This is a genomic window from Actinoplanes couchii (genome assembly GCF_016862075.1).
In the GTDB taxonomy this organism is placed as follows: domain Bacteria; phylum Actinomycetota; class Actinomycetes; order Mycobacteriales; family Micromonosporaceae; genus Actinoplanes; species Actinoplanes couchii.
On the sequence record NZ_BOMG01000071.1, the window covers coordinates 1 to 112,600 of the forward strand.

Consider the following 112,600-nt stretch of genomic DNA (forward strand, 5'->3'; position numbering starts at 1 on the left):
CGCGCCCTCGGTGTTCGCACCTTGCCCTTCGCCCTCCGTGCCCCGCCCTCGGCGCTCGCGCCTCGGCCCTCGCGCCTCGGCCCTCGCCCTTCACGCCCCGCCTCTTGCCTGCCCCGCCCTCGGCGCCCGCCCCACCTTCGGCGCCCGCGCCTCAGCCCTCCGTTTCCCCGCCGCTCCAACCTCCACCTCACCGCCTCGCCACCTCACCGCTCGCCGCCTCGCCGCCTCGCCGTCCGCCTTGCGCCCTGGTCCTCTTGCCCTGGGCCCGCTTTCGCGCTCGTTGCGCCTCGTTGATTCTTGCCTTTGAGGAAAGAGTTGGTGTATCTTTCCTCTTAGGAAACAGTTGCCCACGGGGAAGGTGTTGACATGGAGGTCGACGAGGCCGCGAAGGCGCTCGCGGAGATGCAGCGGCGCACCGAGCAGACCCTGCGGCAGGGCAGCCCACGCCGCATCCCGGCATGGCACACCTGGGGATCAGCGGCGGGTCTGACCCTCGTCTTCGCCAGCGGTGACTTCAGCGGCTGGGCTGCGATCGCCCTGATCGTGGCCGGGGTCGCCGTGACCGTCGGGCTGACCATCTTGCTGGACAGGGTGACCGGCGTCCGCCTGCGGATGCGCGCTCTGCGGGCGTGGCCGATGGTGCTGGTCATCGGGGCCATCCTGGTCGCGGCGATCGTGGTCGGTTCGGTGATGCGGCTCTACGACGTCCCGTTCGACAGCACGATCGGCGGCCTGGCGGGTGCCCTGGTGGGTGTCGTGGGCCTGGGCCGGGCTCAGGCGGCTGCCGCGAGGCCCCGGGCCGAGTCATGAGCGGCGCCCGACCATCCGGTTTCAACGAGCTGCTGCACTTCCCGGTCCGGCTGACCATCGTGTCCCTGCTGGTGCCGGCGGTGCACGTCGAGTTCAGCTACCTGCGGGAGGCCACCGGCCTGAGCGATTCGGCCCTGAGCAAACAGCTGACAAGCTTGCAGGAGGCGGGTTACGTCGAGGTCCGGCGCACCGGCCGCCGAGCCACGGCCCGCCTGACCAGCACCGGCCGCCGAGCCCTGAGCGACCACGCAGCGGCTCTACGGTCAATGCTGGGCGACACCCTCAACGTTCCCGACCCGACACCGGTGTCGGCGCCCGCCCTGGCACCCGAGGCGGTGCCCGACCCGGCGCCCGGCGTCAGCCCCGGCTGATCTGGACCTTCTGTGATCGTCCGGCGTTAGCTCTGGCTGATTCGGGCTTTCCGTGATCGCTCGGCGTTAGCTCTGGCTGGTCTGGGCTTTCCGTGATCGTCCGGCGTCAGCCCCGGCTGGTCTGGGCTTTTTGCGATTCTGCTGACCATGCGGCGTCCGGGTGGTGGACGACCGACTCTGGGTTTCCCGAGGGGCCGGCTTCGGGCTTTCGGAGGGGCCGGCTTCGGGCTTTCCGGGGGTCGAGGTAGGGCACGGCGTCCGGGTGCGAGGGCTCGGTCAGGAGACCGTCACGTGGGCGTCTCGGAGGGTCACTTTTGAGGTGGGGGCGTCTCCGGAGGCTCCGAAGGTCACCTTGCCCTTCGTGTGGCGGGCGCCCTTCGCGTTGCCCAGGGACAGGTCGCTGGTCAGGATGGTCCGGCCGTCGACCGAGATCTTCGCGAAGTTGTTGATCACCTCCACCCGGATCACGTGCGGGCCGTTGTCCTCGATGTCCAGCTTGGACATGGTGCCCTCGCTGACCACCAGCTGGTCCGACTGGTCCAGGACGCCGTCGTTCAGGTGGCTGACCGAGACGTTGTACGAGCAGACTCCCGCGATGTAGCCGTTGCCGCGTTCGGGGCTCAGGCGGAACCAGATCATCGCGCACGCCTGCTTGTCCAGCTCGGCGTGGACCTCGATGGTGGTGTCGCCCTTGAAGGCCTGCTCGGGGCCGGCCTCGCACTGGGTCATGAACTCGGTCCGGATCACCAGGCCGCCGTCGAAGTCGCAGACGCCGCCGCTGTTCTCGTCGATGAACGGCTTCCACAGGGCCGGCCCGGTCAGCGGGTCGAAGAGTTCCGTCGCGGACAGCCGGACCGCCGACGACGGGACCGCCGACGACGGGGCCGCCCCGCTCGGCACGGCGTTCTTCTCGTTGTCGCTCAGACTCGTGCCGACCCAGGCCCCGGCGACGGTGAGCAGCAGGGCGCCGACGGCAGCGGCCGTGACGACGCGCCACCGGCCAGGGCGCTGCTCGGGGGGCCGGCCAGGGCGCTGCGCCGCGGACTGGCCAGGGTGCTGCTCGGCGGACTGGCCAGGGTGCTGCGCGGTGGACCGGCCACGGCGCTGCGCGGCGGCCGGGCGGCCCGGCAGATCACGTACCACCGTGGTTACCTGGTGGGGGTCGTCCGGGATCGGCGAGGTGTCGGCGGACGGGGCGGCGGTCAGTTCCAGTAGCAGCTCCTGGGCGGTGGGCCGCTGCGTGGGGTCCTTGGCGAGGGCGCGTTCCACGATCCCGGCCAGGGACGGTGGCAGTCCGTCCAGGTTCGGCGGCTGGGTGAGGATGCGGCCCGCGGTGGCGACCGGGTCGCCGGCCGAGAACGGGTTCCGGCCGGTGGCGGCATAGGCGACCACCGCACCCCAGGCGAAGATGTCGGCGGCGGGCGTCAGCGCCAGTTCCGCGTCGGCGCCGAAACGTTCCGGCGCCATGTACGACAGGGTGCCGACCATCTCCTGCGGCCGGGTGTGGTGACTGGTGGCTTCGAGCGCCTTGGCGATCCCGAAGTCGATCACTTTGGGGGAGCCGAGGGCGAACAGCACGTTCGCCGGTTTGAGGTCGCGGTGCACGATGCCCGCGCTGTGGATCGCGACCAGCGCGGACGCCACCCCGACGGCGACACTGTGTAGGTTGCCGCCCCGCAGCGGCCCCTGGTCCCGGAGCACGTCGGCGAGGCTGGGCCCGTCGATGTACTCGACGACCAGGTAGGGCGTCTCGTGGTCGGGATCCGCGTCGAGGACTTCGGCGGTGCAGAACGCGGGCACTGCCCGGGCCCGGTTGACCTCGCTGCGGAACCGGGCCCGGAAGTTGAGATCCCGCGCGTGCTCGGCCTTGATCACCTTGATGGCGACGAGAGTGCCGGACGGGTCGCGCCCGAGCCAGACGGAGCCCATGCCGCCCTCGCCGAGAAGGCGGAGCAACTCGTAACGGCCCAGAGAATTCACCGTGGCACTCTCTCATGGACACCGCCGTCCCGGAGGCGTGGACCCGGGGATCGCCGGCCGCCAGGGCACGGTGAGCCGGAAGTCGCGGAACCACATGGACACCGCCGTCCCGGAGGCGTGGACCCGGGTGATCGCCGGGCGTCAGGGCGTGGTGAGCCGGAAGTCGCGGAACGTCACCTCACCAGCGGGATCCCGGAGCGGCCCGGTGGCGCCCAGGGCCACCCGCCCGCTGGTGCTCCGCGGCCTCTTCTCACCTTCCAGAACCAGGTCGGCGGTCAGTTTCTTCTTACCGTCGACCGTGACGACAGCCTTGGCCCCGGTCACGTCCATCCGGAACCGGTGCAGTCCGGTGCCCGCGAGCCGGAGCCGTTTGAGGGTGCCCTCGTCCACGTTGACGTACGCCGAGCCGGTCAGGAGTCCGTCGTAGAGGAAGAGGACGCCGACGTAGTCCTCGCAGATCATCGTGTAGTAGCCGTCCTCGGCGTCCGCGCTGAGACGGAAGAAGATGATCGCGCAGGTGTCCGCGGTCATCTTCGCCCGGACCTCGATGGTCATGTCGCCGGCGAAGTTCTGTTCCGGCCCGGCGTCGCAGCGGAAGAACGACTCGGTCCACACCACCAGGCCCTTGTTGATGGTGCAGCCGCCGTCGACGTCCTCGTACGCGGTCCACAGGCCGGGTGAGGTCAGCGGATCGGCGAGGTTCTTGACGGCGGCGGCGGACGGGGGCGCCGCCGCGGCCGAGGAGGGGAACGGTCCGGGGGACGGGGCCGACACCGGCGTACCGGCGGACCGGCTGAGCAGGGTGCCGGCCACGGCGCCACCAGCGGTGAGCAGCACGGCGGTGATGGCCGCAGCCCCGGCAACCCGCCACCGGGTGGCGCTCGAGGCAGCGCCCCGGAGTCGAGAGGTGGCGCCCCGGAGCCGAGAGGCGGGATCCCGGAGTTGAGAGGCGGGGCCCCGGAGCCGAGAGGTGGCGCCCCGGAGCCGAACGGTGGAGTCCTCCGAAGAAGGGCCAGCGGTCAGTTCGAGGAGCAGTTCCCGGGCGGTGGGCCGCTGGGCGGGGTCCTTGGCCAGCGCCCGTTCCACGATCCCGGCCAGGGTCGGTGGCAGCCCGTCCAGGTTCGGCGGCTGGGTGAGGATCCGGCCGGCAATGGCGAGCGGGTTGTCGGCGGCGAACGGGTTCCGGCCGGTGGCGGCGAACCCGACGATCGCGCCCCAGGCGAAGATGTCAGCGGCCGGTGTCAGATTCTGATCAGTGTCCGGGTTCAGCCGCTCCGGCGCCATGTAGGAGAGCGTGCCGACCATCTCCTGCGGCCGGGTGTGGTGACTGGTGGCTTCGAGCGCCTTGGCGATCCCGAAGTCGATCACCTTGGGGGAGCCCAGGGCGAACAGCACGTTGGCCGGTTTCAGGTCCCGGTGCACGATGCCCGCGCTGTGGATCGCCACCAGCGCGGACGCCACCCCGACGGCGACGCTGTGCAGGTTGCCGCCGCGCAGCGGTCCCTGGTCGCGGATGACCTCCTGCAGGCTCGGCCCGTCGACGTATTCGACCACCAGGTAGGGCGTCTCGTGGTCGGGGTCCGCGTCGAGGACCTCGGCGGTGCAGAACGCGGGCACCGCCCGGGCCCGGTTGACCTCGCTGCGGAACCGGGCCCGGAAACCGGGATCCCGGGCGTGCTCGGCCTTGATCACCTTGATGGCGACGAGAGTGCCGGACGGGTCGCGCCCGAGCCAGACGGAGCCCATGCCGCCTTCACCGAGAAGGCGGAGCAGCCGGTAGGGCCCCAGCGAGGTGGGTACGGCCGTCATGCTTGATCGACGGTGACGCGCGCATCGCGGAAGGTGACCTGACCGGCCGGGATGTTGTACGCCGACGCGCCGAAAGTGATCAGCCCGCTCTTGTGCCGCGGCCCGGATTCGCGACCACGGGACAGATCGCTGGTGAGCACCCGCTTGCCGGCCACCGTGACCTTGGCGACGCCGCGCACGATGTCGACCTTGATCAGGTGCGGGCCGTTCTCCTCGATGTCGAGTTCCGGCAGGTTGCCCTCGTCGGAGTTACGGATGTCGGCGTGGTCGAACCGGCCGTCGTTGCGGAACTGGACCGAGACGTGGGTGGCGCAGACGATCACGTGATAACCGTTCTGCCCCGCCTCGTCGTAGCGGAACTTGACGTACGCGCAGGCCCCGGCACTGATCTCGGCCCGTACCTCGATGTGCGTGTCGCCTTTGAACGCCCGGGACGGCCCGGAGTCGCAGTCCACCTCGGCCGCGGTCCGGACCACCAGGCCACCGCTGAAGTCACAGGTGCCGGAGTCGCTCCGGAACGGTTTCCACAGGGCCGCCGTGGTCAGCGGGTCGAAGAGCCCTCCGGCGGACAGCGTGGCCGTGGGCACGGGGCCGGGCGCGACGGTGGAGATCCGGACGGACGGCGAGGGCGCGGCCGCGGTGGTGGACGTGCTCCGCTGCCCGAGCCGGCTGCCGGCGAACGCACCACCGACCGTGAGCAGCACCGCGACCGCCGCCGACGCGATCACCCGCCCCCCGGTGCCGTGCGAGGCGGCACCCCGGAGGCGAGAGGCGGCACCCCGGAGGCGAGAGGCGGCGCCCCGGAGGGGAGAGGCGGCACCCCGGAGCCGAACGGTGGAGTCCTCCGAAAGCGGCCCGGCGGTCAGTTCGAGGAGCAGGTCCCGGGCGGTGGGCCGCTGGGCGGGGTCCTTGGCCAGCGCCCGTTCCACGATCCCGGCCAGCGAGGGCGGCAGCGCGGTCAGGTCCGGCGCCTGGGTGAGGATCCGCCCGGCGGTGGCGGCCGGATTGTCACCGGCGAACGGGTTCCGCCCGCTGGCGGCGTACGCCACGATCGCGCCCCAGGCGAAGACGTCGGCGGCCGGTGTCAGATTCTGATCAGCGCCGGGGGCGAACCGCTCCGGCGCCATGTACGACAGCGTGCCGAGCACCTCCTGCCCCTGCGTGTGATGACTGGTGGCTTCGAGCGCCTTGGCGATCCCGAAGTCGATCACCTTGGGGGAGCCGAGCGAGAACAGCACGTTGGCCGGTTTCAGATCCCGGTGCACGATCCCGGCACTGTGGATCGCGACCAGCGCGGACGCCACCCCGACGGCGACACTGTGCAGGCTGCCACCGCGCAGCGGCCCCTGCTGACGGATCAACTCGCCCAGGTTGGGCCCGTCGACGTACTCGACGACCAGGTACGGCGTCTCGTGGTCGGGATCCGCGTCGAGGACCTCGGCGGTGCAGAACGGCGGCACCTCCCGTGCCCGGTTGACCTCGCTGCGGAACCGCGCCCGGAAACCGGGATCCCGGGCGTGCTCGGCCTTGATCACCTTGATCGCGACGAGGGTGCCGGACGGGTCGCGCGCGAGGTGGACGGCGCCCATGCCGCCCTCACCGAGGAGCCGGAGCAGCTGGTAAGGCCCCAGAGTGGCGGGGCCCGGGCGAGAGGTCACCCGGGCACTCTAGTGGTAGACGTCCTCATGCGACTTCTCGAAGTCGCGGACCTCGGACAGCCGCCCCTCGGTCAGCAGGCGGCCCCACGCCGGGTTGCCGAGCAGGATGCGACCCAGCGCGACCAGGTCGTACTCGCCGTCGGCCAGTCCGGCGAGCAGCCGGTCGAGGCGCGGCACGTCCCGGGTCAGCGTCACCGATCCGACCGTGATCGCCGGGCGCCCGGTCAGTTCGCGGGCCCACCCGGCCAGGTTCAGCGGGGAGCCGGGGAAGGCCGGCTCCCAGAACCGGCGCTGCGACGCGTGGAAGACGTCGGCCCCGGCGTCGGCGAGAACGGTCAGGATCTGCTCCAGCTCGGCCGGCGACGACGCGATCCGGGCGTCGTAGTCACGCTCCTTGAACTGGGAGAACCGGACGATCACCGGAAGCTCGCCACGGACCGCCCGGATCACCTCGGCCGGGAACGCCGCGCGCCGGGCCGGGGAACCGCCGAAGGCATCGGTCCGGTGGTTGGTCGACGGCCAGAGGAACTCGTCGAGCAGGTAACCGTGCGCGGCGTGGATCTCCACCGCGTCGAATCCGGCCCGCGCCGCGACCCGGGCGGCCTCGCCGAACGCCGCGACGATCACGTCGATCTCGGCGGTGGTCATGGGGTGCCCGCCGACACCGGACGGGGTCCACGCCTCGATGCCGTCGACCGGGCTGCGCTCGCTGCCCAGGTGCCAGAGCTGGGTGGCGATCCGCCCGCCGGCCGCGTGCACCGCGCCGGTGACCTGCTGCCAGCCCGCTTCGGCGGCCCCCGCGGTCATCCGCGGCACGGTCGTCTCGTGACTCGCGGTCGGATGCCCGACCAGGGTGCCCTCGGTGACGATCAACCCGATCCCGTTCTCCGCACGCCTGCGGTAGTAATCGGCGACCGCGGCGGTCGGCACCCCGCCGGGCGACCGGAACCGCGTCATCGGTGCCATCACGAGACGGTTGGCGAGCTTCAGGCCGGCGACGGAAACGGGGGAGAGAAGTGAAGAGGTCATGGCGGTACGCTAAAACTTGACACTGATGTGAGGGTCAAGCGTTCTGTGAAAAGAGAGACATCGATGCGGATCGGGGACCTCAGCGCGGCCACCGGCGCCAGCGCGCGATCACTGCGTTACTACGAAGATCAAGGGCTTTTGAGCAGCAGCCGCGGTACGGGTGGGCAACGGCACTACCCCGACACCGCGATCGAACGGGTCGCCCTGATCAGGACGCTGCTCACCGCGGGCCTGTCCACCGTCACGATCAAGGACGTGCTGCCGTGTGTCTCGGACGCGAGCGCCCGCACCCCGTGGCTGGCCGCCCGGCTCGGCGAGGAGCTGACCCGGGTGGAGGCGCAGATGGAGGACCTGCGCCGCACCCGGGACATCCTCGCCGGCCTGGTGCGCGACTACGACGTGGCTCAGCGGTAAGGCGGGAACCGCCCGCTCATCATCTCCGCCGTCGGCGTGCCGGAGAGCTTCTCGAACGCGATCGGATCGGTGACCGCCCGCCAGGTGTGGAAGTCCTGCCGCCCGGCCGCGAACGCCGCCTTGTACCGGAACAGCGAGTCACCGGACCCGCCGAGCCCGCCGCCGATGTGGTGCACCAGGTTGCCCGCGTCCTGCCCCCACCGGCGTACCTCGTGGTAGAGCAGTTTGTCGGCCCACCAGATCTGGCCGTCCCGGGTGGACTGCAGATGGGTCTGCATGATCCGCCGGTAGGCGAAGAACAGGTTCCCGCCCAGCACCTCGCCCTCGTGCACCGCGGCGGCCAGGTGCACGTGCGCACCGAGCGCCGCCCGCAGCTCCCGGAAGTGCGCGAGGTCGAAGAAGTAGAACCCGGTGGCCTGCACCCGGCGCATCGTCGCGTGATAGGTCCGCACCCAGGGTTCGAGCAGGTCCCAGTCGTCGAAGACGATCCGCACCCCGGCCCGCTTCGCCTTGTTGATCTGGTTGCGGTGGGTGCGGTGGGTGTCCTGCCAGAGCTGGTCCGGGCTGAGCGTGAGGTCCACCGACACCGTCTCCCCGTGGTGCACCACGGTCCCGGCGCCGGCGAGAGCCGTGGTGGAGACCGGCAGCAGCGGATGCAGCCGGGCGAAGACGGTGATCACGTCGTGGGTGCGCAGCAGCGCGGTCATGTGCCGGACCGCCCGGCTCCAGAACCCGGTGTCGGACGGGGGCACGTCACTGACCGGGCCGGGATATCCGTACGGGGAGACGGCGTCCCGTAACCCGGTTCCCGGTACCGGCCGTAACACCAGTGGCAGCAGGAAGACCTGGCCCATCTCGTCGTAGCGGAACGCCACCGGCTCGCCCCCGGAGAGACGAGCGTCGAGTGTCACGTACGACGGCAGGTGGTAGACGTCGTGGTGGACGCGCCGTAACGCGTCCGCCCACGCCGGGTCGCCGGGTTCCAGCAGGGCGCCTTCGGCCATCGGTCATCCCTTCGTTCATGCCGTATGGGGTATCGCCCGGCCCGCCGCCACGGAATCGGTCGTCTCACGGCGCCGGGCCCGGCTCGACCGCCGCGCGCTCAGCGTCCACCGCAGCAGTGCGCGGGGGACGGAGCTCTGCGTCGACAGGTGCAGCAGGTAGCGCCACGTCGGGTATTCGCCGCGCCGGTTGGACAGCGCGTAGGAGAACCGCCGGGCGGGCAGCCCGGCGTAGTCGGGCATCCGCTCGAACCAGCCGCTGCTGGCCCGCGCCGCCCGCTGCAACGGGGCCAGCGCGGCCTTGCGCCGGTGCTCGTACCGTTCCAGGGCCACCGGCAGATCGTCCCCGGCGGCGATCGCGTCGGCCAGTGCCATCGCATCCTGCAGCGCCAGTTTGGTGCCGGAACCGATCGCGAAGTGGGTGGTGTGCGCCGAGTCGCCCATCAGCACCACGTTGCCGTGGTCCCAGCGCTGCGCGGTGACCCGCCGGAAGTTGAGCCAGCCGGTGCCGCCGACCTCGGCCCGGTGGTCGACCAGCGGGGCGCCGTCCAGATGCGCGGCGAAGATGCTCTGCAGCCGGGCGCAGCCGGCCTCGGCGCCGAGCGTGCCGAACCCCAGCGCCTCCCACGTGGCAGGCGTGCACTCGACGATGAACGTGCTGGTGGTGCCGTTGAACGGGTAGGCGTGGAACCACACCCAGCCGGCCTCGGTCTCCTCGAAGCCGAAGGTGAACGTGTCGAACACCTTCGGCGTGCCCAGCCAGATGTACTTGTTCCTCGCGATCTCCACCTCGGCGCCGAAGTGCTCGGTGTGCTCCTCGCGGATCCGGCTGCGCGCCCCGTCGCAGGCCACGATCAGGTCGGACTCGGGCAGCGCGGCGGGATCGGTCAGCTCGTCGGAGTACCGGATGTCGACACCCAGCTCGGCGGCCCGTTCGCCGAGGATCTCCAGCAGCCGGTGCCGGCCCATGCTGAAGCCGTACCCGGCCAGGTGGGTGGTGGGTTTGCCGGTGGCCCGGACCTCGTACTCGTCCCACTTGTAGGCGGCGTCCCAGATCCGCTGCGCGCTGACCGGGTCGTACCGGAACAGGTCGTCGAGCAGGTCGTCCCAGAACACCACCCCCCAGCCCCAGGTGACCCCGGACGGGTTGCGTTCCAGCACGGTGACCTGGTGTCCGGGGTTCGCGAGTTTCGCGAGGGTGGCGAAGTACAGGCCGGCGGGACCGCCGCCGACGCAGGTGATCCGCATGGCGGGCTCCTATCGGTAGGCCGGGAAGGTGGTGGTCAGGTCGGCCGGATCGGCCTCCGGGCGGCGCTCGCGCACCAGCCGCTCGTAGGCGGCCGGGTCGGCGATCACCCGCCAGGTGTGGAACGGGTTGCGGCCGATCGAGAAGCCGGCCTTGTACGAGAAGAGCGAGTCGTTCGCGCCACCCTTGCCGCCACCGAGGTGGAACACCCGGTCGCCCCGCTGTTTGCACCACCGGCGGACCGAGTCGTAGAGCAGCTCGTCGGCGTACCGTTTCGGCGCCCTCCGGGTGGAGGAGACATAACCGGTCGCGATCCCGTCGTACGAGAAGAAGGTGTTGCCCCCGACCACCTCCCCGTCCTCGAGCGCCACGACCAGGTGCATCCGGTCACCGACCGCGTCGTGCAGGGCTTCCAGGTGTTCCCGGGTGAAGAAGTAGTACGAGGTGGCGCCGACCCGCCGCATGTTGTCGTGGTAGACCTCGACCCACTCGCCGAGACGGTCCCAGTCGTCGAAGACGATCTCGGTGCCGGCACGTTTGGCCCGGTTGATGTGGTTGCGGTGGTCGGCGCGGGTCTGCTTCCACATCTCGTCCTCGGAGACGGTCAGGTCCATCGAGACGGTCTCGCCGTGGTACACGAGCTTCCCGTACTCCCGCAGAACCGGGGCCGGCAGCAGCGGATGGAGCCGGACGAACGCCGAGACGACGCCGGCCTCGCGCAGCGTCTCCGTCAACGCGGCGCAGGCGGCGGACCAGAACGCCGGATCCGACGATGAACTGACCGGGCCCGGGTAGCCGTACGGCGAAATCGCGTCCTTGAGGTCCGAATCCGGGATGTCCCGCAGGATGAGCGGGATCAGCAACCGCCGCCCCTCCCGCTCGAAATGGAACGCGGCAGGTGTGCCGCCGTAGAGCCGGGCGTCGAGGACGACGTAGTCCGGCACGTGGTACATGTCGTGACCGACGTGCTGGAGCGTCTCCTTCCACTCGCGTGCCGCCGGTTCCAGCAGCGTTGCCGTCATGATGTGCGCTCCCTTCGACGTTCAGGCTCGTAACAGGCGAGCGTTGAGCGCCATGTTCGCGGCGAACTGATCGTTCACCACCTGGTGTTTCTCCAGCCGTAGTTGGACGGCCGGGTCGTAGCGGCCCAGCTTGACGAAACCGTCGGACCACCAGCCGTTGTCCTCGCCGGTCCCGTCCACATAGGCGTGGTAGGTCGTCCCGCCCGGCCAGATGACCTTGGTGAGCAGGGTGCCGAAGGCGGCCATGTCCGCCGCCGACCAGCCCTGGTTGCGGTCCCGGGCCTCGGCGACGTACGTGATCACCGCGTTGCCGTGGCCGACGTCCTGGCCGGGCCGTTTCGCCGACCCCCAGACGTCGCTCCAGAACCAGGCCGTCGGCTCGACCGGGTTGCGCCGCAGCTGCCGTCGCAACTGGCTGCTGATGTGGTCGACGACCTTGTTGCAGCGCGACTTGCGGCCCTGGTCGGCGGTGAGATGGGCGAGGTTCATCGCGATCAGCGCCCAGTGCGACGACATGTGCGTGCGCTCGCGGTACATGCTGCTCTCCGGGTCGCGGGCGTACCACTTGTCGAAGAGGTTCGTCTCGGCGAACGCGAGCAGCTTCCGATAGCGTTCCTGGTAACCGGAATCGGTCATGTCCTGCATGGCCACGAGCAGGCTGGTGCCGTACCGCCAGAGATAGCTCTCGTAGAGCGGCACCTCGTCGCCGCCCCCGCCGGCCTTGCTCGACGCCCACCCGGCGTACCCGTCCTGGAACGAGCTGTTCTTCAGCTGGGCCGACGGCGCCGAGGCGGCCACCGTGTTCTCCATCCAGACCAGCGCCCGGTCCAGGAACCGGTGCTGGCCGGTGGCCCGGAACATGGCCGTGCACGCGTCCACGTCGTAGGCCAGGTCGTAGTGGTCCCGGCTGTCCTTGGACGTGCTCAGCGGCGTCGCGTTGCCGTAGGCGTAGTCCCAGCTCTTCATGAAGACGTTGGTCCAGTACGTCACCGGTTTGATCTTCGAGGCGTCGGCCACCGCGGGAGGCGCGGCCGGCACCGGCTCCAGCCACTCCGGCTCGTCGTCACCGGCCAGGACGGCGTGCAGCCCGAAGGCCCCGGCCACCGTCACCCCGCCCAGCCCGGCGGCCAGGATCACCCGGCGCTTCATCGGGCCATCACCGGTTGCTTCACCGTCACCGGGGTGGCCACCGGCACCAGCGCCGCCGCCGCGGCCATTGCCGCGAACATCCAGGCCAGCCGCGAGTCGTAGTAGTCACCGGAGAACAGGCTGCTCAGTGCCACGAACACGGTCGCCGCCACGGCCATCCCGGTGAGCTGCGGGCGGGCCCCGCCACCACGGACGATCCGGGTCCACAGCACGATCGACGCGGTCATCAGGCCCAGCCCGCCCAGCCCGCCCTCGGCGGCGACCGCGAGCAGATAGTTGTGCGGGTACTCGACGGCCTGGTTGACGCCGATCAGCCCGTAGAACCCGTCCAGCCCGGCGCCCTCGATCGGGTAGTCGGCGAACATGCGAAGGGCGGCCATCCAGATGTCGGTGCGCCCGGAGAGATATTGTTCCTGCACGGTCTGCTCAACGAATCTCTCCTGGAAGAGATCGGTGAACTCGGGCGGGGCCAGCGCCCAGATCACCCCGACCGCGATCACCGCCACCGCGCCGGTCGCCGCGATCGCCGTGGCGCTCAGCCGCCGGCGCAGCTTCAGCAACGCCGCCCCGGCCACCACCCCGCCGGCCACCAGCGTGCCCCGCGACCCGGACAGCACCGTGGCCAGCAGGAAGAGCGGGATCACCAGCAGCGGCAGCTTCCGCCCGGTCAGCATGAACAGGGCGACCGCGGCGATCACCCCGAGCACCTCGATCCGGGCGAACACGTTGGGGCCGCCACCGAACGCCGAGTACCGGCCCTGCTCACCCGGGCCGCTGATGAAGATGGCCGCCAGGGCGTAGACGATCGCGGTGACGAACAGCAGCTGGAAGGTGAACCGGACGACCGTCTCCGGGTCGTTCATCGCGTACAGGTAGAACGCCAGCACCAGGACGATCAGCAGCACCAGGTCGAGGACCTGCGGGCCGACCCGGGCCGCGGGCGGGGCCCAGAGCGCCGAGGAGATCTGGTAGACGAAGAAGAGCAGGGCGGCCAGGAGCCAGCCCTCGTCTCGTCTTTTTTGGGGAGTGCCGTTCGTCAACGCGAGAGCCAGCGCCACCAGCGCGACGATCAGGCCGATCACCCGCAGGTCCACCCAGGCCAGTTCGAGCAGCCCGGCCCGGTCCAGGGTGTACCGCCCGCCGATCGCCACCAGGATCAGCAGCAGCCCGGGCGCCTTCATCGGCGGCCCACGATCCGGCTGGCCACCATCGCGAACACCAGGCAGGCGCCGTACCCGGCGAGGGAACCCCAGGCCGCGCCGAGGATGCCGTGCTTCGGGATGAGCAGCACATAGGCAGCGAAGCTGACCACGAAACCGGCGATCTCGGCGGCCGACACCAGCCCGCCGTGGCCCTTCGCGATCAGCAGGCCCAGGCTGACCCGGGACACCGCGTACAGCCCGGCCGCCACCACCAGCGGCAGCACCACGACCTTGGCGTCCGCGTACTCGTGGCCGAACAGCGGCTCGATCAGCAGGTGCAGCCCGCCGGCCACCATCGGGACCATGACCAGCACGTACATCGCCGCCATCACCACGATCGGGCCGGCCCGCAGACCACCGTCCTGGTGCGCGGCCCGCCACTTGCCCAGCCGGGAGTCGGCGTACGCCCGGATCGGCCAGGCCAGCAACTCGGTCATCGTCGCCACCGACGTGTAGTGGCCGAGCGCCGCGGTCGACGCCAGCGCCGGGATGACCAGGCGGTCCACCCGCAGCATCGCCATGTTGGACAGTGCCGCCGGGAACAGCGACAGTCCCTCCTTACGGACCCGCCGGTTCTCGTCGGCGTCCAGCGGCACGGCGCCCTCGACGACCGGCAGCCGCAGCCAGATCCACAGATAGATGACGGTCGGGGTGGCACCGGCGATCACGTACGCCAGGAACCACATCTCCGGGTGGTGCGCCTCGGTGACGTACAGCCCGACCAGCATGCCGAGCAGCAGCAGCGCCTCGATCACCCGGGCCATCATGAAGTCCCGGACCCGGCCCACCGCGATCGCGATCGACCGGGTGGCCAGACTGGTCGCCTCGATCAGCGCGAACCAGGCGATCATCGCGACGATCAGCGGGCCCGGGGTGAGCCGGCCCGGCGCGACCAGCTGCCAGACCACCGCGCCCCCCAGGAACACCAGCGTCGGTACGGCCAGCAGCCGGGCGTAGGCGCGCACCGCCGGAGCCGGCGACACGTTGTGGTAGCTCGCCACGAAACTGCGCTCGGTCCCCAGCAGGAGCAGCTGGGTGGCCAGGTACACCACCTGCAGCATCAGCGCGACCTCACCCCGGTTCGTCGGGGTCAGCGACCGGACCATCAGGATGTTCGCGGCCATCGCCACGCCACCGGTGAGGATCTGGGAGGCCAGCAGCTGCACCGACGGCTCGCGTAACACCTTTCCGACAAGGGCGACCGGATCGCCCCGGCGTGGGCCGTCCTCCGACGTGGTGGGGCTCTCGACCCGCAGTTCACTCACTGCGCTGCTGCTCCTCGTCCTTCTCGTCCTTCTTGTCGCCGCTGCGCTGTGCCGGAACCCGCTCGTCCGGTTTGTCAGGGTCCTTGCCGGAGGCCTCGATCTCCTGGTCGGCGACCCGGGCCCGGCCGCGGGCGGTGCCGACCGGCGGCAACGAGACGAACGTGTCGTCCATCCGCGGCGACTGGGTCGGGTCCAGACCGAACACCAGATCCGGGCTGTCCGCCCCGGTGACCTCGGCCCGCCCCTGCCACGAGCCGTCGGCCGGCAGTTTGCGCGGCAGGGCGTTCAACACCGCGCCGGCCAGCTTGGCCCCGACTCGTTTCAACAGGTCAAGAGACTTTTCCACATCTGCGGTACGGGTACGCCCGGCCCGGACCACGAGCAGCGCGCCGTCGGTCACCTGGCTGAGCACCGCCGCGTCGGCGGCGCCGTGCAGGGCCGGAGCGTCCACCAGCACGATGTCGTAGCGCTCGGTCAGGGTCCGTACCGTCGCCGACAACCGGGGTGACGCCAGCAGCTCACCCGGGTCGGGCGCGTCCTCCCCGGCCGGCAGCACGGTCACCCGGCCGCCCAGCGAGTCCTGCAGCACGTCCGGCACCCGGGCCGTCCCGGCGAGCACCTCGGCCAGGCCGGGCGCGCTGTCCAGGGACAGGTACCTGCCGATCCCGGGGGTGCGCATGTTCGCGTCGACGAGCGCCACCCGGGCCCCGGTCTCGGCCATCGCTATCGCCAGACCACACGTCACCGCGGTGGTGCCCTCCTTACGGCTGGCCCCGGTGAGCAGCAGCGACCGGCCGCGACGGGTCGGGGCGCTCTGCACGGCGACCGGATCGGCGAGCACCGGCAGCAGGCTGCGCAGGCGCCGGAACGCCTCGGCCAGTGCCTGATCCGGGTTCCCGGTGCGGTTCCGCCCGCCGATCGAGATGGTGCCGACCGTGTCCAGCCCGAGCCGGCGCAGGTCGTCCTCCTCGGCGACGGTGCGCGCCCCGACCTCCCGGCCCGCCACCGCGACCGCGCCGAGGAGCAACCCCAGCACGGCCGCGAAACCCCCGTTGCGGGCCAGGTTGTTCGGTTCGTCCTTGGTGACGGCGTCCTGGACGATCGAGATCTGCGGCGCCGGGCCGTCCTGCGGGCTGGCCGGGGCGCCGATCTGCCGGGCCAGGCCGACCAGCACCGACGCGGCGGTGGTGACGATCTGCCGGCTGCGTTCGGCGGACTGGTCGGTCGCGGCGATCTCCAGCAGGTCGGTGCCCTCCCGGATCTGCGCGGACAGGCTCAGCTGCACCTGCTCGGGCGTGATCTCCGGGCCCATCCGGTCGACCACCGCCTGCGCCACCCGAGGACCGGTGAGCAGGGCGATGTACGAGTTGAGCCGCCGCGCCCCGGCGTCCGGATCACTGTTGCCGGAGCTGACGAACAGCACCATCGACGATTTGTGCCCGGGCGCACCGGCCATGGTGATCGCGGCCGCGACGGCGACCGCCACCAGGACGGGCGCCACGAGCCAGAGCCATCGGCGCCGGCAGGCCCGCACGTAGGCACGGAGTTCCACGCTGACTGTCCCCGTTTCGTTGTTCTCTACAGCCGGGCAGGCTGATTGGCGGGTGCCGCCCGGTGCAGGACGGCTTCGAACCTCTCGAACAGCAGGTCGCGGGAGAACCGCTCGACGGCCAGCCGGTGCGCCGCGTCGCGGGCCTGCTGCAGCCACTGCTCGTCACGCAGGTGGACGGCCAGTTCGGCGCCGGCCTTCTCGGTGTCCTCCGGGTCCAGCACCAGGCCCGCGCCGGTCTCGGTGAGCAGGTCGGCCATCCAGCCGCCGTGGTTGATGGCGATCGGCCGGGACGCGGCCAGGGCGTCGAAGAACTTGTTGGCCGAGTTGTTCCAGAGCCCGGGGATCGGCCGGACCGTGCTGCTGGACATGGTGGCCGCGCCGAGGATCACCGGCAGCTCCGATTTGGGAACCTTCTCCCTCATGTGCACCACTTTGTCTTTTATGCCCAGCTTGGCCGCGAGCGCTTTTGTCGGTTCCCACTCCTTGCCGTGCCCGACGATCAGGAACCGCAGGTCCGGATCGACCAGGGAGGCGGTGTGCATGGCCCGGACCAGGTACTCCACGCCGTTCACCACACCCAGGGCGCCGGTGTAGACGAGCAGCGGGCGGTCGCCGAGCCAGTCGTGCCCGGCCCGGAAGGCGCGCACCCGCTCCGGGTCGACGGCGAACAGCTCCAGATCGGCGGCGTTCGGGATGACCGTGGTCGGGGTGCCCGGCCGGCGCGCGACGACCCCGTCGGCCATCCCGGGGGAGAGGGCGATCACCTCGCTGGCGTTGCGGTAGGCCCAGTTCGCCAGCCCGCCGGCGACCCCGCGCAGCACCGGGTTGCGCAGCGCGCCCATCTCGATCGGCACCTCGGGCCACAGGTCGCGGACCTCGAAGACGAACGGCACCCGGCGCAGCTTCGCGGCGATCACCCCGGGCACCGCCACGGTCAGCGGGGTGCTGGTGGCGAAGACCAGGTCGGCCCGCAACCGGGCGGCTTTCGCGGCGGCCACCACCATGAACTCGGCGAACGCCCGGATGCGCCGGGCGAACGACATGTTGTTGTTGTACGGCACCCGGAACCAGTGCACGGTGATCCCGTCGTCGACGGTGGTGCGCCAGCCCAGCTCCCGGGCGCCCGGGGTGATGTCGGTGGTGATCACGTCGACCGTGTGCCCGCGGGCGACCAGGCGGCGGGCCTGCTCGTACGAGCGGATCCCGCCGGCCATGCCCGGGTTGCAGTAGTACTGGTGGATGTAGACGATCCGCATGCTCAGGCCTCCAGCGCGGCACGGACCGCGTCCACGACCCGGGACCGGTCGTGCTCGCTGAGGGCGGAACCGCTGGGCAGGCAGACACCCCGGCGGAAGACGTCGGCGGCGACCTCGCCACCGCGCATCACACAGTCCTGGAAGACCGGCTGCAGGTGCATCGGCTTCCACGCCGGGCGGGCCTCGATGTCCCGGCCGTTCAGCACCCCGAGGATCCGGTCGCGCTGCTTCTCGTCGGAGGCGAGCACACAGGTCAGCCAGTGGTTGGGGGTGCCGTACCCGGCGATCGGCATGAACTCGACACCGCTCAGCTCGGCCCGGTAGTACTCGAACGTGGCGGTCCGGGCCGCGATCATCTCCGGCAGCCGCTGCACCTGGCCCCGGCCGACGGCGGCGAGCAGGTTGCTCAGCCGGTAGTTGTAGCCGATGGTCCGGTGCTCGTAGTGCGGCACCGGCTCGCGGGCCTGGGTGGACAGGTGCCGGGCCTGCTTGGCGATCCGCCCGTCGTCGGTGACGAGCATCCCGCCGCCCCCGGTGGTGATGATCTTGTTGCCGTTGAAGGACAGCACCCCGGCCAGCCCGAACGACCCGGCCGGCCGATCGCGGTACGTCGCGCCGAGAGCCTCCGCGGCGTCCTCGATCAGCGGCACCCCGTACCTGTCGCAAGCGGCCAGCAGGCGGTCGTAGTCGGCACACTGGCCGTACATGTCGACCGCGATCACCGCCCGCGGCAGCCGGCCCTGCTCGGCCCGGACCCGCAGCTCCTCGGCCACCAGATCCGGGTCGATGTTCCAGCTCTCCGGGGTGCTGTCCACGAAGACCGGACGGGCGCCCAGGTAGACCACCGCGTTCGCGGTCGCGGCGAACGTGAACGACGGCACCAGCACGGTGTCGCCGCGCCGCACCCCGGCCCCGATCAGGGCCAGGTGCAGGGCTGCCGTCCCGCTGCTCAGCGCCACCGCGTGCCGGACACCGACCAGCTCGGCCACCTGCGCCTCGAACGCGTCCAGATCCGGGCCGACCGGGGCCACCCAGTTCGAGTCGAACGCCTTCAGCAGCAGCTTGCGTTCCAGATCGCTGACGTCCGGTGGGGAGAGCCAGATGCGTGTGTCAGTCATGTACCCGCGTCCTCACGGCCATGATCGGCCAGGCCGGGTGCAGACCCTGCCGGCGGATCCACATCGGGGAGTCACCCGCGTGCATCGCTGCCCGCAGGGTGGTGGAGAAGCTGCGATAACCCGCCTCGGCGGCCACCCGGACGTCGCGTTCGCGGAAATCCACGGCGGGATGCCCGTACGGCGCGGCGAAGTCCTTGATCTCCACCCCCAGCTCGTCCTCGATCTCGTGTTTCGAGCCGGTGATCTCCCGCGCCGCCTCGTCGTCGTCCTGGTCGGCGAGCCGGTGGTGGGTGATGGTGTGCGAACCGAAGTGGAACCCGGACGACACCAGGTCCCGGCAGTCCTGCCAGGACAGATTCCCGGGCTGCCCGACCATGCCGGAGGTCAGGAAGAACATCGCCGGGACCTTCATCTCCAGCAGCACCGGCGCGGCCACGTCCCGCCAGGTCGGGTGGGCGTCGTCGAAGGACAGACAGAAGACCGGCCCGGTGAGCGTGTTCTCCCCGGACAGGTAGCGCAGCGACTCGTCCCAGGTGACCATCGGGCCGATCCGCAGCAGCGCGCGCAGATGCCGGCGCAGGTCACCGGCGTACTCGGCGGGCACGTCGTGGTAGAAGGGGAAGTAGAGGCCCGGCGTGCTGGGCAGCCGCTTGCGCAGGCCGGCCGGCGCCAGGATGCGGCCCTGCAACCGGGGCCTGGCGCGCAGGCGGCTGCGCAGGCCCAACTCGTTCAGGCGTCGTTTGATCGCCGTCTGCATGCGACCGGCACCCTCCCGCTAGAGAACAGTCCACGTGGTTCTCACCAACCCTCGCAAATGCGTGCCGGGTCCGGGAGTAGCAATTGTCATAAGGAATGCGAGTTTTATTCACTTCAATTAAAATGTAGCCGAACGGCTTCTTGCGGAATGCGTCCACAGTTGAGCATCATCGGCTCAGCGGCCCATATTCCGATCGGGGAACCCTCATGCTGCGACTGCACCGGGTCGAGCCGGCCGCCGCCCTCTGGGCCGAGCGCGCGACGTACCCGGACCGGCTGATCTTCCACACACCCGAGTGGCTGAACTTCGTGGCCGAGTGCCAGCGGGCCGAGCCCCTGCTCGCCACGGTGACCGACTCGGGTCAGGTCGTCGGGCACTTCACCGGCCTGCTGAGCAGGCGGTTCGGCATGCGGATCCTGGGCAGCCCGATGGCCGGCTGGACCACGTCCTACCCGGGCTTCACCCTCCGGCCGGAGATCTCCCGGCGGGCCGCCCTGCAGGCGCTGATGCCGTTCGCCTTCCACGACGCCGGCGCCGCCCACCTGGAGATCCGCGACCGTGGGCTGACCGCCGCCGATCTGGGCGGACTCGGGCTGCGCTGGGAACCCGCGCCGACCGCGGTGATCGACCTGAATCCGGACGAGGACACTCTCCTCGGCGCCATGGCGAGTGCCTGCCGGCGGAACATCCGGAAAGCTGAGAAGTCCGGTGTCGTCATCGAACAGACGAGTACCGATCTCACATTCGCCGACGATTTCTACGACCAATTACGGGACGTATTCGCCAAACAGAATCTCGTACCCACGTATTCGGTGGAAAGGGTTCGGTCGTTGATCCGTCACCTCGGGCCCGCCGGGAGGCTGCTGCTCCTGCGGGCCCGGGACGGCGACGGCCGGTGCATCGCCACCGCGGTGCTGCCCTGGTACCACCGGACCATGTACTTCTGGGGCGGCGCCAGCTACCGCGAACACCAGCACCTGCGCCCCAACGAGGCACTCATCTGGCACGCGATGCGGTGGGCCCGGGAGCACGGCGTCACCGAGTTCGACTTCGTCGGCGGCAACAGTTACAAACAGAAGTACGGCACCACCGAGGTCGCCGTCCCCTGGGCCCGCCGTTCCCGCTCACCGATCGTCGCCCACCTGCGCGACGCCGCCAAACACGGTTTCGCCCTCCGCCAGCGCACGGTGGCCCGGTTCTCCGCCGGTGCTCCGAGGTCGACGGTGTCGTAGTCGACGGCGTCCAGCGACCCGGTCATCGTCTCGCGGACCACCGCGTCGTCCGGCCGGATTCCGCGGTCCGTTCCTCTCACTCTCCGCCGGCGCCGGGAATACCGGCCGGGACCGGCACCTCCCACATCCCGCCGGACGCCTGGGTGATCAGGATCGACGTCTCGCCGGGCGTCCAGCGCAGCACCGAGGACCAGTCCGGGGCGGTGTCCACCGGCACCTCGTGGGCGAGCGTGCCGGCCCGTAGATCCCACAGCCGGATCGCGTCGGCGTGCCCGGTGGTCAGCAGGCCGCCGGACGACATGCACGACTCGCCCCGCACCAGCGGGATGACGATGTCTTCGTGCCGGCGGGCCCGCGCGGCGATGTCACTGATCCGCAGGGTGGTGGAGTCCCGGTGGTTGTCCACGTGCACCACCAGTGCGTGGTCCGGGGTGATGTACACGGCCGGGCGCGGGGCCGGGTACTCGTACCCGCCGACGTCCTTGAATCTTTTGATCTCGTGGTTCCGGAAGCCGCTCTCCCAGCGCAGATCGACGGTCGCCGACCCCGGCGTGTACGCGAACCAGGCCCGGAACGTCCGGGCCGCCTTCGCCTTGGCGCGGACCTCGAGCGTCCGGGCGTCGAGGCGGTAGAGCATGCCGTTGCGGTAGCCCTTCGAACAGGCGGCCAGCACCTCACCCCGATCGGGCAGCGCCACGACCGCGATGACGTCGCCGTCCAGCGGTTCGCTGCGGGCCGCCGGCCCCGCCTCCCGGGTCGTGTCGAAGCGCAGCAGGCGGTCACGGTCGCCGACGAACAGCGTGTCGCCGTCGAGGGCGACACCGTGCTGGCGGGCGATCCCCGGCATATCGGCGAACAGGGTGCTGAACAGCGGCGACGGGTCGCCGCGCCGCCAGACGCAGGCCCGTCCGTCGGCGCTCGTCGTGGCGAACCGGTCACCGTCGAACGCGACACCGAGGACCGGCCGGGAGTGGCCGTCGCCCAGCTCGGGAACCCCGGTCGCACCCCGCCGGAACAGCATCGGGCGGGAGTCGCGGCCACTGCCGACGATGGTGTCGCCGACCGCCGACAGGGCGTTCACGTACCCCCGGTGCGTCCAGGTGTGCACCACCGCGCCGGTCGCCGGGTCCAGTTCCCGGCAGTCGTGGAACCGGGAGGACAGGATGCGGTCGCCGTGCACCAGCGCCGGGCCGTACGCCGGGATCTGCCAGTCGGCGGCGCCGGTCACCGGGTCGACCGAGGCGATCGCCGCCTGCTCCGCGACGACGATCAGCCGCCCCGACGGGGTGAACCCGGCCAGCGACGTGCCCCGGTCCGTCTTCTCCGGGGTGACCCACAGGGCGGTGGCCTTCGGCTTCGCCGTGTCCAGCCGCCACCCGAACACCCGGGGACCGGCCGCCGCCACGATCATGTCGTTGCCGGCGGAGATCAGCACCGCGGTGACCGGTGCGCGCGGCCCGGTCAGGGTGTGCCGGACCGTCCCGGACGCCACGTCCACGACCAGCACGTTCCCGCTGCGGCCCTTGTCGGTGCCGACCACGGCGAGCGTTCCGTCGGCGGACACCACCAGGTCCGTCCCCTTCGCCGGCAGGTCGATCCGGCGGGTGACACCGTCCACGACCAGCGCCAGGGCGTGCGGTTCCGCGGTCAGCGCCGCGACCGTCGCGCCACCCAGGGCGATCCGGGAGACCGGGCCACCCGCGCCGAACTCGTCCACCGGGGTGAGCCCCGGCAGCCCGAGCAGCACGATCGTCTCCGGCCGGTCCACGGTGGCCATCGCCACGACGTCACCGTGCACGGCCACCGTCCGGGCCGGCGGCCCCGCGGTGACCTCGCCGGTGGTGGCGTCGATCAGGTCGAGCCGCCCGTACCCGACGTTCAGAATCGTCCGCCCGTCCGTCCCGGCGGCGGGCCGGCCCATCCCGCCGCTGCTCCGGAATGCTGCCGACCCGTACCCGATGACGCCGTTCCCCTCGGTCATCGCAAGATCAAAACATCTGTCAGGTGGCCGCGGACGCCCGGGTTCGAGCCGGGCTGGTGCGGGAATGGGATCCTGGAACAGGGAGAGGGAGGCACGGCGATGTTTCTGTTGTTCGGGGTCCGGAGCAAGGACCACCTGGCCGGTACGCGGGTGATGAACTGCGAGGTCTGCGGTTGGCAGGCCCCCCAGCAGATCCTCAAACGCACCACGAAGTTCACACTCTTCTTCATCCCACTGTTCCCGGTGAAGCCGAGCTCCTACTACATGGTGTGCGGCCACTGCCAGGGCTTCCGCAAGGCCGACCCCCACCTCCTCAGCGTCGCCTGACGGGCCGCCGGGCGGTCGTCTCACGCAGGGCCAGGGCGCCCTGTAACCGGACGTGCCGGAATTGGTAGGCGGGGCCGGCCCGGCGCAGCACCCCACGATCGTGGGCGTCGTCGAGGAAGTCCAGGACACGCCAGGGGGCCAAGCCGTGGCTGACCAGCCACAGGCGGGCCCAGGTGAAGCGGAGCCACGCCGAGCCGGCGCCACTGGTCAGCCCGATCAGCGGTCCGAGCAGCAGAGCCCACTGCACCGCCACCCCCAGCGGGCTGGCCGGCAGCGAATCGGACGCCTGGTTCAACAGAGTGAGCACCAGGAACCAGGTCACCCCGACGGCGCCGGTGGCGATTGCCGTGGTCACCAGGAAAGCCGCGCGATCGGCTCGCAACGACGCCCGTGATCCGGCCGGGCGGCCGGGGTCGGCGGTGATGCCGATGCCCTCGACGAGGAAGCCCACCGTTCCGGCCAGGACCCCGCCGATCAGGCAGAGGCCGAGCTGGATGCCGACGGTGACTATGGCGATCTCCACCGCGGTCTGCAGCAGGCCGGTGCCGGTGGACGAGGCGCTGATCAGGTTGACCAGCAGGATGAGCAGGATCAGCGGGGCAGCCAGGAGAGCGAAGCCGCTGCCGACGGCGAACCCACGGAGGAACGACGACGGGCGGAGGTGGACCCGGGACGGCTGCCCGTCGGAAAGGCCCATGACGATGCCGATGACCGGGCCGAGAAGGAGGGCGAGCGCGGCGACCCCCCAGAGCCGGGCCGGGGAGAGCCCGAACGCGAGAAGCGCGAAGGTGGCCACCAGCGTGATACCGGCGACGACCCGCCGACGGTACCCGCCGGGGACGGTGTGGGTCAGTTGCCACCAGGTCAGCTCGCGGGTTCGGTGGCGGCTCAGGTGGCCGGCGAGGAACGCCAGCCAGCGCTGGGCGTCCTCCGGCGAACAGGGCCGCCGCCGGGGCGGGTCGCCGTCGGTGTGGGCGTAGAGAGCCGGCACGTAACCGGTCAGCAGGTGCTGTTCGAGCGTGTCCGGGTCGGTGCGCAGCAGATCGGACGGATCGGTGCCGGGTTCGCGGTAGACGACCCGGGCCAGGTGGACCATCAGCGGGGTGGAGAACACCCGGGCGAGCGGCCCGTGCGGGTGCTCGGTCAGGTGCCGGGTGACCGGTTCCCAGCGGTGGCGGCCACGTTCGCCCTGACCGGCGGGCAGGTATCCGGCGGCTTCGGCGTGGGTGACCGGCTCCAGTTCGACGACCGCGGCCCGGGCCAGCACCGCCCCGACCTGGCCGATGATCTCCTGGTACTCCTCGGCGCGGCAGGTGACCACGATCGGGCGGCTCTCCGACAGGTAGTTGTTCAGCCGGGTCACCGCGAGCGGGATCTGGTCACGGGTGACCTCGTCCAGGCCGTCCAGCACCGGGACGACCAGGCCGGAGGCGAGCAGGCGGGACACCGCACCGGGACCGAAGTGCTCTTCCGACGCCAGCGGGGGATAGGCGCCGGTGATCTCCCTGATCAGCCAGTCCTGGAGGCTCTGCTCCTCGGGATGCCACATGGAGAGGCTGAGCAGCACCGGTACCGGTTCGTCCGGCTTGCGGCCGGCGAGCAGTTCGCGGACCAGCAGGACGGCCAGGGAGGTCTTGCCCGCGCCGGGCGCCCCGATCACCACCAGCCGCCGGGCCGGGAGACCGCGGAGAGCGGCGGCAACCTCGGTGACATCGCCGTGCAGCTTGAGCCGGGTGGCCCGGCCGGCGGTCCAAGCGGGTCCGAGCACGTCCGCCGCGGAGGCGGACACCTCGCGGCCGGTGGAGGCCCAGCTCACCCGCAGCGGGTCGGGTTGGGCCAGGCCGCGGATCCGGGCCTCGTGGTTCCACTGCTGGGCGACGAGGTCGCCGAGTTCCGCGACGGCAGCGGTGAGTAACTGACGGTGCTCGGAAGCCAGCGGCCGACGGCTCTGTCGAGCAGTCACCGCGGTGACCAGAAGACCGATGACGGAAATGATCAGCGCGGCCACGCTGGCGCGTTGATCGGCATTTTCCAGTCGTTTCTCGGAGTGGTCGGTCAAATACAGATAGATGAAGATGGTGGAGATCAAAAGTGTGCAGCTACCAGCGACGACGGGTATAGATCGCCACTTCTCGGCGAGTCTTTGCATTTGCCTATGATGCAACTGTCAATTGATCTCCGTAATCGGGGTGGCCATCCTGAGAATCATTCGCTAAATGACCGTAGGGGGCAGAATTCCATCGAGGGTTCGCTCTACAGGATGACACCGGATCGTTTACTCACGGTTACGGTTTGGCGGAGGCGTGGCCGTCGAGGGGTGGGGCGTCCGGTTAGTCGTCGGCGTTGCCGAACGATGACCGGTGGAGTCGCTCCCGGGTGCGGCGTAGCCGCTCCGTGCCCGGCCGGGCGGGAACACCGTCGTCGGCCAGCCAGACCACCTCGACGACCGGAAGCTCACGAGTACTGGCTTCAGCGTCTGATCCCGTCTTGGCAACCACAGCGGTCCTTCTCTTCGTAGTTTTGGATCCTGTCGGGGTGATGGGGAAATGCATCGCTCCGGAAGGTCGGATCCCCAGGACGCGGAAGACCGTCTGTCGGATCCTTTCCGCGTCGGCTCCGCTGATGCTCCGGAATGTCGCTGGTCTGCTGTTCCGGATGTCGGATACCGGAACGGAAATGATGTTCGAGCACACCACCTCGGTGTCCGTCCCGATCGCGGGAACTGGCCCGGCAGGCTATGACGTACTCGTGATCGATCAGACGCCCGGATTCCGCGGAGGAGAGGATCGCGATCGGTTTCACCTGCCGACCCGCACCGATCCACAGTTCGGCATAGCGGATGGCGCCGGATGCCGGGCGGGTGGTGCAGTAGCCTGCGAATTCGCGGGCGTGGGAGTCAGGATAGTTCGTAGTGAGGAGTAGGTTGCCGTCCTTGTCGAGCCATGCATCGCCCTCTTCCGGCGTGCGCAACCCTCTCCTCCTCTTCGGTTTCCGAATGGTGCGCCGGGGTGGTGGTGTCCGGCAGGAGGAAGCTACGCCGTGGAGGTGACCTACGTTTTGCGGGGCGATATGCGATTGTCTATAGCCGGATGTCAGGTGGGCTGGATCCAGTCGAAGGTTCGTTCTACGGCTCGGCGCCAATTGGTGTACTCGGTCTGTCGGGTGGTGGGGTTCATGGTGGGTAGCCACTGGCCCGCGATGTGCCAGTTCTGGCGTAGGCCGTCCAGGTCCGGCCAATAGCCCACCGCCAAGCCTGCGGCGTACGCCGCTCCCAGCGAGACCGTCTCCACCGCCAGGGGGCGTACCACCGGGACGTCCAGGACGTCGGCGATCATCTGCATCAGGAGGTTGTCGGCTGTCATGCCGCCGTCGGTTCGCAGGGTGGTCAGGGTCAGGCCCGAGTCGGTGTTCATCGCGTCCACCACCTCGCGGGTCTGCCAGGCGGTGGCCTCCAGGACCGCCCGTGCCAAATGGCCCTTGGTGATGTACGACGTCAGGCCGACGATCACGCCGCGGGCCTCGCTGCGCCAATGTGGTGCGTACAGGCCGGAGAACGCCGGAACTATGTAACACCCGCCGTTGTCGGCGACGGTTCGGGCCAGGGTTTCGATCTCGGGGGCGCTGGAGATCAGCTCCAGCTGGTCGCGGAACCACTGGACCAGGGAGCCGGTGATCGCTATCGAGCCTTCCAGAGCGTACGCCGCCGGCTCGCCGTCGATCTGATAGGCGACCGTGGTCAGCAGGCCGTGTTCGGAGCGGACCAGCTCGGTGCCGGTGTTCAGCAGCAGGAAACTGCCGGTGCCGTACGTGCACTTGGCCTCGCCCGGGTTGAAACACGTCTGCCCGAACAGGGCGGCCTGCTGGTCGCCGAGGGCCGCGCCGATCCGCACCCCGGGGAACGCCTCCGTCGCGGTGCCGAAGTCGCCGACGGACGCCTGCACCTCGGGCAGCATGGCGCGCGGGATCCCGAAGAACTCGCACGCCTCCGGCGACCAGTCGAGGCTGCGGATGTCGAGCAGCATGGTGCGGCTGGCGTTGGTGACGTCGGTGGCGTGCCGGCGGCGCCCGGTGAGGTTCCAGATCAGCCAGGTCTCCATGGTTCCGCAGAGCACTTCGCCCCGTTCGGCACGGGAGCGCAGGCCAGGGGTGTGATCGAGCATCCACCGCAGCCGAGGCCCGGAAAAATACGTCGCGAACGGCAATCCGGAAATGTCGGAAATGTCTGCGGCGGTAGGCGAAGAAGCGAGCGCGTGAACCAGCGCATCCGTCCGGGTGTCCTGCCAGATGATCGCCCGCCCGACCGGAACCCCGGTGAGCCGGTCCCAGATCACCGTGGTCTCCCGCTGGTTCGCGATCCCCAGCGCCGCCACCTGCGACAACTCTATTCCGGCCCGCCGCAGCACCCGGGGCGCCAGCCGTTCCACGTTGCGCCAGATCTCCATGGCGTCGTGCTCCACCCAGCCCGGTTTCGGGAAGTGCTGTTTGTGCTCCTGCTGGGCGAGCGACACCAGCTGCCCCCGCCTGTCGAACACGATGCACCGGGTCGAGGTCGTGCCCTGGTCGATGGCGATCACGTATTTCTCGGTCATCGGGTGGCCCCCAGGTCCCGCGAGATGGCCCGTGCCGCGTCCCGCACGTACCCGACGAGGCGCGGCAGCGGCTGATACCGGCTGTCGCAGATGCGGTCGACCGGCCCGGACACCCCGATCGACCCGACGACCAGCCCGCCGTAACCCCGGATCGGCGCGGCCACCGCGGCCTGGCCGAGCAGGAACTCCTCCACCTCGTACGCGCACCCGGCCTCCCGTACGCCCTCCAGCGCGGAGGCGAGCGCCTTGGGATCGGTGAGGGTGAGGCGGGTGAAGCGTTCCAATTCCGGCACCGGACTGCCCGCGCGGTAGGCGAGCAGCACCTTGCCGAGCGCGGTGGCGTGCAGCGGCAGCAACGTACCGACGTCGAGGGTCTGAAAGGTGTCGTCCGGCCGGAAGACGTGGTGCACGACCAGGACCCGGCCCTCCAGGACGGTGCCGATCCGGACGGCCTGGCCGCTGCGGGCGGCGAGCGGGTCGGCCCAGACGATCGACCGGGACCGCAGCTCGTTGATGTCGAGGAAGCTGGTGCCGAGGTGGAGCAGGGCGCCGCCGAGCTGGTACTGCCCGGACACCCGGTCCTGTTCCACAAAACCGACCAGTTGCAGCGTACGCAGGATGCCGTGGGTGGTGCCCTTGGCCAGGTCGAGGGTGCGGGCGATCTCGCTGAGCCCGAGTCGCCCCGGGCCACCGGCGAGCGTCCGCAGAATGGCGGCGGCTCGTTCGATCGACTGCACCGTTCCGGGCATGTTTCGGACTCTATGCCACCGTGTGACAGCCCGCAGTGATTGATGTTCGACAATGCCGACCGGCGTTCATTGCCCCGTATCGGGCCCCTCCCTAGCGTCCAGGGCATCTATCCAGGGAGGGAGCATGGCTTCACGACTCAAGGGCCCCGGTCTCGCCGGGGAACTCGCGGCCGAATTCGCCGGCACATTGATCCTCATCCTCTTCGGTGTGGGCGTGGTGGCGCAGGTCGCCGCGGCCGGCATCGGTGACCACGACAGCATCGCCTGGGCCTGGGGGCTGGGCGTGACATTGGGCGTCTACGTCGCGGCCCGGGCCAGCGGCGCGCATCTCAACCCGGCGGTGACCGTCGCACTCGCCGTCTTCAAGGGCTTCTCCTGGCGGAAGGTGGCCCCGTACGCGCTGGCCCAGACGCTCGGCGCGTTCGTCGCCGCGCTGCTGGTGCGCTGGAACTACACCGAGGTCCTGAACGCCGCGGACCCCGGGCTGACCATCAAGACGCAGGGCGTCTTCTCGACCCTGCCGGGCAACGGCACCCTTCCGGTCGGCGAGTGGGGCGCCTTTCGGGACCAGGTCATCGGTACGGCCATCCTGCTCTTCGTCATCCTGGCGCTCACCGACATGGCGAACACGCCGCCCGCCGCGAACCTCGGCCCGGTGGTGATCGGCCTGCTGGTGGTCGCGATCGGGATGGCCTGGGGCACCAACGCGGGGTACGCGATCAACCCGGCCCGTGACTTCGGGCCGCGACTCGCCAGCTTCCTGACCGGCTATGAGGGGGCGTTCCGGGATCAGACCGGGTATCTCTACTTCTGGATCCCGATAGTCGGGCCGATCATCGGTGGTATCGCCGGCGCGGGTTTGTACCAGACTCTGATCGGACGGTTCCTGCCGTCGGAGACACCGAGTGAAGAGATGAGCGTGGAGGCTAACCGTGGCTGACTTCGTGGGGGCAGTGGACCAGGGCACCACCAGCACCCGATTCATGATTTTCGATCATGGGGGCAACGAGGTGGCCCGGCACCAGCTGGAGCACGAGCAGATCCTGCCGCAGGCCGGCTGGGTGGAGCACAATCCGATCGAGATCTGGGACCGCACCGTCACCGTGGTCCGGACCGCGATGCAGAAGGCGAACCTGAGCGCCTCCGACCTGGCCGCGGTCGGGATCACCAACCAGCGTGAGACCACGGTGGTGTGGGACAAGCGCACCGGCCGGCCGTATTACAACGCGATCGTCTGGCAGGACACCCGGACCGACCGGATCGCCTCGGCGCTGGACCGGGACGAGCGCGGCCAGACCATCCGCCGCAAGGCCGGGCTGCCGCCGGCCACCTACTTCTCCGGCGGAAAGATCCAGTGGATCCTGGAGAACGTGGACGGGGTGCGGGAGGCCGCCGAGCGCGGTGACGCCCTGTTCGGCAACACCGACAGCTGGCTGCTGTGGAACATCACCGGCGGGCGGGAGGGCGGCAACCACGTCACCGACGTGACAAACGCCAGCCGGACCATGCTGATGAACCTGGAGACCCTCGACTGGGACGACGAACTGCTGTCGTTCTTCAACATCCCCCGGGCGATGCTGCCGGAGATCCGGCCGTCCTCGGACCCCAACGGGTACGGGACCGCGCACATCAGCGGCCCGCTCGGCGGGGACGTGCCGCTCACCGGAGACCTCGGCGACCAGCAGGCCGCCACGGTCGGCCAGGTCTGCTTCCGGCCCGGGGAAGCCAAGAACACCTACGGCACCGGCAACTTCATGCTGCTCAACACCGGGACGGAGCTGGTCCGGTCGGAGAACGGCCTGCTCACCACGGTCGCCTACAAGTTCGGTGACGCCGCCCCGGTCTACGCCCTGGAGGGGTCGATCGCGGTCACCGGCTCGGCCGTCCAGTGGCTGCGCGACCAGCTGCACATCATCAAGTCGGCGGGGGAGAGCGAGACCCTGGCCGCGTCGGTGCCGGACAGCGGCGGTGTCTACTTCGTACCGGCGTTCTCCGGCCTGTTCGCTCCCTACTGGCGTTCCGACGCCCGGGGCGCGATCGTCGGCCTGTCGAGGTTCAACACCGACGCGCACATCGCCCGGGCCACCCTGGAGGCGATCTGCTACCAGACCCGGGACGTCGTGGACGCGATGGCCCAGGACTCCGGCGTGACCCTGGACGTGCTCAAGGTCGACGGCGGGATCACCGTCAACAACCTGTGCATGCAGATCCAGGCCGATGTGCTCGGTGTACCGGTCAGCCGGCCGGTGGTCGCCGAGACCACGGCGCTCGGGGCCGCGTACGCCGCGGGGTTGGCGGTGGGCTTCTGGAAGAACACCGACGAGCTGCGGGAGAACTGGAACGAGTCGCAGCGCTGGCAGCCGCAGTGGTCCGCGGAACAGCGTGACGGCGGGTTCGGCAAGTGGAAGAAGGCGGTGCAGCGGACCCTCGACTGGGTGGATGTGGACTGATCATGACAGCTCTCTCTCCTTCGTACCGGGACGCGGCGATCGAGTCTCTGGCCGGCGCCGAACTCGACGTCCTGGTGATCGGTGGGGGAGTGGTGGGGGCGGGTTGCGCGCTCGACGCGGTCACACGGGGACTGACCGTGGGCCTCGTCGAGGCGCGTGACCTGGCCTCCGGCACGTCCAGCCGGTCCAGCAAACTTCTGCACGGCGGCCTGCGGTACCTGGAGATGCTGGACTTCGGGCTGGTCCGCGAGGCGCTGCGGGAACGGGACCTGATCCTGCGCCGGCTCGCCCCGCACCTGGCCCGGCCGGTCCGCTTCCTCTACCCGCTGCGGCACCGCGGCTGGGAACGTCTCTACACCGGCGCGGGCGTCACCCTCTACGACACGATGGCGTTCAGCGGCGGACTGCCGCGGCATCGCCATCTCACCCGGCGCGGCGCGCTGCGGGCCGCCCCCGCACTGCGCAGGGACTCGCTGGTCGGGGCGCTGCAGTACTACGACGCGCAGGTCGACGACGCCCGGCACACGATGTTCCTGGCCCGGACCGCGGCGTCGCACGGGGCCCGGGTCGCCTCGCGGGTCGCGGTCACCGGTTTCCTGCGTGAGGGCGAGAGAGTCACCGGTGTACGGGTGACCGACCTGGAACACGGCCGCCCGTTCGAGATCAGGGCCCGCCAGGTGATCAACGCGACCGGGGTGTGGACCGACGACACCCAGGCTCTCGTCGGCGAGCGCGGCCAGTTCCACGTGCGCGCCTCCAAGGGCATCCACCTGGTGGTGCCCCGGGACCGGATCCGCTCGTCCACCGGCATCATCCTGCGGACCGAGCGCAGCGTGCTGTTCGTCATCCCGTGGGGCCGGCACTGGATCGTCGGCACCACCGACACCGACTGGTCCCTGGACAAGACCCATCCGGCCGCCTCCGCCAAGGACATCGACTACCTGCTCACCGAGGTCAACAAGGCGCTCGCCACCCCGCTGGAACGCGCCGACGTGGAGGGCGTCTACGCCGGCCTGCGCCCGCTGCTGTCCGGCGAGTCCGACTCCACTTCCCAGCTGTCCCGGGAGCACGCGGTGAGCACTCCGGTCCCGGGCCTGGTGATGGTGGCCGGCGGCAAGTACACCACCTACCGGGTGATGGCCAAGGACGCCGTCGACGCCTGCGTGCACGGCCTGGGCCGGTCGGTGCCGCGCTCGGTCACCGACCGGATCCCGTTGCTCGGCGCCGACGGGTACCCGGCCCTGTGGAACCGGCGTGCCCTGCTCGCCGCCGAGTCGGGCCTGCACGTGGCCCGGATCGAACACCTGCTCGGCCGGTACGGATCACTGGTGCACGACCTGCTCGACCTGGTCCGCGAGGATCCGGAGCTGGGCCGGCCGATCGAGGGCGCGGACGACTACCTGCGGGCCGAGTTCGTCTACGCGGCCGCCGCCGAGGGCGCCCGGCACCTGGTCGACGTGCTGACCCGGCGGACCCGGATCTCCATCGAGACGTTCGACCGGGGTGTCGTCGCGGCCCCGCACGCCGCCGCGCTGATGGCCCGGGTCCTCGGCTGGACCGACGGGCAGCGCGACGCCGAGGTCGAGCATTACCGGCTGCGTGTCGAGGCCGAGCGGGCCTCCCAGGAGCAGCAGGACGACGAGACGGCCGACGCCGCCCGGCTCGGCGCCCCCGACGTGGTCCCGGTCCGGATGTGAAGGATTCCTAGGGTACGTCCGGGATGCCCGCCGGGATGGTGGGGCGGCTGACGTCCCAGTGCTCGACGATCAGGCCGTCCTCGAAGCGCCAGATGTCGACGACGTCCTCCGGCGGGGTCTCGACCGGGATCAGCGTGTAATGGGCGACCACGAACTCGGCGTCCGCGACCACGTGCTGCAGGTCCAGCTGGGCGCCGGCGATCGGTGAGTTCACGATGAACTCGATCCAGGCGTCCCGGCCGGCCGGCGCGCCCGGGGTGTGCGACACGAAGTCCTCCCGGATGATGTCGCGCAGCACCTCGACGTCACCGTCGGCGAATCGGCTGAAGGCGTCCAGAAAGCGTCTCTTGTTCTCTTCCGCGGGATCGATGTCAGTCATGCTCTCACCGTTCCATCGAGCGCCCGCGCTGTCGAGGGTTCGTAGCATTGATCGAATCCGCTCGTGCCGGTTTTTCGAGAATCTGCCCGGACGGCCGGTCGCGGTGCGCCCGGACGGGCAATAAACCCCCGGTGAGCGTTTCCCTCGGGCTATCTCCTGCGCTGTCGGACCGCGGAAAAGTACGTTTTCAGCGGCGCGATTCCGTGCGATTTCTTACTACATTTCGGGAGGCAGACCATGTTGAGCGCGATCACCGCCGGGGCCATGATGCTCACGTCCCTGGGAGTACCGGCCGCTCCACCGCCACCACCGGACTGGATGACCATCGGCGTGGTGTCGGCGAACGGGTCCGGCTGTCCGAAGGGCTCCGCCGTGGTGACGGTGTCCCCGGACCTCAAGGCGTTCACCGTCGCGTACAGCGAGTTCCTGGCCCAGGTCGGGCCGGAGGCGAAACCCACCGACTTCCGCAAGCAGTGCCAGCTGTCCCTGGACATCAAGGTGCCGGAGGGCTACACCTTCGCGGTGGCCAGCACCGACTACCGCGGTTACGCCCGGCTGGAGAAGGGGGCGAGCGCCACCGAGACGGCGTTCTACTACTTCCAGGGCGAGTCGCGGACCACCCAGAGCCGCACCCAGTTCGACGGTTTCTGGGACAAGGACTGGCAGGTGACCGACAAGGTGCCGCTCGAGTCGATGTCGTGGTCGAAGTGCGGCGAGAAACGCTATCTCAACATCAACACGGAACTGCGGGTGCTGGCCGGTAAGGCGCCGAAAGGCACGACCAGTTTCATCACCATGGACTCGTCCGACGGCAATCTGGAAACGATCTACCGGGTGTCCTGGCAGAAGTGCCCGGCCTGATCGTTCTCAACGGGGATGCACCAGGCCGGCGTCGAATGCGGCGATCACCAGCTGGGCCCGGTCCCGGGCCGGAAGTTTCGCCAGCAGATGGGTGATGTGCGTCTTCACGGTCTTCACCGCGATACTCAGCGCGGCGGCGATCTCGTCGTTGGCGAGACCGTTTCCGATCAGCGCGAGCACCTCGACCTCACGCGGGGTGAGCCGCCGCACCGCCCCGGCCGGACGCTCCGGCCGGGGTGCGGCCACGTAGTGCGCGACCAGCCGGGTCAGGATCGACGGGGCGAACAGCGACTCGCCGAGGCCGGTCCGGCGCACCGCCTCGACCAGTTCCTCCGGACGGGCGTCCTTCAGCAGGAACCCGGACGCGCCCGCCTGTAACGCCCGGTAGACGTACTCGTCCAGCTCGAACATGCTGAGCACCAGCACCCGGGCGCCGGTCAGTGCCGGGTCCGCGCAGATCCGCCGGGTCGCCTCCAGGCCGTCCACGCCGGGCATCCGCACGTCCATCAGCACCACGTCCGGGCGGGTCGCGCGCGCCCGGGTGACCGCCTCGGCGCCGTCACCGGCCTGCCCCACCACGGTCAGGTCCGGCGCCTGGTCCAGGATCACCGCCAGGCTCTGCCGCAGCAGTTTCTGATCATCAACGACCAAGACCTTGATCATGCGGTACGCATCCCGTCGGGCAGCCGCACGGTCAGGCGGTAGCCGCCCTCCACCGGTTCGGCGATCAGGCTGCCGTCCAGGGCGCCGACCCGTTCCCGGAGCCCGGCCAGCCCGTGCCCGGCGCCCGGCACCGCCCGCCAGCCGGGGGCCGGGCCCTCGTCGGCCACCGTCACCACCACGTGCCGCCCGTCCCGGTGCACCCGCACCGCCACCCCGGCCGGGCCGGCGTGCCGGGCCACGTTCGCCAGCCCCTCGCGTACCGTCCGGCAGATCGCGACCTGGACCCCCGGCGCCACCTCGCCCAGCTCGCCGGTGGTCAGGCTCGGGCGCAGCCCGGCCGCCCGCGCCGCCCGGACGATCTCCGGCAGTGTGCCGAGACTGTCGGCCGGGGCCAGCGGCGCCGACTCCGGCTCGCGCAGCACGGTCAGCATCCGGCGCAGCTCGGCCGTCGCGTCCCGGCTGGTCTGTTCGATGTCGCCGAGCGCCGCCCGGATCTCCGGCGACTGCTCCAGATGCCGGGTGGCCGCCGCCCGCACGGTGATCAGGCCCAGCCCGTGCGAGACCAGATCGTGCAGGTCCCCGGCGATCCGCAGCCGTTCGGCGAGCACCGCCTCGGCGGCCGCCCACGCGGTGAGCCGCCGCTCGTACTCCGCCCGGTCGGACCGCCACCGGTACACCGCCCAGACCGCCGCGCCGGCCGTGACCGCGCCGAACACCACCGGGATCACCCGGGCGGCCGGCCCGCCCGCGCCGACCATGCACAACAACAGCACCAGCACCCCGGTGATCAGCACCAGCAGCGGAACCGCACGGTTGCGCCAGGCCGGCCGGGGAAACGACGTCACGCGGCGAACTGTAGGCCCTGGGCGGTGGATCCCGCGAGAGCGAGGCGAGGTCCAGCCGGTGGCTGGCGTCAGCCGGGTGGAGGTCGCATACCGGTGTTGTATGTGGCCTCCACCCGGATGCCGTCAGGCGCCGGCTGGACCACGCCGTAGCCCCGCGGGATCCACCGCCCAGGGCCTAGCGCTAGGACCAGGGTCCTAGACGCCTTGGACAGATCGGATCCCGGTCCGATGTGCCCACGCAGAGGCGCCGGTTGACTGGCCGCATGATTACGATCGACGGCCTCACCCGGGACCGCGGGAAGACCCGGATCCTGCACGAGGTGACCTTCCGCGCCCGGCCCGGACGGGTCACCGGGTTCCTCGGCCCCAACGGGGCGGGCAAGACCTCCACCCTGCGGCTGCTGCTCGGCCTGGACCGCCCGCGGGCCGGCACCGCCCTGATCGACGGCCGTCCCTACGCCGCCTGGGACCGCCCACTCACCGTGACCGGGGCGCTGCTCGACGGCAGCGGCGCCCACCGGTCCCGGACCGCCCGCGCCCACCTGCGCTGGGTGGCGACCGGCAACGGGCTGCCCCGTTCCCGGGCCGACGAGGTCCTGGAGATCGTCGGGCTGACCGCCGACGCCGGGAAACGGGCCGGAAAGTACTCGCTCGGCATGAGCCGCCGCCTCGGCCTGGCCACCGCCCTGCTCGGCGACCCGCGGGTGCTGATCCTGGACGAGCCGATCAACGGCCTGGACCCGGCCGGGATCCGCTGGATGCGGGGGTTCCTGCGGGAGGCCGCCGCCGAGGGCCGCACCGTGCTGCTCTCCAGCCACCTGATGGGCGAACTGGCCGAGACCGCCGACGACGTGGTGATCATCGTGGCCGGCCGGGTGGTCGCCGACGGCACCCTCGCCGAGGTGGTCGCCGGGCATCCGAGCCTGGAGGACGCGTTCCTCGCGCACACCGCGGGGGAGGGCACGTCGTGGTGAACCTGATCCGCGCCGAGCTGGCCAAGCTGCTCGGCCTGCCGACCGCCTGGATCGGCCTGGCCGTCGGCAGCGTGGTCGCCCCGCTGCTGGCGGTGCTGAACGCGGGAGCGGTGCGGGCCGCGATCGCCGCCGGGAGGTATGAGTTCAGCGCCGACCTGGCGTACAGCAGCATCCAGATCGTCATGCTCGGCGGCCTGATCCTCGGCGTGGTCACGGTGAGCAGCGAGTACACGCCGACCTCGGACGACGCGCCGGGCGCCCGGCAGATCACCACCACCCTGCTGGCCGAGCCCCGCCGGTGCCGGCTGCTGGCCGCCAAGGCGATCGTGCTGGTCCTGGTGGTGGCGGTGCAGGGCACGGTCACGGCGGTGGTGACGCTGCTGGTGGTCGAGCACGAGCACGGCGGGACCTATCCACCGGCCGAGCCGGCCCGGGTCGCCGGGGCGGTGCTGGAGTGGGTGCTGCTGAGCCTGCTGGCGTACGCGCTGACCCTGATCTTCCGCAACGGCATCGTCACGCTCACCCTGCTGGTCGTGAACTCCGGGGTGGTCTCGGTGTCGTGGCTGCTGATGAAGGTGACGCCGCTCGCCGCGTACCTGCCGGACGTGGTGGGCAAGCACATGTACCTGTCCGATCTCGGCGACGTCCGGATCCACCCGGTGGTGGCGGGTGCGGTGCTGCTCGGCTGGGTGGTGGGACTGCTCGTGCTCGCCGCCCGCCTCTTCGAGCGGCGGGAGGCATGACGCCCGCCTTCCACGCCTTCTCCGCCGAGGTGCTCAAGCTGGTCACGCTTCCGGTGCTGGGCCTTGTCACCGTGCTGACCTGGGCGGCCACCGGACTGCTGCGGCTCGCCGATCCGCCCGGCGGGGTGCTCGGGATCGCTCAGGCCGGCTTCCTGGTGCTGGGGGCGCTCGCCGCCGGGCAGGAGTACCACGGCGGCGGTCAGATCCGGGCCAGTCTGCTGACGGTGCCGCGGCGGCCGCTGCTGGTGGTGGTCAAGTTCGCCGCGATCGCGGTCACCGCCGCGCCGGCGGTGCTGGTGGGCGCGGCCCTGGCCGGGGAGCCGCGGGGCGCCGGGCGGCTGCTGCTCGGCCTGCTCCTCGCGGCCGGTGTCGGGACGGTGCTGCGGCATCCGGTGGGGGCGGTCGGGACGCTGCTCATCGCGTACGGGACAGGCAAGCCGTTGATCTTTCCGCTCCTGCCGGAACTCGTGCTCGACGTCCCGCTCTGGGGCTGGACCACCATGATCGTCCTGGTCGCGGGCGTGGTGTTCAACCATCGGGAGGCTTGAGTTCGTGATGCCCTTGACGGACCGTGGTTTCATGCGGCCAGCACGAGGCCCACCCCTCTCGTACACGTGGTGTTCACGTGTACCCCTCGCGCTGTCCAACTCAAGGAGTCATTGCGATGACGCAGCGCCCCTCGCTCGCGGAGGTTCGTGAGCGCACCTACAAACGCCGGGATGCCTGGTGGACGGTGTGGCTGGTGGATCCACTGGCCGGGCCCCTGGTCCGCCTGGTGTCGCCGTGGAAGTGGGTCACGCCGAACCTGCTCAGTTTCGGCGCCTTCGTCCTGGGGCTCGGCGCGGCGGCGGCGTTCTGGCAGGCCGACTACCAGTGGCTGCTGGCCGGCGCGCTGCTCTACCACCTGGCGTTCGTGCTGGACTGCATGGACGGCAAGATCGCCCGGCTGAACGGGACCGGCTCGCTCTTCGGCCAGTGGCTGGACTACGTGTTCGACCGGCTCCGGGTGCTGACCTGCGCGCTCGCCATGTTCGGCGGCCAGTGGCACCGGACCGGGGACACCCTCTTCCTCTGGCTGGCCACCCTGGTCATCTTCCTCGACATGTTCCGCTATCTGAACGCGCTGCAGATGCAGAAGGTCAAGCTGGCCATGAAGGAGCGGGTCCTGGCGGCGGCCGGGGCGTCGCCGGTCGAGTACGTGGAGGAGACCGACGAGGAGATCGCGGTCGGCCCGGCCGCCACGCCGTCGAAGATCGACGTGCACGGTGACTTCAAGACCAGGTTCGGTGTTTTCATCCGGGTCCGTAACTTCCTGCTCCGGCAGCGCATCCGGGCACACCTGTTCAGCGGTATCGAGTTCATGATGTTCGTATTCATCATCGGCCCGGTGGTCGGTCAGATCGCGGTGGTCACCATCGCGTCCGGCCTGCTGCTGGTGGCGTTCGAGGCTCTGCTGGTCTACAAGCTCTGGACCACCACGAGGACGTTCGCCCGCCGGATGGCCAAGATCGAGCGGCAGCATCCGGTTCTGCTCTGATTCGGCGTCGCCGGGGGGTTTTCTCCCCGGCGTTTCCTAACTGTCCAGGCGTTTTGTCCCTAGACTTGCGGGAACTGTTTCCAACGCCGCGACAGTCAGGGAGAACGCATGCTCAACGTCACGAACCAGACGGCTCCTTCCATCGCTCCGGCCCACACCCACCTGCTGGCCGAACTGGAGCGGATCCGCCAGGTCCTGGACGTCCTCCCCCTACCCGACGACACCGCCGCCACCGCGCACCGGGAGATCGGCGAGGCCGAGGTAGCCCTGCTCGAAGCCGAGCCGGACCGCCGCCGGATCACCGGCTGCCTGGAGCGGCTGGCCCTCGCGCTCGCCGCGTCCGGGGCGCTCGACCACGCCGGGCAGGCGCTGTCCACCCCGCTCGAGGCGCTCGCCGACTGGCTCGGCGAATCAGGCCAGTCGATCCGCGACCTCGCCGGACCTCGATAGATCCCCCTCGCGACGATCGGCTTCGATCCGGCCGGTCCGCCCGGCCGGATCCCCGCGGGCATGTATCGATGTATTGACATGTCCCCGCGGGGACTGAAACGCTCGCCCGGGTGGGAATCATCGACCGGCTCGCCGCCGACCCCAGTCTCTGGACCGAGATCACCGCCGCGGGCCTGCCCGTGATCGAGCCCCGGGACGACGGCCAGTGCCTGGTCACGTTCCTGTGGCGCGGCGAAGCCGAACGCACCCACGTGCACTGGGGGCTCTGGGACGACCTGACCCGGCTGCCCGGCACCGACATCTGGCACCTGACCCGGGTCCTGCCCGCCGACCTGCGGACCGTCTACTACCTGTCGCACGACGCCGGCTTCTCCGCACCACCCGACCGGGCCGGCACCGGCACCTGGCACGTCGACCCCGGCAACCCCCGGCACGTGCACTTCCCCGCCGACCCGGTCGACCCCGCCGACAAGGACGGGTGGGTGTCGCTGCTGGAACTTCCCGCCGCCCCCGCCGAACCCTGGCTCGACCAGCCCCGCTCCGCCGACCTGGAACGGGCGGTCATCCACAGCCGGGCCCTCGGCGGCGACCGGCACCTCACCCTCCATCAGCCCGGCCCCGGCCGGCCCGTCCTGGTCGTCTTCGACGGGCACAACGCCCAGAAGGTGCTGCGCATCCCGGAGACCGTGCAGAACCTGACCGCGGCCGGCCGCATCCCGCCGCTCACCACCATCTTCGTGCACCTGCCCGACGACACCCGCGACGACCATCTCGCCGCCGTCCCCGAGATGCGGGAATTCCTCGCCGGGGAACTGATGCCGTGGGCCCCTACCCACGTGGGCGCTCTCCTGGACGGCGGCCGCAATGTGATCGCCGGCGCCTCCCGGGGAGGTCTCGCCGCCGTGTGGGGCGCCCTGGAACTACCCGGCCTGTTCGGGGCGGCCATCGCCCAGTCCGGCAGCTTCTGGTGGGCGCCGCCCGGTGAGGACCCGGAATGGCTGACCCGCCGGGTGGCCGCCGCGCCGGCCACCCGCGGCCGCTTCTACCTGGACGTCGGCACCATGGAGACCCAGCCACTACCCGGCGGCACCACGATGATCGAGGTGGGCCGCCGGATGCGCGACACGCTGCGGGCCCACGGCCACCGCGTCCACTGGTCCGAGTACACCGGAAGCCACGACTACGTGAACTGGCGCCGCACCTTCGCCGACGCCCTCCTCGCCGTGACCCCCTAGCGTTCCGGTCGTCACCCGGCGGAAATTCGGTCGCGGGTTCGGGTGTTGGTGGTTAGCGTGCTTCTCATGTTCACGCCCGGTCTGCAGCTGCCCCCAGTGGTGGCTCCCGTGTGCGTGCCGAGCGGCGCTGATACCCGACTCTGACCCTTCCCCATCGGTGGCAGAACCCCGGGGAAGGGTGGTTCTGCCCTGCGCGGGTTCTGGCGCGGTCCGCCTGGCGACGGGTCGCGTGTCATCACCACGCCTCGCATCCAGTGAGGAAGACGAGAGTCAATGGCCAAGAGCCCATTCGTTCGTACGAAGCCACACCTCAACATCGGCACGATGGGGCACGTCGACCACGGGAAGACGACCCTGACCGCCGCGATCACGAAGGTTCTCGCCGACCGCGACCCGGCCGCCAACCGGTACGTCGCGTTCGAGGGGATCGACCGGGCGCCGGAGGAGGCGGCCCGCGGCATCACCATCACCATCGCGCACGTCGAGTACGAGACCGCCACCCGCCACTACGCCCACGTCGACATGCCGGGTCACGCCGACTACGTGAAGAACATGATCACCGGTGCGGCGCAGGTGGACGGCGCGATCCTTGTCGTGTCGGCGCAGGACGGGTCGATGCCGCAGACCCGGGAGCACGTGCTGCTCGCCCAGCGGGTAGGCGTACCCCACCTGGTGGTCGCTCTGAACAAGAGCGACACGGTGGACGACCCGGAGCTGCTGGACCTGGTGGAGCTGGAGGTCCGCGAGCTGTTGTCGGAGTACGGGTTCCCCGGTGACGAGGTTCCGGTGGTCCGGGTCAGCGCGCTGAAGGCCCTCGAAGGCGACCCGGTGTGGGTGGCGTCGGTCGGTGAGCTGCTGGACGCGGTCGACGGGTATGTGCCGATCCCGCCGCGGGAGCTGGGTGAGCCGTTCCTGATGCCGATCGAGAACGTGCTGTCCATCTCCGGGCGCGGCACGGTCGTCACCGGCAAGGTGGAGCGCGGCGAACTGCGCGCCGGCGAGCCGGTGGAGGTGGTCGGTCTCGGCCCGACGGTGGCGAGTGTGGCGACCGGGCTGGAGACGTTCGGCAAGATCCTGGAGTCGGCGCAGGCCGGCGACAACGCCGCGGTTCTGCTGCGGGGGGTCAAGCGCGAGCAGGTGCAGCGGGGCCAGGTCCTCGCCGCGCCGTCCAGTGTGCGGCCGCACACCACCTTCAAGGCCCGGCTGTACGCGTTGACCAGCGCGGAAGGCGGACGGCACACGCCGTTCGAGGCGAACTACCGGCCGCAGTTCTATTTCCACACCACCGACGTGTCGGGCGGGATGGACCTGGCCGGCCGTGACCTGGTGATGCCCGGCGACACCTTGGACGAGGTGACGGTGACCCTGGGCAAGCCGATCGCCGTGGAGGCCGGCATGGGCTTCGCCGTCCGCGAGGGCAACCGCACGGTGGCCGCCGGCACGGTGACCGCCGTTCTGGAGTAGAGCGAAGGGGCCCCGGGACATCCCGGGGCCCCTTCGGCAGGTCAGAGGCCGGGGACGTCGATGACGATCAGTTCGGTGTCGTCGGCGCGGCCCGGGATGCGGCCGTCGTTGCCGGGGAAGTTGTTGTCGTTGGCGACCAGGACCCGGGTGCCGCCCAGGGGCAGCACCGATTCGACGGACTGCAGGGGGAACGAGAACAGCTTGCCGACGCCGTACTCGCCGGGGCGGGCCGGGGTGGAGACGCCGTTCGGGTCGGCGATGTGCATCAGGTCGGCCACCGTGCGCCGGGGCAGGACACCGTCCGGGCCGGCCTTGTCGAGATCGGTCACCACCAGGCGCTTCACCAGGGACTGCGGTCCCATGCCGTTGTCGCGTTCGATCAGCAGCAGGCGGCGGCCGTCGATCACCGCCGCGTCGCCGACCAGCAGCGACGGGTCGTCGACCCGGAACGTCCAGGTCCTGCCGGTGTAGCGGTTCGCCCGGATGTCGAACTCGTACACGATCCGCCGCCGCTGATCCGGATCGTCGGTGCGGGCGCCTTCCAGGATCGGGTAGAGCGTCCTGCCGTCCCTGCTGACGGCGAGCGCCTCGAAGCCGCGGCTGCTCGGGACGGTGGGCGTGGGCGACGACTGCGGGGCCCGGCCGCCGTCGGCCAGCGGGATCGGCGCCTGCAGCACTTTGCCGGTCCGGTCCACCTTGACCAGGTACGGGCCGAACTCCTCACCGATCCACAGGTTGCCCCGCTCGTCCCGGGCGAGGGATTCGATGTCCAGGTCGGCGCCGGTCAGCAGCCGGTCCCGGGTGTTCTGGTTGACGATCGGGAACGGCACCTTGCGGTCCGGGTCGCGGAAGCTGATGAACCCGTTGACTCGCACTCGGTGCCGCCGGTGGTCGGGGGTGATGTCGTACGCCCGGAGCAGGAAGTCCGCCGAGTTGTTCTGGGCGCCGAACCCGTTGTCCGGCATCGCCAGCAGCCGGTCACCCGTCAGCGGGATCACTGCCGAGAAGCCGGGGATCGGCTGGCCCGGGAACGGCGCGCTGATCCCGTTGACCGGCGCGGTGTCCAGCTGGGTGCCGGAGATCGGGCCGGGCTGGTAGGCGGTCGCCGACAGGATGGCCCGGCTCTTCAGCGTCACCTCGGGCCGGATCTTGACGGCGAGCGTGTAGAGCCGGGTGATCTGGGTGGCGCTGCCGTTGTCGTCGGAGATCAGGTGCAGAACACGACGGCCGTCCGCAAGAACCGGACCGAGCGCTGCCCCTTCGATGTTGTCCAGCAGCGGGTTCGGTTGCGGCTGTTTCGCGGTCGCCCCGGACGGCGGGCAGTCCGCGATGTCCACCAGCAGCTGTTTGCCCAGCCAGGTGCGCGGGTCGGTGACCGTCGACAGGGCCGCGACGCCTGTCACGTCGGGTGCGCCGGTCGCCGACACCCGGTAGACGCGCACGGTGTTGCCGACCCCGGCGGTGAAACCGCGTTCCACCGACAGCAGCTGGTCGCCGCCGAGCGCGACGAGTTCGACGAGCCCCAGGCCGGGGTCGGTGCGGTAGGCGTACTGCGAGGTCCGGTTCCCGGCATAGCGGATGATCCGGTTGTTCCCGGCGCCGTCCGGGGCGAGCGCGCCCTCCATCCCGGCGTAGATCACCCGCTGGTCCGGCGTCGCGGTCAGCGCCTCGAACGTCTGGTTGGTCGTGGCCTCCCCGGCGGGCGCGACCTGGAACCGGGCCGGCACCGGCAGCGAGCCGATCTCGTGCCCGTCGGAGAGCCGGAAGCGCCGGATCGACGGCTCCCTCTCCGAGCTGGCCAGGATGGTCCGGCCGCCCGCTTCGGCGATCAGACCCTCACCATCAAAATCGCTGCCTGTGTACGGGGTACCGTCCACCTTTTTCAGGATGGTGACGCCGGTGATCCGTGGTTTTGCCAGGTTCAGGGCGTAGACCCGGGCCGGGGTGGTCCCGATGTTGTCGACGAGTGCCAACGCCTTGTCGCGACCGGCCGGTGCCAGCGCCGACAGCCCGGCCACCGGGGTGCCCGCGTAGGTCGTCTTGTCCAGCGCGTCGGAGAACCCGAGCAGCGACGCGTCGGCCGAGCACGCGGCCGGACCGGGACGGGTGTGTGCCTGTGCCGGGGCCGCCGGGACCAGGATGATCACGGCGGCCGCGAGAATCGCTCTATGAGTCACGCTTCGACACGATCCGATGTGTCTCCGAACAGGACGTGAACACCGTCCGTGCGCCCGCTGTCAGTGAAGCGGCTTGAAACTCCGCAACCGCAGGCTGTTGGCCACCACGAACACCGAGCTGAACGCCATCGCCGCGCCCGCGATCATCGGATTGAGCAGGCCCGCCGCCGCCAGCGGCAGAGCGGCCACGTTGTACGCGAACGCCCAGAACAGGTTGCTCTTGATGATCCGCAGCGTGCGCCGGGACAGCCGGATCGCGTCCACCGCGGCGGTCAGGTCGCCCCGCACCAGGGTCAGGTCGGACGCCTCGATCGCCACGTCGGTGCCGGTGCCCATGGCCAGCCCCAGGTCGGACTGGGCGAGCGCCGCGGCGTCGTTGACCCCGTCGCCGACCATCGCCACCACCTTCCCGGACTGCTGCAGGCGCTGGACCTCGGCGACCTTGCCGTCCGGCAGCACCCCGGCGATCACCTCGTCGATGCCCACCTCGGCGGCGACCGCGCGGGCCACGGTCTTGTTGTCGCCGGTCAGCAGGATCGGTGTCAGCCCCAGTTTCCGCAGGCCGGCGACGGCTTCGGCGCTGGTGGGCTTGACCGTGTCGGCCACCGCCAGGACTCCGCGCGCTTCGCCGTCCCAGCCCGCCACGATCGCGGTGCGGCCCAGCTCCTGCTGCTCCTGCACCGCTGCGGCGATCCGTTCCGGCACGTGCAGGCCCTCGCGTTCCAGCAGCGCCGCCCGGCCCGCCAGGACGACACGGCCGGCCACGTTCCCCCGTACGCCGAAGCCGGGGAAAGCGGTGAAATCGGCGACCGGGAGATGATCGCCCACCTCGGCGGCGATCGCGCGGGCGATCGGGTGTTCGGAGGCGGACTCCACCGCGGCGGCCAGTTGCAACAGCTCGTCGTCGTCTGCCGGGACGGTGGCGACCAGTTTCATCACGCCCGTCGTCACGGTGCCGGTCTTGTCCAGCAGGACCGTGTCGACGCGCCGGGTCGATTCGAGCGCTTCCGGGCCCTTGATCAGGATGCCGATCTGGGCGCCGCGCCCGGTGCCGACCAGCAGCGCGGTCGGCGTGGCGAGCCCCAGCGCGCACGGGCAGGCGATGATCAGCACGGCGACGGCGGCGGTGAACGCGGCCGTCCAGCCCGCGCCGGTGCCGAACCACCAACCCAGCGTGGCCACCGCGAGCGCGATCACGATCGGCACGAAGACCCCGGAGATCCGGTCGGCCAGCCGCTGGACCTCGGCTTTCCCGGTCTGTGCCTGCTCGACCAGCTTCGCCATCTGCGCCAGCTGGGTGTCGGCGCCGACCCGGGTGGCGCGGACCACCAGGCGACCGCCGGCGTTCACCGTGCCGCCCGTCACGTCGCCGCCCGGGCCGACCTCGACCGGGACGCTCTCGCCGGTCAGCAGTGACCGGTCGACGGCCGACGAGCCCTCCTCGACCACACCGTCGGTGGCGATCTTCTCGCCGGGGCGGACCACGAACAGCATGCCCGGCTGCAAGTTCTCGACCGGAATCCGGGATTCCCTGCCGTCCGTCAGCACCGCGACGTCCTTCGCGCCCAGCTCCAGCAGCGCCCGCAGCGCGTCACCGGCCCGCCGCTTGGACCGGGCCTCGAAATAGCGCCCGGCCAGGATGAACATGGTCACCCCGGCGGCCGCCTCCAGGTAGATCGCGCCGGCTCCGTCGGTGCGATCGATGGTCAGCGTGAACGGGTGTGTCATCCCCGGCTCGCCCGCGGTGCCCAGGAACAGCGCCCACAACGACCAGCCGAACGCGGCGATCGTCCCCAGCGAGACCAGGGTGTCCATGGTCGCCGCGCCGTGCCGCAGGTTGATCGCGGCGGCCCGGTGGAACGGCCAGCCGGCGTAGACCACGACCGGGGCGGCCAGCACCAGACTGGCCCACTGCCAGTAGGTGAACTGCCACGGCGGGACCATCGCGAGCAGGATCACCGGGACGCTCAGGACGATCGCGGTGATCAGCCGTTGTTTCAACGGGTCATCGGACTGCGGCGCTGCTTCCTCTTTCTTGTCGGGAAGTTTCGCGGTGTAGCCGGTCTTCTCCACGGTGGCGATCAGATCGGCCACCGAGACGCCGCCCTCGACCGTGGCGGTCGCCTTCTCGGTCGCGTAGTTGACGGTGGCGCTGACCCCGTCCATCCGGTTGAGCTTCTTCTCGATCCGGTTGGCGCAGGAGGTGCAGGTCATCCCGCCGATTTCCAGCTCGATCAGTGCGTTCTGCAATGTCATGACGGGGTCCTCAGTCGTGCGTGTGCGGTTCTTCCGTCGTCTCGGCAGGTTCTTGCGCCGGTGGTGGCGCGGACGGCGGCGTCACACCTGCCGTCGTCGCGGTGAACTCGGCGGTACGCACCGTGCCGGCGTGCTGGAAGTCCAGGTAGAGACGGTAGACCCCGGGGGACGGGACCTCGGCCCGGAACCGCAGCGCGTCGTCGGCGGTGGGGTGCACGTGCAGGTAGGCCAGATCGCCCTCGCGCAGCACCACCAGGTGGCCGAGCGCGCCCAGGTACGGCTCCAGATCGGTGACCGGCTGACCGTTTCTGGTCACGGTCAGGGCCAGGTCGCTCGGCTCGCCGGGGCGCAGGTCGCCGGTCAGGGTGACCGTGTAACCGTCGACCTCGGCCGTCCGGGCCGGGGGCGGCAGCGGGATCGGGCGGTAGTCGCCCGGGGCGGGCACGTCGACACCCAGCGTGATGGCCTCGGCGGCGTCGGCGGGCTGGAAATCGGCGAGCACCCGATACTGCCCGGGGGTATCCACGCTCAGTGGGATCGTCCAGGTGCCATCGGCGGCCATCGTCGGATGCACGTGCTGGAAACCTGACAAGTCCCTGCGTACCGCAATCAGGTGGAGGTCTTTGTCGTGGTTCTTGCGGTAGGCGGTGACCGGCTCGCCGTCCGGGCCCAGCACCCGGAACGCGAACGGCAGCTCGGCCTGAACCGAGAGTTGCTGAGTCGCCGTCTGTAGCCGGTAACCGTCCTGCGCGATCTGGAGACCGCCCGGAACGTGCGTCGCCGCGGCCGTCTCGCCCGCCGCGTGCGTGTCACCGTGCGCCTCGCCGTGTGAGGTCGCCGGGGTGGGCGCCTGGTCCGGGCCGATCACGCGGCCCGCGCCCGTCGCCACGCCGAAGATCAAGACCAGACCGATGCTGTACGCCGCCAGCTTGGCGGGCGTGGACGTCAGCCAGGCCGGGGCCGTCACGAGGCGTCGCCCAGCTCGTAACCGGCCTCGTCCACCGCCGCGCGCACGGTCTCGCGGTCGACCGGCGCCTCCGACACGACGGTGACCGTGCCACCGGCCAGGTCGACGGCGACGTCGGTGACACCGGGGATCGCGGAGATCTCGGTGGTGACCGAGTCGACGCAGTGGCTGCACGTCATGCCGGTGACGGGGTAGGTCGTGGTCTGCATGGTGGTTCCCTTCGTTCGGTGGTACTACCACCATACAGATACCCGGTAGGGGTATCCCGGCAGGGCTGTAGCATGGCCGGCATGACCAACCCTGCCCCCACCCGCGGCTACACGGCCACCAAGGACAACCTGCAGTCCCGGCTGCGCCGCATCGAGGGCCAGGTCAGGGGCATCGAGCGGATGGTCGACGAGGATCGCTACTGCATCGACATCCTCACCCAGATCTCGGCGATCCAGGCCGCGCTGGACAAGGTGGCGCTCGGCCTGATGGACGGGCACGCCCGGCACTGCATGCACGAGGGCGCCCAGGAGGGCCGCGCCGACGAGATGGCCTCCGAGCTGATGGCCGCCGTCGGCCGCCTGATGAAACGGGGCTGACCGGCCGCTTCTCACCGCCTGCGTCCTACCGACTGCGTCCCACCGGCCTCGCCTTGCCGGTCTCGCCCTACCGGCCGGTAACGTGGCGGCATGACGCAGCCCGCCCCGATCGTTCTCGTCTCGCCGGCCATGGGCATCGGCTCGCGGTACTACCGGCTGCTCGTCGCCGAGTTCGAGGCCCGCGGCTGGGCGGCCCGCGCGCTGACCAGGCGAGGATTCGAACCGGACTCGCCGCCGGCGTCCCGGGCCCACGACTGGTCGTACGCCGACGAGATCGAGGACATGGCCAAGGCCGTCGCCGAGGCCCGCGCCGGACACCCCGGCCGCCCGGTGATCCTTCTCGGCCACAGTCTCGGCGGCCAGCTGGCGCTCGGCCACCAGCTCCAGCACACCCCCGCCGACGGCATGGTCACCGTCGGCACCAGCCTGCCGTGGCACCGCGACTTCCCGCTGCGCGGCGCGCCGCTGGTCGTCCAGGCCGCCGTGATCGTCCCCGCGATGACCGGGCTCTTCGGCTACCTGCCGAAACCGTCGTTCGGCGGCCCCGGCGCCCGCACCATGATGCGCGAGTGGGCCCGGATGGCCCTGACCGGCCGCCCCCCGTTCCCGGCCCCGGCGCCGGCTCCCGGCCCCGCCCTGATCGTCTCCCTGGAGGGCGACCGGCTGGCCCCGGCGCGGGCGGTCGACACGTTCACCCGCCTGCTGGACGCGGACACCGCGACCCGCTGGCACTTCCGCACTGTCGAGGTCCCACCCGGCGCCAGCAACGACCACATCGGCTGGGCCCGCAAACCCGGCCCGGTCGTCGACCGCATCCTCACCTGGTGGTCGTCGGAGGTCTAGCCGCCTTCCGTGGGCCGAACCGGCACGAGGACCGCTGGGGCCGGTGCGCCCCCGCGTCACCGACCACCAGCGATCTACACACGGTAACGGCACCGGCCGGGTGTGGGTCTTGACTTCGGCTGTAGTCGAGGTTGCCGATAAAGACTGCTCTGAGCTGGGAAAATGCCGGTCGTGTGGCGGTGGCGGCATCTCGACCGGCAAAATCTGGGGCCGCGGCGGCAGTGTGGGCCGGGCGGACTACCGGATGGGAACACCTTGGCATCGACCGGAAACACCAGTGGGGACGATCTGCGGGAGCAGCGGGTCCGGCTGGGGCTGACGCAGGAGGACGTCGCTCTGCGGGCCGGTGTCAGTGTGCGCTCGGTGCGGAACCTGGAACGCGGCGCGGGCGGGGTGCCCCGGCAGCGGACCCTGGAGCGGCTGGCCGCCGCGGTGGGGCTGACCGGACTGGGCGGCGCCGGCGTGATCCGGGTGTCGGTGCTCGGGCCGCTGACCGTGCACGACGGTGACCGGGAGGTGCCGATCGGGTCGGCGATGCAGCGCCGCCTGCTGGGGCTGCTCGCGCTGCATCCGGGGCAGCCGGTGCGGGTCGCGGACATCGTCGACGTGTTGTGGGGCGACCGGCCGCCGGCCACCCACACGAACCTGATCCACGTGTACGTCGGCGCGCTCCGCAAGATCCTCGGGGCGTCCGCCGTGGTCACCGGGCCGGACGGCTACCGGCTCGACCTGGAGCGGGACCGGATCGACCTGGCGCGCTTCGGTGACCTGCTGCGACAGCGGGACCACGAGCGGGCGCTGGACTGCTGGCGCGGCCCGGTCGATCCGGTGATCCGTCAGCTTCCGGCGGCGGTGGCGGCCGCCAACCAGCGGATCACCGCCACGCTCGCCTTCGCCGACCAGGCGATCGAGACCCGGCGGTACGACGCGGCACTGCACCGTCTCGGCCCGCTCAGTCAGGAGGAGCCGCTGCACGAGGGGCTGCACGCCCGTCTGCTGCTGGCCCTGGCCGGTTCCGGGCGGCAGGCCGAGGCGCTGCGGCACTACGCGGACGTCCGGGCCCGTATCGTCCGGGAACTCGGGGTGGAGCCGGGGCCGCGGCTGACCGAGGCCCACCTCGGGGTGCTGCGCCAGGAACTGCCCGGTGCCCCGGCCCGCCGGACCGCCGGCGTGATCCCGGCCGAACTGCCCCCGGCGACGGTCTTCCTGGCCGGGCGGGTGCCCGCGGTGTCGAGTCTGAACCGGCTGCTGATCGGCCCGGCGGACGGCCGGCCCGCGATCGCGGCGATCTCCGGCGGGCCGGGCACCGGGAAGACCACGCTGGCGGTGCACTGGGCGCACACGGTCCGCGACCGGTTCCCGGACGGCCAGCTGTTCGTGAACCTGCGAGGGTTCCATCCGGCCGGGGCGGTCGTCTCGCCCGAGCAGGCGGTGCGGACGTTCCTGGAGTCGCTCGGCGTCGAGCCGCAGAAGGTCCCGCAGAGCTGGGACGGGCAGGTCAACCTGTACCGGAGCCTGCTGGCGGCGCGGCGGGTGCTGGTGGTGCTGGACAACGCCCGCGACGCCGAGCACGTGCGGTCGCTGCTGCCCGGCAGTGGCGGTTCGGCCGCGGTGGTGACCAGCCGGAACCGGTTGACCGGCCTGCTCGTGATGGACGGCGGCACCTCGGTCGGCCTGTCGGTGCTCCGGCCCGAGGACTCGTACGCGCTGGTCAGCCGTCGTCTCGGGGCGGCCCGGACGGCGGCCGAGCCGGAGGCGGCGGCGGAGATCGGGCGGCTGTGCGGGCATCTGCCGTTGGCGCTGGCGGTGGTGGCGGCCCGCGCCGCGGTGCAGACGGAACTGCCGCTGGCGTCGTTCGTCGAGCACCTGCGGGCCGAACGGGACCGGCTGGACGTGCTCGGCGACGACGAGGCGACCATCGACGTACGCGCGGTCTTCTCCTGGTCCTACGGGGTGCTGACCCCGGCGGCGGCCCGGCTGTTCCGGCTGCTCGGCGCGCACACCGGCACCGACATCGGTGCGGGCGTCGCGGCGAGCCTGGCCGGCTGGCCGATCGAGCGGGTGCGCGGGCCGCTCGCCGAACTGGTGCGCGGCAGCCTGATCGAGCAGGAGTCGAACGGCCGTTTCACCATGCACGACCTGCTGCGCGTGTACGCGCTGGAGACGGCCGCCGCGGTGGACGGCGACGACGGGCTGCGGGCGGCGACCCGCCGGATGCACGACTGGTACGTGGCAGGCGCGGTCGGCGCCGGGCAGATCCTCGACCCGCACCGGATGACCGGGCGGCTGGGGCGCCCGCCGGTGGAGCCCGCCCACTTCGACAGTACCGGGGAGGCGGTGGCCTGGTTCACCGCGGAGCGGCCGAACCTGCTGGCCGTGCAGACCGCCACCGGTGACGCCGGGGCCTGGTGGGTGGCCTGGGGCATGACCGAGTACCTGCAGCGCGGCGGGCACTGGCCGGACTGGGTGAGCACCCAGTTGATCGCGCTGGCGGCGGCCCGGCGGATCGGCGACGTCTACCTGGAGACGACCGCCGACCGGAGCCTGGGCAGCGCGTACGCCCGGCTCGGTGACTTCGGCCGGGCGACCTCGGCCTTCGAACGGGTCCTCGCTCAGTTCCAGGCGATCGGTGACGTGAGCAGGGCCGCATCGGTGCATCTGAACCTGGGCTGGGTCGCCGACCGGCAACGGGACTTCGCCACCGCGCTGCACCACGCCCGGCAGGCGCTGGACCTGGCCCGGTCGGTGGGCCACACCCGGGGCGAGGCGGACGGGCTGAACACGGTCGGCTGGTACCTGATCCAGCTGGGTGAGCACCGGTCGGCGCTGGAACCCTGCCGGCAGGCGCTGGCCCTGCACGAGGCGATCGGCAACCGGTCCGGGCAGGCCGACACCTGGGACACCCTGGGGTACGTCCACCATCACCTCGGTGACCACGGGCAGGCGCTGATCGCGTACCGGCAGGCGCTCTCGTTCTATGTCGGCGTAGCCGATCGCTATCACGAGTCGCTGGTGCTGAACCACATGGGCGACACCCACCGGGCCGCGGGCGATGTCGAGGCGGCCCGCGAGTCGTGGCGCGGGGCGCTGCTGATCCTCGACGATCTGGGACACGCCGAGGCCGGTGAGGTCCGCGACAAGCTGGCCACAGTGGACTCCGATAAAGTCGATCGATGAGCATTGACGGTCAGGTCGATCTGGAGACCGAGCGGGCGCACGGCGCCCGGATCTACGACTACATCCTCGGCGGCACCGACAACTTCGCCGCCGACCGGGAGGCGGGCGAGGGCTCGCTGCGGATCTGGCCGGCCCTGCGCGCGCACATGCAGGCCAACCGGGCGTTCATGCACCGGGTCGCCCGGTTCCTGGCCGCCGAGCGCGGGATCACCCAGTTCCTGGACATCGGCAGCGGCCTGCCCACCTCGCCGAACCTGCACGAGATCGTCCGCTCGGTGGACCCGGCCGCGACGGTGGTCTACACCGACATCGACCCGCTCGTGCTGGCCCAGGCGCCGTCGATGCTCGGCGCGGCCGGCGCCGGCACGGTCTACGTGGCGGGCGACATGCGCGACCCGCGGACCTTCATCGACACGCCGGAGTTCCGCCGGACGCTCGACCTGGGTGAGCCGGTCGGGGTGCTGCTGATCGCGATCGTGCACTTCATCGAGGACGACGCGGAGGCGCTGCGGGTCGTCCGGCAGGTGCTGGACCTGCTGCCGTCCGGCAGTTTCCTGGCGATGTCGATCGCGACCGACGAGTTCGACCCGGTGCCGCTGGCCCGGGTGCGGGAGGAGTACAACCGGCTCGGCGAGACCCTGATCTTCCGCGACCGGCCGACCGCGCTGTCGTTCTTCGACGGCCTGGAGCTGGAGGAGCCCGGCCTGGTCCAGGTGCACAAGTGGCACCCGGACGGCACCGAGCCGGCCGGCGTGCGGGACAGCGACATCGCGATGTACGGCGCGGTCGGGCGGAAGCCGTGACCGACGGCCGCGCGGGAATCGACGCGGGACTGGTCGGCCGGCTGGTGGCGGACCAGTTCCCGCAGTGGGCCGGCCTGCCGATCGTGCCGGCCGAGTTCGAGGGCTGGGACAACCGGACCTACCGGCTCGGGGACCGGATGACGGTGCGGCTGCCCACCGCCGAGGGGTACGCCGCCGCGGTCGACAAGGAGAACCTCTGGATCCCCCGGCTCGCTCCCGGCCTCCCGGTCGCGGTTCCGCCGATCCTCGGCAGGGGCAGACCCGCTTTCGGGTACGCGTACCCATGGTCGATCCGGGGTTGGCTGCCCGGGGAGACCGCCGGCCGTGCCGGGCTCACCGACCGCACCGGGTTCGCCGCCGACGTGGCCGCCTTCATCCGGGCGCTGCAGCTCTGCGACCCGGTCGGCGGCCCGGAGGCGGGACGGCACAGCTGGTACCGGGGCTGCCCGCCCGGGTACTACGACGAGGAGACCCGGCGCTGCCTGGCCCGCCTCGACGGCCACCCCGGAGTCGACACGGCGACGGCCGCGGCGGTGTGGGCGGAGGCCCTCGCCGCGACGTGGACCGGCGCCCCGGTCTGGTTCCACGGCGACATCGCGGTCGGCAACCTGCTGGTCGTCGACGGCCGGCTGTCCGCGGTGATCGATTTCGGTACGTCCGGTGTCGGCGACCCGGCCTGCGACCTGGTGATCGCCTGGACGTTCCTGACCGGCGACAGCCGCCGGGCGTTCCGCGAGGCGGTGGCCCACGACGACGCGACGTGGGCGCGGGCCCGCGGCTGGGCGCTGTGGAAGGCCCTGCTGGTGCTGGTGGGCGCCCTGGACCGGGACGACCGCACGGAGGCCGCCGACTGCGAGCGGGTGATCGCCGAGATCCTGCGCGACAGGTGAGGTCAGCCGTGGATGGGGGCGGTCAGGCCGGTCAGGGGGGTGCCTGAGCCGTTCCAGGTGAGGGCGACGATCTCGGCGGCGATGGCCACCGCGGTCTCCTCCGGGGTCCGGGCGCCCAGGTCCAGGCCGATCGGGGCCCGCAGCCGGGCCAGGGCGTCCTCGCCGACGCCTGCCTCGCGGAGGCGGGTGAGGCGGTCCTCGCAGGTGCGGCGGCTGCCCATCGCGCCGATGTAGCGGGCCGGCGTCCGCAGCGCCACCTCGAGCAGCGGGATGTCGAACTTCGGGTCGTGGGTGAGCACACACAGGACGGTGCGTTCGTCGACAGGTGTGGACGTCAGGTAGCGGTGCGGCCATTCCACCACCACCTCGTCGGCCTCCGGGAACCGGGCCGGGGTGGCGAAGATACCGCGGGCGTCACAGACGGTGACCTGGTAGCCGAGGAACTTGCCGATCCGGGCGACTGCCGCCGCGAAGTCGATCGCCCCGAAGACGATCATGCGGGCCGGGGCGGCCCAGGACTGGACGAACACCTCGCGCTCACAGGCGGTGACGATCGCGCTGCGGCCGTGGGCCAGCAGACCCCGGGCCTGCTCGCCGGCGATCCGGTCCAGCTCGGGGTCGCCGAGGGTGCCGTCGACCCGGCCGGCCCGCACCACCAGCTGGGCGTCCGGCAGCGAGACGGTGGCCACCGGCCGCCCGGCCGCGATGTCGGCCAGCAGATCGTCCAGCCCGCGCAGTGCCACATCCGGCTGGATCATCACCTCGATGGTGCCGCCGCACGTCAGGCCGACCGACAGGGCGTCGCCGTCGCTGACCCCGTACGTGTGCGTCTGGGATTTGCCGGTCTCCAGCACCTCCTGCGCCGCCGCATAGACGGCGCCCTCTACACAACCACCGGATACGCTGCCCAGAACCTCGCCGTGCTCATTGACGGCCATCGCCGCGCCCGGTTGCCGGGGCGCCGATTTCCAGGTGTGCACCACCGTCGCCACGGCGAAGGCGATTCCGGCGGCCCGCCAGGCCAGCAGCCCGTCCACGATCTCGCGCATTGGAGCACCTTCGGTGATCTGCTCCACGACGTCAACGACTGATTAAGAGAACGCTTAGGTCGCTGTTGACATTGACAGCGGGGAGCGGGAGGGTCTGCCGCGACTCGCGGGAGGTGCAGGATGCAGGTGCCGGCTCCGTTCGAATACGAACGTGCCACAAGCGTGGATCAGGCCATTGGACTTTTAGAACGTCTGGGCAGTTCGGCCCGGCTGGTGGCCGGCGGTCACAGCCTGTTGCCGATGATGAAGCTCAGGCTCGCCAATTTCGAATATCTCATCGACATCAACCCTCTGCACAGCGAACTGGGGTATATCCGCCTCGGTGACGACGAGGTGCGGATCGGTGCCATGACCCGGCATCGGGAACTGCTGGAATCGGAGATTCTGGCCGACGTGTTCCCGATCTTCCGGGACGCCGAGAAGGTGATCGCCGACCCGATCGTGCGCAACCGTGGCACGCTCGGCGGCTCGCTGTGCCAGGCCGACCCGTCCGAGGATCTCTCCGCGGTCTGCACCACGCTGGACGCCAGCTGCGTCATCCGTGGCACGGCCGGCGAGCGGGTGGTCACGATGGAGGAGTTCCACGTCGGACCGTACGAGACGGCCGTCCAGGACAACGAGATCCTCACCGAGATCCGGATCCCGCGGAAGAACTTCCGGGCCGGTTCCGCGTACGCCAAGGTCGAGCGCCGTGCCGGGGACTGGGCCGTGGTGTCGGCCGGCGCCGCGGTGTGGCTGGACGACGGCCGGATCGTGGACGCCCGGGTGGGCCTGGCCGCGGTCGGCCCGAACACCACAGGCATCCCGGAGATCTCCGCGGCGCTGCGCGGCAACGAGCCGAGCGAGGACCTGTTCCAGCTGGCCGGCGCGATCGCGGCCCGCAGCTGCGACCCGTCCACCGACACCCGCGGCAGTGCCGACTACAAGCGCCACCTGGCGGACGAGCTGACCCGGCGCACCCTGCGCACGGCCGTGGAACGGGCGAGGAGCTGAGCATGCAGGTCACGATGACCGTCAACGGGACCGAGTACACCCGGGAGATCGAAGGCCGGATGCTGCTCGTGCACTTCCTGCGCGACGTGCTGAGCCTGACCGGCACCCACTGGGGCTGCGACACCAGCAACTGCGGCGTCTGCGTGGTGTGGCTGGACGGCGAGCCGGTCAAGTCGTGCACCGTGCTGGCCGCGATGGCCGGTGGCCACGAGGTCCGTACCGTGGAAGGCCTGGCCAACGGCGCCGAACTGGACCCGATCCAGGAGGGCTTCCGGCAGTGCCACGGCCTGCAGTGCGGCTTCTGCACGCCGGGCATGCTGATGACCTGCCGGGCGCTGCTGGACAAGAACCCCGACCCGACCGAGGGCGAGATCCGCGAGGCCATCTCCGGCCAGATCTGCCGGTGCACGGGTTACTCCTCGATCATCCGCTCGGTCCGGTGGGCGGCTGTGCACGAGTCCGACGCCAAGGAAGCGGAGGTGGCTCAGGCATGACGACCGTCCACGAGCCCTCGCAAGCCAAGATCACCGAGTTCGAGGACAACGACCAGAAGCCGGTCGGGTTCGGCCGGATGCTGCGCAAGGAGGACGCGCGCCTGCTCCGCGGCCGCGGCCGGTTCGTCGACGACGTGCAGCTGCCCGGCATGCTGCACCTGGCGATCCTGCGCTCGCCGTTCGCGCACGCGACCATCGTCAGCATCGACACCAGCGCCGCCGAGGCGTCCCCGGGGGTCAAGGCGGTCGTCACCGGCGAGACGCTGAAGGGTCTGGGCCTGGCCTGGATGCCGACGCTCTCCAACGACGTGCAGGCCGTGCTGGCCACCGACAAGGTGCGCTTCCAGGGCCAGGAGGTGGCGTTCGTCGTCGCCGAGGACCGGTACAAGGCCCGCGACGCCCTGGAACTGATCGACGTCGAGTACGACGTGCTCGACCCGGTGGTGGACGTCCGCAAGGCCCTGGAGCCGGACGCCCCGATCATCCGTACCGACCTCGAGGGCAAGACGAACAACCACGTCTTCGACTGGGAGACCGGCGACGAGGCGGAGACCGACGCGGTCTTCGCCAGGGCCGACGTCATCGTCAAAGAGGACATCGTCTACCCGCGGGTGCACCCGGCGCCGATGGAGACCTGCGGCTCGGTCGCCGACTTCGATCCGGTCGAGGGCAAGCTCAAGCTCTGGTCCACCACCCAGGCCCCGCACGCGCACCGCACCCTGTACGCGATCGTCGCCGGCCTGCCCGAGCACAAGATCCAGGTGATCGCGCCGGACATCGGCGGCGGCTTCGGCAACAAGGTGCCGATCTACCCCGGCTACGTGCTCTCCATCGTCGGCTCCATCGTCACCGGCAAGCCGGTGAAGTGGATGGAGGACCGCTCGGAGAACCTGATCAGCACCGGTTTCGCCCGCGATTACATCATGCGGGCCGAGATCGCGGCCACGGCCGAGGGCAAGATCCTCGGCATCCGGACCAACGTGCTCGCCGACCACGGCGCGTTCAACGGCACCGCGGCCCCGGTGAAGTACCCGGCCGGCTTCTTCGGCGTCTTCACCGGCAGCTACGACCTGGAGGCCGCGCACTGCAAGATGACCGCGGTCTACACGAACAAGGCACCGGGCGGGGTGGCCTACGCCTGCTCGTTCCGGATCACCGAGGCCGTCTACCTGGTCGAGCGGATCGTCGACGCCCTCGCCTACGAGCTGGCGATGGACCCGGCGGAACTGCGCCTGAAGAACTTCATCCAGCCCGAGCAGTTCCCGTACGCCACCAAGACCGGCTGGGTCTACGACTCGGGTGACTACGAGCCCACCATGCGCCTGGCCATGGAGATGGCGGGCTACGACGAGTTGCGCAAGGAGCAGGCGGAGAAGCGGGCCCGCGGCGAGCTGATGGGCATCGGCATCTCGTTCTTCACCGAGGCGGTCGGCGCCGGCCCGCGCAAGGACATGGACATCCTCGGCCTGGGCATGGCCGACGGCTGTGAGCTGCGGATCCACCCGACCGGCAAGGCGGTCGTCCGGCTCTCGGTGAAGACCCAGGGCCAGGGGCACGAGACCACGTTCGCGCAGATCATCGCCGAAGAGCTGGGCATCCCGCCGGACGACATCGACGTGGTGCACGGCGACACCGACAACACCCCGTTCGGTCTGGGCACCTACGGTTCCCGGTCGACGCCGGTGTCCGGCGCCGCGGCCGCGCTCGTCGCCCGCAAGGTGCGCGACAAGGCGAAGCTGATCGCCTCGGCGATGCTGGAGGTGTCGGTCGCCGACATCGACTGGGTCAAGGGCTCGTTCCAGGTCAAGGGCGACCCGGGCAAGGCGGTCACGATCCAGGAGATCGCGTTCAAGGCGCACGGCGCCGGCGACCTCCCGGAGGGCATCGAGGGCGGCCTCGAAGCGCAGATCTGCTACAACCCGTCGAACCTGACCTACCCGCACGGGGCGTACATCTGCGTCGTCGACATCGACCCGGGCACCGCCGAGGTCAAGGTCCGCCGCTTCATCGCGGTGGACGACTGCGGCACCCGGATCAACCCGATGATCATCGAGGGCCAGGTGCACGGCGGCCTCACCGACGGGGTCGGCATGGCCCTGATGGAGATGATCTCCTTCGACGAGGACGGCAACTGCCTGGGCGCCTCGCTGATGGACTACCTGATCCCGACCGCCCTGGAAGTGCCCGACTGGGAGACCGGCTTCACCGTCACCCCGTCGCCGCACCACCCGATCGGCGCCAAGGGCATCGGCGAGTCCGCGACCGTCGGCTCGCCGCCGGCGATCGTGAACGCGGTCGTCGACGCGCTCAAGCCGTTCGGCATCCGGCACGCCGACATGCCGCTCACCCCGTCCCGCGTGTGGGACGCGATGCGCGGCCAGGCCACCCCGCCGATCTAGCGACACCCGGCCGGGTGGGATCCAGGCCCCCGGATCCCACCCGGCCATCTCTCCTACCAGGAGCATCTCCCGCAAGGAGCGAAAGATGACGACGAGTACCGCCGAGCGGGCCCGCGAGCTGACCGCCGCGCGCCACCCGTTCGTGCACGCCACCGTGGTCCGCGCCCAGGAACCCACCTCGGCCCGGGCCGGCGACGACGCGGTCATCCTCGCCGACGGGTCCATCGAGGGCTTCGTCGGCGGGGTGTGCGCGGAGACGTCGGTGCGGGCCGCGGCCATGGACACGCTGCGCACCGGCGACTCCCTGCTGCTGCGGGTGCTGCCCGAGGACTCCGCGGAATTCCCGGAGGCGCCCGGCGCGCTCGTCGTCATGAACCCCTGCCACTCCGGCGGGGCCATAGAGATCTTCCTGCGCCCGGTGCTGCCGAAGACGCTGATCGGCGTCTCCGGCACCAGCCCGATCGGGCGGGCGGTGACCGAACTGGCAGGCTTCCTCGACCTCGAGGTGTCCGAGAACTATCAGGGTGCTGCCGCGGTCGTGGTCGCCGGTCTGGGACGCGACGAGGAACGCGCCATCCGGGCCGCGCTGGACGCGGGTGTGCCCCTGATCGCGCTGGTCGCCAGCCACACCCGGTCGGTGATCCTGCTCGACGCGATGGAACTGACCCCGGCCGAGCGCGACCGGGTCCACCCCCATGCCGGGATCGACATCGGTGCCCGTACGCCCAAGGAAATCGCACTTTCGGTCCTGGCCGAGATCGTCCAGCAGCTGCGCAAGGGCAGCCTGGACGTGGCCGCTGCCCCTACCAGGGCCGAACCCGAGTTCGTGGCCGGTCCGACTCTGCCCGTCGGGCCGGCCACGACCCCTGCCCCCACGCCCGTATCGCCCGCATCGGGCGCATCGGTCGCGGAGACGGCTGTCGACCCGGTCTGCGGCATGACCGTCGTCATCGGACCGGACACCCCGCACGGGGTGGTCGACGGCCGGGACTTCTGGTTCTGCTGCCCGGGCTGCTTGCGAAAATACACGAAGGCCTGAATCGATGACGGTAACCGGGTTGGTGCTGGCCGCCGGCGGCTCGCAGCGGCTCGGGCGGCCCAAACAGCTGCTGCCGTTCCGCGGCCGCACCCTGCTCGACGCGACCGTCGACATGGCCCGGGCCTGCGAATTCGACGAGCTGCTGGTCACCGTCGGCGGTTCGGCCGCGGAGGTCCGCGCCCAGTGCGACCTTTCTTCGGTACGGGTGATCGAGAACCCGTCGTTCTCCAGTGGATGCGGGTCGTCGATTCGTACCGCGATCGCGTCCGTCTCTTCTGATCGGCTCGTCCTGCTGCTGGGTGACCAACCCGGTGTTCGGCCGGCCGATGTGCGCCGGTTGTCCTCTCTGTCGGGCGCCATCGGCGTGTGCCGATACTCCGACGGGCTCGGGCACCCCTTCCTGTTCCATCGTTCGGTCTTCGGTGAGCTGTCCACCTTGCACGGTGACAAGGCGGTGTGGAAGCTTCTGCATTCCGGGCGGTACCCGGTGACCGAAATCGATTGCGCCGGTACGGTGCCGATCGACGTGGACACCATCGACGACTACGAACGGCTGCTCAAGCTTGAACACTCCTGAGGACGTCATCCAGCGCCTGGACGCGGTCGACTACCTGGCCGACGACGGTCTCGCCATGGCCGTCTACCTGGCGCTGCGCCTGGGCAAGCCGCTGCTGCTCGAGGGGGAGCCCGGGGTCGGCAAGACGGCCGCCGCCAAAGCCCTCGCGCAAGCCCTGGACACGCCGTTCATCCGGCTGCAGTGCTACGAGGGGCTGACCGCGGGGGAGGCGCTGTACGAGTGGAACTACCAGCGGCAGCTGCTGCACATCCGGCTCGCCGAGGCGCGCGGCCTGTCCGTCGACGACGGGGATCTGTTCACCACTTCCTTTCTGCAGGAACGGCCGATCCTGCGGGCCGTCCGGCACGACGGCCCCACCCCTCCGGTGCTGCTGATCGACGAGATCGACCGGGCCGACGACGAGTTCGAGGCGCTGCTCTTCGAATTCCTCGGCGAGGCCGCCGTCACCATCCCGGAACTCGGCACCTTCGCCGCCACCCGGCCGCCGGTCGTCATCCTCACCTCCAACCGCAGCCGCGACCTGCACGACGCGTTGCGCCGCCGCTGCCTGTACCACTGGATCGAGTTCCCCACCCCGGCACAGGCCGCGGCGATCGTCCGGCGCGCGGTCCCCGGCGCGACGGCGCCGCTGATCCGCAGCGCCACCGAGTTCATCGGTACGGTCCGCGGGCTCGACCTCGACAAGGCGCCCGGGCTGGCCGAGACCATCGACTGGGTGTCCGCCCTGGCCGCGCTCGGCGTCACCGAACTCGCCTCCACCGACGTGATCCGCACCCTCGGCACCATCGCCAAGACGCCCGACGACCGGGCCCTCATCGCTGACACACCAGTGACCACCCCTCGTGCTCGGAGAGACCAGCCATGAAGATCACCAATGAGTTCACCGTGCAGATCCCGATCGACGAGGCCTGGAAGGTCTTCACCGACCTCGAAGGCATCGCCCCCTGCATGCCCGGCGCCCAGCTGACCGGGGTCGAGGGCGAGGTCTACAAGGGCAAGGTGAAGATCAAGGTCGGGCCGGTGATCTCGGACTTCTCCGGCACCGCCCAGTTCACCTCCAAGGACGACGCCGCCTACACGGCGGTCATCGACGCCAAGGGCCGCGACGCCCGCTCGGCAGGCAACGCGTCGGCCACGGTGAGCGCCGCCCTGACCGCCGTCGACGCCACCAGCACCAGGGTCAACGTCGACACCGACCTGAAGATCAGCGGCAAGCTGGCCCAGTTCGGCAGCGGCATGATCAAGGAGGTGTCGTCGAAGCTGCTGGCCCAGTTCGTCGCCAACCTGGAGAAGAAGCTGGCCACCGACACCACCGCTCCGGCCGCCGTTGTTCCCGCTGCTGCTCCGGCCGCCGTTGTTCCCGCTGCCGCCGAGGTCGCCTCCACCGAGGTCGCTGCTCCGGCTGCCGATGCTGTCGCTGCGCCGGCTGCCGACGCTGTTGCTGCTCCGGCCGCCGCCGAAGCTTCCGTCGAGACGCCGGTCGCCTCCGCGGCCGCCGTGGAGACCGTCCCGGTCACCGCGGCCCCGGTGGGTATCCCGGCCGCTGACGGCAGCCTCGCCAAGGACGAGTCGGCGAGTCTCGTGGTCGAGCCCGACCCCTCCGCCGGTGAGGTCACGGCCGCTGCCGGCCGGACCGAGGTCGCCGAAGGCACGCCGGACCCGGTCGCGCCGCTGCGCACGCCGGACGCCGACCTCTCCGACGCTCCCGCCGTGGTCGCCGCCTCCTCCACCGCCGTGACCACCGCGCCTGTCGCCACTCCCGCCGATGCTCCCGCCACCGCTCCGGCCACCGCGTCGGCCGATGCTCCCGCTACCGCTCCGACCGCTGCGTCGGCCGATGCTCCCGCTACCGCTCCGACCGCTGCACCGGCCGCCGCGACGACTCCGGTTGCCGTGACCTCTGGTGCTGGGGCCGCTCCGGCTGTCGCGCCTGTCGCCACTGCTGAGCGCAAGATCGAGAGTGTCGAGGCGGAGCCGCTGGATCTGCTGGAGGTTGCCGGTGGGTCGATCTACAAGCGGCTCATCCCGGTCGCCATCGGTGCGGTCGTTGTCGTCGGCGCCGTCATCGTCTGGTTCGTTGCCCGGGGCTGACGCCGTCCCGGTGCTGCTGCGGGGCATCGACCGGGCCGCGTTCGCCGTCGCGTTCGCGGCCCGGTTGCGCCGGGCCGGGATGGCTGCCGGGATCACCGAGACCGGGGATCTGGTCAGTGCGCTGGAGGCCAGCCCGCCCACGTCCCGGACGGCGCTGTACTGGACCGCGCGCGTGTCCCTCGTACGAAAGCATGATGATCTTGCAGTTTTTGATCGGATCTTTGCGACCGTCTTCGATGACACGCCACCGTTGCCGTTGAGCCGGAAGGCGATTCCGCCCAAGCCCCGTGACGACAGTGTCAACGTCGCGGTGCCGGGGACCGGTGACGAGACCACCGTCTCCGGGTTGCCGTGGGCCACGCTGCCCCCGGCGGTCGCCGCCGACGAGGACGCCGACGACGACGGCCTGAACCTGCCCGAACTGCGGCCCAGCACCCTGGCCGCGCTGGCCGACCGGCCGTTCGAGGACCTGGACGCGGCACAGACCGAGGCCCTCGGCGAGGCGCTGCGGCAGGCGCTCACCCACTGGCCACGGCGTCGAGGCCGCCGGCACCGCCCGGACCGCACCGGCCGCCGGGTCGCGTTGCGGCCGACCATCGCCCGAGCCCGCCGCACCGGCTGGGAGGCGATCACCGTTGTCCGCGAACGCCCGGTCCCGCGCCCCCGCCGGGTGGTGATGCTCTGCGACGTGAGCGAGTCGATGCGCGCGCAGGCGGCCGCGTACCTGCAGTTGATGCGGGCGTTCACCACTGTCGCGGACGCCGAGGTGTTCGCCTTCGCCACCGGCCTGACCAGGTTGACCGTCCCGCTCCGGCACACCTCGCCCCGCGAGGCGATCGACCAGGCCAGCGAGGCCGTCGACGACCGTTTCGGCGGCACCCGGATAGCCGCGAACATCGCCACGTTGCTCGACTCCCACCACGGCAACACGGTCCGGGGCGGCGTCGTTATCATCTCCTCGGACGGCTGGGACACCGACCCACCGGAGAGGATGTCCGCCGCGATGGCCCGCCTGAGCCGCCGCGCCTACCGGGTCCTGTGGTTGAATCCCCGCGCCGGAGCGGCCGGGTTCGCCCCGAAGGTGGGCGGCATGGCGGCAGCCCTCCCGTTCTGCGACCTCCTGCTCCCGGCAGCCACCTTCACCGACCTGACCACAGCGGCCCGCTGCCTCGCCGACTTGACCTGAGGCGCGAACCGGCATCGGGATCGTCCTAGGGGCTTTCTCCGGTGCCCGCACACGTAGGTCTCGCCCCTCCACGGTCGGCTGATCCTTTTCGGCATCCCAGGCCAGGGCCAGTCGCTTCCACTCCACCGACGAGGGATCCTCCATGCTGTCGCCGTAGAACGGAAGGCGTGGCCGTCCTACCTTCCGTTGCCATTCCCGCTGGAAACGACGGACCGAGCGTCCGCTGTAGACAGTTTCCATCGCGAGTTTCAAGACCGGGCGCGGAAAGGACAGCCCGCGCCCTCGGCTGCGGGAATCAGGCCACCCGCGACGTCTGGTTGAACGATGGCCATCGCGATTTCGATGGCATCGGAGACGCTGTACCCCTTGCATTCGATGCGAATGGTCAGTCTTCCATCGGCCTCGTGAAGAGAGATGATGTCGTTCTTCTCGTACTCATCGCACCGAGCACGTTATGAGGAGGGCGGCTTGACGATCCCGAACTCCAGATAGACGGTCCACGGTGATTTCATGTCTCACTGTGCCCGTTTCTGCCGGACGGCCTCGTTGGGTACCCAGTGGCTCAAGGCTCCGAAGGCAAACGATGGAAGTGATCCACGACAACTCCTGGTCGCCTGTGCGATGCCAGACAACCGTTGCCGCCAGGATGGACAGGGTGGCGAGAACGAGGCGGCGTTCGGGGACGCAGCCCTGGGCGCCGCCGCTCCCGGCGATGGGAGGGACTGCCGGACCCGTGCCGGTGTCAATTGGTGCACACTTCTGCGAGGCGTCAAGGGACCTGGTGTGCGATTCGGTGCCTACATTCGCATCTGAATCAGGCCAAGATCGCAATCAATCATTTACAGGTGAAAGAATCAGTGTCGGGGTAAAGGGTTTTCCTGACGGGCAGGGATCCGGTCGGTGATGTAGTCGACTCGGAAGATCGGGTATTGGTCGGCTACTGCGGCGAAGTCCGGGAGGGAAGCGTTCGGGTTCAGGGGGATGTGTGGGCGGGCGCCGGGCACCTGTTGCAGGAAGCGGCGCAGGATCGGGGCGCGTTCGGGGACCGGGAGTTCCACCAGGTGGCACGGGCGGGACCGGCCGTGCCGGAGCACCGCCCGGCCGGAGGCGGCGCGGACGTTGCGGACCCAGTTGCAGTCGGCGCCGAGCATCGGGACCAGGTACCAGTGGCCCTGCCAGTCGGCCATGCCCAGGGGGAAACGGGTGATCCGGCCCGACCTGCGGCCCGGCACCTCCAAGGTGACCCAGCGCCGCGGCGCCAGGCCGAGGGCGTGGATCCGGGCCCACAGGTGGGCGAAACGGCGGGCGGTGGTGTTGCCGCGGCCACCGGCGTACATCTCGCGCAGTTTCTTGTCGGTGAAGGCCATGGGTCGATGGTGCGGCCGGAGCGGTGACCGGGGACAGGGCCGAAAGTCCGGGTCAGCTCCAGAGTGTCACGTGGATGGACGGCTTGAAGCGGGCCACGCTCACCCCGTTGCCGCGCATCATCGCCTGGATGGCTCTCGGGGTGGAGGCGAAGCGGGCCAGTTCGGCCGGGGCGGTCAGGTTCGAATCGACCAGGGTCATCGAGTGCCACACCTCCTCCAGGCCGGTGTGCGGGCCGTGGAACGGGACCAACTGTCCCTTGCGGATCTCCGGGGCCACCGTGAACGCCAGGGCGGCGGCCACACCCCGGCCCCGTTTCGCCTCCTCGACGGCGGCCGCGTGGCTCTGGAAGATCTCCTGCCGGTCGTCGGGCACCCCCAGCCGGCGCAGCAGGGTCGGGATGGCGCCCCGGTCGGCGGCCGCGGACGGGCCCAGCAGCCACGTCTGGCCCCGCAGCTGGCGCGGGGACGGCTGGCAGCCTGCCATCGGATGATCCGGACCGGTCACCGTGACGATCTTGTAGTACATCACCGGGCGGCACCGGACCGCCGGGTTCGGCACCGCGGGCGCCGGGCCGATCGCGATGTCGACGCGCCGTTCGATCAGGGCCGCCGCGAACGAGCCGGGGTTGCGCACGCTCAACTCGAGGTCCAGGTCGGCGGCCCGGTTGGCGAACAGCTCGATCAGACCGGGCGCGGCGTGCTCGGCGAACAGCGACGACGCGCCGACCCGCAGCAGCCTGCGGCCCTGACCGGCGGCGCTGACCTCCAGCACGGTGATGTCCTGCAGACCCAGCAGCTCGGTGGCCCGGCTCGCCAGCCGCAGCCCGCCGGGGGTGAACGACAGCCCGCTCGCCGTCCGGGAGAACAGCTGGTCGCCCAGCTCCTTGCGCAGCTGTCCGATGTGCAGTGACACCGCCGACTCGGAGACCTCGAGCTCAACGGCCGCATGTTTGACCGATCCGCATCGGACGACGGCCGCGTAAGCGCGCAACTGAGTCGGGGTCACAGCGTGTTCATCCCCCTACCGAGAGGTCGAGATGGTCTCACCCGGAAAATGTATCGCGATCAACATTCGCCGGGCCCGGCGCGTCGCACATGGTGATCACACCGGCGATCTCACCGATACCCGTACGGCGATCCGCGCATACCCTGACCACCGCCGGAGCCGCACGAGCAGGAAGGACCGACGATGCCGACTTTCCAGGCAGACGACGGTGTGGAGATCTACTGGGAGCAGTGGGACGGCGACACCGGGCAGCCTCCGGTGCTGCTGCATCACGGGTTCATCGCCAGCGGTCTCACCAACTGGGTCCTGCCGGGTGTGGTGGACGCGCTGCGGGCCAGCGGCCGCCGGGTGGTCGCGATCGACGCCCGCGGCCACGGCCGGTCCGGGAAACCGCACGACCCGTCGTTCTACGGCGAGAGCCGGATGGCCCGGGACGTCAGCCGGCTCCTCGACCTGCTCGGGGCCACCGCCGCCGACGTGGCCGGTTATTCGATGGGCGCGATCGTGTCGCTGCTCCTGGCCACCCGGGACCGGCGGGTGCGCCGGCTGGCGATCGGCGGGGTCGGCGCCGCGGTGGTGGAGCTGGGCGGGGTGGACACCCGGGTCATCCCGGCCGCCGACTTCCGGGCCGCCTTCGAGACCGACGATCCGGCGGCGATCACCTCGCCGGCGGCCGCCGGGTTCCGCTCGTTCGTGGACGCGGTCGGCGGGGACCGGGTCGCCCTGGCCGCGCAGGCGGCGGCCCTGCACGCCGAACCGATCCCGCTGGATTCCCTCACCGTGCCGACGCTGGTGCTGGCTGGCCGGGAAGATCCGCTGGCCGGCCGTCCGGAGATCCTGGCGAAGGCGATCCCGGGCGCCCGCCTGGCCGTCGTCGACGGCGACCACCTGGGCGCGGTCCGGGTTCCGGCGTTCACCACCGAGCTCGTCGGTTTCCTGAACTCGGGGCGCTGACCGATACCCTGGGCCGGTGTCTGCGAAGAGTGTCACCGGGGCGATCAAGGACGCGATCCTCGCCGGGGAGTTCATGCCCGGCGAGCGCCTGGTCGAGGCCCAGTTGACCGAGCGGTTCGGGGCCAGCCGGTTCACCGTCCGGGTGGCCCTGCAGGACCTGTCCGGTGAGGGGCTGGTGGAGATCCAGCGCAACCGGGGCGCCCAGGTCCGCAAGATCTCGCTCGCCGAGACGATCGAGATCACCCAGGTCCGGATGGTGCTCGAAGGCTTGGTGGCGGCGCAGGCCGCGGAGCGTGCGACCGCCGGGCAGACCGCCGAGCTGGACGGGATCGCCGGGCAGATGCGGCAGGCGGTGGCCGACGGCGAGTTCCGCCGCTACAGCGACCTCAACCAGCGCCTGCACGCCATGATCCGGGACATCGCCGGGCACACCACCGCCGACCGGCTGATCGGGACGCTGCGGGCCCAGCTGGCCCGGCACCAGTTCATGCTGTCGCTGCTGCCGGGCCGCCCGCAGACGTCGCTGCCGGAGCACGAGCGGATCGTCGCGGCGATCCGGGCGCACGACCCGGCCGAGGCGGAGGCCGCGATGCGCGCCCACATCGCCAGCGTGATCTCGGTTCTGAAGAGCCTGGACGATTAGGGTGAAACAGGCGGCGTGCCGTGGGTGTGGAACGACGCGATCGTCTGCAGGCCCCACGCCTGGCCCTTGGCCCGTTCCGCCTCGGTCCAGGTGATCACCTCGTGGTCCGGGGCGAGCAGCAGCCGGGCGCCCGCGTTGCACAGTTCGATCCGGTTTCCGCCCGGCTCCCACACGTACAGGAAGAAAGTCTGTTGAATGGCGTGTTTGTGGGGTCCGGTCTCGATGTGCACGCCGGCTTCCAGGAAGACGTCGGCGGCCCGGAGGATGTCCTCGCGGGTGTCGGTGGCGAAGGCGATGTGGTGCAGCCGGCCGGTCGAGCCGGTGCGGTCCCGGGTGTAGACCATGTCGTACGACTTGTCGGTGAACGTGTACCAGATCGCGGCTTTCGTCCCGTCGTTCAGCACGATCTGCTCGCTGGCCCGCCCGGTGAGAGTGTCGGCGAGGAAGTCGTCCGGGAGGTCCCGCGCCAGGAAGTTCACGTGATCCAGCCGCCGCACGTTGGTGCCCCGCCCGGGGAAGCGCGCCGCCTGATTCTTCAACGACGGCCGGGTGGCATCGGAGGGAACGTATCGACGAGTCTCGTAGTGGATGCCGAACGCGTGACCGTCGGGGTCACGGAAGTGGAAGACCGGTCCGTACCCGAAGTCGCTGGTCACCCACTCCTCGCCCAGTCCCGCCGCCTGGATGTCGCGCACCCGCCGGTCGAGGGCCTCCGGACTGCGGGCCCGGAGCCACGTCCGCCCGATTCCGGACGTACCGCCACCAGTGATCTTGATCGTGAAGCTCTCGTAGTCGTCCCAGGCGTGCAGCCAGACACTGTCGCCGCGGCGATCGACCACCTCCAGGGCCATCTGGTCGGTGAAGAACCGGACCGTGTCGTCCAGGACCGGGGTGAGCAGCTCGACGGCGGAGACGTGGGCGATGTCGCGGATCTTCTCAACCATGGTTCCCCCTCGGATGGACGCGCCCGTCCAGGAGCAGGCGCGCGGTGCTGACGACTGCCGACCGCCCGGACTCCGGGTCGACGATCACGTCGGAGAAACCGGCCGGATGTTCGATACGGATCGTGCCGGAACCACCGGTGGACCCGACAGTGCCCGGCATCGCCGCCGCGGTCGCCACGGTCACCGCCGCCAGCACGCCGATCGAGGAGTGCACGCGATGCGGGATGAACATCCGCGAGGCGAGCGTGCCACCGTTCTCCGGCGGGGAGATCAAGCACATTTTCGGTACGGTCGTCGCGGTCACGTCACCCAGGCCCATCAACGCGCCGGCGGTGATCCGCAACGCCTCGACCCGGGCGCGCAGACGGTTGTCCGCCTCCAGTTCGGCCGGGGTCTCGCGCCCGGTGACACCCACCGAGGCCGCGGTCAGCAGCACCACCGGCATGCCGTTGTCGATCAGGGTGGCCGGGGTGCCGTCCAGGTCGTCGACGGGGCGCCCGGTCGGCAGCAGCGCCGCGGCCACCGACCCGGCGGTGTCCCGGAACTCGACCTCGATCCGCGCCGCGGTTCCGGGGACGCCGCTGAGTTCGGTGTCGCCGGAGTACTCGACGCGGCCGCCCGGGGTGCGGACGGTCACCACGGCCAGGGCGCCGGTGTTGAGCATGCGGACCCGTACCGGCGTGGTGTCGTCGCCGGCCGTGACCAGGCCTCGCTCGATGGCGAACGGGCCCACCCCGGCCAGGATGTTGCCGCAGGGTTGTCCGGTGTCGACCCTCGGGTGGTCGACCGCCACCTGCAGGAACAGGTAGTCGACGTCGGCGTCCGGGTCGTCGGAGCGGTTGACCACGGCGACCTTGCTGGTCAGCGGGTGGGCGCCGCCGATGCCGTCGATCTGCCGGGGGTCGGGGGAGCCCATGATCTGCAGCAGGAGGGTGTCGCGCTCCTCGTCCGTTGCGGGGAGATCCTCGCGGAGGAAGTACGCGCCCTTGGACGTCCCGCCTCGAATGATCATCACGGGGACGCTCATTCGTAGATCACCCCCAGTTGTTCGAGGAGGGGGCGGAGTTCGTACATGTCGAGCCCGAGTTCACCTGCGGCGAGGCGGCTCCGTTTCGAAATTTCGGTATCTATCCTTTTCTGAGCGGTGATCCGGACCTCCGCCGCGCGTGCGTGCGGCACGACCACCACCCCGTCGTCGTCGGCGACGATCGCGTCTCCGGGATGGATCGACTGGCCGCCGGCGACGATCGGCACGTTGACCGATCCCGGACTGGCCTTGACCGTTCCCGCTGTGCTGACCGCCCGGGCCCACACCGGGAACCCCATCTCGCGCAGCTCGGCGACATCACGCACCCCGGCGTCCAGGACCACCCCGATCGCCCCGTGCGCCCGCAGCGAGGTGGCCAGCAGCTCGCCGAGCATCCCGTCGGTCGACGGCGACGTGGTCGTGACCACGACGACGTCACCGGGCCGGACCTGCTCCACCGCCGCGTGGATCATCAGGTTGTCGCCGGGATGGCAGGAGACGGTCACCGCGCTGCCGGCGATCCGCGCCCCGGCCTGGATCGGGGTGATCGCGGGGGAGAGGGCGCCCCGCCGGCCGTCGGCCTCGTGCACGGTCGACGCCCCGGCCGCCGCCAGGCTCGTCAGGATCCCGGCGGGCACCCGCTCGATCGACCGCACCACCACGTGCCGCGCGGTCACGACAGCTCCCGGGTGACCTGCGGGTAGATCCGCATGTACGCCTCGGCCCGGGTGTCGTTCGGCAGCCCCAGGTTGGGGCCGGAGTTGCGGGCCGCCTGCAGACCGCGCCGGCTGCCCAGCTCGGTGTAGTAGGTGTGCAGGTGCTTCTGGGCGGCCAGGATCCGCATGGCCGCACACTTGGTCTCCCACACCTCGGTGACGTCGAGCAGCACGTTCGGCAGGAAACCGCACTGTTCGGGCTGGTGCGGCTCGAAGCAGAACACCGGCGGCGCCCCGATCACGCCGCCCGGCCCCTCCACTCCCGGGGCCTGCGCCAGCACCCGGGCCTTCAGAGCCAGGGCATGGGCAAAACCATGATCATTGTTGTACGGGTCGGTGGGCGCGTGGGTCAGCACGGTGGCCGGTTGCACCTCCCGGTACAGATCGATCAGCCCCCGCAGCAACTCCGGCGTCTCGACGAGCGGGTAGTCGTTCGCGTCGAAGAACCGGATCTGGGCCCCGAGGGTCTTCGCGGCCTCCTCGGCCTCACCCCGCCGATGGTCCTTGACCTGCTGCAGCGTGTAGCCCTGACGCCACAGCGAGGCCGACTCACCACGCTCGCCGAAACTCATGCAGCCGATCACCACCCGCTGCCCGCGGGCGGTGGCCAGGGCGATCGCGCCGCCGGCCCGCCACACGAAATCCCCGGGATGCGCGGTAAGCACCAGTGTCGCAGTCATGCCGCACATTGTTGACAATCCTGTCGCCAAAGGGGAAGACTTGCTCCATGACAATCGTCGCCGTCCTCGGGCTCGGGGAAGCCGGTGGTCTGCTGGCCACCGACCTGGCCGCCGCCGGCGCCACCGTCCAGGCCTTCGACCCGGTGGTTCCTCGCGGCGATTTCCATAGTGACGCCGAGGCGGTCGCAGGAGCGTCGCTGATTCTGAGCGTCAACAGCGCCGCCGACGCGGTCGCCGCCCTGCGCGACTCGCTGCCCGCACTGGCGCCCGGCGCGATCTGGGCCGACCTCAACACCGCGACACCGGCGCTGAAGGAGACGCTCGCCGGCCTGTTCCCGCGGGTCGTCGACGTGGCCCTGATGGCGCCGGTCCCCGGCCGCGGGCTGCGCACCCCGATGACCGCCAGCGGCCCGGCCGCCGCCGAGCTGGCCGGGGTGCTGGGCGGGTTCGGCGCCACGGTCACCGTGCTGGACGGGCCGGTCGGTGCGGCCGCCACCCGCAAACTGCTGCGCAGCGTCTTCTACAAGGGGATGGCCGCGGCCGTCGTCGAGGCCCTGGACGCGGCGCGGGCCGCCGGGCTGGAGGAGTGGCTGCGCGGCAACATCCGCGACGAGCTGATCCGGGCCGACGCCGCCACCCTGGACCGCCTGGTCGACGGCTCGCACCGGCACGCCGTGCGGCGGCGCGACGAGATGGCCGCCGCGACCGAGCTGCTCGGCGACCTGGGTGTGCCGCCGCGCGTCGCGGCGGCGGCCCGGGACGTGCTAGCCGGGCTGACTCATCGCCAGGGCCTCGGCGGCGATCTCCAGCAGAGCCTCGACGGGGTCGCCTGACGGCGGCGGCAGCGGAGCCGGGTCCTCGCACCGGTCCAGCAGCAGCTCGACGAGCGCGGCCCGCTGCACGATCGCCTCCGGGTCGATGGCGCCGGGCAGGATCCGGACCTCGACGGTGTCCCGGACCGGGGTGTCGGTCAGCACCTGCATCAGGTTGACGTCGAAGAACTTGGTCAGCCCGCCCTCGGTCGCGGCCGTGCGCAACTCCGCCTCGGACGGGTTCCCGGCGACCGCGGAGACCAGCGGCTCGGGCAGCGGGGCCAGCCGGCGGCAGGCCGGGTTGGTGGCCAGCAGCGCCCGCAACGGCTCCCGGTAATGCGCGAACAGCCGCACCACGTTGGCCAGGGCAGCCGGATCACGGAACGGCTTGCCGTCCACGTGCAGATGCACCGCCGCCTCGGTGGGCACGGTGAACCCCAGCTCACGGGCCGGGCCGAGCAGCTCGGCGAGGGCCTCGTGATGACCGTGGGCCAGCGGCGGGGTGACGATCTCGCAGGGGCGCTCGCGTTCCCCGCCGGCCGGTGCGGCCAGAGCGATCGTGGAACCCGATGAATCGTCCAGCCGCAGGAACGGCCCGTGCCGGGACGGGACGGTGCCCCAGAGGCGGCCGGCCGGTTCCAGGACCTCGTCCAGGGGGCCGGCCGGGTCGCACTGTGCCGCGAGCAGTCGCAGCAGACGAGCGTCGTCGGTGAGGACCCGGAACCAGCCGGTGATCGCGGGCCGCGAACGGTCCAGGCCGTCCATCAGCGTCACGTCGTCCACCAGGGTGCACAACAGGGCGCCGTCCGCACGGCGCACCTCGAAACCCTGGGTAAGATGCAGGAACCGCCCCAGGCCCGGGACCAGGGACGGTTCGCTGTCGTGGTGCCAGATCGGCCGGACGCTGCCCCCACAGCGTCCGGCCAGGTCCTCGGCGAGGGTGCGCCGGCTGACCCCGGACGGGGCCATCAGCTCGATCTCGAAGCCGATTCGCCGGCGCAGGGTCGTCACGGCTCGAACGGCAGTTTCTTGCCGGCGAGCAGCTTCTCGCCACCCGCGATCTTGGCGTCGTACGCGGTCTTCAGCTTCCAGATCTTGGCGAGCTTGACGGCGTCGTCGTAGTCGTACCCGGCGTCGAAGAACTTGCCGACCGCCCGGGACTTCTCGCCCTCGGCGACCTCTTCCTTCGACGGCTTCGGGATCGGCAGCTCCTCGCCGGCGAGCAGCTTCTTGCCGGCCTTCAGCTTGGCGTCACCGGTGTCGGCGAGCTTCCAGATCTCGGCGAGCTTGACGGCGTCGTCGTAGTCGTACCCGGAGTTGAAGTACTCGGCGAACTGCTTGTCCTGCTCCGGGTCGATCGGCTCCTCGCCGCCGACCGGGCCGTCACCGTTCGGGATCGGGTTGACCGGCAGGTTCTCCCCGGCCAGCAGCTTCAGGCCGGCGACCGCCTTGGCCTGGGCGAACTTGTCCGCACCGAGGTTCCACAGCTTGGCCAGCTCGACCGCGTTGTCGTAGCCGTACCCGGCCGCGAAGTACGCGTCGAAGCCCGCCGTGGTCTCCGCGTCGGTCAGCTCCTTCGCCGGGTCGATGGTGGGCGCGGTGCTCGGCGTGGCGGCCGGCGCCGCGGCCTGGATCGAGCCGGAATCGGCCGTGGCGGTGGTCGCCGGTCCGGCCGGAAGCATGGCCGGCAGCTGGGTGATACCCGCGATCAGGCCGGCGCTCAGCGCCACCCCGCCCGCGGCCTGGGCGCCCCGGCGGCGCCACGAGTACTTCCGGGACAGCTCCTCGACGCGGGCAAAGACCGCAGCGGGATCCGGCGTGTCGTTCTCATGTTTGGTGAAGGCTTCGCGCAGCCGGTCCTGGTGCTCAGTCACGACCCGTCTCCTAGGCGTGGGCTCGTAATTCCGACTCCTGATGGAGTCGGAGGGTCTTCAATGCCCTCGAGGCGTGGCTGCGCACCGTGGCGGTGGCGCACCCGAGCTGGTCGGCGATCTGCTCGTCGTCCATCTGCTCGTAGTAACGCATCACCAGCACCGCGCGCTGCTTACGCCCGAGTGTGGCCAGCCGGTGCCAGAGAGCGTCGGCCTCGACCACACCGTCGGCGTGATCGCGGACACCGCCGCGGGCATCGTCCAGCTCGATCAATCGTTCCCCGGCAGCGTGCACGTGCCGGACCGCCCAGCTGCGCCGCCACGACAGGTACTCGTTGAGAACCATGCGTCGGACGTACGCCTCCGGGGAGTCGGCATCGCTGATCCGCTTCCAGCGGACCTGGGCACGAGCCAGTACCTCCTGGACCACGTCCTGCGCCAGGTCCCGGTCACCGGTGAGAACCACCGCGTAACGAAGGAGACTCGGCAGGCGCGCCAGCGCGAATTGCTCGAAGGTCACACCCACATCGACGCATCCCGCACCCGAGTTGTGCACTCGATTCCCGATTTAATTTCCGGCCGCCGCGGGTCGTCCCGAACTTTCAAGTCGCCGGGGCGGACGCCGATAAGGGGCACAGTCCCGAACTGCCGTCCCGGCGTGTCACAGAGGTGAATGATGATCAACGGTTCAGCTGGTTTGATGTCCGCCCCCGGGGTGGAGGGAGCGGCACCGACCGAGTTGCCGGAGATCGGTGCAGCGGTCTTCCTGGTCCTCGGCGACGGCGTCAACCTCCGGTCCCGGGTGGAAGCCGTCGACGGGAACACCATCACCGTCGCGGCGCCCCTGGAGACCACCGACATGTCGGTGTTCGAACCCGGCCGCGAGTTCGAGATCTTCTGGGCGCCGCCGCGCACCCGGGTGATCCTGCCCTGCCGACTGGTCGCCGTCTCCGGCAGCGCCCCGTCCCGCTGGACGGTGGTTCCGGCCGGCCCGTCCCGCCACGACAACCGCCGCGAGTACGTCCGGGGCGGCGCCGGAGCCGTCGTCCGTCTCGAGGCCGAGGTGGAGGGGCAGCCCGCCGAAGGTGTCCTGCTGGACATCAGCGAGGGCGGTCTGCGCTGCTGGATCGACGAGGTGACGTCGCTGAAACAGGGCGACCGGGTCTCCGCCACGGTGTGGCTGGGCACCGCGGAGGCCCATCTGAGCGGCACGGTCCTGAACGTCCGGGAAGCCCCCCACGGCGACCCGGGCCAGCACCTGATCCTGACCTTCGGCACCGGCGAGGACATGGCCCAGATGATCCGCCAGTACATCATGGCCTGGGAGATCGGCGAACGCCGCCGCAACCGCCGAGCCTGACCCGGCCTGTCGTAACTGTCGAGCCTGACTCGGTCTGTCGTAACTGTCGAGCCTGACCCGGCCCGGCGCCACCACGGTCCCCCCGGCCTGGTGGCGCCGATACGGCCCGCCCGTGGTGGCTTCCGGCGCGTTGTGCGCCGGAAGCCACCACGTCGTCGTCAGGGGCTGGTGGAAAGTCGGCCGGGGCGCGAAGCGAGGTCAGGAAGGAGTCAGGCGCCGGCCGCATTCCGGTGTTGCGGGTGGGCTGTGCGCGGAGGTTGCCGAGCGCCCTCCTTGCCACGCCGCCAATCGGCCGGATTCCGGTCAGCCGCAGTCCGTTCTGCGTCATGGCCACGTCGGCGGCCCGGGTGTGGCCGTGGGGTTCGCATTCGCCCGGCGGTCGCGGGGTGGCCCGGGCGGCGGGCCTGCCTTGCGTGGCCGCCAGGGGAGTTGCTTCTTGCGGTTGTCGGCCCCGGTGGCGTAACAGAAAAGGGTGTTGTTCGGTGGCTCGGATCGCGGTGACGGTCCGGGCCTTCCTGTCATGCGCGGCGTCTGCGGAGGAGGGAGCGGGCCACCAGGAAGGCGACTACCGCTACCAGCTGGCCGCCCAGAACGATCTTGTTGACGTCGATGGCGGGCCGCCAATGGACCTCGTCGCCGCGGATCACGTAGACGCCGGCCGGCGGGCGGAGAAGCCGTAACCGCCGCCGGAACCGCTTCCGCCGTCGGGGCCGGCGAGACCTTGGGAGCCGTCTGAGCTGTCGGAGATGTAGGGGCCGTCGGGGCCGGGTGCGGGATCGAGGCCGCCTGCGCCGCTACCCGCTCCGCCGCCGATGATCGCGACCGGTACCACCGTGACGCCGTCGCGTTCGATCGGGGTGCCGAAGACGCGTTCGACAGTGGCGGAATCGGTTCCGGCGCGGGCTCGTTCCAGGATTTCCGTCGCGTTGAGTTTCACCGGGATCACCTCTCGTCGATGTCCTCCCGGACAGCCTCTCCCGGTCGTCGTCCGGCCGCCATGGTTCTGTCGGCTCCCCGCATGCCTCGACTTCGCCGGGCGCGTCAGCTCTGCCGAACGGTTCAGTTCCGGTCGGGGGTGGCTGTGCTTTCCCGGATCACCAGGCGGGTGGGGACCAGGTCGGTGCCGGGGCCGGCCGGCTCGTCGTGGATCTGGCGTAGCAGGGCCTCGACGCAGCGCCTGCCGACCTCGGCGAAATCCTGGTGGACCGTGGTCAGTGGGGGCAGGTAGGACGCGGCGTCGGCCAGGTCGTCGAAACCGACGACGCTGACGTCGGCGGGGATGCGGCGGCCGCGTTCGTGCAGGGCCCGGAGCACGCCGAGGGCCATCTGGTCGTTGGCGGTGAAGATCGCGGTGCAGTTCGGGTCGGCGGCCAGGCGCAGGCCGGCCCGGTAGCCGGAGTCGGCGGACCAATCGCCGCGTTCCAGTGGCGGGACGGTCCGGCCGGCGTCTTCGAGGGCCCGGCGCCATGCTCCGGCGCGGCGTTCGGCGGAGAACGACTCGGCCGGGCCGGCGACGTGCCAGACGGTACGGTGACCCAGGCTGAGCAGGTGTTCCACGGCTTGACGGGCGCCGTCGGCCTGGTCGGTGTCGACCACGGGATAACGCTCTCCCGCATCGGAGTCGACGACCACCACATGGATGCCGGGGGGAAGGGCCACCGCGGTGGTGTCCAACAGATGCACTTCGATGATTAAAATGACGCCGTCGACGGCGAGTTCGCCCATTCTTGTGAACGCTCCCATGACATTGTCCTGGGTGGGCGCGCCGACCGGAATGAGGGTTATCGCGTAGCCCTCGGTGGCGGCCTGGGTGGCGATCGCCTCGACGGTTCGGCTGTTTCCGGTGGAGGACAAACCGAACAGGATGACACCGATGGTGTTGAACCGGCCGTAGCGCAGGGAACGGGCCGCGCTGTTCGGCCGGTACCCCAGCTCACTCATGGCGGCGAGCACCTGCTCACGAGTGGTTTCGACGACGCCGGGATGTCCGTTGGCGACCCGCGACACGGTCTGTGAGGAGACCCCGGCGAGGGCCGCCACGTCAGCCATCGATACGCGTTGTTTCCGTCGGCCGCCGGGGACGTCCGAACCGACGCGAAGCCGGGGAGGTTCGATTTTGATCACTCCTTGACCGTTAATTGTGGCCCGTGCCACTATACGGCAGTCATGTTTACGTAAACATGACGACCATGTTTACGTAAACATCCTCCGGAGGGGGCAGGGGTGACCCGGCGTTCATGGACTGGGTGGCAGTTCACCGGTCCGTTTCTGGCGGTCTTCGCACTGGTGTATCTGGCGCCGATCATCTACTCGGCGTACCTGAGCGTGTTCCGCACCCAACTGGTCGGCGGCACCAGCTTCGTCGGCCTCGAGAACTACACGAAAGCTTTCAGCGATCCACAATTCTGGGAGGCCCTGACCCGGGTCTCGCTCTTCCTGCTGATCCAGGTGCCGATCATGCTCGGCCTGGCGCTGCTGGTCGCGCTCGCGATCGACAGCGGCCGCCTCTACGGCACCGGGTTCTTCCGGATCAGCATCTTCCTGCCGTACGCGGTGCCGTCGGTCGTCGCGACGCTGATGGCCGGCTTCCTCTACGGGGTCCGGTTCGGTCTGGTCGGCAGCATCAACGAGACGTTCGGCCTGAACATCGCCGACCCGCTCGGCCCGGACTGGATCCTCACCACCATCGGTAACGTCGTGACCTGGCAGTACATCGGCTACAACATGCTGATCCTGTACTCCGGTCTCAAGGTGATCGACACGTCGCTGTACGAGGCCGCGGCCATCGACGGCGCGGGCGAGTGGCGGATCATCCGGGCGATCAAGCTGCCGGCGCTGCGCGGGCCGCTCGTGGTCGCCGGCATCTTCTCGATCGTCGGCAGCTTCCAGCTGTTCAACGAGCCGCAGGTGCTGGACAGCCTGGCGCCGAACTCGATCACCACCTACTTCACCCCGAACATCTACGCGTACCAGCTCTCGTTCGCCGGGCAGCAGGTCAACTACTCGGCGACGATCGCACTGATCATGGGCGTGGCGACGATGATCGTGGCGTATGCCTTCCAGCGGCGTTCGATGAAGGGAACGCTGTGAACACCACCGCCGCGAAAAAGCGCAGCACCACCCTCACCCTGATCACCGGCCTGATGGTGATCTACACGCTGCTGCCGCTGGTCTGGCTGCTGCTCAGCTCGACCAAGAGCCAGGAGGACCTGCTCGGGTCGTTCGGGCTCTGGTTCGGCAAGGACTTCGCGCTCTTCGAGAACATCGCGGACGTCTTCGCGTACCAGGACGGCATCTTCGGCCGCTGGATCCTCAACACCCTGTTCTACGTGGTGGTGGGGGCCGGCGGGGCGACGATCCTGGCCGCGCTGGCCGGGTACGGGCTGGCCAAGTTCGACTTCGTCGGGCGTAAGGCGGTCTTCGCCGTGGTGCTCGGTGGCATCGCGGTGCCGCCCACCGCGCTGGCCGTGCCGGTCTTCCTGATGTTCGCCAAGATGGGGCTGACCGACACCCCGTGGGCGGTGATCATCCCGTCGCTGCTGTCGCCGTTCGGCCTGTACCTGATGTGGACCTACTCCACCGAGGCGGTGCCGACCGAGATCCTGGAGTCGGCCCGGGTCGACGGGGCCGGCGAGTTCCGGACGTTCTTCAAGCTGGCCCTGCCGCTGCTGGCGCCGGGCCTGGTCACCGTGCTGCTGTTCAACCTGGTGGCGACGTGGAACAACTTCTTCATTCCGCTGATCATGCTGAAGAACGCCGACCTCTACCCGCTCACGCTGGGCCTCTACTCGTGGAACCGGCAGGCCAACACGGTCGGCGGTGACGTCGTCTTCGACCTCGTGATCACCGGCTCGCTGCTCACCATCATCCCGCTCACCGTGGCGTTCCTGTTCCTGCAGAAGTACTGGCAGCAGGGTCTCGCCGCGGGCAGCGTCAAGCAGTAGTTCCCCCTCTATCACCGAAGGGAAATCCCCAGAATGAAGATCACCCGCAGGCGCGCCATCATGGGCGCCGCGATGTCGATAACGCTGCTCGCGGCCGGCTGCTCCGGTTCCGACGACGCGGCCACCACCGGCGGCGGCGGCGAGACGGTCTCCGAGGCCGACGTCGCCAAGGCCCTGGAGGCGGGTGGCAACCTGACCGTGTGGGCGTGGGACACCACGATCACCAAGGTCGCCGCCGACTTCCAGACCAAGTACCCCAAGGTCAAGATCAACCTCGTCAACGCGGGTACGGGTAACGACCAGTACATCGCCCTGCAGAACGCGATCTCGGCCGGCACCGGCGTCCCGGACGTGGCCCAGATCGAGTACTACGCGCTCCCGCAGTTCTCCCTGGCCAAGACGGTCGCCGAGCTGGACGGTTTCGGCGCGACCGCGCTGGACGGCAAGTTCACCCCCGGCACCTGGAACTCGGTGCACGCCGGCGGCAAGATCTACGGCCTGCCGATCGACTCGGGCCCCATGGCGCTCTTCTACAACAAGGAGGTCTTCGACAAGCACCAGATCGCGGTGCCGACCACCTGGGAGGAGTACGCCGCGGCGGCCGAGAAGCTGCACAAGGCCGACCCGAAGGCCTACATCACCAGCGACTCCGGTGACGCCGGCTTCACCACCAGCCTGATCTGGCAGGCCGGCGGCAAGCCGTACACCGTCGACGGCACCAACATCGGCGTCAACTTCGCCGACCCGGGCGCGCAGAAGTTCGCCGCCCAGTGGCAGAAGCTGATCGACGGCAAGCTGCTCTCGCCGGTCGTCGGCTGGACCGACGAGTGGTACAAGGGCCTCGGCGACGGCACCATCGCCACCCTGGTCACCGGCGCCTGGATGCCGAGCAACCTGGAGTCCGGCGCGAAGGCCGGCAACGGCAAGTGGCGGGTCGCCCCGATGCCGCAGTGGGAGGCCGGTGGCAAGTCCACCGCGGAGAACGGCGGCAGCTCGCTCGCCATCCCGACCGCCAGCACCAACAAGGCTCTCGCCTACGCGTTCCTGAAGTACACCGCCGTCGACGAGGGCGCGCCGACCCGCGTCGCCGCCGGCGCGTTCCCGGCCACCACGGCCGAGCTGGACGCCGCGGAGTTCAAGGGCAAGGAGTTCCCGTACTTCGGTGGCCAGAAGGTCAACGAGGTGCTCGCCGAGTCCGCCGGCCAGGTCGTCACCGGCTGGAACTACCTGCCGTTCCAGGTTTACGCCAACAGCATCTTCAGTGACACGGTGGGCAAGGCTTACCTGGGTCAGGGAACGCTGACGGACGGCCTCAAGGCCTGGCAGGATGCCTCCGTGAAGTACGGCACGGAGCAGGGCTTCCAGGTTAAATGACGCAGAGCAACGACACGCCCCGGCGCTGGCTTCGCCGCGCCGGGGCGGCGCGTCTGGAATTCGGCGCGGACTACAACCCCGATCAATGGCCTCGCGAGGTCTGGGACGACGACGTACGGGCCATGCAAGAGGCCGGCGTCACGGTGGTCTCGCTCGCGATCTTCTCCTGGGCCCGGCTGGAGCCGCGTGAGGGAGTCTTCGACTTCGCCTGGCTCGACGAGGTGATGGACCTGCTGCACGCCGGCGGGATCACCGTCGACCTGGCCACCGCCACCGCGTCGCCGCCGCCCTGGCTGACCCGCAAGCACCCGGAGATCCTGCCGGTCACCCGGACCGGGGAGACCCTGTCCCCGGGCGCGCGCCAGCACTGGCGGCCCACCTCGCCGGTCTTCCGGGAGCACGCGCTGCGCCTGGTCCGCGAGCTGGCCGTCCGGTACGCCGAGCACCCGGCGCTGGTGGCCTGGCACGTCAACAACGAGCTGGGCTGCCACAACGTCTACGACTTCTCCGACGACGCGGCCCGTGCCTTCCGGCTGTGGCTGCGCGAGCGGTACGACACCGTCGACGCGCTGAACCACGCCTGGGGCACCGCCTTCTGGTCGCAGCGGTACGACGACTTCGAGGAGGTCCTGCCGCCCCGGCTGGCCGCCTCGTACCCGAACCCGACCCAGCAGCTGGACTTCAAGCGCTTCTCCTCGGACGCGCTGAAGGAGCACCTGCGGGCCGAGCGGGCGGTGCTGCGCCGGATCACCCCGGAGGTGCCGGTCACCACGAACTTCATGGTGATGGGCGAGACCAAGGGGATGAACTACGCCGACTGGGCGGCCGAGGTCGACTTCGTCTCCAACGACCACTACGTGCTGCCCGGCCCGCAGGCCCGCGACGAGCTGTCGTTCTCGGCGAACCTGACCGGGAACCTGGCCGGTGGGCACCCGTGGTTCCTGATGGAGCACTCCACCAGCGCGGTCAACTGGCAGCCGGTGAACGTGGCGAAGAAGCCGGGCGAGATGGCCCGGGACGCGCTCACCCACGTGGCGCACGGCGCCGACGCGGTCTGCTACTTCCAGTGGCGGCAGTCCAAGGCCGGTGCGGAGAAGTACCACTCGGCGATGCTGCCGCACGCCGGGACCGACAGCGCCCTCTTCCGGGACGTGGTCCGGCTCGGCGAGCGGTTGCGGGAGCTGGCGCCGCTGGCCGGAACGGATCGCCGGCGCGCCCCGGTCGGCATCGTCTTCGACTGGGAGTCGTGGTGGGTGTCCGAGCTCGACTCGCACCCGACCGACCGTCTGCGGTACCGGCAGGAGGCGCTCGACTGGTACACCGCGCTGCTGGACCTCGGCATCCGTGCCGACGTGGTGCCGCCCGGTGCTCCGCTGGAGGAGTACCGGATGCTTGTCGCCCCGATCCTGAACGTGGTGCCGGCCGAGCTGGCGTCCCGTCTGCAGGGGTACGTGGCCGGCGGCGGGCACCTGGTCACCACGTACTTCTCCGGGATCGTGGACGAGCACGACCACGTGTGGCTGGGCGGGTACCCCGGCGCGCTGCGGGAGGTGCTCGGCATCCGGATCGAGGAGTTCGGGCCGCTGCTGGACCACGAGAGCGTGGAGCTGGACAACGGGACCACCGGCACCCTCTGGACCGACCGGATCGACGTGACCGGCCCGGACGTGGAGGTGCTGGCCCGGTACAAGACCGGCGAGCAGGCGGAACGGGCGGCGGTCACCCGTCGTACCGTCGGGACCGGTTCGGCGTCGTACGTCTCCACCCGGCTCGGCCCGGACGGGCTGGGCGCCCTGCTGCCGGCGCTGCTCGGCCCGGCCGGGGTGAGCGGTGAGCTGCCGGCCGATCTGGACGGGCGGGTCGAGCTGACGATCCGCGGGGACCACTGGTTCCTGATCAACCGCACCGACGAGCCGGTGGACCTCGCCTCTTTGGCGGAACCGTCGCTGGCGCCCCGAGAGGTCCGGGTAGTCCGCCGTTAGACCGGGCCGCCGTTAGACCAGGAAGCCCCGTCCCACACGTTCGTGGGACGGGGCTTCTGGCTGACCGGCCCCGGCTGGATGGGCCAGCCGGGTCGGGTCAGAGCGCGGGGCCCGGCTTGATGGCCAGAGCCTTGTCGGCGGTCGTCGCGACGATCTTCAGCCGGTCACCGTCGGCAACAATGTGATGCGTCGGATAATTCGTGGAACGCAACGCCAAGGCGGCGCCATCACGAATAGTCACCGGGCAGAAAGTCGCGTCCTCTCGGAATAGCTGCGTGCGTTCCATCCGCGAGAGCCGGATCTCGAAATTGTAGTGACGCAGATAATACCCGGGAAAGTTTACAGATTCGAACGAAACGCAGCCGTCCCCGGCCAGTCCGGCGCGAACCCGGAAGTTCGTGTCGGCCCGCTCGCGATCGGTGCTCGTCGATCCGATCCGGGCCAGACGGCCACGAAAATCGTAGTGCCGCACCCGGTCACCGGACCTGTCGGCGGCGACCAGGCCGGCCGTCGACCCGACCGTGAACGCGGCCGGCGGGGCGGCGGTGGTCCTGGTCGGCTGAGGCGCTTTAGTCGTGGTCGCGGCAGAGCCGGGCGTGGTCGGCTGGGCGCCCGCCTTGGGGGGTGTGGAGGTGGCGACGGCCTGGTGCGAGGTAGCGGAGAGTGAGGTCGCAGAGGGTGACGGCTGGACGCTCACCGGCACGTCATCGGAGTTCTGATCGGCCGCCGGAGTCAGCTCCAGCGGACCGTTCGCCTGGGGGAAGGTGAACTCCGCGGCGGTCTGCGTCGCGGGCTTGCGCGCGGCATCGATGATCACCGCGACCGCCGCGGTCGCCGCGCACGCGAGGCAGAGGGCCGCGACGAGGACGAGGCGGGGACGCGCCGTTCCGGCCCGGCTCACCCGGGCGAAATGATCACGGGGCCGGGGGTTGCCACTCAGGGCGGGTTGTGCGGTCGGCCGGATCGGCACGGTGGTGTCGCCACCGGTCGAATACGGCGGAATCCAGCCGCCGACCCGCAAGCCGTTACGGGTGTTGTCATCCGGCATGTAATTCGCTTCCTGGGGACTGTTCACATAGGTACTTAATGGTTCGATAAGGATCTACACGTTAGTGGGTCCCGGAAGCAAGTGGAAACGCTGTACCAATAGTTTGGGAGCGTGACCAAATGAACCTTCGGGGTGCGGCGTCCGTATCGGTCAGGGAGCCCTGCCGTGCCCGGAGGAGAGCAAGATGGACAGTCCCACACCGGACGCAACCGAAAAGACCGATATTCCCGATATTTCGGAGTTTTGGCCGGACGCGCCTCATCGAGTGGGACCGCAACCGGACCACATCGAGCTGGACGGCGTGGAGGCCACCCGGACCGGGCCGGCCTGGCAGCCCCGGGTCGAGAACCGGCCCACCGTCGAGATCAGCACCGGCCGCCCGACCATCGAGCTGCACATGGTCGGCCGCCCGCCGGCCGCCCGGCCCAAGCGCCCGGTCAACCGGACCATGGCCCTGGTCCTGGCCGGTCTGCTGGCCGCCGGGACGGTCGCCTGGTTCGCCCGCGGCTCGTCCCCGGACGAGCCCGCCGGGGTGTCGGCCAACCCGTCCGCGCCGATCCTGGTGGAGCCGGACCAGCCGGATCAGCCGGACCCGAACCCGCCGGTCGCCATCGAGCCCCAGCCGTCCGCCCCGGAGGCCCCGCAGGAGGCCACCTTCGAGCTGGCGAACGGCGTCACCGAGCTGAACGTGACGATCGGGGACACCGGCACCGAGGCGTGGTTCACCGCCACCGCCCCGAACGGCGCCGCGGTCAAGCCGCGGGCCGAGTTCGGTGACGACGGGGTGAAGCTGTTCGTCGACAAGGTCGCCGACGAGGGCTCGGCCCGGGTGGACGTGCTGCTCAGCCCGGGGGTGGCCTGGTCGGTGCGGATGCGCGGCGGGGTGAAGACCGGCACCTTCGACCTGACCGGCGGCCGGGTCGACCGGATCGACCTGCTCGGCGGCGCCGCGGCCATCGACATCGCCCTGCCCGAGCAGGACGCGGTCGTGCCGGTGCAGATGTCCGGCGGGGTCAACGACTGGCGGATCCGGACCGCCGACCAGATCCCGGTCCGGGCCACCCTACGCAACGGGGCCGGCACCGTGGTCCTCTACGGCGACCGCACCCAGGGGGTGAACCGGGGCAGCGTGCTGACCGCCACCGACGGCAACGGCGGCCTGGACGTGATCGCGGACGAGGGGGTCGGCACCCTGACGGTCAGCGCCGCCTGAAAAAGGGAAGCGCCGGCGGGAGGGAACCCGGCGGCCGGCGCCGCCTGAATGACAGGCACAATCGCCGGGTGACACGAGCAGCAGGCGACGCCGTACCGCCGGAGACCAGCGTCTCCCTGGACCACTTCACCGGGCTCTACCTGGCGAAGGACGACCCCTGGGACATCGCGGTCAAGTGGCACGACCGCCGCAAGTTCGCGGTCACCGTGGCCAGCCTGCCCCGCGAGCGGTACCGCCGGTGTTACGAGCCGGGCGCCTCGGTCGGCACGCTCAGCCGGATGCTGGCCGAGCGCTGCGACGAGGTGCTCACCACCGACAGCGTCGAGGAGGCGGTCCAGCTCGCCCGGGAGAACCTGGCGGATCTGCCGAACGTGACGGTCGAGCGGGCCGAGCTGCCGGCCGGCCTGCCCGGCGGCGAGTTCGACCTGATCGTGGTCGGCGACCTGCTCTACTACCTGTCCGCCGAGGACCTGGCGGCGACGCTGACCGGGCTGGTGCGGTGCCTGGAGCCGGGCGGCGATCTGGTCGCGGTGCACTTCCGGGACCGGGAGAACGGCGGCACCTACGACGGCTTCAACGCGCACGCCGCGCTGGCCGCCACCCCGGGCCTGGAGCCGGTGGTGCACCACGACGACGAGTGGTTCGTCCTGGATGTCCTGCGGCGTCACTCATAAGTGTGATGCGCTGATAAAAGATCAAGTATGTCCGGCCCGGTAGCCTTCGTCCGGATGAGAAGGCTACCCGCGCTCTGTTGTCTGGCCCTGATGATCGCTCTCGGCGGCTGCACGTCCGACGACGAGAAACCCCCGCGCCCCGTCCCGTCCCCGTCGCCCTCCCCGTCGCCCCCCGGCTTCTTCGTGGAGCCGGACGCGCCCGCCGTCGCCCAGGTCGCGGAGTGGCAGGCGGAGGGCCGGGTCACCGAGGCGACCGCGCTGCGGCGGATCGCCGAGTCGCCGACGGCGGTCTGGTTCGCCAACGACGACCCCGGTTTCCAGGACAAGGCCCGGCGCCTGGTGGCGACGGCCACCGCGGCGCGGCGGACCGCGGTGCTGGTGCCGTACTGGGTGCCGCAACGCGACTGCGGCGGGCACTCCGGTGGCGGGGCCCCGGACGCGGCCGCCTATCGCGCCTGGATCGGTGAGCTGGCCGCCGCCGTACGCGGCAATGCGGTGGTGATCGTCCTGGAGCCGGACGCCATTCCGCACCTGATCGACGGCTGCGTCTCCGGCCCGGTCGCCGAGGAACGGTACACGCTGCTGGGCGAGGCGATCGCGGCGTTCAAGCAGGACCCGGACGCGAAGGTCTACCTGGACGCCGGCAACCCCGGCTGGATCAAGGACGTGGACCGGGTGGCCGAAGCGCTGGAGCGGGCCGGGGTGCGCCGGGCCGACGGGTTCAGTCTCAACGTGGCCAACTTCGAGACCACCGACGCCAACATCACCTACGGTACGGCCGTTTCGGACCGTCTCGGCGGACTGCCCTTCGTCATCGACACCAGCCGCAACGGCAACGGGCCGGCGCCGGTCGACGCGCAGGACTCGGAGGGCCACTGGTGCAACCCGCCGGGCCGGGCGCTGGGACCGTCGCCGACCACGCTCACCGGAGCCGAGCGGGTCGACGCGTTCCTCTGGATCAAGCGGCCGGGCGAGTCCGACGGGGCCTGCCTGCCGGACGCGCCGCCCGCGGGTCAGTGGTGGCCCGAGTACGCGCTCGGGCTCGCCACCAACTGATCAGCTGACCCGCACCCAGCGCGCCCGGGAGGGCACGCCCTTGTCGTCGACCAGGAAGAGCATGTACCACCCGGAGGGGACCAGGCCGGACTTCGCCGGGACGGAGACGGTCACCCCGCCGGGGGCGCGCCGGACGCCCAACTCCACCGACCGCTGATCGACGTCGGTGCCGTGGGTGATCGCGCTGGGCCGGACCAGCCGGGCCCCGGTGATCCGCCCGGCGTCCTGGGTGGCGTACTGGGCGCTGGCGCCGCGGGCGACGGTGCGCGGCCCGCCGCCGATCGACGGCCGGTCGCCCTGGAACAGGTACGGCGGGCTGTAGATCTCCACCCGCTGCTCGAACCTGCCGGGGTTCCTGCCGGTCACGTCGTAGATCGGGTCGCTGCCCATGGTGACCACCCGGCCGTCCGGCAGCAGCAGCGCCTCGGAGTGGTAGTTGCGCCCCACCGACGGCGCCGCGGCCTCCCGGAACTCCTGGCGGGCCGGGTCGTAGATGTGCGCCGTCAGCAGGTCGCTGCGATTCCGCCCGCGGTACGGCCCACCCCGGTACCCGGACGAGCCGCCGCTGGTGAACACGGTGTCGTCCGGGAGTACCACGGTGTTCAGGTACCGGGTCGGCGCCGGCAGGTCGGGCCCGGGCCGGTAGCGGGGCTCCTTCTCGTCCAGGTCGGCGATCGCGGTCCGGGCGGTGGAGACCGGCGAGTCCCCGACCGCGCCCCCGCCCATGATCATCACCTTCTGGTCCTGGGCCGGCGGCAGCAGCACCGACGCGCTGGTCTCGGTCATGTGGGCGTCCTTCAGCCCCGGGACGGCCCGGAACCGGTTCGTGGTGACGTCCCACAGCCCGGGGGTGCGGCCCTCGGTGTCCGAGCCGTACCCGGCGTTCGACCCGGAGAAGAAGAGCTTCTCGCCCTCGGTGAGGAACAGCGCCGGATAGGTGGGGAACACCCGCTTCAGCTCCGGCGCGGGCACCCACTTGCGGGCCTGGACCTGGTAGCGCTCGTTGACGCCGGGCAGCATCCGGCCGAACTCGTCGAGCCCGGACACGGCCAGGATGTCGCCGTTCGGCATCGTGGACAGTGTCGGGTACCAGCGGTGCTCGGTCATGTCGGCGGTGCGGACGTACCGCTCGGCGACCGGGTCGAACTCGTACGACGTCTTGTCCCCGCCGTACTCCTGCTTCTCGCGGGTGATCTTCTCGGCGACACCGTAGAGGTTGCGGGCGTCGGCGCCGGTCAGACCTTGCAGGGCGTACTGGGCGGGCTGGTCCACGATCGGGGCGTCACCCTCGTCGGCGGCGTCCACCCAGACCTCGACCTCACCGGCGTGCACCATGGTGCGCCCGCCGTGGGTCATCTTCGCGGCGGCCGGCACGGTCACGTCGGCGCGGGTCAGGTAGGCCCGCCCGTTCGTACCGAGGAACCGGGTGCCCTTCTTGAAGGCCCGTGGGCCGCCGTCCGGCGACTCGTTCTTGATCTTCATGACCCCGGCGGCGAACCTGATGTTCTCCTCGAGCACCTCGTACGACTTGGTCCCGCCCGCGACCAGCAGGTTGCCGTTGGGCAGGAAGGTGTGCCCGGCGCAGAACAGGTCGGTCGGGGTGTGCACGTCCTTGAACACGTCGGTGCGCGGATCCCAGAGGATCGTCCGGAACGTGCCGGCCTCGAAGTTGTCGCGGTTGTTGCCGGACCCCGCGATGATCAGCACCTTGCCGGTACGCAGCATCGCCGCGTGGATCGCGTTGACCCGGAACTCGCTGGGGATCCGCAGGCGGGACCAGTGGCCGTACCGCTGCTTGTAGTCCGCTCTGTTGATCGTGAACTCGTGGTAGCGCTCGGCGGCGAAACCCACGATCGGTTTGTTGACGATCACCACGGCGGCCATCAGCGGCATGGTCACCAGCAGGGTGAACACCCGCCGGGCGAAACTGGGCCGTTGCCGGGCGGTCATGTCGCCATCTCGATCATCTTCGGTTCCTCTTCGTCGGGGATCGTCTTCGGGGGAGTGCGGCGGCCGAGCGACTGGAGCGCCCAGATCGCCGGGGGAGTGAGACAGAGCGCCAGGTTCAGCGACGGCCACAACCACATGAAGCCGTGTGCGTGCCCGGTCACCGCGGCCACCACCAGCAGGACCGCGAAGAACAGGGCCCATTTCAGGTGGGTACGGAAGGTGAGCAGGCGGTCCGGGCTGGCCGAGTCGCCCTTCGGCGTGACCACGAACCCGGCCCCGCGGCGCAGCACCGCCTGCAGGAACGAGGTGACGTAGATCGGGGCGCACAGCGTGGACAGCAGCATGCCGGTGAGCCCGGAGGACCCGGCCGACTCGTGCGGGCTGATGTTGTGCCGCCGGTTCCAGATGTAGAGGCCGACCTGGAACAGCGCCGCGTCCACGTACAGCATCAGCCACACCTGCTGCGGCACCTGCACACCCTTGACGCCGAGCGCCACGTGCAGGGCGGCGGTGGCCGCGCCGAGCAGCCAGGCGATCGCGGTCAGCGGGTAGTACGCCATCAGCAGCAGGTAGTGCAGGGTCCGGCGGACCCCGAGTCGCGGGATCATCCGCAGGAACCCGGCGACGAAGACCTCGTCGGTGCCCCGGGACCAGCGGTGCTGCTGGCTGAAGTAGTCGGTCCAGGAGGACGGGCCCTCGCCGACGGCGAGCACGTCCGGGGTGTAGACCGACTTCCAGCGCCGCCCGGTCACCGGATTGCGGGCGCTGTGCTGCGCCAGGCTGGTGGCCATGTCCTCGGTGATCGAGTCCTGCAGTCCACCGATCTGGCGCAGGGCGCTGATCCGGACCGCGTTGTTGGTGCCGACCAGCATCGGGATGCCGAGTTTGTTGCCGGCCCGCTGCAGTAGCGAGTGGAACAGATACTGCTGCGACTCGGCCCACCGGGTGATCACGTTGTCGTAGTTGCCGTAGATCTGCGGGCCGATCACGAACGCCACGTCCGGGTCGCGGAAGTATCCGAGGAGCCGTTCGCAGAAGTTCTCCAGCGGCACGTGGTCCGGGTCGACCGAGACGAAGACGTCGTAGTCGTCGCCGTGCCGGTCCATCCAGGAGTTGTAGTTGCCGTGTTTGGTCTTCGCCTTGTGCGGCCCGGACGGGGTGTTCCACCCGGCGACGCCGCGGCGGCTGAAGTGGTGCGCCCCGGCCCGCTCGCACATCGCGCGGACCTCCGGATCGTCACCCTCGTCGAGCAGCCACACGTGGTAGAGCCCGGGATGCCGGATCCGGCCGGCGGCCACCAGGGTCTGTTCCACCATCTCGATCGGCTCCTTGCCGGGGACGATCGTGGTGAGGAACGCGACCCGCAGCCGGCCGTCCGGCGGCACCGGCACCGGATCCCGGGCCCGCAACGTCGCCAGGCACAGCGTCACCACGTTGACCAGCCGGAACAGCTCGATCAGCGCGGTCGCGGCGATCATGAACACGGTCACCGCGAACAGCACCGACTCCATCCGGCGGTCGGGCAGCTCGACCTTGTCGATCAGCCAGCCGAAGAAGGTGCTCTCGAAGGCGAACGCGAACAGGGCGATCAGCGTCGATCGGACGGGACTGCGCCGGGACAACGGTTTCAACCGGACTCGGTACTCGCCCTCGGGGGCCGGTTCCGGATCGCCGGCGAGGAGACTGAAACCTGGATAATCCGGCAGACGGGATACAACACGCTTTCCAGTCACGGAGGCAAGATAGCCGGAATTCGGCAATTTCGGGCATTGCGCGTACGCCGTTCGTGTCGTGTCTCCGCGCGGTGCTCCGGTCGTCTTCCGAAGTTCGTAGCGGTCAGTAACAAAATTCTTCGAACCGACCCGCCCTCAAATCCGTTCTCTCTGTCAGGCGGGGCAGGAACGTCCCGCTGGCTGATCCGACAAGGCGGTGGCAATGCTGATCCTGTCCCTTCTCATCCTGGTTCTGGCCGCCGCCTGCGTGCTCGCGGTGCGCGGGGTGCGGGCGGACGTGTCCGCTGAGGCAGAGCCGTTGGCCGTCCCGGAGGCGCTGTTCGCCCCGGAGAGCCTCGAAGGTGTCCTCTGCGCTCAGCTGATGGACGGTGAGATCACCCGTAGCCAGTACATGCGGTCGATGGCCGGCATCGCCGCGCGCGACGAGGAGCGGCACCCGCTCGTGGTGCCCCGCTACGAGGGCTGACACTCGGTAACCGACCGGGCCCGGTATTCGCGTCTTGCGAATGCCGGGCTTTTTGCGGTCCGCTCATGACGGATGTCATGGGCGGACCGTGACGGAAGGTCGAGGACCGCCGGGGTGCGGGGCGTCAGGATCGGAGTATGACGCTCACGGCTTCACTCGAGACCACGGCGGCCGTGCACCTCGACGGTGTGGTCAAGAGGTACGGCACGGTCACCGCCGTCGACTCCATCGATCTGCGCATCCGCCCCGGCGAAGTGGTCGCCCTGCTCGGGCCCAACGGCGCCGGCAAGACCACCACCGTCGACATGCTGCTCGGCCTCACCCGCCCGGACGCCGGGACGGTGACGATCCACGGCCTGTCACCGCGCGACGCCGTCGCCCGGGGGCGGATCTCCGCGGTCATGCAGACCGGCGGACTGCTCAAGGACTACACCGTCGAGGAGACCGTCCGCCTCACCGCGGTCCTCTTCGGCAAACCCCGGTCGGCGGTCAAGGCCGCGCTGGAACGGGCCGGGATCGCCGACATCGGGGACCGCCTCGTCGGCAAGTGCTCCGGCGGCCAGCAGCAGCGGCTGCGGTTCGCGATGGCCCTGCTGCCCGACCCCGACCTGCTGATCCTGGACGAGCCGACGACCGGGATGGACGTCGGCGGGCGGCGCGAGTTCTGGGACGCCATCCGGCAGGACGCCGCCGACGGCCGCACCGTCATCTTCGCCACCCACTACCTGGAGGAGGCCGACGCGTACGCCGACCGGATCGTCCTGGTCCGCCGTGGGCGGATCGTCGCGGACGGCACGGCGGCCGAGGTGAAGGCGCTCGCCGCCGGGCGCACCGTCCGGGCCACCCTGCCCGGCGCCGACCGGATCGACTGGGCCGCGGTTCCCGGCGTCGAGTCGTCCGAGGTCCGCGGCGACACCGTCCACCTGCACGGGCGTGACTCCGACACGATCGCCCGGCACCTGCTCACCGAGACCGAAGCCCGGGACCTGGAGATCACGTCCCGGAACCTGGAGGACGCGTTCCTCACCCTGACCGCGGAGGACCCGGCATGACGACACAGGCACTGCCCATCGGCATGATCGGGCTGGAGATCCGCCGGCTCGCCCGCAACAAGCGCACCCTGATCTTCACCCTGGTCATGCCCGCGGCGTTCTTCCTGCTGTTCGGCTCCAGCGCGGAGTACCGGACGACACGGGTCGGCGAGGGCAACCTGACCGGGTACATCCTGGTCAGCATGGCCGTCTACGGCGCGATGCTGGCGGCCACCTCGGGCGGGGCGATGGTGTCGATCGAGCGGGCCGCGGGCTGGAGCCGGCAGCTGCGGCTGACTCCGCTGACCCCGGCGGCGTACATCGCCATCAAGATCATTGTCGCGATGATCGTCGGGGCGATCGCCGTCGTCGCGGTCAACGTGGTCGGCGCGTTCTCCGGCGCCGAGCTGCCGATCGGCGCCTGGATCGGCTGCGCCCTGCTGGCCTGGGTGTGCTCGCTGGTCTTCGCCGCATTCGGCCTGTTCATGGGCTACCTGCTGCCCAGTGAGAACGTCATGCAGATCCTCGGCCCGGCCCTGGCCGTGCTCTCCTTCGCCGGTGGCCTGTTCGTCCCCGCCGACCAGCTCGGCAGCACGTTCGCGACGATCAGCAAATTCACGCCGGTGTACGGGGTGGGAGAGCTGGCCCGCTACCCGCTCACCCACGCCGGCGACGTCTGGCTCGCCGTGCTCAACGTGCTCGCCTGGACCGCGCTGTTCGCCGCCGGGGCGATGTGGCGTTTCCGTCGCGACACCGCCCGCGTCTGACCCCGGGTAGGTTGCCGACCATGGCCCCGGCTACCCCGTTCCGGCACGGCTGGATCTTCGGCGGGATCTGGCTGTTCTCCCTGACCGAGACCGTCCGGGCCCTGCTCGATCACCCGGCCGGGCCCTGGCGGGACGTCGGCCTGGTCGCCGTCACCCTGTTCGTGATCGTGTACCTGGTGCTCACCGGCATGCTGCGCGACATCCGGCACAGCCGGACCGCGCCCCGGCGGCTGTGGTTGTCGACCCTGCCCACGGCGTCCGCCGGGCGCGAACCCGCGCCGTGGTCGGCGGCGGCTCTCCGGATCGGGCTGGGGCTGATGCTCGGGTTCGCGCTCCTGCTGCTGCCGGCCGCCGGGTCGCACGCCCTGCCGTGCGCGGTCTACATCGCCGCCCTCGCGATGGTCGGCCTGCCGCAGTGGGAGGGCGTGCCGGTGGTGGCGATCCTGGCGGTGGCCGTCGAGTCCGCGGTCCGCCTGGTCCCCGGCTGGCAGGGCGGCGACGGGTACGCGCTGGCCGTCGTCCTGGCCGGCGCCGCCACCTGGGGCCTGCGGACCGCGGTGGACCGGCAGACCCGGCTCCGGTACGCCCAGCAGGACGTCGCCGTGGCCGACGAGCGCAACCGGATCGCCGCCGACCTGCACGACATCCTCGGCCACTCGCTGACCGTGGTGGCCGTCAAGGCGGAACTGGCCCAGCGCCTGCTCGACGTGGACCTGGACCGGGCCCGTACCGAACTGCGTGATCTGGAATCCCTGGCCCGCGACGCCCTCGCCGACGTCCGGGCCACCGCCCTGGGGGTCCGCGGGGTCTCGTTGCCGGGCGAGATCGCCGCGGCCCGGGCCGCCCTGGCCGCCGCCGACGTGGAAGCCGATCTGCCCGGCACCGCCGACGAGGTGCCCACCCGCAACCGTGAGCTGTTCGCCTGGACCATCCGCGAGGCGGTCACCAACATCGTCCGGCACAGCGGGGCCCGGCACGCCACGGTCCACCTGACCCCCACCGTCGTCGAGATCCTCGACGACGGCGCCACCGCGATCCCGCCCGCCGCCGATCCCGGTGTGGTCCTCGGCCAGGGTCTCTCCGGTCTGCGCCGCCGGGCCGACGAGGTGGGCGCCCGGCTCACGGTCGGTCCGCGCCAGGACCGGACCGGCTTTTCGGTACGCATGGAGGTCCCGTGATCCCCTTCTCCCGCCGCTTCGGAGCCCACTTATGATCAAACTGCTGCTCGCCGACGATCAGGCGCTGGTCCGGGGCGCGATGGCCGCGCTGCTCGATCTGGAGACCGACCTGAAGGTGGTCGCCGAGGTGGGGCGCGGTGACGAGGTGGTGGCCGCGGCCCGCGCCCACGCGGCCGACGTGGCGCTGCTGGACGTTCAGATGCCCGGCCTGGACGGGATAGCCGCCGCGAAGCAGCTGCGGGCGGCGGTGCCGGACTGCCGGGTGCTGATGGTGACCACGTTCGGCCGGGCCGGTTATCTGCGGCAGGCGATGGCCGCGGGTGCGGGCGGTTTCGTGGTCAAGGACACCCCGGCCCGGCAGCTGGCCGACGCCGTACGCCGCGTCCATCAGGGTTTGATCGTGGTGGATCCGGCGCTGGCGGCGCAGAGCCTGGCCCACGGCGAGTCCCCGCTGACCGACCGGGAGACGGACGTGCTGCGCGCCGCCCGCAACGGCGGCACGGTCTCCGCGATAGCCCACGAGCTGCACCTCTCCGACGGCACGGTCCGCAACCACCTGTCCGCCGCGATCGGCAAGACCGGAGCCCGAACCCGGGCCGAAGCGGTCCGCCTGGCCGACGACAACGGCTGGCTCCCGGCCTGACCACCCCGATCCACGGACGTCCTGGACGACCGGACCGGCCGGGCCGTCCTGGACCGGCCGGGCCGCGACAACGTGCTCGCCTTCTCCGGGGTCGACGGCATCGGCAGGACCGAACTGTCTCTGCGGCTGGAGCGCCGGCTGCGCGGCGAGTCCCCGACCGGCACCGACCGGCCCGGCCCGCCCCGGCTCGACCACGCCGTCCCTGCCGTCCGGCTGGACCAGCACGGATCGCAGATCGCCCGGCGCAGCGGTCCCGATCCGGATCCGGAGGCTTTCGGCGGCCCGAGTCCGGACCCGGTCACCAGGGTTCTCGCCGGCCTGCCGGACCTCTCCCTGCTGCGGTACCGGGTCTGCCGGACGTCGGCGGCCCTGCGTCGCTTCGACGAACGGGAGCAGCAGCTGCGCTGTCGGCCGCCGCGCGAGCCGATCCGGGTCCGGCGGCTGGCCGGCGATCTGGCCTGGGAACGCGGCGATCTCGGCGGATACCGGCCACCGTTCGATGAGCCGGTGGCGAGAATGGACGGTCGAGGCGCTACGGCCAGGCCAGGCGGCCAGGGGGCGGCATCCGCGTCATTCGCGAACTTCGCCGGGAACGGGTGCGGAATCGGGGCGTACCGCCAAGAATATCTTTGTCATCAAGACAACGGCTGTCGCGCGGGCGGACCCGAGTGTAGTTTTGGGAAACGCCGTTTCGCTAGGGGGAACCGGATGCCCGGTCTCGTGCGCGTTGCCGGCGCCCGGATCGAGATCGGTCCGCGCGCCGGGGAGAACCTCGCCGCCTGCGTGCGGGTCATCGACGTCGCGGCGGAGCGCGGGGCACGGCTCGTGGTGCTGCCCGAGTTCGGCAACCACCCGTCCTGGCACCGGTCCCGGGAGCAGGCGTGGGAGCCGGCGACCCGGCCGGGCGACACGTTCCGGGCGGATCTCGGCGCCGGTGGGTACCGGCGGCCCACCCGGCGCGGCGCTCGGAGGCGCTGTGGTGGCGCCCGCGCAGGCCGCGAACCGGCTGGTCTCCCGCGACACCGATCTGGTCGGCGGCTGCCCGTGGCGGTCGGGCGACGCGCTGGTCCGATGAGGAGAGGTGCGCCGCAGTGACCGAGACGATCCGGCAGGTGCCGGACAGGGCCGACGACTCGCCGGTGGTCGACGTGCGTGAGACGTTCCAGTACTACCGGGAGCTGCTCGCCGAGCTGAAGGGGAAGATCGACGCCCGGTTCGAGCTGACCCGGGATCCGTCGACGCGGGATCTGCAGGCGTACGGCGGCCATCCGGACGGGCCGGGCGGTTCCCTGGAGGCATACGCCGGGCCGGAGATCGACTGGCTGGTCCACTCGTGGATCGGGGATCCGGGCGCCGGTTTCGCCAACCTGCACCTGACTGCCTGGCTGGGCCCGCGGACACGGGTGCCGCATCTGGGGATCACGCTGCTGGTGTGGCCGGGCGGCTGGTTCTATCTGGACTCGGTGCCGCGGGTGAACCTGGTCGAGGACGCCGGCTACTTCGACGACTACTACGCGGGTGCGGACGAGGCGTGGCGGGAGCTGCGGGCCGATCCGGAGTTCGAGTACTTCGTGAGCCGGTCCGGGTTCATCCGGGCCAGTCTGTCACCGACGGCGTACTGCTACTCGTTCGAGACCTCGCGGCGCAACCTGGGGATCGTCGCGCAGCGGGCGCACGCGCACGTGGACCGCTGGCTGCGCTGGGTGGACAAGGCCCCGCCGGTGCCGGTGGGCCGGCGGCCGGCGCTGGCCGCCGCCGATCAGACGATCCGCCGCAACATCGCCGAGCGCGACCCGGTGAACGTGACGGCCGTCCGCTTCTTCGGTGCTGAGATGACGAACCGCCTGGTCCGGGCTCTGTGGGGCGGCGACCGGGAGCTCCCGAGACCCGAGTGAGGAATCCCGGCGGATCCGCCCGGCCGCGCCATTCCGAAGCAGGGCCGGGGCGACTCGTATCCCGCGGTGGAGAGGTACGGGTACGTCCGGGTCTTCCTGGGTGACCTGCCGGAGTACGAGGTGGAGCACCCGGCTGACCCGGTCCTCCGGTCGCGAGGCGCCGGCGTGACCGGTGTGGGCTTCGACTCATGGCCGGTGGCGCCGTAGTTGATCATTCCGTTGCCTGGCGCGGATACTGTCACGCGGCTCGACTGATACGAAACGGGGAGAGACACATGCGGAAGACGACGTTCCGGGCCGGCCTCGCCGCCGTGGCCACCGCCGCGATGCTGCTGGCCGGCTGTGGCAGCACCGACGGCAAGGACGGCGGCAGCTCCGCGACGGTGGAGACCGGCGCCGACAACGGGGTGGCCGAACTGGGCGCCGACGAGATCCTGACGAAGGCCAAGGAGTCGCTGACCAAGGCCGGCTCGTACCGGATGAGTGGCGCCGCCACCCAGGACGGCACGACCATGAAGCTGGACTTCGCGATCTCCGGCACGGACCTCAAGGGCACGCTGTCGATGGGCGAGGGCGCCGACATCGAACTGCTCTCGGCGGGCGGGCAGCAGTTCATGAAGCCGAGCGAAGGTTTCTGGACCATGCTCGGGCTGGGCGCGCAGGCCAAGACCATGACCGACAAGCTGGCCGGCAAGTGGATGCTGGTGCCGGCCACCGACCAGTCGATGAGCGGCATCTTCGGCGCCGCGAACCCCGACGAGGTCCTGAAGCCGTCCGGCGCCCTGACCAAGGGAGAGGCCACCGAGGTCAACGGCACCCCGGTGATCACCCTGGCCGACGGCGGCGACGCGGACAACAAGGTGTTCGTCGCCACCAAGGGCGAGCCCTACCCGATCAAGCTGGGCACCGCGACCGGTGACGGCGTGACGTTCAGCGACTTCGGCGCGAGCTTCACCGACATCAAGGCGCCGGCCGAGGGCGAGTACATCAAGAAGGAAGACCTGGCTTGATCAGTACGGGCGCCGGGCGGGGGTTCAGAGTTCGGTCAGCATGCCGGACTCGACCAGGGTGACCAGGTCGAAGACCTCGTCCTCGGGTGGGGTGGTGATGGCCGGGAACGGGACGCCCACCTCGGTGATGCTTCCGGTCCTGCCGTTGCCGGTCCAGCCGACCGGGTACGGCTCGCCGGTCGTCGCCACCGACACCGCGGAACCGCCCGCGTCGGTCACCGTCACCGCCCCGGCGGCCGGTTGTTTACGAACCGTGCCGTCCGGGGCGAACGTGGTGTCGAGCAGCGCGCCGACCGCGAAGTCCTTGCCGATCAACCGGCTGTCCATGGCCGGTGGCACCAGCATCCAGCGGTCCCCGACGAGTTCCCGGCCGATCGCGCCCTCCCGGTCACCGAACCTGGTGGCCCAGAACCGCTCGTCGGCCTTCAGGTAACGCTGACCGCCGGTCACCAGCCACTCGGTACGCTCCTCGCCGACCAGCACGGTGCCCCGCGCGTCGGCCCCGGAGATCCGCAGGTCCAGGGTGCGGCCGTCGGCGGTGCCGGTGAACCGGAACGACGGCGCCCTGCGCAGCGTCTCCCGGGCGCGGTCCAGGATCGCCGCCGCCTCCAGGGCCTCGATCCCGTTGGCCGAGGCGGTGACCACCGGGGACACAGCGGTGGACGGGGCAGCGGACCCGACCGCGGCCGGGGCGGGCCCGGCGCTGTCGCACGCGGCCAGTGACAGCACGGCGAACAGCAGTCCCGCGGTTCCCGTTGTTCTCATCAAGCCCTGCTTCCCACCTCGCCGGAGGTCCCCTCCGGGCCCGAAGCAGCGGATTCTATCGGCCCCCGGCGGAATGCCGGAATAGTCTCGAACGATGAGGCTCAACGTCCTCGCCGCCACCCTGGTACTGCTGCTCTCCGGATGCGGCGGTGGCGACAGTGCGGAGACCAGCACCCCGGCCGCGTCGCCGGAGGCGCCCGACAACGGGGTGTCCGCGCTCGCCGCCGACGAGATCCTGAAACGGGCCAACACCGCGCTGGCGGCGGCCGACTCGTACCGGATGACGGGCCGGGCCACCGAGCAGGACACCACGGTCGAGGTGGACGTCGCGGTCTCCGGCGAGGACTTCAAGGGCACCCTGTCGTTCAGTGACACCGCCGACGTCGAGGTGATGGTGGTCGGTGGCAAGCAGTACATGAAGCCGAACAAGGCGTTCTGGTCCACCGTCGGTTTCGGCGCACAGGCCGACACGATCGCGGCCAAACTCGGGGACCGGTGGATCCTGGTGCCGGCCCGGGACAAGACGTGGAGCGGGCTGTTCGGTTTCGGGGACGCCGACGCGATGCTGAAACCGGACGGCAAGGTGTCGAAGGGTGAGACGACAGCTATCGCGTTCACCCCGGTCGTGGTGCTGAACGACGGCGGGAGCAGCACGAACAAGCTGTACATCGCCACCACCGGCGAGCCCTACCCGGTTCTGCTCGGTGATCTGAAGGGCGACCGGCTGGAGTTCAGCGACTTCGGCGCGAGCTTCCCGGAGATCACGGCGCCGGCCGCGGGTGACTACGTCAAGCAGGCGGATCTGGGCAGGTAGCGGTTCTGCGTGCCGGTGCCGGGCCGCATCCGGCCCGGCGGTCGCGGGGCGGCCGGGACGGGCCGCCCGCCTCGCGGTGAAACCACGGGACATCCCCGATCGGCGAGGACTTCGTCACTCGTATCATCGCTGGGATTTGAAGTTACTGGTGGGTAATATTGGTTGCATGATCAACGGAGTCGACGCTGCCGCCCTCACCGCCGTGCTCGACGGGCGGTGGGCGCATATCCGGCAGACCGTGCGGGACGAGCTGGGCGCCGAGTTCGTCACCGTGCCGGGCGAGAGCGGCGCCGACGCGCGCGAACGCGTGACCCGGCTGATCCGCGAGCTGCCGACCGACGTCGGGGTGGCGTCGGCGTTCCCGGTGGCCTACGGCGGCTCCGCGGACCCGGGCGGCTCGACCGTCGCCGCCGAGATGCTCGGCCAGGTCGACCTGTCACTGATGGTGAAGGCCGGCGTGCAGTGGGGGCTGTTCGGTGGCGCGGTGGTCGCCCTGGGCACGAAGCACCATCACGATCGGTACCTGCGGGACATCATCTCGGCCGATCTGATGGGCTGCTTCGCGATGACCGAGACCGGTCACGGCTCGGACGTGCAGCAGTTGCGCACCACCTGCACCTACGACCCCTCTTCCGGCAATTTCGTGCTGCATACGCCCCATGAGGCGGCGCGGAAGGACTACATCGGCAACGCCGCGAAGGACGGCCGGATGGCTGTCGTGTTCGCCCAGCTGATCACCGGGGGTGAGCGGTACGGCGTGCACGCCTGGATGGTGCCGATCCGGGACGAGGACGGCAACCCGATGCCGGGCATCACCATCGGTGACGACGGGCCGAAGGCGGGGCTGCTCGGCGTCGACAACGGCCGGCTGTCGTTCGATCACGTGACGGTGCCCCGCGACATGCTGCTCGACCGATATGGACAGGTCGCGGCGGACGGCACGTACACCAGCGGCATCGCCAACGACACCCGCCGGTTCTTCACCATGCTGGGCACCCTGGTCCGCGGCCGGGTCACCGTCGGCGCGGCGGCCTCGGCGGCCACCCGCAACGCGCTCACCATCGCGGTCCGTTACGGCGACGCCCGCCGCCAGTTCACCCGGCCCGGCGACGACCGCGAGGTGGTCCTCAACGACTACCTGGCACACCAGCGCAAACTGCTACCGGCACTGGCCCGGACGTACGCCTACGTCTTCGCCCAGGAGGAACTGGCAGTCACCATGGGTGAGGTGCAGACCAGTACCGGACCGGTCGACGAGCACCGGCAGCGCGAGCTGGAGTCCCGGGCCGCCGGCCTGAAAGCGGTGCAGACCTGGCACGCCACCAGCACCATCCAGATGTGCCGGCAGGCGTGTGGCGGCGCCGGCTACCTGGCGGAGAACCGGCTGCCCGGGCTCAAGGCCGACACCGACGTGTTCACCACGTTCGAGGGTGACAACACGGTCCTGCTGCAGCTGGTCGCGAAAGGACTGCTCACCGGGTACCGGGACGCTTTCGGATCACTGGACGGCTGGGGCCGGGCCACCTTCGTCGCCGAGCAGGTCCGCGAGATGGTGCTGGAGCGCACCGCCGCCCGGTCGCTGATCCAGCGCCTGGTCAGCGCGGTTCCGGGCCGGGACGAGGAGGTCGCGGTCACCGACCGGGGCTGGCACCTGTCGGTCTTCGAGGACCGCGAGAAGCACCTGCTGGAGAGTGTCATCCGCCGCCTCCGCAAGGGCGCCGCGACCAAGAAGGATCGCCCGTTCGACATCTTCAACGACGTCCAGGACCACGTCCTGTCGACGGCGACGGCGCACATCGACCGGATCACCCTGGAAGCCTTCGTGGCCGGAATCGATCGGACCACCGACCCGGCCGCCCGCGCGTTGCTGGCCAAACTCTGCGACCTGTACGCGCTGACCACCATCGAGAAGGACAAGGCCTGGTTCCTGGAGCACGGCCGTCTCACCCCGGCCCGGTCCAAGGCGATCACCGCGGTCGTCAACGACCTGCTCCGCGAACTGCGCCCGCACATGCGCACCCTCGTCGACGCGTTCGCGATCCCGGACGAGTGGCTGAACGCCGCCATCCTCCGCGAGGAGCCGGCCCGCCAGGACACGATGGCCAAGGAGGACGACGCGATCCGGCAGTCCTGATCCCGGTGTACCGCGAACGGCCCTGACCGGCTTCTGAGACACGCCTCAGCCGCGGAAGGCGGTGAAGGCCTCGTCGAGCAGGTCGCCGAAGTCGCGTTCGCCGTGGGAGTCGACCCAGCGTTCGACGACGAGAGTCACGCAGTTCATCGCGGCGGCCGCGCGGACCAGACGGATCAGGTCGGAGCCCTGGCCGGGGTGGCGTTCGGCCAGGGCCGAGGCCAGGCGGGGGGCCCAGGCGACCCGTTGCGCCACCGTGCGGGCGCGCAGCACCGGGGTCTGCTGGATGACCCGGGCGGTGTCCAGCGCGGTGGCCGGATCCGCCAGCTGCGGCGCGATCAGCGCGTCCAGGGCGCGGCGCAGGGCGGTCCAGTCGTCCTCGCCGGCCGGGCGCTCGCGCAGGGCCACCTCCACCAGCGCCGTCTGCTCCTCGATCGGTTCGAGGAAGACGTCCTCCTTGGTGGGGAAGTAGCGCTGGAACGTGCTGCGCGACACCCCGGCCTCGGCGGCCACGTCGGCGATCGTCACCCGGTCGAAACCGTCCCGCCGGAAGACGTCGATGGCGACCTCGGCGAGCCGTCGCCGGACCGCGACGCGCGCGATCTCCCGGGTTCCCTGTGTCACCAGCGCATCCTATCGGTGAACCGTAGCCCTAAACATGGGGCTCGGCCCCATGTATAGTTCCCAGCCTCATAACTAGGGGAGGTTGCCATGAGCGAACAGTCACCGAACCCCGCCGTGGGCAGCGGACAGCTGGCCGGCCGGGTCGCGATCGTCACCGGAGCCGCCGGTGGGGTGGGCAGCGGAGCCGCGCGGCGGTACGCCGACGAGGGCGCCTCCGTGGTGCTCACCGACATCTCCGGGCCCGCCGTCGAGGCGGTCGCCGCCGAGATCCGGGAGCGCGGCGGCGAGGCCTTCGCGATCGCGTGCGACATCGCCGACCCCGAGCAGATCGCGGCCGTCGTCGCCGCCACCGTGCAGCGGTACGGCACCGTCGACATCCTGGCCAACATCGCGCAAGGTGGGCTCGACCAGCACAAACTCCTGGAAGAGGCAACTGCGGAGCAGGCGTTGTACGCGTACCGCACCGGCCCTCTGCAGAGCATGCTGTTCATGCAGCACTGTCTGCCGATCATGAAGGAGAAGGGGTACGGCCGGGTCATCAACACGGCCTCCGGCGCCGCGGTCCACCCGACCCCGGGTTTCTCCACCTACTCGATGGCCAAGGGCGCGGTGATGTCGCTGACCCGGGTGGCCTCCCAGGAGTGGGGCCGGTACGGCATCGTCACCAACACGTTCCTGCCGGTGGCGAAGACCCCCGGTTTCGACCTGACCGAACAGGGCCGGGCCGCGGCGAAGCAGTTGGTGACGATGGTGCCGGTGGGCCGGTTCGGAACCCCGTACGAAGATGTGTCCCCGCTACTGGTCTTCCTCGCGAGCGAGGGCGCCGGTTACATCAACGGCCAGGCCATCGCGGCCGACGGGGGCCTGAGCCTGTTCACCTGAGACGCCGACGGAGGCCTGAGCCTGCTCACTGGAGACGGAGACCGGGTGGACGGCGCCGGTGGCCACGGCCCGCAGCTTCTCCGGGTTGGCCACGTTGTGGATCGCCGCGATCCGGCCGTCGGCGGCCAGGTCCAGGGTGAGCGTGGCCAGGACCCGGCCGCCGCCGAGCAGGAGAATCCCGGCGGCGCCGTTCAAAGTGGTGATCTCGGCGGACATCTCGGCCGGGCTGACACCCTGGTAGGCCCGGCTGCCGAGGCCGGTGAACCAGGCGGCCACCCGCCCGGCGCCGGTGACCGGGTGGAACGCCTGCCGGACCTTGCCGCCGCCGTCCGTCCACAGCGTCACGTCCGGCGCCAGCATCTCCATCAGCACGTTGATGTCACCACCACCGGCCGCGGCAAGGAACCGTTCGGTCACCGCCCGGTGCCGCCCCCGGTCGACAAGTGTCCGCGGGCGCCGGGCCCGGACCCGCGACCGTGCCCGGTACGCCGCCTGCCGGACGGTGTCCTCGGACCGGCCCACCGCCACGGCGATCTCGGCATGACTGAACCCGAACGCCTCCCGGAGCACGAACACCGCCCGTTCCAGCGGGCTCAGGTTCTCCAGCAGCAGCAACAGCGCGGTCGACACCGAGTCGGCGAGTTCCCCGGGCTTCGGGGACTCCGTGATGATCGGCTCCGGCAGCCACGGCCCGGGATACGACTCCCGCCGGGACCGGGCCGCCCGCAGCCGGTCCATGGCCAGGTTGGTGACGATCCGGACCAGGTACGCCTTGACCTCGCCGACCCCGCTCCGGTCCACCGCCGACCAGCGGACCCACGCGTCCTGCACGGCGTCCTCGGCGTCGGCCGCCGACCCGAGCACCCGGTAGGCGACCGAGAACAGCAGTGGCCGGTAGCCCTCGAACGTCCCGGCGCTCATCGGGTCCGGGCCCCGCCGCGCCGCCAGGCCAACCGCCCGGTGCCGGGCAGCCGGAGCATCCTGGCCATCGACGGCCACACCGACGACGTCACCGTCTCCTTGTACCGGACCGCGACCCGGCCGGTCAGGTGGAACCGCCCGGGACTGTTGTCCGGGCCGGTGAACTGGACGACCGCGTCGTGCCTGCCCAGGCTGACGGCGGTGTGCAGGTAGCCGTAGCGGAACCGGGTGGGGGGCCGGCCGGCCAGTTCGCGGCTGATGTTGAGGGCCGCCTGGACGCCGGTGGGCATGCCGCTCTGGCAGGTTCCGTGCATCACCCCGTAAGTCTGGCGGATCGCCGCGGCGTCACCCACCGCGTACACCTCGGGGTGCGACACCGACCGGAGCATCTCGTCGGTGATGATCCGCCCCCGATCGTCGGTGGCGAACCCGGCCGGTCCCGGGGCCCGCACCCCGGCGGTCCACACCGTCACGTCGGCGGTCAGGGTCCGGCCGTCGGCGAGTTCGACCTTGCCGGGATGGACACGGGTCACTGTGGATCCGCTGATCACGCGGACGCCGAGCCGGTCGAGCGCGGCCCGCAGATGTGCCCGTGGTCTCGGGGACAGAGCGGCTCCCGGCTCGCGGTCGCCGACCAGGGTCACCGCGAGCGCGGGGTGCCGTTCGGCCATCTCGGTCGCGGTCTCGACGCCGGTCAGGCCGGCTCCACACACGACCACCGTCGCCGGGCCGTCGAGTTCCCGCAGGCGGCGGGACAGCCGGGAGGCGTCGGCGGCGGTGTCGACGGTGTGGCCGTTTTCGGTGGCCCCGGGGACGCCCGTGGTGTCGGCTCGGCTGCCCAGCCCGTACACCAGGAAATGGAACGGCAGTGTCCGGCCGTCGCGGAGCCGGACCGTCCTGGTCGCCATGTCGATCGCCGCCACCTCACCGGTGACCAGGTCGACCCCGGGGCCCGTCAGCAGGTCGGCGTAGGGGCGCTCGGCCAATGGCTGCCCGGTCGCCAGTTGGTGCAGTCGCAGTCGTTCGGTGAAGGACGTGTTGCCGTCCACCACGGTGATCCGGACCTCGCCGGCCGGCCTGGATCGCCGGGTTCGACCGATCAGGCTGGTGGCGGCGGTCAGGCCGGCGTATCCGGCTCCCAGTACGACGATCTCCCGCATGCTGCGTTCCCCTGACTTCCGGCTCGATGACGGAAAGGGGACGGATGCCGGGCCACCGTTCGTGAAACACGGTGACCCGGGTCACATGCGGTCAGGTCTGCAGGTTGCCGGGGACGTACCGGGCGTCCCGGTGCTCGGCGGTGTACCGGCCGTCGACGATCCAGGGCGCGGGGCGGGCGGCAGCCGGGCCGGGAGCGGGCTGGACAGCGGGGTGGATGACGGGGGAGGGGACGGGAGCCGGCGACTCGTGCTGCTCCTGCTCCTGTTCCGGCTCGACGAGGTCGGTGAACGCGGCCCACGGCATCCGGTCGACCGGCTCGGCGGAACCGGTGTCGGCGATGGCCCGGTAGGCCAGCGACGCCGCCCGCATCGCCGCCAGCAGGGCCGCCACCGGATGCAGCACCAACCGGACCCCGAGGCGGGCCAGATCGGCGTCGCTCACCGTGGAAGTTCCCGGTGAGGGCTCACTGCGATTGATCACCATCGGTACGCCGGGAAGTGCCGCTCGTACCCGCGCCAGGTCCTCGAGGGTCTCCACCCCCTCGGGGTGGACCGCGTCGGCCCCGGCCTCCGCATAGGCCCGGCAGCGCAGGATCGTCTCGTCCAGCCCGCGCACCGGGTGAGCGCCGGTGCCCGCGATCACCACCATCTCCGGCGCCTGCTCGGCCATGGTGGTGATCTTCGCGGCCGCCTGGCCGATCGTGATCAGTTCCTTGCCGACCGGTCGACCGCCGTGCGCGGGGTGCGGCCGATTGTCCGATCTCGAATGTGCCCGGTCGTCGAGGAGGAGGCCCGAGATTCCGGCGCGGGCGTACGCCAGGGCCGTCCACACCGCATCGACCGGGTTACCGTAGCCGGTGTCGGCGTCGGCCAGCACCGGCACCCCGCCGAGTGCCGGGACCAGTGTGGACGCCCGGTCGGCGATCTGGGTGGCGTGCACGAAGTCGAGGTCGGGGCGGCCCAGCATGGTCGCCGACACGGCCGCCCCGGACAGGTGCACGGCCCGGTTGCCGGCCCGGACCGCGAGTACCGCGGTGACCGGGTCGTGGACGCCGGGGACATGGGTGACCCGGTCGGCGGCGAGCAACGCTCGCAGGGCGGAAGCAGTCATGATCCGCTGTGTACCGTGAAACCGCCCGCCACGCCACTCGAGCAGTGCCTCCCCGGGCGCGGCCGTCCCGGTGCCGATACGCCGTGGCCCGGCTCGATACAGCGTTTCTCCTGGCGAAATCGCGGGATATGGTGTTTCCGTGCTGAAAGAGGATGAGGGCCAGTCCCGGTCCATCGCCGCCGTCGAGCGGGCCATGGACGTGCTCCTCCACTTCGGCCGCACCGACCAGCCGGACCTCGGCGTCACCGAGATCGCCACCGCACTGGGCCTGACCAAGGCCGCCGTGCACCGGATCCTCACCGCCCTCCGCAGCCGTGAGCTGATCACGGTGGACCCGTCGACCAGGCGATACGCCCTGGGCCACGCGGCGGTGGCGCTGGGCCGCGCCTACCTGGCCCGCACCGACGTGCGAGCGATGGCAGCCCCCGAACTGAAACACCTCTCCGCCCGTACGAACGAGACGGCCACCCTGTCGCTGCGGCGCGGAGACACCCGGCTCTACGTGGACCAGGTGGTCCCCGACCAGGAGCTTCGCCTCGAAGTCAGTCTGGGGATCCCGTTCGCGCTGAATGCCGGCGCATCGTCCAAGGCGTTCCTGGCGTTCCTGCCGGACTTCGAGGTCGAGACGTACCTGGAGCGGCACCCCCTGAAAGCGATGACGGACCGGACGATCATCGACCCGGCAAAGCTCCGCAAGGACCTGGCCGGAATCCGCAGACGCGGTTACGCGACATCCTTGGGCGAACGCCAGCCGGGTGCGGCATCAGTGGCGGCCCCCATCTTCGACCACGACGCCCGGGTGGTGGCGGTGATCAGCCTGGCCGGCCCGGCACTACGCTTCCGCCCCGAAGCCACCCCCACCGCGACCACCGACCTCTTGGAGTCGGCGGCCCGGATCTCCGCCCAACTCGGCTACCGCCCGTCCTGACCACCCACCCCCTGCCCGAAGTGGCAGACTTTCGCGGGTGACGTTCCACGGCTGGCCGAGCGAGGCGCTGGAGTTCTACGAGGGTCTCGCCGCCGACAACTCGAAGACCTATTGGACCGCGCGGCAGAAGTTCTACGAGGAGCAGGTACGCGGTCCGGGGCGGGAGCTGCTCGCCGACCTCGAACCCGAGTTCGGCCCCGGCAAGATCTTCCGCCCGCACCGGGACGTCCGGTTCAGCAACGACAAGAGCCCCTACAAGACACACCTGGGGATCTGGCTCGGGGCGGGCTTCTACGTGCAACTGTCGGCCGACGGGCTGGCGGCCGGCTGCGGCATGTACCGGATGGGCCCCGGCCAGCTGGACCGCTATCGCCGTACCCTCGACGACCCGAAGTTGGGCCCCTCGTTGCCGAAACTGGTCGCCGACCTGGAACAGGCCGGCCTGGAGATCCACGGCCACGACAGCCTGAGAACCGTCCCGCGCGGCTTCCCGAAGGACCACCCACACGCCGGCCTGCTACGCCACAAGGGCCTGACCACCTGGCGGGACTGGGAGCCCGCCGAGTGGATGGGCACAGCCACCGCCCGCGACCGCGTCGTCGACTTCTTCCGCACGAGCCGCCCCCTCAAGAATTGGCTCGACCACCACGTCGGCCCGGAGTGATGGCGTGACCCCCGGTCCCTTTCGCGCGTCCCGCCGGCGCGGCAGACTGCCGGCATGGTGACTATCCGGCCGTTCCGGTGGGACGACAGCGCGACGGTCAGCACGATCATCGTCCGCTGCCTGCGGGAGGTGAACAGCCGTGACTACCCGGCCGAGCTCATCGACCGGATGTGTGCCCACTTCACCCCGGCCCGGGTCGAGCAGCTGGCGGGGGAGCGGCAGATGTTCGTCGCGGTCGACGACGGCGGGGTGGTGGGCACGGTCTCCCGCGACGGCAACAAGGTGTTCACCATGTTCATCCACCCCGAGCGCATCGGTACGGGCGTGGGCCGGCTGCTGATGCGGCACATCGAGGGCCTGGCCGCGGCCGAGGGCCACGACTTCATGGAAACCGGGGCCAGCATCACCGGCCACGGCTTCTACCAGCGCCTCGGCTACACCGACATCCGCACCTCCGACACCGACTTCGGCCTGAACTACATCCTCCGGAAGCCGCTGCACCCCCGGTGATCAGGCCGGGAGTTCGGCCTCCAGGGCTTCGGTGATGGTTTTTGCCTCGGCCTCGGACAGGGCGGTGGCCGGGGTGGTGGTGGCTCGCCAGGTGGCGCCGTTGCGGGCCTGGACCTCTGCGGCGCACGTGGCGGCCTTGGACGCGCCGGGGGCCAGGGTCAGCGACACCGGGCAGATCTTGGCGGTCTTGCCGTTGCGGGTGAGGACGATCGTGGCCCAGACCTTGTCGCCGGTGGTCACGTGTTTCGCGGTGGGGGCGACCCGGTTGGTGAACGCGACCTTGGCGGTGCAGGAGCCGGAGTCGCACGCCTGCAGGACCGCCCGGCCCTTCTGCGTGATCAGGGAGCCCAGGCCGGCGGCGGTGGGCAGTTCGGCGGCGGCTTTGCGCAGCTGGGTGAAGAACGCGGCCCGCTCGGTGTCGTCCAGGACGGCCGGTGTCACCCGGTAGCCGGGGGCGGTCACGCTGACCAGGCCCTTCGGCTCGGTGGTGCGGATCTGGAAGGTGCGCTCGCCGGCGGTGACCGTCTGCACGGCGACGCCGTCGACGGTGGTGGGGGCGCCGGCCACCGGTGCGGTGATCCCGGCAGGCCCGACGGCCCCGGCCAGATCAAGACCGAGGAATTCCTGCGGTACGTCCACCCAGCGGTCGGCGAACCCGGTGCGCCGTGCGTCGGTGATTCCCATCCCGCCCCAGAATCCGTCGGCGGCCCGCACGAACACCCGGTCGCCGATCGCCAGGATCTCGCCGATCGCCGTCGCCGACTTGATCGTGCCGAGCGTCGTGCCGGCGGTGGTGACCCGGGCGTCCAGCGCCCAGGCGGCGCCGTCGGCGGACTCGAACGTGCCGGACCAGCGGACCGCGGGCGCGGCGGCCAGGGCGGTGGCCAGCGCCGGCAGGTCGGCGACGGCGGCCGCCGCGGCCACGCTCGCCGGGTCGGGTTGCTCCGCACCGAAGACGCGGGGAACCACGAAAACGTTGAGCCCGACGACGGCCGCGAGGCCGATGCCGATACCGACGGCGAGCAGCCGACGCCTGATGGTGCTCAATTCTCGTCTCCTCGGGAGTTCGGCGGGAGCGATCAATCTAGTGGATCAAGTTTGACGGGCGGGAGCGCGATGACCTTAACGGTAGGGCGAACCCACCACATCGACGGATGCGTATCAGCCGGGGCCCGGAGTGGGCCACCGCCGCCCCGCTGCTAAAGATGCCGGGTGACCGACAACCTTCTGGCAGACTTGCGTCATCTGGTGCAGATGACCAGTGGCTCCGGACTGCGATGGCACTCGCACGAACGTGTCGACTCGGCTGATCTGCTGCACGACATCGTCGCCGCGCCGCTGGTGGCCAAGGCGGTTACCAGGTACGCGTACACGGGAACCGGCCCTTATGCCATCGGCCGGGTGACCGGCGCCAACCTGCGTGAGTACCTCCTCCCTCGCCTCTTCCGGCCGCTCGACCTGCACAATCCCGCCTGGCACTGCTGCCCGCTGGGGTTCCCGTTCGCGGAGAGCCACCTCTTCCTGACGACGTCCGAGTTGGCGCGTTTCGCCCGCCTGTTGCTGCAGGAGGGCACGTGGGAGGGACAACAGATCATTCCCGCCGATTTTGTACGGGGATTGACCGCGGATCCCGTTACCACCGGTTACAGCGCCCATCTGTCGCACGGTTACGGCTTCGGCGTGTGGATCGGCCGCGACGACACGTTCCGGATGGACGGCGCGTACGGCCAGTTCGTGGTGATCGCCCCCGCCCGCCGCGCCGCGATCACCGTGACGGCCCACTCGATGCGCGACGGCGACCTGGTGGAGGCGATCCACGATCTGGTGCTGGACAGGTTGACGTATTGACATGATTTTTTGACTAGGGTGTGCAGTCATCATGACCGAGAACACCCTGTCGCGACGGCGCCTGCTGTCCACCGGCCTGGCCGCATTCGCCCTGCTCAACACGGCAGCCTGCACCGAGAAGGAACCGGCGGGCGAAAAGACGGACGGCGCCGCCGAGATGCTGCGCGCCGCCACGACGGACCTCACCGGGGCCACCACCGCCGTGCACTGGACCGGTTCGTTCCCGTCCGCGTCGCCGAACCGCTCCGGCGCCTACACCGCCGACGTGGCGGTCGCCGGCACCGGTGCCCTGCTCGGCACCCTGGTGTTCAGCGGGCAGACGGCCGAGGTGATGTCGCTGGCCGGGCACACGATGCTGCGGGCCGGCAACCTGTTCTGGAGTCACGGCGGCGCGGACGCCAGCCGTCTCGGCCACTTCCGCGGCCGGTGGATCGTCATGCACCCCGGCTATCTCGGGTTCGACCTGGCCGCCCGGCTGCAGCCGGCCGCGCTGCTCGGTGGCACCGCCCCGGGCGCGGCGGTCACCTCCGGCGCGACCACCGCCGAGGGCAGCGAGGTTCGCTGGCAGGACGTCACCTACCTGGTCGCCGCGGACAGATCCGGACTGGTCAGGGTCACGACGGCCGGGACCGCGGAGTCACCGGCCCGGCTGGACCTGCGGCCGGCCGCGCTCGGCGACGACGACCGGGCCGAACTGTTCAGCCGTCTGCGGGTGGAGGCCGTCCAGCTGCTGGAGGCCCGCGGCTTCGGGACCACGAAGGACTTCGCCGGTCAGGTTCCGCCGGCGTTCACCGGCGACGAGCTGTCCGCGATCGTGGCCGACCTGGACCGGGATCGAGCGGCCTTGCGCGCTTCGGCGACGATACCGTCATGACGATCACCCGCCGCCGTACGTCCGCCCTGGCCACGCTCGTGGTCGTGGCACTGGCCGCCGGCGCTGCCGGATACTGGTCGTCGCGGACCGAACCGGTCCTCGACCCGGCGGTGGCGGCCGCGCTCGGCGACCGGGTGACCCCGCTGATCGAGAAGGCACAGGCGGAGTTCCTGCCGGATGGTCAGCGGGAGGCGTGCGGGGTGCGCGTCCTCGGCACCGAACCACCGGTCACCACGGCGGCCGGGGCGACCACGGCATACGTGTGGGCGCACTGCGCGACCCTGGGTTCGGAGGTGCGCAGCGAGTCGGTGACGCCGGTGCGGGTGCTGCTCGGCCCCGCCGGGAAGGTGGAGCCGGCGCAGCCGTGGGACTACAGCGACGGCTCGATCAGCACGATGTTCCCGGACCGGCTGCACGACGTCTTCCTGACCGGCGACCGACCGGACGGGCTGGAGGAGGCCCTGGCGGCCCGGATCCGCCAGGTCTCCTAACCGACCGGCCGCAGCGGCTCCCCGTTGACCTCGGTCTGATCCGCGAGATCCCACCACAGTTCACCGGCCGCGGTCAGGTACGGACGCCATTCGCCGATCATCGTGCCGTTCTCCAGCGAATCGGCGACCGCGCTCAGGTAGGCGCCGAGCGACGGCCACCCGTCTTCGAAGTGCGCCGCGTCGCTGGTGGGCGCCAGCCCGACCCGCCCGTCCCGCCCGTCGACGACCTGCAGCCCCATCCCGGCGTCGGCGAACGGGATCCAGCGCTCGTGCCACCACGGCTCGCCGCCCGGCTGGTGCACGGTGAACCCGTCCACGTCCTCGGCGATCTCCATCCGGATCTCGTACTGCTCGACGATCTCCGCGACGGCGAGCGGCCCGCCCCAGGGCAGCAGATTGTGCCACCGCGTCATCCCGTCATGCCGCCGCAACGACTCGACGATCTCCTCCGGCAACACCATCCCGGCAGCCCCGAGCCGCCCGTCATCGGCCGGAAGCGCCAGCCCCGCCAGCCCACCGGGCGAATACCGCCCCAGCCACTCCTCGATGCGGACCCACGCCGCGGTAACTTCCCCCACGGCCAGAATCTATCGGCCGGGAAGATCCGGTTCTACCGGACCCGGCTGCGGGATGCCGGAGTGCCGAGGCTTGCCCGGGGGCGATGTGCACGGGTGCCGTCGCCGCCCCCTTCGGGGTAATTGCGACCCGCTCAGCCCGATAGGACGCCTATCGTTTTCTCCTATCCGGTTCTTTCCTGATTCGTGTCGAGTCAGGTCTCCCTCGAAAGGGTTGGAAGGGTCACGCGAATCGGTTATTCGGTCGATGCGTTCTCTTCTCGGGCACCGGTACGGTTCATCGGCGTAACGGATACATGGAGGGCAGAGTGGCACGACGTGGATTCTTCGCCGAACTGAACCACCAGGCACAACTGGCCGAGAAACGTCGCCGGCAGGAGGCTGCCGCCGCGTACCGGAGCCACCTTGCCGCCCAGCGCGAGGCGGATCGCGCACGCCGGGAATTCGAGAGGGCCGCGGCGGCTTCCGCCCGGGCGAGTGCCGCGGAGCAGGCGGCGGCTGAGAAGCTCGCGGCGCGCATGCATGTCGATGCCCGAATGGCTGAGGCGGCCGCGATGAATGCCGATCTGACGCAGTTGTACGGGGACATCGACGGGTTGCTCGCCTCCACTCTGGAGGTGGACGACCATGTCGACCTCGAGTCGTTGAAGATCAGGTCGTTGGAGCATCCTCCGTTCGATCCCGGCCCGTTGAGTACGCCGGTGCCTCCGATGCCGGCCCCGGTCTATCCGCCCGAGCCGGTGTATCAGGAGCCTGCCGCTCCTACCGGGCTGGCGGGCGCCTTCGGCGGAAGGAAGCGTCATGAGGAGGCAGTCGGTCAGGCCCGTGCCGCTCACGAGGCGGGCCACCGCGCCTGGCATGACCACTGCACCCGGCTGTATGCCGACCACAGGTCCGAATCCGAGCGGCGCGCCCGGGCCGAGCAGGACCGCCTGCGGAACCTCCATGCCGCTGAGGAGGCCTATCAGCACCAATGCCGGCAGCGGGAGGCCGACGCCACGGCACACAACCAGAGACTCTCGCAGTTCATCAACGATCTCGCCTTCGATGTCGAGGCCGCCATTCAGGACTATGTCGGAGTCGTGCTGTCCAACTCCGTCTATCCCGAGAGCTTCACGGTCGAACACGACCATCGATTCGACATCGGCAGCCGCGAGTTGACGCTCACCGTGACCGTGCCGGAGCCGAGCGGCATTCCGGTGGTCCGGGAATTCCGGTACGTGAAGGCCAAGGACGAGATCGTTCCTACCGCGCTGCCGGTCAAGGAACGTAAGGAGCGATACGCCAACGCGGTGTGGCAGGTCGCGCTGCGTACCCTGCACGAGATCTTCGAGGCGGACCGCGCCGGGAAGATCCGGTCCGTGACACTCACCGTGGGCGCGGGCCGTATCGCCCCGGCGACCGGGCGGCCGGAGTTCGTGCCGCTCGCCGTCGTGGGGACCGACCGGGACACCTTCGCCGGTTTCGACCTGGCGCACGTCATACCGCATGCGACGCTCGTCCACCTGGGCGCTGCGCTGTCGAAGTCCCCGATCGATCTGACACCGGCCGACACCGGCGTGGGTGTGCGGGTCAGGGGACGTTAGGCATGCGATTCCATGCGCCCCCGGGTTGG

106 protein-coding genes and 1 pseudogene are annotated in these 112,600 nt (G+C 70.7%); 59 read left to right on the forward strand and 48 right to left on the reverse strand.

The genetic code is table 11. From position 1 onward, the window contains the following. Window positions 1–366: 366 nt before the first annotated feature. Both Aco03nite_RS28185 and Aco03nite_RS28190 read left to right on the forward strand, forming a co-directional pair. Complete coding sequence (locus Aco03nite_RS28185) at window positions 367–810, forward strand: hypothetical protein (RefSeq protein ID WP_203799825.1); 444 nt, start codon at window positions 367–369, stop codon at window positions 808–810. Beyond that, window positions 807–1,181 carry a transcriptional regulator gene (locus tag Aco03nite_RS28190; protein WP_203799826.1) on the forward strand — a complete coding sequence of 125 codons (375 nt, stop codon included), beginning with the start codon at window positions 807–809 and terminating at the stop codon, window positions 1,179–1,181. The genes Aco03nite_RS28185 and Aco03nite_RS28190 overlap by 4 nt, the downstream gene beginning before the upstream one ends. A gap of 276 nt (window positions 1,182–1,457) precedes the next feature. Here Aco03nite_RS28190 and Aco03nite_RS28195 read toward each other — a convergent pair whose 3' ends face one another. The 4 genes from Aco03nite_RS28195 to Aco03nite_RS28210 form a co-directional block, all read right to left on the reverse strand. Further along, window positions 1,458–3,161, reverse strand: coding sequence for a serine/threonine protein kinase (locus Aco03nite_RS28195; protein WP_239145495.1), 1,704 nt, complete (start codon window positions 3,159–3,161; stop codon window positions 1,458–1,460). Between the two features lie 141 nt (window positions 3,162–3,302). Next, window positions 3,303–4,970: a serine/threonine-protein kinase gene (locus tag Aco03nite_RS28200; protein ID WP_203799827.1), complete on the reverse strand. Its 1,668-nt coding sequence runs from the start codon at window positions 4,968–4,970 to the stop codon at window positions 3,303–3,305. Then, window positions 4,967–6,628 carry a serine/threonine-protein kinase gene (locus Aco03nite_RS28205; RefSeq protein WP_203799828.1) on the reverse strand — a complete coding sequence of 554 codons (1,662 nt, stop codon included), beginning with the start codon at window positions 6,626–6,628 and terminating at the stop codon, window positions 4,967–4,969. Before Aco03nite_RS28205 ends, Aco03nite_RS28200 begins: the two co-directional genes overlap by 4 nt. Before the next feature lie 9 nt (window positions 6,629–6,637). After that, window positions 6,638–7,657 (reverse strand): oxidoreductase, encoded by a 1,020-nt coding sequence (locus Aco03nite_RS28210; protein WP_203799829.1) that lies wholly within the window; start codon window positions 7,655–7,657, stop codon window positions 6,638–6,640. A gap of 63 nt (window positions 7,658–7,720) precedes the next feature. On the opposite strand from Aco03nite_RS28210, the gene Aco03nite_RS28215 reads away from it, so the two are divergent. Continuing rightward, window positions 7,721–8,071 (forward strand): MerR family transcriptional regulator, encoded by a 351-nt coding sequence (locus Aco03nite_RS28215; protein WP_203799830.1) that lies wholly within the window; start codon window positions 7,721–7,723, stop codon window positions 8,069–8,071. Here the strand turns inward: Aco03nite_RS28215 and Aco03nite_RS28220 are convergent. From Aco03nite_RS28220 to Aco03nite_RS28265, 10 genes are read right to left on the reverse strand one after another with little or no spacing between them, the layout of a single operon-like run. Next, window positions 8,062–9,075: a GNAT family N-acetyltransferase gene (locus Aco03nite_RS28220; RefSeq protein ID WP_203799832.1), complete on the reverse strand. Its 1,014-nt coding sequence runs from the start codon at window positions 9,073–9,075 to the stop codon at window positions 8,062–8,064. The genes Aco03nite_RS28215 and Aco03nite_RS28220 overlap by 10 nt on opposite strands. Window positions 9,076–9,090: 15 nt before the next feature. Beyond that, window positions 9,091–10,320, reverse strand: coding sequence for an FAD-dependent monooxygenase (locus Aco03nite_RS28225; RefSeq protein WP_203799835.1), 1,230 nt, complete (start codon window positions 10,318–10,320; stop codon window positions 9,091–9,093). A gap of 9 nt (window positions 10,321–10,329) precedes the next feature. After that, window positions 10,330–11,340, reverse strand: coding sequence for a GNAT family N-acetyltransferase (locus tag Aco03nite_RS28230; RefSeq protein ID WP_203799838.1), 1,011 nt, complete (start codon window positions 11,338–11,340; stop codon window positions 10,330–10,332). Between the two features lie 21 nt (window positions 11,341–11,361). Next, complete coding sequence (locus Aco03nite_RS28235; protein WP_203799841.1) at window positions 11,362–12,489, reverse strand: hypothetical protein; 1,128 nt, start codon at window positions 12,487–12,489, stop codon at window positions 11,362–11,364. After that, entirely contained in the window at window positions 12,486–13,670 is a 1,185-nt protein-coding gene (locus Aco03nite_RS28240) for an O-antigen ligase family protein (RefSeq protein ID WP_203799846.1), read from the reverse strand. Before Aco03nite_RS28240 ends, Aco03nite_RS28235 begins: the two co-directional genes overlap by 4 nt. Further along, window positions 13,667–14,956: a lipopolysaccharide biosynthesis protein gene (locus Aco03nite_RS28245; protein WP_239145496.1), complete on the reverse strand. Its 1,290-nt coding sequence runs from the start codon at window positions 14,954–14,956 to the stop codon at window positions 13,667–13,669. Before Aco03nite_RS28245 ends, Aco03nite_RS28240 begins: the two co-directional genes overlap by 4 nt. After that, the gene (locus Aco03nite_RS28250; RefSeq protein ID WP_203799861.1) at window positions 14,949–16,508 is read right to left on the reverse strand and encodes a tyrosine-protein kinase domain-containing protein; all 1,560 of its coding nucleotides are present in this window, start codon (window positions 16,506–16,508) and stop codon (window positions 14,949–14,951) included. The genes Aco03nite_RS28245 and Aco03nite_RS28250 overlap by 8 nt, the downstream gene beginning before the upstream one ends. A 26-nt stretch (window positions 16,509–16,534) precedes the next feature. Next, window positions 16,535–17,764: a glycosyltransferase family 4 protein gene (locus tag Aco03nite_RS28255; protein ID WP_203799864.1), complete on the reverse strand. Its 1,230-nt coding sequence runs from the start codon at window positions 17,762–17,764 to the stop codon at window positions 16,535–16,537. 2 nt (window positions 17,765–17,766) lie between these two features. Further along, on the reverse strand, window positions 17,767–18,882 hold the full coding sequence (locus Aco03nite_RS28260) for an aminotransferase class I/II-fold pyridoxal phosphate-dependent enzyme (RefSeq protein WP_203799867.1): 1,116 nt from the start codon (window positions 18,880–18,882) through the stop codon (window positions 17,767–17,769). Beyond that, the gene (locus tag Aco03nite_RS28265) at window positions 18,875–19,639 is read right to left on the reverse strand and encodes a polysaccharide deacetylase family protein (protein ID WP_203799871.1); all 765 of its coding nucleotides are present in this window, start codon (window positions 19,637–19,639) and stop codon (window positions 18,875–18,877) included. Before Aco03nite_RS28265 ends, Aco03nite_RS28260 begins: the two co-directional genes overlap by 8 nt. Before the next feature lie 206 nt (window positions 19,640–19,845). Here Aco03nite_RS28265 and Aco03nite_RS28270 point away from each other — a divergent pair, with 206 nt between their 5' ends. Continuing rightward, a complete protein-coding gene (locus Aco03nite_RS28270) occupies window positions 19,846–20,871 on the forward strand; it encodes a lipid II:glycine glycyltransferase FemX (protein WP_203799874.1) in 1,026 nt (341 codons plus the stop codon). Window positions 20,872–20,947: 76 nt separating this feature from the next. Here the strand turns inward: Aco03nite_RS28270 and Aco03nite_RS28275 are convergent, their stop codons facing one another. Next, a complete protein-coding gene (locus Aco03nite_RS28275; protein ID WP_203799876.1) occupies window positions 20,948–22,852 on the reverse strand; it encodes a WD40 repeat domain-containing protein in 1,905 nt (634 codons plus the stop codon). 99 nt (window positions 22,853–22,951) lie between these two features. Here Aco03nite_RS28275 and Aco03nite_RS28280 point away from each other — a divergent pair, with 99 nt between their 5' ends. Then, complete coding sequence (locus tag Aco03nite_RS28280) at window positions 22,952–23,179, forward strand: zinc-ribbon domain-containing protein (RefSeq protein WP_203799878.1); 228 nt, start codon at window positions 22,952–22,954, stop codon at window positions 23,177–23,179. On the opposite strand, the gene Aco03nite_RS28285 is transcribed toward Aco03nite_RS28280, so the two are convergent. The 4 genes from Aco03nite_RS28285 to Aco03nite_RS28300 form a co-directional block, all read right to left on the reverse strand. Then, window positions 23,166–25,328, reverse strand: coding sequence for an NACHT domain-containing protein (locus Aco03nite_RS28285; protein WP_203799880.1), 2,163 nt, complete (start codon window positions 25,326–25,328; stop codon window positions 23,166–23,168). The genes Aco03nite_RS28280 and Aco03nite_RS28285 overlap by 14 nt on opposite strands. A 320-nt stretch (window positions 25,329–25,648) precedes the next feature. Further along, entirely contained in the window at window positions 25,649–26,149 is a 501-nt protein-coding gene (locus Aco03nite_RS28290) for a hypothetical protein (protein ID WP_203799882.1), read from the reverse strand. 122 nt (window positions 26,150–26,271) lie between these two features. Beyond that, window positions 26,272–27,768: a glycerol kinase GlpK gene (glpK, locus tag Aco03nite_RS28295; protein WP_203799884.1), complete on the reverse strand. Its 1,497-nt coding sequence runs from the start codon at window positions 27,766–27,768 to the stop codon at window positions 26,272–26,274. Then, a complete protein-coding gene (locus Aco03nite_RS28300) occupies window positions 27,765–28,517 on the reverse strand; it encodes an IclR family transcriptional regulator (protein WP_203799886.1) in 753 nt (250 codons plus the stop codon). The genes glpK (Aco03nite_RS28295) and Aco03nite_RS28300 overlap by 4 nt, the downstream gene beginning before the upstream one ends. 124 nt (window positions 28,518–28,641) lie before the next feature. On the opposite strand from Aco03nite_RS28300, the gene Aco03nite_RS28305 reads away from it, so the two are divergent. From Aco03nite_RS28305 to Aco03nite_RS28315, 3 genes are read left to right on the forward strand one after another with little or no spacing between them, the layout of a single operon-like run. Next, window positions 28,642–29,457 carry an MIP/aquaporin family protein gene (locus Aco03nite_RS28305; protein WP_203799888.1) on the forward strand — a complete coding sequence of 272 codons (816 nt, stop codon included), beginning with the start codon at window positions 28,642–28,644 and terminating at the stop codon, window positions 29,455–29,457. Next, window positions 29,450–30,967 (forward strand): glycerol kinase GlpK, encoded by a 1,518-nt coding sequence (gene glpK / locus Aco03nite_RS28310; RefSeq protein ID WP_203799890.1) that lies wholly within the window; start codon window positions 29,450–29,452, stop codon window positions 30,965–30,967. Before Aco03nite_RS28305 ends, glpK (Aco03nite_RS28310) begins: the two co-directional genes overlap by 8 nt. A gap of 2 nt (window positions 30,968–30,969) precedes the next feature. Further along, the gene (locus Aco03nite_RS28315; RefSeq protein WP_203799892.1) at window positions 30,970–32,664 is read left to right on the forward strand and encodes a glycerol-3-phosphate dehydrogenase/oxidase; all 1,695 of its coding nucleotides are present in this window, start codon (window positions 30,970–30,972) and stop codon (window positions 32,662–32,664) included. A gap of 7 nt (window positions 32,665–32,671) precedes the next feature. Here Aco03nite_RS28315 and Aco03nite_RS28320 read toward each other — a convergent pair whose 3' ends face one another. After that, window positions 32,672–33,043 carry a nuclear transport factor 2 family protein gene (locus Aco03nite_RS28320; protein ID WP_203799894.1) on the reverse strand — a complete coding sequence of 124 codons (372 nt, stop codon included), beginning with the start codon at window positions 33,041–33,043 and terminating at the stop codon, window positions 32,672–32,674. A 237-nt stretch (window positions 33,044–33,280) separates the two neighbouring features. On the opposite strand from Aco03nite_RS28320, the gene Aco03nite_RS28325 reads away from it, so the two are divergent. Continuing rightward, window positions 33,281–33,904 (forward strand): DUF4360 domain-containing protein, encoded by a 624-nt coding sequence (locus Aco03nite_RS28325; protein ID WP_203799896.1) that lies wholly within the window; start codon window positions 33,281–33,283, stop codon window positions 33,902–33,904. 6 nt (window positions 33,905–33,910) lie between these two features. Here Aco03nite_RS28325 and Aco03nite_RS28330 read toward each other — a convergent pair whose 3' ends face one another. Further along, window positions 33,911–34,567: a response regulator transcription factor gene (locus Aco03nite_RS28330; RefSeq protein ID WP_203799898.1), complete on the reverse strand. Its 657-nt coding sequence runs from the start codon at window positions 34,565–34,567 to the stop codon at window positions 33,911–33,913. Further along, window positions 34,564–35,412 carry a sensor histidine kinase gene (locus tag Aco03nite_RS28335; RefSeq protein WP_203799899.1) on the reverse strand — a complete coding sequence of 283 codons (849 nt, stop codon included), beginning with the start codon at window positions 35,410–35,412 and terminating at the stop codon, window positions 34,564–34,566. The genes Aco03nite_RS28330 and Aco03nite_RS28335 overlap by 4 nt, the downstream gene beginning before the upstream one ends. A 263-nt stretch (window positions 35,413–35,675) precedes the next feature. Here Aco03nite_RS28335 and Aco03nite_RS28340 point away from each other — a divergent pair, with 263 nt between their 5' ends. From Aco03nite_RS28340 to tuf, 7 genes are all read left to right on the forward strand, one after another. Then, window positions 35,676–36,386: an ABC transporter ATP-binding protein gene (locus Aco03nite_RS28340; protein WP_203799900.1), complete on the forward strand. Its 711-nt coding sequence runs from the start codon at window positions 35,676–35,678 to the stop codon at window positions 36,384–36,386. Then, window positions 36,380–37,129, forward strand: a complete 750-nt coding sequence (locus tag Aco03nite_RS28345) for a hypothetical protein (RefSeq protein ID WP_203799901.1) — start codon at window positions 36,380–36,382, stop codon at window positions 37,127–37,129. The genes Aco03nite_RS28340 and Aco03nite_RS28345 overlap by 7 nt, the downstream gene beginning before the upstream one ends. Then, a complete protein-coding gene (locus Aco03nite_RS28350) occupies window positions 37,126–37,677 on the forward strand; it encodes a hypothetical protein (protein WP_203799902.1) in 552 nt (183 codons plus the stop codon). The genes Aco03nite_RS28345 and Aco03nite_RS28350 overlap by 4 nt, the downstream gene beginning before the upstream one ends. Before the next feature lie 116 nt (window positions 37,678–37,793). Next, window positions 37,794–38,666 (forward strand): CDP-alcohol phosphatidyltransferase family protein, encoded by an 873-nt coding sequence (locus tag Aco03nite_RS28355; protein ID WP_203799903.1) that lies wholly within the window; start codon window positions 37,794–37,796, stop codon window positions 38,664–38,666. A gap of 108 nt (window positions 38,667–38,774) precedes the next feature. Next, on the forward strand, window positions 38,775–39,116 hold the full coding sequence (locus tag Aco03nite_RS28360; RefSeq protein WP_203799904.1) for a hypothetical protein: 342 nt from the start codon (window positions 38,775–38,777) through the stop codon (window positions 39,114–39,116). 110 nt (window positions 39,117–39,226) lie between these two features. Then, window positions 39,227–40,351: an alpha/beta hydrolase-fold protein gene (locus Aco03nite_RS28365; RefSeq protein WP_203799905.1), complete on the forward strand. Its 1,125-nt coding sequence runs from the start codon at window positions 39,227–39,229 to the stop codon at window positions 40,349–40,351. Between the two features lie 273 nt (window positions 40,352–40,624). After that, window positions 40,625–41,815 (forward strand): elongation factor Tu, encoded by a 1,191-nt coding sequence (tuf, locus tag Aco03nite_RS28370; RefSeq protein WP_203799906.1) that lies wholly within the window; start codon window positions 40,625–40,627, stop codon window positions 41,813–41,815. Window positions 41,816–41,856: 41 nt separating this feature from the next. Here tuf and Aco03nite_RS28375 read toward each other — a convergent pair whose 3' ends face one another. Genes Aco03nite_RS28375 through Aco03nite_RS28390 form a run of 4 tightly spaced genes read right to left on the reverse strand, consistent with a single transcriptional unit; the run spans window position 41,857 to window position 47,424 of the window. Further along, complete coding sequence (locus tag Aco03nite_RS28375; protein WP_239145497.1) at window positions 41,857–43,992, reverse strand: esterase-like activity of phytase family protein; 2,136 nt, start codon at window positions 43,990–43,992, stop codon at window positions 41,857–41,859. 60 nt (window positions 43,993–44,052) lie between these two features. Continuing rightward, window positions 44,053–46,248 (reverse strand): heavy metal translocating P-type ATPase, encoded by a 2,196-nt coding sequence (locus Aco03nite_RS28380; protein WP_203799908.1) that lies wholly within the window; start codon window positions 46,246–46,248, stop codon window positions 44,053–44,055. 10 nt (window positions 46,249–46,258) lie between these two features. Then, window positions 46,259–47,215: a DUF8832 domain-containing protein gene (locus Aco03nite_RS28385; RefSeq protein ID WP_239145498.1), complete on the reverse strand. Its 957-nt coding sequence runs from the start codon at window positions 47,213–47,215 to the stop codon at window positions 46,259–46,261. Then, entirely contained in the window at window positions 47,212–47,424 is a 213-nt protein-coding gene (locus Aco03nite_RS28390) for a heavy-metal-associated domain-containing protein (RefSeq protein ID WP_203799911.1), read from the reverse strand. Before Aco03nite_RS28390 ends, Aco03nite_RS28385 begins: the two co-directional genes overlap by 4 nt. Before the next feature lie 81 nt (window positions 47,425–47,505). Here Aco03nite_RS28390 and Aco03nite_RS28395 point away from each other — a divergent pair, with 81 nt between their 5' ends. The 5 genes from Aco03nite_RS28395 to Aco03nite_RS28415 all read left to right on the forward strand — a co-directional run bounded on the left by Aco03nite_RS28395 (window position 47,506) and on the right by Aco03nite_RS28415 (window position 53,515). Then, the gene (locus Aco03nite_RS28395) at window positions 47,506–47,802 is read left to right on the forward strand and encodes a metal-sensitive transcriptional regulator (protein WP_203799914.1); all 297 of its coding nucleotides are present in this window, start codon (window positions 47,506–47,508) and stop codon (window positions 47,800–47,802) included. A 90-nt stretch (window positions 47,803–47,892) separates the two neighbouring features. Continuing rightward, entirely contained in the window at window positions 47,893–48,645 is a 753-nt protein-coding gene (locus Aco03nite_RS28400) for an alpha/beta fold hydrolase (protein WP_203799919.1), read from the forward strand. A 255-nt stretch (window positions 48,646–48,900) separates the two neighbouring features. Further along, window positions 48,901–51,822 carry a BTAD domain-containing putative transcriptional regulator gene (locus Aco03nite_RS28405; RefSeq protein WP_203799921.1) on the forward strand — a complete coding sequence of 974 codons (2,922 nt, stop codon included), beginning with the start codon at window positions 48,901–48,903 and terminating at the stop codon, window positions 51,820–51,822. Beyond that, the gene (locus Aco03nite_RS28410) at window positions 51,819–52,625 is read left to right on the forward strand and encodes an SAM-dependent methyltransferase (protein ID WP_203799924.1); all 807 of its coding nucleotides are present in this window, start codon (window positions 51,819–51,821) and stop codon (window positions 52,623–52,625) included. Before Aco03nite_RS28405 ends, Aco03nite_RS28410 begins: the two co-directional genes overlap by 4 nt. Then, complete coding sequence (locus Aco03nite_RS28415; protein ID WP_203799927.1) at window positions 52,622–53,515, forward strand: aminoglycoside phosphotransferase family protein; 894 nt, start codon at window positions 52,622–52,624, stop codon at window positions 53,513–53,515. The genes Aco03nite_RS28410 and Aco03nite_RS28415 overlap by 4 nt, the downstream gene beginning before the upstream one ends. Before the next feature lie 2 nt (window positions 53,516–53,517). Here the strand turns inward: Aco03nite_RS28415 and Aco03nite_RS28420 are convergent, their stop codons facing one another. Then, window positions 53,518–54,564, reverse strand: coding sequence for an XdhC family protein (locus Aco03nite_RS28420; protein WP_203799929.1), 1,047 nt, complete (start codon window positions 54,562–54,564; stop codon window positions 53,518–53,520). Between the two features lie 120 nt (window positions 54,565–54,684). Here Aco03nite_RS28420 and Aco03nite_RS28425 point away from each other — a divergent pair, with 120 nt between their 5' ends. The 8 genes from Aco03nite_RS28425 (at window position 54,685) to Aco03nite_RS28460 (ending at window position 63,343) form a co-directional block, all read left to right on the forward strand. Further along, window positions 54,685–55,557 (forward strand): FAD binding domain-containing protein, encoded by an 873-nt coding sequence (locus tag Aco03nite_RS28425; RefSeq protein WP_203799931.1) that lies wholly within the window; start codon window positions 54,685–54,687, stop codon window positions 55,555–55,557. A 2-nt stretch (window positions 55,558–55,559) separates the two neighbouring features. Then, window positions 55,560–56,051 (forward strand): (2Fe-2S)-binding protein, encoded by a 492-nt coding sequence (locus Aco03nite_RS28430; protein ID WP_203799933.1) that lies wholly within the window; start codon window positions 55,560–55,562, stop codon window positions 56,049–56,051. Continuing rightward, a complete protein-coding gene (locus tag Aco03nite_RS28435; protein WP_203799936.1) occupies window positions 56,048–58,450 on the forward strand; it encodes an aerobic carbon-monoxide dehydrogenase large subunit in 2,403 nt (800 codons plus the stop codon). The genes Aco03nite_RS28430 and Aco03nite_RS28435 overlap by 4 nt, the downstream gene beginning before the upstream one ends. 85 nt (window positions 58,451–58,535) lie before the next feature. Continuing rightward, a complete protein-coding gene (locus tag Aco03nite_RS28440; protein WP_203799938.1) occupies window positions 58,536–59,489 on the forward strand; it encodes an XdhC family protein in 954 nt (317 codons plus the stop codon). A 4-nt stretch (window positions 59,490–59,493) separates the two neighbouring features. After that, a complete protein-coding gene (locus Aco03nite_RS28445) occupies window positions 59,494–60,066 on the forward strand; it encodes a nucleotidyltransferase family protein (protein ID WP_203799941.1) in 573 nt (190 codons plus the stop codon). Then, a complete protein-coding gene (locus Aco03nite_RS28450) occupies window positions 60,053–60,931 on the forward strand; it encodes an AAA family ATPase (protein ID WP_203799943.1) in 879 nt (292 codons plus the stop codon). Before Aco03nite_RS28445 ends, Aco03nite_RS28450 begins: the two co-directional genes overlap by 14 nt. Then, the gene (locus Aco03nite_RS28455; protein ID WP_203799945.1) at window positions 60,928–62,157 is read left to right on the forward strand and encodes an SRPBCC family protein; all 1,230 of its coding nucleotides are present in this window, start codon (window positions 60,928–60,930) and stop codon (window positions 62,155–62,157) included. Before Aco03nite_RS28450 ends, Aco03nite_RS28455 begins: the two co-directional genes overlap by 4 nt. Next, the gene (locus tag Aco03nite_RS28460; RefSeq protein WP_203799948.1) at window positions 62,144–63,343 is read left to right on the forward strand and encodes a vWA domain-containing protein; all 1,200 of its coding nucleotides are present in this window, start codon (window positions 62,144–62,146) and stop codon (window positions 63,341–63,343) included. The genes Aco03nite_RS28455 and Aco03nite_RS28460 overlap by 14 nt, the downstream gene beginning before the upstream one ends. A gap of 854 nt (window positions 63,344–64,197) precedes the next feature. Here the strand turns inward: Aco03nite_RS28460 and Aco03nite_RS28465 are convergent. Further along, complete coding sequence (locus Aco03nite_RS28465) at window positions 64,198–64,710, reverse strand: nitroreductase family deazaflavin-dependent oxidoreductase (RefSeq protein ID WP_239145499.1); 513 nt, start codon at window positions 64,708–64,710, stop codon at window positions 64,198–64,200. A gap of 52 nt (window positions 64,711–64,762) precedes the next feature. Continuing rightward, window positions 64,763–65,716: a LysR family transcriptional regulator gene (locus Aco03nite_RS28470; protein WP_203799950.1), complete on the reverse strand. Its 954-nt coding sequence runs from the start codon at window positions 65,714–65,716 to the stop codon at window positions 64,763–64,765. A 183-nt stretch (window positions 65,717–65,899) separates the two neighbouring features. Here Aco03nite_RS28470 and Aco03nite_RS28475 point away from each other — a divergent pair, with 183 nt between their 5' ends. Both Aco03nite_RS28475 and Aco03nite_RS28480 read left to right on the forward strand, forming a co-directional pair. Further along, window positions 65,900–66,670 (forward strand): alpha/beta fold hydrolase, encoded by a 771-nt coding sequence (locus Aco03nite_RS28475; protein WP_203799953.1) that lies wholly within the window; start codon window positions 65,900–65,902, stop codon window positions 66,668–66,670. A gap of 16 nt (window positions 66,671–66,686) precedes the next feature. Next, window positions 66,687–67,313, forward strand: a complete 627-nt coding sequence (locus Aco03nite_RS28480) for a GntR family transcriptional regulator (protein WP_239145500.1) — start codon at window positions 66,687–66,689, stop codon at window positions 67,311–67,313. On the opposite strand, the gene Aco03nite_RS28485 is transcribed toward Aco03nite_RS28480, so the two are convergent. The 4 genes from Aco03nite_RS28485 to Aco03nite_RS28500 are packed head-to-tail and all read right to left on the reverse strand — an operon-like array spanning window position 67,310 to window position 70,680. After that, window positions 67,310–68,257 carry a VOC family protein gene (locus Aco03nite_RS28485; RefSeq protein ID WP_203799955.1) on the reverse strand — a complete coding sequence of 316 codons (948 nt, stop codon included), beginning with the start codon at window positions 68,255–68,257 and terminating at the stop codon, window positions 67,310–67,312. The two genes, Aco03nite_RS28480 and Aco03nite_RS28485, sit on opposite strands and share 4 nt — an antisense overlap. Further along, a complete protein-coding gene (locus Aco03nite_RS28490; protein ID WP_203800087.1) occupies window positions 68,250–69,269 on the reverse strand; it encodes a 4-oxalomesaconate tautomerase in 1,020 nt (339 codons plus the stop codon). The genes Aco03nite_RS28485 and Aco03nite_RS28490 overlap by 8 nt, the downstream gene beginning before the upstream one ends. Window positions 69,270–69,280: 11 nt before the next feature. Continuing rightward, window positions 69,281–69,961 (reverse strand): 4-carboxy-4-hydroxy-2-oxoadipate aldolase/oxaloacetate decarboxylase, encoded by a 681-nt coding sequence (locus Aco03nite_RS28495; RefSeq protein WP_203799957.1) that lies wholly within the window; start codon window positions 69,959–69,961, stop codon window positions 69,281–69,283. Then, a complete protein-coding gene (locus tag Aco03nite_RS28500) occupies window positions 69,958–70,680 on the reverse strand; it encodes a PIG-L deacetylase family protein (RefSeq protein ID WP_203799960.1) in 723 nt (240 codons plus the stop codon). Before Aco03nite_RS28500 ends, Aco03nite_RS28495 begins: the two co-directional genes overlap by 4 nt. A 47-nt stretch (window positions 70,681–70,727) precedes the next feature. On the opposite strand from Aco03nite_RS28500, the gene Aco03nite_RS28505 reads away from it, so the two are divergent. Further along, window positions 70,728–71,513 (forward strand): DUF1932 domain-containing protein, encoded by a 786-nt coding sequence (locus Aco03nite_RS28505; RefSeq protein WP_203799963.1) that lies wholly within the window; start codon window positions 70,728–70,730, stop codon window positions 71,511–71,513. On the opposite strand, the gene Aco03nite_RS28510 is transcribed toward Aco03nite_RS28505, so the two are convergent. From Aco03nite_RS28510 to Aco03nite_RS28520, 3 genes are read right to left on the reverse strand one after another with little or no spacing between them, the layout of a single operon-like run. Further along, window positions 71,445–72,503, reverse strand: a complete 1,059-nt coding sequence (locus Aco03nite_RS28510; protein WP_239145501.1) for an amidoligase family protein — start codon at window positions 72,501–72,503, stop codon at window positions 71,445–71,447. The two genes, Aco03nite_RS28505 and Aco03nite_RS28510, sit on opposite strands and share 69 nt — an antisense overlap. Continuing rightward, window positions 72,500–73,366: a hypothetical protein gene (locus Aco03nite_RS28515; protein ID WP_203799966.1), complete on the reverse strand. Its 867-nt coding sequence runs from the start codon at window positions 73,364–73,366 to the stop codon at window positions 72,500–72,502. The genes Aco03nite_RS28510 and Aco03nite_RS28515 overlap by 4 nt, the downstream gene beginning before the upstream one ends. A 10-nt stretch (window positions 73,367–73,376) precedes the next feature. Continuing rightward, window positions 73,377–73,883 (reverse strand): SigE family RNA polymerase sigma factor, encoded by a 507-nt coding sequence (locus Aco03nite_RS28520; RefSeq protein WP_203799969.1) that lies wholly within the window; start codon window positions 73,881–73,883, stop codon window positions 73,377–73,379. Window positions 73,884–74,063: 180 nt separating this feature from the next. On the opposite strand from Aco03nite_RS28520, the gene Aco03nite_RS28525 reads away from it, so the two are divergent. Then, entirely contained in the window at window positions 74,064–74,723 is a 660-nt protein-coding gene (locus Aco03nite_RS28525) for a PilZ domain-containing protein (protein ID WP_203799972.1), read from the forward strand. A gap of 643 nt (window positions 74,724–75,366) precedes the next feature. Here Aco03nite_RS28525 and Aco03nite_RS28530 read toward each other — a convergent pair. Further along, window positions 75,367–75,660 carry a hypothetical protein gene (locus Aco03nite_RS28530; protein WP_203799975.1) on the reverse strand — a complete coding sequence of 98 codons (294 nt, stop codon included), beginning with the start codon at window positions 75,658–75,660 and terminating at the stop codon, window positions 75,367–75,369. A 122-nt stretch (window positions 75,661–75,782) separates the two neighbouring features. Then, the gene (locus Aco03nite_RS28535) at window positions 75,783–76,772 is read right to left on the reverse strand and encodes a LacI family DNA-binding transcriptional regulator (protein ID WP_203799978.1); all 990 of its coding nucleotides are present in this window, start codon (window positions 76,770–76,772) and stop codon (window positions 75,783–75,785) included. A gap of 174 nt (window positions 76,773–76,946) precedes the next feature. On the opposite strand from Aco03nite_RS28535, the gene Aco03nite_RS28540 reads away from it, so the two are divergent. Genes Aco03nite_RS28540 through Aco03nite_RS28555 form a run of 4 tightly spaced genes read left to right on the forward strand, consistent with a single transcriptional unit; the run spans window position 76,947 to window position 82,023 of the window. After that, a complete protein-coding gene (locus Aco03nite_RS28540) occupies window positions 76,947–77,813 on the forward strand; it encodes a carbohydrate ABC transporter permease (protein ID WP_203799981.1) in 867 nt (288 codons plus the stop codon). Next, window positions 77,810–78,667: a carbohydrate ABC transporter permease gene (locus Aco03nite_RS28545; protein ID WP_239145502.1), complete on the forward strand. Its 858-nt coding sequence runs from the start codon at window positions 77,810–77,812 to the stop codon at window positions 78,665–78,667. Before Aco03nite_RS28540 ends, Aco03nite_RS28545 begins: the two co-directional genes overlap by 4 nt. Before the next feature lie 33 nt (window positions 78,668–78,700). Next, the gene (locus Aco03nite_RS28550; RefSeq protein ID WP_203799985.1) at window positions 78,701–80,041 is read left to right on the forward strand and encodes an ABC transporter substrate-binding protein; all 1,341 of its coding nucleotides are present in this window, start codon (window positions 78,701–78,703) and stop codon (window positions 80,039–80,041) included. Further along, on the forward strand, window positions 80,038–82,023 hold the full coding sequence (locus Aco03nite_RS28555) for a beta-galactosidase (RefSeq protein ID WP_203799987.1): 1,986 nt from the start codon (window positions 80,038–80,040) through the stop codon (window positions 82,021–82,023). The genes Aco03nite_RS28550 and Aco03nite_RS28555 overlap by 4 nt, the downstream gene beginning before the upstream one ends. Before the next feature lie 97 nt (window positions 82,024–82,120). Here the strand turns inward: Aco03nite_RS28555 and Aco03nite_RS28560 are convergent, their stop codons facing one another. After that, window positions 82,121–83,071 carry an AbfB domain-containing protein gene (locus Aco03nite_RS28560; RefSeq protein WP_203799990.1) on the reverse strand — a complete coding sequence of 317 codons (951 nt, stop codon included), beginning with the start codon at window positions 83,069–83,071 and terminating at the stop codon, window positions 82,121–82,123. 265 nt (window positions 83,072–83,336) lie between these two features. Here Aco03nite_RS28560 and Aco03nite_RS28565 point away from each other — a divergent pair, with 265 nt between their 5' ends. From Aco03nite_RS28565 to Aco03nite_RS28575, 3 genes are all read left to right on the forward strand, one after another. Beyond that, entirely contained in the window at window positions 83,337–84,284 is a 948-nt protein-coding gene (locus Aco03nite_RS28565) for a hypothetical protein (protein WP_203799993.1), read from the forward strand. Between the two features lie 68 nt (window positions 84,285–84,352). Then, complete coding sequence (locus tag Aco03nite_RS28570) at window positions 84,353–84,958, forward strand: class I SAM-dependent methyltransferase (protein ID WP_203799996.1); 606 nt, start codon at window positions 84,353–84,355, stop codon at window positions 84,956–84,958. Window positions 84,959–85,012: 54 nt separating this feature from the next. Further along, window positions 85,013–86,014 carry a glycoside hydrolase family 6 protein gene (locus Aco03nite_RS28575; RefSeq protein ID WP_203799999.1) on the forward strand — a complete coding sequence of 334 codons (1,002 nt, stop codon included), beginning with the start codon at window positions 85,013–85,015 and terminating at the stop codon, window positions 86,012–86,014. Here the strand turns inward: Aco03nite_RS28575 and glxA are convergent, their stop codons facing one another. After that, on the reverse strand, window positions 86,015–87,964 hold the full coding sequence (glxA, locus tag Aco03nite_RS28580) for a radical copper oxidase GlxA (RefSeq protein WP_203800001.1): 1,950 nt from the start codon (window positions 87,962–87,964) through the stop codon (window positions 86,015–86,017). It lies immediately after the preceding gene. Next, window positions 87,961–89,595, reverse strand: a complete 1,635-nt coding sequence (locus Aco03nite_RS28585; RefSeq protein ID WP_239145503.1) for a glycosyltransferase family 2 protein — start codon at window positions 89,593–89,595, stop codon at window positions 87,961–87,963. The genes glxA and Aco03nite_RS28585 overlap by 4 nt, the downstream gene beginning before the upstream one ends. Window positions 89,596–89,899: 304 nt before the next feature. Here Aco03nite_RS28585 and Aco03nite_RS28590 point away from each other — a divergent pair, with 304 nt between their 5' ends. The 9 genes from Aco03nite_RS28590 (at window position 89,900) to Aco03nite_RS28630 (ending at window position 96,687) form a co-directional block, all read left to right on the forward strand. Then, window positions 89,900–90,163 (forward strand): hypothetical protein, encoded by a 264-nt coding sequence (locus Aco03nite_RS28590; protein WP_203800003.1) that lies wholly within the window; start codon window positions 89,900–89,902, stop codon window positions 90,161–90,163. A gap of 137 nt (window positions 90,164–90,300) precedes the next feature. Then, window positions 90,301–91,215, forward strand: a complete 915-nt coding sequence (locus Aco03nite_RS28595) for an ABC transporter ATP-binding protein (protein ID WP_203800005.1) — start codon at window positions 90,301–90,303, stop codon at window positions 91,213–91,215. After that, window positions 91,212–91,961 carry an ABC transporter permease gene (locus Aco03nite_RS28600; protein WP_203800006.1) on the forward strand — a complete coding sequence of 250 codons (750 nt, stop codon included), beginning with the start codon at window positions 91,212–91,214 and terminating at the stop codon, window positions 91,959–91,961. The genes Aco03nite_RS28595 and Aco03nite_RS28600 overlap by 4 nt, the downstream gene beginning before the upstream one ends. A gap of 20 nt (window positions 91,962–91,981) precedes the next feature. Beyond that, window positions 91,982–93,139 carry a sensor histidine kinase gene (locus Aco03nite_RS28605; RefSeq protein WP_203800007.1) on the forward strand — a complete coding sequence of 386 codons (1,158 nt, stop codon included), beginning with the start codon at window positions 91,982–91,984 and terminating at the stop codon, window positions 93,137–93,139. Between the two features lie 31 nt (window positions 93,140–93,170). Beyond that, window positions 93,171–93,782, forward strand: a complete 612-nt coding sequence (locus Aco03nite_RS28610; protein WP_203800009.1) for a response regulator transcription factor — start codon at window positions 93,171–93,173, stop codon at window positions 93,780–93,782. 934 nt (window positions 93,783–94,716) lie between these two features. Then, window positions 94,717–94,857, forward strand: coding sequence for a hypothetical protein (locus Aco03nite_RS28615; RefSeq protein WP_203800011.1), 141 nt, complete (start codon window positions 94,717–94,719; stop codon window positions 94,855–94,857). Between the two features lie 16 nt (window positions 94,858–94,873). After that, on the forward strand, window positions 94,874–95,677 hold the full coding sequence (locus Aco03nite_RS28620; protein WP_203800013.1) for an oxidoreductase: 804 nt from the start codon (window positions 94,874–94,876) through the stop codon (window positions 95,675–95,677). 66 nt (window positions 95,678–95,743) lie between these two features. Next, window positions 95,744–95,884, forward strand: a complete 141-nt coding sequence (locus Aco03nite_RS28625) for a hypothetical protein (protein WP_203800016.1) — start codon at window positions 95,744–95,746, stop codon at window positions 95,882–95,884. Between the two features lie 68 nt (window positions 95,885–95,952). Further along, the gene (locus Aco03nite_RS28630) at window positions 95,953–96,687 is read left to right on the forward strand and encodes a hypothetical protein (protein ID WP_203800019.1); all 735 of its coding nucleotides are present in this window, start codon (window positions 95,953–95,955) and stop codon (window positions 96,685–96,687) included. A 24-nt stretch (window positions 96,688–96,711) separates the two neighbouring features. On the opposite strand, the gene Aco03nite_RS28635 is transcribed toward Aco03nite_RS28630, so the two are convergent. Then, complete coding sequence (locus tag Aco03nite_RS28635) at window positions 96,712–97,452, reverse strand: hypothetical protein (protein WP_203800024.1); 741 nt, start codon at window positions 97,450–97,452, stop codon at window positions 96,712–96,714. 94 nt (window positions 97,453–97,546) lie between these two features. Here Aco03nite_RS28635 and Aco03nite_RS28640 point away from each other — a divergent pair, with 94 nt between their 5' ends. Together Aco03nite_RS28640 and Aco03nite_RS28645 are read left to right on the forward strand one after the other, a co-directional pair. Further along, window positions 97,547–98,266 carry a hypothetical protein gene (locus Aco03nite_RS28640; protein WP_203800027.1) on the forward strand — a complete coding sequence of 240 codons (720 nt, stop codon included), beginning with the start codon at window positions 97,547–97,549 and terminating at the stop codon, window positions 98,264–98,266. A gap of 166 nt (window positions 98,267–98,432) precedes the next feature. Further along, window positions 98,433–100,400: an acyl-CoA dehydrogenase family protein gene (locus tag Aco03nite_RS28645; RefSeq protein WP_203800044.1), complete on the forward strand. Its 1,968-nt coding sequence runs from the start codon at window positions 98,433–98,435 to the stop codon at window positions 100,398–100,400. 45 nt (window positions 100,401–100,445) lie between these two features. Here Aco03nite_RS28645 and Aco03nite_RS28650 read toward each other — a convergent pair whose 3' ends face one another. After that, window positions 100,446–101,021, reverse strand: a complete 576-nt coding sequence (locus Aco03nite_RS28650) for a TetR/AcrR family transcriptional regulator (protein ID WP_203800046.1) — start codon at window positions 101,019–101,021, stop codon at window positions 100,446–100,448. Window positions 101,022–101,108: 87 nt separating this feature from the next. Between Aco03nite_RS28650 and Aco03nite_RS28655 the strand changes: the two genes are divergently transcribed. Further along, on the forward strand, window positions 101,109–101,903 hold the full coding sequence (locus tag Aco03nite_RS28655) for an SDR family NAD(P)-dependent oxidoreductase (RefSeq protein WP_203800048.1): 795 nt from the start codon (window positions 101,109–101,111) through the stop codon (window positions 101,901–101,903). A 60-nt stretch (window positions 101,904–101,963) separates the two neighbouring features. Here the strand turns inward: Aco03nite_RS28655 and sigJ are convergent. The 3 genes and pseudogenes from sigJ to Aco03nite_RS28670 all read right to left on the reverse strand — a co-directional run. After that, window positions 101,964–102,824 (reverse strand): annotated as a pseudogene (gene sigJ, locus Aco03nite_RS28660) (RNA polymerase sigma factor SigJ); the annotation flags it as partial. Further along, the gene (locus Aco03nite_RS28665) at window positions 102,821–103,984 is read right to left on the reverse strand and encodes an NAD(P)/FAD-dependent oxidoreductase (RefSeq protein ID WP_203800050.1); all 1,164 of its coding nucleotides are present in this window, start codon (window positions 103,982–103,984) and stop codon (window positions 102,821–102,823) included. The gene Aco03nite_RS28665 and the pseudogene sigJ, both read right to left, overlap by 4 nt. 91 nt (window positions 103,985–104,075) lie before the next feature. Then, complete coding sequence (locus Aco03nite_RS28670) at window positions 104,076–105,095, reverse strand: isocitrate lyase/PEP mutase family protein (protein WP_203800052.1); 1,020 nt, start codon at window positions 105,093–105,095, stop codon at window positions 104,076–104,078. A gap of 139 nt (window positions 105,096–105,234) precedes the next feature. Here Aco03nite_RS28670 and Aco03nite_RS28675 point away from each other — a divergent pair, with 139 nt between their 5' ends. The 3 genes from Aco03nite_RS28675 to Aco03nite_RS28685 are packed head-to-tail and all read left to right on the forward strand — an operon-like array spanning window position 105,235 to window position 107,197. After that, the gene (locus Aco03nite_RS28675; protein WP_239145504.1) at window positions 105,235–106,023 is read left to right on the forward strand and encodes an IclR family transcriptional regulator; all 789 of its coding nucleotides are present in this window, start codon (window positions 105,235–105,237) and stop codon (window positions 106,021–106,023) included. Between the two features lie 37 nt (window positions 106,024–106,060). Further along, window positions 106,061–106,687 carry a DUF2461 domain-containing protein gene (locus Aco03nite_RS28680; RefSeq protein WP_203800054.1) on the forward strand — a complete coding sequence of 209 codons (627 nt, stop codon included), beginning with the start codon at window positions 106,061–106,063 and terminating at the stop codon, window positions 106,685–106,687. A 54-nt stretch (window positions 106,688–106,741) separates the two neighbouring features. Then, window positions 106,742–107,197: a GNAT family N-acetyltransferase gene (locus Aco03nite_RS28685; RefSeq protein ID WP_203800055.1), complete on the forward strand. Its 456-nt coding sequence runs from the start codon at window positions 106,742–106,744 to the stop codon at window positions 107,195–107,197. Here Aco03nite_RS28685 and Aco03nite_RS28690 read toward each other — a convergent pair whose 3' ends face one another. Further along, window positions 107,198–108,244 (reverse strand): hypothetical protein, encoded by a 1,047-nt coding sequence (locus Aco03nite_RS28690; protein ID WP_203800056.1) that lies wholly within the window; start codon window positions 108,242–108,244, stop codon window positions 107,198–107,200. Between the two features lie 165 nt (window positions 108,245–108,409). On the opposite strand from Aco03nite_RS28690, the gene Aco03nite_RS28695 reads away from it, so the two are divergent. Genes Aco03nite_RS28695 through Aco03nite_RS28705 form a run of 3 tightly spaced genes read left to right on the forward strand, consistent with a single transcriptional unit; the run spans window position 108,410 to window position 110,410 of the window. Next, window positions 108,410–109,045 carry a serine hydrolase domain-containing protein gene (locus Aco03nite_RS28695; RefSeq protein ID WP_239145505.1) on the forward strand — a complete coding sequence of 212 codons (636 nt, stop codon included), beginning with the start codon at window positions 108,410–108,412 and terminating at the stop codon, window positions 109,043–109,045. A gap of 31 nt (window positions 109,046–109,076) precedes the next feature. Further along, window positions 109,077–109,919: a hypothetical protein gene (locus Aco03nite_RS28700; RefSeq protein ID WP_203800058.1), complete on the forward strand. Its 843-nt coding sequence runs from the start codon at window positions 109,077–109,079 to the stop codon at window positions 109,917–109,919. Next, window positions 109,916–110,410 carry a hypothetical protein gene (locus Aco03nite_RS28705; RefSeq protein WP_203800059.1) on the forward strand — a complete coding sequence of 165 codons (495 nt, stop codon included), beginning with the start codon at window positions 109,916–109,918 and terminating at the stop codon, window positions 110,408–110,410. The genes Aco03nite_RS28700 and Aco03nite_RS28705 overlap by 4 nt, the downstream gene beginning before the upstream one ends. Here Aco03nite_RS28705 and Aco03nite_RS28710 read toward each other — a convergent pair. Continuing rightward, window positions 110,407–110,988, reverse strand: a complete 582-nt coding sequence (locus tag Aco03nite_RS28710) for an SMI1/KNR4 family protein (RefSeq protein WP_203800060.1) — start codon at window positions 110,986–110,988, stop codon at window positions 110,407–110,409. The genes Aco03nite_RS28705 and Aco03nite_RS28710 overlap by 4 nt on opposite strands. 305 nt (window positions 110,989–111,293) lie before the next feature. Here Aco03nite_RS28710 and Aco03nite_RS28715 point away from each other — a divergent pair, with 305 nt between their 5' ends. Beyond that, on the forward strand, window positions 111,294–112,571 hold the full coding sequence (locus tag Aco03nite_RS28715) for a hypothetical protein (protein ID WP_203800061.1): 1,278 nt from the start codon (window positions 111,294–111,296) through the stop codon (window positions 112,569–112,571). The last annotated feature ends 29 nt before the right edge of the window (window positions 112,572–112,600 follow it).

What these genes read in the sequence shown, in the direction of transcription:
- Aco03nite_RS28400 (WP_203799919.1), top strand. Translation starts at nt 47,893, where the DNA reads ATGACGCAGCCCGCCCCGATCGTTCTCGTCTCGCCGGCCATGGGCATC.
- Aco03nite_RS28635 (WP_203800024.1), bottom strand. Translation starts at nt 97,452, where the DNA reads ATGAGAACAACGGGAACCGCGGGACTGCTGTTCGCCGTGCTGTCACTG.
- Aco03nite_RS28445 (WP_203799941.1), top strand. Translation starts at nt 59,494, where the DNA reads ATGACGGTAACCGGGTTGGTGCTGGCCGCCGGCGGCTCGCAGCGGCTC.
- Aco03nite_RS28315 (WP_203799892.1), top strand. Translation starts at nt 30,970, where the DNA reads ATGACAGCTCTCTCTCCTTCGTACCGGGACGCGGCGATCGAGTCTCTG.
- Aco03nite_RS28350 (WP_203799902.1), top strand. Translation starts at nt 37,126, where the DNA reads ATGACGCCCGCCTTCCACGCCTTCTCCGCCGAGGTGCTCAAGCTGGTC.
- Aco03nite_RS28280 (WP_203799878.1), top strand. Translation starts at nt 22,952, where the DNA reads ATGTTTCTGTTGTTCGGGGTCCGGAGCAAGGACCACCTGGCCGGTACG.
- Aco03nite_RS28190 (WP_203799826.1), top strand. Translation starts at nt 807, where the DNA reads ATGAGCGGCGCCCGACCATCCGGTTTCAACGAGCTGCTGCACTTCCCG.
- Aco03nite_RS28485 (WP_203799955.1), bottom strand. Translation starts at nt 68,257, where the DNA reads ATGGTTGAGAAGATCCGCGACATCGCCCACGTCTCCGCCGTCGAGCTG.
- Aco03nite_RS28270 (WP_203799874.1), top strand. Translation starts at nt 19,846, where the DNA reads ATGCTGCGACTGCACCGGGTCGAGCCGGCCGCCGCCCTCTGGGCCGAG.
- Aco03nite_RS28705 (WP_203800059.1), top strand. Translation starts at nt 109,916, where the DNA reads ATGACGATCACCCGCCGCCGTACGTCCGCCCTGGCCACGCTCGTGGTC.
- Aco03nite_RS28560 (WP_203799990.1), bottom strand. Translation starts at nt 83,071, where the DNA reads ATGCCGGATGACAACACCCGTAACGGCTTGCGGGTCGGCGGCTGGATT.
- Aco03nite_RS28535 (WP_203799978.1), bottom strand. Translation starts at nt 76,772, where the DNA reads ATGGCTGACGTGGCGGCCCTCGCCGGGGTCTCCTCACAGACCGTGTCG.
- Aco03nite_RS28340 (WP_203799900.1), top strand. Translation starts at nt 35,676, where the DNA reads ATGATTACGATCGACGGCCTCACCCGGGACCGCGGGAAGACCCGGATC.
- Aco03nite_RS28465 (WP_239145499.1), bottom strand. Translation starts at nt 64,710, where the DNA reads ATGGCCTTCACCGACAAGAAACTGCGCGAGATGTACGCCGGTGGCCGC.
- Aco03nite_RS28200 (WP_203799827.1), bottom strand. Translation starts at nt 4,970, where the DNA reads ATGACGGCCGTACCCACCTCGCTGGGGCCCTACCGGCTGCTCCGCCTT.
- Aco03nite_RS28640 (WP_203800027.1), top strand. Translation starts at nt 97,547, where the DNA reads ATGAGGCTCAACGTCCTCGCCGCCACCCTGGTACTGCTGCTCTCCGGA.
- Aco03nite_RS28235 (WP_203799841.1), bottom strand. Translation starts at nt 12,489, where the DNA reads ATGAAGCGCCGGGTGATCCTGGCCGCCGGGCTGGGCGGGGTGACGGTG.
- Aco03nite_RS28425 (WP_203799931.1), top strand. Translation starts at nt 54,685, where the DNA reads ATGCAGGTGCCGGCTCCGTTCGAATACGAACGTGCCACAAGCGTGGAT.
- Aco03nite_RS28700 (WP_203800058.1), top strand. Translation starts at nt 109,077, where the DNA reads ATGACCGAGAACACCCTGTCGCGACGGCGCCTGCTGTCCACCGGCCTG.
- Aco03nite_RS28215 (WP_203799830.1), top strand. Translation starts at nt 7,721, where the DNA reads ATGCGGATCGGGGACCTCAGCGCGGCCACCGGCGCCAGCGCGCGATCA.
- Aco03nite_RS28320 (WP_203799894.1), bottom strand. Translation starts at nt 33,043, where the DNA reads ATGACTGACATCGATCCCGCGGAAGAGAACAAGAGACGCTTTCTGGAC.
- Aco03nite_RS28395 (WP_203799914.1), top strand. Translation starts at nt 47,506, where the DNA reads ATGACCAACCCTGCCCCCACCCGCGGCTACACGGCCACCAAGGACAAC.
- Aco03nite_RS28555 (WP_203799987.1), top strand. Translation starts at nt 80,038, where the DNA reads ATGACGCAGAGCAACGACACGCCCCGGCGCTGGCTTCGCCGCGCCGGG.
- Aco03nite_RS28525 (WP_203799972.1), top strand. Translation starts at nt 74,064, where the DNA reads ATGTCCGCCCCCGGGGTGGAGGGAGCGGCACCGACCGAGTTGCCGGAG.
- Aco03nite_RS28420 (WP_203799929.1), bottom strand. Translation starts at nt 54,564, where the DNA reads ATGCGCGAGATCGTGGACGGGCTGCTGGCCTGGCGGGCCGCCGGAATC.
- Aco03nite_RS28300 (WP_203799886.1), bottom strand. Translation starts at nt 28,517, where the DNA reads ATGCCCGGAACGGTGCAGTCGATCGAACGAGCCGCCGCCATTCTGCGG.
- Aco03nite_RS28685 (WP_203800055.1), top strand. Translation starts at nt 106,742, where the DNA reads ATGGTGACTATCCGGCCGTTCCGGTGGGACGACAGCGCGACGGTCAGC.
- Aco03nite_RS28455 (WP_203799945.1), top strand. Translation starts at nt 60,928, where the DNA reads ATGAAGATCACCAATGAGTTCACCGTGCAGATCCCGATCGACGAGGCC.
- Aco03nite_RS28440 (WP_203799938.1), top strand. Translation starts at nt 58,536, where the DNA reads ATGACGACGAGTACCGCCGAGCGGGCCCGCGAGCTGACCGCCGCGCGC.
- Aco03nite_RS28355 (WP_203799903.1), top strand. Translation starts at nt 37,794, where the DNA reads ATGACGCAGCGCCCCTCGCTCGCGGAGGTTCGTGAGCGCACCTACAAA.
- glxA (WP_203800001.1), bottom strand. Translation starts at nt 87,964, where the DNA reads ATGACCGCCCGGCAACGGCCCAGTTTCGCCCGGCGGGTGTTCACCCTG.
- Aco03nite_RS28595 (WP_203800005.1), top strand. Translation starts at nt 90,301, where the DNA reads ATGACGCTCACGGCTTCACTCGAGACCACGGCGGCCGTGCACCTCGAC.
- Aco03nite_RS28505 (WP_203799963.1), top strand. Translation starts at nt 70,728, where the DNA reads ATGACAATCGTCGCCGTCCTCGGGCTCGGGGAAGCCGGTGGTCTGCTG.
- Aco03nite_RS28240 (WP_203799846.1), bottom strand. Translation starts at nt 13,670, where the DNA reads ATGAAGGCGCCCGGGCTGCTGCTGATCCTGGTGGCGATCGGCGGGCGG.
- Aco03nite_RS28305 (WP_203799888.1), top strand. Translation starts at nt 28,642, where the DNA reads ATGGCTTCACGACTCAAGGGCCCCGGTCTCGCCGGGGAACTCGCGGCC.
- Aco03nite_RS28575 (WP_203799999.1), top strand. Translation starts at nt 85,013, where the DNA reads ATGAGAAGGCTACCCGCGCTCTGTTGTCTGGCCCTGATGATCGCTCTC.
- Aco03nite_RS28435 (WP_203799936.1), top strand. Translation starts at nt 56,048, where the DNA reads ATGACGACCGTCCACGAGCCCTCGCAAGCCAAGATCACCGAGTTCGAG.
- Aco03nite_RS28330 (WP_203799898.1), bottom strand. Translation starts at nt 34,567, where the DNA reads ATGATCAAGGTCTTGGTCGTTGATGATCAGAAACTGCTGCGGCAGAGC.
- Aco03nite_RS28590 (WP_203800003.1), top strand. Translation starts at nt 89,900, where the DNA reads ATGCTGATCCTGTCCCTTCTCATCCTGGTTCTGGCCGCCGCCTGCGTG.
- Aco03nite_RS28430 (WP_203799933.1), top strand. Translation starts at nt 55,560, where the DNA reads ATGCAGGTCACGATGACCGTCAACGGGACCGAGTACACCCGGGAGATC.
- Aco03nite_RS28605 (WP_203800007.1), top strand. Translation starts at nt 91,982, where the DNA reads ATGGCCCCGGCTACCCCGTTCCGGCACGGCTGGATCTTCGGCGGGATC.
- Aco03nite_RS28185 (WP_203799825.1), top strand. Translation starts at nt 367, where the DNA reads ATGGAGGTCGACGAGGCCGCGAAGGCGCTCGCGGAGATGCAGCGGCGC.
- Aco03nite_RS28265 (WP_203799871.1), bottom strand. Translation starts at nt 19,639, where the DNA reads ATGCAGACGGCGATCAAACGACGCCTGAACGAGTTGGGCCTGCGCAGC.
- Aco03nite_RS28410 (WP_203799924.1), top strand. Translation starts at nt 51,819, where the DNA reads ATGAGCATTGACGGTCAGGTCGATCTGGAGACCGAGCGGGCGCACGGC.
- Aco03nite_RS28285 (WP_203799880.1), bottom strand. Translation starts at nt 25,328, where the DNA reads ATGCAAAGACTCGCCGAGAAGTGGCGATCTATACCCGTCGTCGCTGGT.
- Aco03nite_RS28390 (WP_203799911.1), bottom strand. Translation starts at nt 47,424, where the DNA reads ATGCAGACCACGACCTACCCCGTCACCGGCATGACGTGCAGCCACTGC.
- Aco03nite_RS28220 (WP_203799832.1), bottom strand. Translation starts at nt 9,075, where the DNA reads ATGGCCGAAGGCGCCCTGCTGGAACCCGGCGACCCGGCGTGGGCGGAC.
- Aco03nite_RS28255 (WP_203799864.1), bottom strand. Translation starts at nt 17,764, where the DNA reads ATGCGGATCGTCTACATCCACCAGTACTACTGCAACCCGGGCATGGCC.
- glpK (WP_203799884.1), bottom strand. Translation starts at nt 27,768, where the DNA reads ATGACCGAGAAATACGTGATCGCCATCGACCAGGGCACGACCTCGACC.
- tuf (WP_203799906.1), top strand. Translation starts at nt 40,625, where the DNA reads ATGGCCAAGAGCCCATTCGTTCGTACGAAGCCACACCTCAACATCGGC.
- Aco03nite_RS28475 (WP_203799953.1), top strand. Translation starts at nt 65,900, where the DNA reads ATGCCGACTTTCCAGGCAGACGACGGTGTGGAGATCTACTGGGAGCAG.
- Aco03nite_RS28260 (WP_203799867.1), bottom strand. Translation starts at nt 18,882, where the DNA reads ATGACTGACACACGCATCTGGCTCTCCCCACCGGACGTCAGCGATCTG.
- Aco03nite_RS28665 (WP_203800050.1), bottom strand. Translation starts at nt 103,984, where the DNA reads ATGCGGGAGATCGTCGTACTGGGAGCCGGATACGCCGGCCTGACCGCC.
- Aco03nite_RS28230 (WP_203799838.1), bottom strand. Translation starts at nt 11,340, where the DNA reads ATGACGGCAACGCTGCTGGAACCGGCGGCACGCGAGTGGAAGGAGACG.
- Aco03nite_RS28275 (WP_203799876.1), bottom strand. Translation starts at nt 22,852, where the DNA reads ATGACCGAGGGGAACGGCGTCATCGGGTACGGGTCGGCAGCATTCCGG.
- Aco03nite_RS28600 (WP_203800006.1), top strand. Translation starts at nt 91,212, where the DNA reads ATGACGACACAGGCACTGCCCATCGGCATGATCGGGCTGGAGATCCGC.
- Aco03nite_RS28655 (WP_203800048.1), top strand. Translation starts at nt 101,109, where the DNA reads ATGAGCGAACAGTCACCGAACCCCGCCGTGGGCAGCGGACAGCTGGCC.
- Aco03nite_RS28645 (WP_203800044.1), top strand. Translation starts at nt 98,433, where the DNA reads ATGATCAACGGAGTCGACGCTGCCGCCCTCACCGCCGTGCTCGACGGG.
- Aco03nite_RS28210 (WP_203799829.1), bottom strand. Translation starts at nt 7,657, where the DNA reads ATGACCTCTTCACTTCTCTCCCCCGTTTCCGTCGCCGGCCTGAAGCTC.
- Aco03nite_RS28670 (WP_203800052.1), bottom strand. Translation starts at nt 105,095, where the DNA reads ATGACTGCTTCCGCCCTGCGAGCGTTGCTCGCCGCCGACCGGGTCACC.
- Aco03nite_RS28610 (WP_203800009.1), top strand. Translation starts at nt 93,171, where the DNA reads ATGATCAAACTGCTGCTCGCCGACGATCAGGCGCTGGTCCGGGGCGCG.
- Aco03nite_RS28500 (WP_203799960.1), bottom strand. Translation starts at nt 70,680, where the DNA reads ATGACTGCGACACTGGTGCTTACCGCGCATCCCGGGGATTTCGTGTGG.
- Aco03nite_RS28225 (WP_203799835.1), bottom strand. Translation starts at nt 10,320, where the DNA reads ATGCGGATCACCTGCGTCGGCGGCGGTCCCGCCGGCCTGTACTTCGCC.
- Aco03nite_RS28325 (WP_203799896.1), top strand. Translation starts at nt 33,281, where the DNA reads ATGTTGAGCGCGATCACCGCCGGGGCCATGATGCTCACGTCCCTGGGA.
- Aco03nite_RS28630 (WP_203800019.1), top strand. Translation starts at nt 95,953, where the DNA reads ATGCGGAAGACGACGTTCCGGGCCGGCCTCGCCGCCGTGGCCACCGCC.
- Aco03nite_RS28380 (WP_203799908.1), bottom strand. Translation starts at nt 46,248, where the DNA reads ATGACATTGCAGAACGCACTGATCGAGCTGGAAATCGGCGGGATGACC.
- Aco03nite_RS28490 (WP_203800087.1), bottom strand. Translation starts at nt 69,269, where the DNA reads ATGATCATTCGAGGCGGGACGTCCAAGGGCGCGTACTTCCTCCGCGAG.
- Aco03nite_RS28550 (WP_203799985.1), top strand. Translation starts at nt 78,701, where the DNA reads ATGAAGATCACCCGCAGGCGCGCCATCATGGGCGCCGCGATGTCGATA.
- Aco03nite_RS28360 (WP_203799904.1), top strand. Translation starts at nt 38,775, where the DNA reads ATGCTCAACGTCACGAACCAGACGGCTCCTTCCATCGCTCCGGCCCAC.